Here is a 111,826-nt window from a genome sequence, read left to right on the forward strand (position 1 = left end):
GACATCACGGGTGATGGGAAGGCTGATCTGATCGTTCACGGTACGGATGGCAATGTCTCTGTTCGTAAGAACATGGGCACGTACTTCGACGGTGGTACGCATTGGAGTGCGGGTTGGGGCCGGTTCGTCACTGGTACCGATATGGGTCGTCTGTACTTCGCCGACATCACGGGTGATGGGAAGGCTGATCTGATCGTTCACGGTACGGATGGCAATGTCTCTGTTCGTAAGAACATGGGCACGTACTTCGACGGTGGTACTCACTGGAGTGCGGGTTGGGGCCGGTTCGTCACCGGTTCCGACATGGGGCGCCTCCGCTTCGGCGATTCCACCGGTGACGGCAAGGCCGACATGTTCGTCCACACGATCGCGGACGGCAAAGTCGCCGTTCGCAAGAACATGGGCACCTACTTCGACGGCGGCACCGTGATGATCACTCTCTGACGAGAGCGATCCCGTCGGCGCCGCGCTGGACAAACCGGTCCCGGCCGCTGCCGACACTGCTCCGGCCCAACTCCCAACCAGCACCGGCATCGTGAAGACGTGGTCCCGCGCGGACTGCGCGTTCCTACGGCATGCCACACCGGGTGCCCGGGACCACGTCTCCACGGAGCTCATCACCCCCGACGACACCGAAAACCTGGGAGCACGCCGCCGGGGGTGTGCGAACGCTCCCTCGCGACCGCACACCGTACGCCGGGCTGCCAGGCCCGGCACCACGACACCGCACCCCCGCCCACCCGCCGGACACACCGACGGCCTCTCGCGGCCACCACATGTCGGAGTGAAGGCGGTGGGCGCGAGCGCGGACCCGGAGCGACGCGAGCACAGGCTCGCCGAGCTCGGATCCGCCGAGCAGCACCCTCACCGGCGCCTCGGCTCCGTCTCAGCGGGGCCCGTCGAGCGCGTGAGCCACACGTCTCCCACCAAGGAAACCAAGGTCATGCGACACTTCAGAGACCATCGCCGCACCTCCTTCACCAGAGCGTTCACCACACGCGTCGCCGCACCACTCGTCGCCGGGCTGCTGGCGCTGAGCGTCACCCCCGCGAACGCCGTCTCCGGCACCGCCGCGGTCGACGGCACGCTCGCGTTCAGCGCCCGCCTTGACATCGGCGACGGCCAGAAGGGCTGCTCCGCCGCCCTGGTGGACCCGTACTGGCTGCTCACCGCCACGAGCTGCTTCGCCGACGACCCGGAGGCGAGCCTCGCCCTACCCAGCGGCGCGCCCAAGCTCAAAACCACCGCGACCATCGGCCGCACCGACCTCACGACCTCCGGCGGGGAGACCCGCACCGTCGTGGAACTCGTCGCACACCCGTCACGGGACGCCGTCCTGGCGCGGCTCAGTCGCCCCGTCACCACCGTCACGCCCGTGAGTCTGGCCGCCACCGCGGCCACGCCCGGCGAGAAGCTGACGGTGGCCGGTTATGGCCGCACCGCCACCGAATGGGCCCCGCTGCGTCTGCACAGCGGCACCTTCGCCGTCGACTCGGTCGCCGCGGAGACGGTCGCCACCACCGGCGAGAACGGCGCGAGCGTCTGCATGGGCGACACCGGCGGCCCTGCCGTGCGCCTGGCCGGCGGCAAGGCCGAGCTGGTCGCCGTCAGCAGCAGGTCCTGGCAGGGAGGCTGCTTCGGCATCGATCCCTCCGTGACCCGGACCGGCGCGGTCAGCACCCGGGTGGACGACCTGCGCTCCTGGGTCAGCTCCACGGTCGCCGTTCCCCCTGCGGCCGCGGCCGGTGTCTGGCGTGCTTACGGCAACACGAATCCGATCACCTCCAGCTCCAGCACGTGGCGCTGCGCCGCCAGCAAGACGATCGCCACCGGCGTGCTCGCGCAGGTCTGTGCGATCAGGTCGTCCAACGGAAGCGGCGTCCAGGCAGCGGTGATCGTGCGCAACAACCAAGCCGCCCTCTACGGCGCGGAAGCGCGTATGGATCTGTACACCGCATCCGGCACGCACCTGGGCGACTGGAAGTGCCCGTCCTCGGGGGTCGGAGCGAACTCCTGGTCGGTCTGCTTCGGAACAACCCTCGCGGAGAGCAGCCCGGTGAACTCGTTCGGAGCGCTCAACGGGACGTATCTCGGCCTGTCGTCGAATGCCTGAACCGAGGCCGAAGGCCAGGGGACGGTGATGTGGCAGAGCCCCCGGTTGTCGGCGGTGTCGGCCTCCGCGCGACACCGTCGACACGCCGGGGGCTCTGCCGGTTCCGCTTCCTTCCACGCTGTCGGGCCACTTCTCGCCTGGGGTGGCGGAACCCCTCGCCACGCCCGGACGCGAAGAGGCATAGCTGTACGAGACGTATCGCGTCCCAGGCGGTGTTCCTCGCATCGCCACTGATCTCGCCACCGCCGAACTCACTACGAACAGTCGACCGGTACCTTGCCCCCATGTGCATCTCGACAGGTGAGGCCGCGTTCTCCGGCACGATCGTGTACTGCGGGAGGCAGCACCATCCGGTGCACGGCCTGATCCATGTCCTGGGCTACCAGAACACCGCCGTCAATCTGGCGGACGGCCCGAACGCCATGCTGCTGCACGTGCCCACCACGCAGCTCACCCCGAGGCAGTTCCTCTCCGCCGGGCGCACCGGTGACGTGTTGCGCCGCATGGTCGACGCCGTCGAACCCGTCGCCGCCGGAGCCCACGACATCGCGTGGATGAGCGCGGAGCCCCAGCCCGTCCAGGTCTTCGAACATGACGTCTACACCGTGCTCCTGGCCACCGACCCCACCGCGGTCCCCACCGCGCTGCGACAGGTGCCGCCGCACCGCCGCCCGGACCTCGACCCGGACCTCCTGCGCTTCTACGCCGACCACTTTCCCGACCACACCATCGCCGTGTGCTGCTTCGACAACGCGGACGCGCAACGCGCCAAGCCCCTGCTGCTGTGGTACCCGCCGCTCGACCCCGACCGGTTGACCCTGCCGGCCCTGGACAGCCACACCGGAGCGGCACCGGACCTCGACGCCGCCGTGACCGTGGACCACTGGGTCCTGCTCTCCACCGACCAGGCCCCTGCCGGCTGGGGCGAACCCGTCCACTACCCCGGGAACATGCGCCACAGCCTGCGCGCCTTCCTTCCGACCACCGTTGTGGGCCGGTACTACGGCGAAGGGCAGGCCCTGCGCAACGGAGACTTCGCCATCAGCCACCGGAACCTCCTCGCCGGTGACCTCGACCGGATCGAGCGCCTGCAACCGACTCGCCCCTGACAGTCAGGACGACCCGGCGATCATCACGACCACCGACTAGGACAGGCACTGACCTAGTCGGCTCGTACGGTGAGTCGGCAGGACCGGCACCGACCCCGGGCGCTGCCCGAACCGGCTCTGGGCCCGAGCCGAGGCAGCCATGGCGAACCCCTGCCTCGCCTCGCCGACCGGGACCACCGGGCTGCACCGCCCCATCTGACGAAAGAGACCGCATGCCATCCGCCGACGAACTCATCGGCCGCGACACCGCTGACAGACTCCTGCGCGCCATCCGGACCGCCGCTCCCGACGCCGCCCTCACCGCACTGCGGACGGCACCACAGCAGCTCGCCCCCATGTCCCTGAGGGAACGCGCCGACCTGCTGCGGGACGCCCTGCTCACGGACGTACCCGGCGACTACACCGCACTGGCCCGGACGGTACGCGCCGCCCGCGACAACGCCCCCGACTTCACCGGATGGCTCGTCTGGCCCGTCACCAGCGCGCTGGCCGCCCGAGCCGTCCAGGAAGACAGCACCGCCGCCTTCGACGACGCGATGGCGCTGCTCGCCGACCTCACCGGGCGTCTCACCTCGGAGTTCGCCATTCGGACACTGCTGCGGCACGACCTCGACCGGGCCCTCGGCATCATCGGCGACTGGACCGGCTCGGCCGACCCCCACGTACGCAGGCTCGCCTCCGAAGGCACCCGTCCCTACCTTCCCTGGGCGGTACGGGTGCCGGAGATCCTGGCTCGCCCCGGAGCAACCGTGTCCGTCCTGGACGCCCTCCACGGAGACGAGAGCGAATACGTACGCCGCTCGGTAGCCAACCATCTCAACGACCTCAGCCGCGATCACGCCGATCTCGTCGTCGACACGGCCCGCCGCTGGCTGGACACTCCCGCCCCCTCCACGGAACAGCTCGTGCGCCACGGGCTGCGCACCCTCGTCAAGCGCGGACACCCCGGAGCGCTGGACCTGCTCGGCTTCGCCCCGGCGGCAGTCGAGGTCGACGGGCCTCATCTGGACCGGCTCACCGTCCCGTTCGGCGGCAGCGTCCGTTTCACCGCCGTGATCCGCAACACCGGTGACGCCCAGGCGCGGCTGGCGATCGACTACATCGTGCACCACCGCAAGGCCAACGGCAGCCAGAGCGGCAAGACCTTCAAACTCACCACCCGCGCCCTCGCACCAGGCGAACAGATGCAGGTGGCGCGTGAACACTCGTTCCGGCCGATCACCACCCGCCGCTACCACCCCGGACCGCACGCGATCTCCCTGCAGATCAACGGAGTCGAATCAGCCCGCGCCGACTTCGAACTGAGCGGCACGGACACGGTCTGACGCCGTGGCCCGGCAGGCCCCGCGGTCCGGCGAGCCGCGTGTTGTTCGCGTTCGGTGACTGGTGTCGAAGAGACAAGTCCTGAAAAATGTGGCGACGCAGCCGACCACTGCGACATGCGGGAAGAGCACAACGGGGAGGTGCGGCGATGCCGCGCAGAGAGCGTCCGTTGGACGCGGGGGAAGGTCCGTTACTGGAGCTGGCCGCGGGGCTGAGGCAACTGCGGCGGAAGGCGGGCAATCCGCCCTACCGGGAGTTGGCGGAGCAGGCGCACTACTCGATCTCGACCCTGTCCTCGGCGGCGTCCGGGCAGCGACTGCCCACGCTGGCGGTGACGTTGGCGTACGTGCGCGCCTGCGACGGGGACCTGGAGGAATGGGAGCGCCGCTGGCAGGAGGCCGCGGAGCGACTGGGAGAGGCGGACACCGATCCCGGGCCGGTGGAGGAGTCCGGCCGGACCTCGCCGTATGCGGGGCTGCGGTCGTTCCGGGAGCAGGACGCGGAGTGGTTCTTCGGCCGGGAGCGGCTCGTGGAGGACCTGGCCGAGCGGCTGCGGCGGCAGCGGTTCGTGGTGGTGATCGGGGCTTCCGGATCGGGCAAGTCCTCGCTGTTGCGGGCGGGACTGGTCCCGCGTCTGCGGACCGCGACGACGACGGTGGTCGTGACGCCGGGGCCGCGTCCCCTGGAGGAATGCGCCGTACGGCTGGGCGCGTTGGCAGGCCTCACGCCGGGCGGGGTGTACGAGGAGTTGCGCAAGGACCCGGCGAACCTGGGGCGGGTGGTGCGTCAGGTCGCCGCCCGCTCCGGAGCCGACGAAGGAGCCGAAGACAGGGCCGACGACAGAGCCGATGACAGAGCCGGCGACGGAGGCAGTGGCAGAAGCCGCGAGCGTGACGTGGTGCTGGTCGTCGACCAGTTCGAGGAGACCTTCACCCTGTGCCCGGACGACGCCGAGCGGGACCGCTTCATCGAGGCCCTGGTCACCGCCGCCCTGGACAAGGCCGGCCGGTGCCGCGTCGCCCTGGGGGTGCGCGCCGACTTCTACGCGCACTGCACGCACCACCCCCTGCTGGTGGAGGCGATGCGTGACGCGCAAGTGCCGGTCGGACCCATGAGCCTGGACGAACTGCGCCGGGCCGTGGTCAGGCCCGCCCAGCAGGCCGGATTGACCGTCGAGAGCGCGCTGTTGGCGTCGCTCACGGCGCAGGCGCACGGCCAGGCCGGAGTGCTGCCGCTGCTGTCGCACGCGCTGTTGCAGACCTGGCGGCGACGGCGGGGCAACGCGCTGACGCTGGCCGCGTTCGAGGCGGTGGGCGGCCTGGAGGGCGGGCTCGCGCGGACCGCCGAGGAGTTCTACCGGCAACTGGACCCGGGACAGCGCGAGTTGACCCGGCGTGTGTTCGTACGGCTGACCGCGCTGGGGGAGGGGACGGAGGACACTCGGCGTCCGGCGCGCCTGGCGGAGTTGGCAGGGCTTGCCGGGGCCGGTGACGGCAGCCTCGACGTCGTACTGGATCGTGCGGCCCGGGCGCGGTTGTTGACGCTGGACCACGAGCGGGTGGAGCTCGCCCACGAGGCGCTGATCCGGTGCTGGCCGAGGCTGCACGGATGGCTGTCCGAGGACCGGGAGGCCCTGCGGACCCTGCGTCAGCTCACGGGTGCGGCGCAGGCCTGGGAGGGGCTGCGCCGGGACCCCGGTGCGCTGTACCGGGGCACCGGCCTCGAACTGGCCGCCGGGCTCGACCGCGCGTCCCTGTCCGTGCTGGAGCGGGAGTTCCTGGACTCGAGCCTCGCCGCCCGGACGGCCGAACAGGCGGCGGTACGGCGGCGGGTGCGGTTCCGGCGTGGAGCGGTGGCGCTGCTGACCGCCCTGGTCGTCGTGGCGAGCACGACCGCGGTGTTCGCCGTGCGGGCACAGCGGGCGGCGGACCGGCAGCGGGACGCGGCCAGTTCGCAGAGAGCCGCGGAGAAGGCCACGGCGCTGCGGGCGTCCAACCCCGCGCTGTCCGCGCAGGTGGGTCTGGCCGCCTACCGGCTGTCGCCCACCCCCGAGGCCCGGGGCACCCTGCTCAGCACCTTCGCCACCGCGTACGCCACTCAGCTTCCCCACTGGGCGAGCACCGCTACGACGATGGCGTTCAGCGCCGACAGCCGCGTACTGGCCACCGGAGACAGCGACCGGACCGTGCGTCTGTGGCGCGTCTCGGACGCCCACCGGCCGTACGAGTCAGGGAGGTTGCCGCGTCTGCGCGGCCCTGTCCGCACGGTCGCCGTCAGCCCGGACGCCGGTCTCCTGGCCGCGGGCGACGAGCTCGGAGCGACCCAGGTGTGGGACATCGGCGAGACACGGCACCCGAGACTCGCCGCCCGCCTCCCCGTCGCCGCGGGCCCGGTCACAGGCCTGGGCTTCGCTCCCGACGGCCGAACCCTGACAGCGGTCTCCCGCGACAAGATCCGGCTGTGGCGGCTGTCGAATCCGCGCCGGCCACGTCTCCTGGCCACGGCCGACGTACCCGCCGCCGTGACCGCGGTGGCGTTCCGAGGGGACGGGCGCGCGCTGGCCACGAGCCACTCCGACCGTACGCTGCGCCTGTGGCAGGTGACCGAGTCGGGCCGACGGCTACGGCAGTTGCCGCCCGCGACCGGCCACGGCGGCGCGGTCGACGCCCTCGCGTTCGCCCCGGACGGCCGCACCCTGGCCACCGGCGGCACCGACTTCACGGTGCGGTTGTGGGACGTGGCCGGAGCACACCGACCGCGCGCGACGGGGGTGTTGTCCGGTCACACCGACTTGGTCGACACGGTGGGCTTCAGCCCCGACGGCCGCACCCTCGCCTCCGCGGGCGTCGACGGCACGGTACGCCGCTGGGAGTTGACCGGGCACGGCCCCGTCCGGGCGCCGGCCGTCCTCACGGGCCACACCGGACGGGTCGCGTCGCTGGTCTTCAGCCCGGACGGCCGCACCCTGGCCACCGGCAGCGAGGACCAGACCGTACGCCTGTGGGACCTGCCCGGACCGGCGATGACGGGCCACACCAGCTCGGTCTACTCCGTCGCCTTCAGCCCCGACGGCCGCACCCTGGCCACCGGCAGCTACGACCGCAGCGTGCGCCTGTGGAACATCACGGACGCGCGGCGCCCTCGTCAACTGGCCGAACTCACCGGGCACTCGGCCCCCGTCAACTCCGTGGTCTTCCGGCCGGACGGACACGTGCTGGCCAGTGGCAGTGCCGACGGGACCCTGCGACTGTGGGACGTCGAGTCCGCACACCCCACTCGCCAACCGCGTGTCGTGGCCGGTCGCGTCGGCCACATCAACTCGGTGGCGTTCAGCCCCGACGGGCGCACCCTGGCCACCGGTGGCGAGCAGGGCAGCGTACGGCTGTGGGACACGACCGATCCACGACGGCCGCCCCGCCCCCTGTCCACGATGCCGGGAAACCACCCCGTGGACTCCGTGGCGTTCGCCCCGGACGGCCGCACGCTGGCCGTGGCGGACAGGAACCGCAGGATCACCCTGTGGGACGTGGCCGAACCCCTGCATCCCGCCCGCGCGGCCGTGCTCGCCGGTCACACCGGCGCGGTGAAGTCGGTCGCGTTCAGCCCGGACGGCCGTACCCTGGCCAGTGCCGGCGAGGACCGCACCGTACGGCTGTGGGACCTCACCGATCCACAACGTCCCGTCGCACGCGACCGGTTGACCGGCTACACCGACGGCGTCATGTCCGTCGCCTTCGCCTCGGACCGGCGGACGCTGGCAGCCACGAGCTCCGACAACACCGTACGGCTGTACGGCCTGACCGAACGCGGGCGGGCCAGGGAGCTGGCCGTGCTGGCGGGGCACACCAAGCCCGTGGACGCCGTCGCCTTCAGCCCGGACGGCCGGACCCTGGCCACCGGCAGCGAGGACTGGACCGCGTTGCTGTGGGACCCGGCCGTCGGCCGCGTGGCCTCCCGGATCTGCCACACCGTCACTCCGAAGATCACGCACGCCGAATGGCACCAGTACTTCACACAGCAGAGATACCGCCCACCGTGCTGAGATTCGTGCACGAGCCCACTCGCAAGCCGCCGCCGGGTGAGCAAGTATTCGCTGGAAGACCGAGCCCGACGACTGGCAGGCTCGGTCCATGAGCCTCCAGCCGAAGGACGGACCCCACTTCGCCTGGCTGGGCGCGCCGAGCGACGCCCGGCCGCTGTTCGGGCCGGAGTTGGCGTCACTCCTCGCTCTGCTGCGCGGTCTGCGGCGCGAGGAGTGGAGCAGGGCCGCGGTCCCGGGCTGGACCGTCCACGACCTGGCCGCGCACATCCTCGGCGACTGCCACGGGCGACTCGGCTGGAGCACTAAGGGCCGTCAGCGCACCAGGGCGGCCGGAGAGACGCTGGAAGTGTTCATCCACCGGATCAACCAGGAGTGGGTGGAGCTCCACGCGGCCCACAGCCCCGCAGAGCTCATCGAGGCCCTGGAAGCGGCCGGAACCCAGGTCACCCGGCGATTCGAGAGCACGGACCTCGATGGGACGGGCCTCGGGGTGCCCTGGGCAGGGGCCGACCCGGCGCCCAACTGGCTCAACACAGCACGCGAGTTCACCGAGTACTGGACCCACCGCCAGCAGATCCGGCACGCCACCGGTCAGGACACGGACCCGGAACCGGTCGCTCTGTCCGTGGTCCTGGACACCTTCATGCGGGCGCTGCCTCACACCTTGTGCCACACACCCGCACCGGTCGGGACACAGGTCCAGGTGATCGTCGATGAGCCTTCTGACGCCACCTGGACCGTGACCGCCACCCCGGACCGCTGGTCGCTGGCCGAGGCGCCCGACGGCCGGCCCGCCGCATCCGTACGACTGGACTCGGAGACCACGTGGCGACTCTGCACGCGCGGCATCACCCCCGGCACCGCACTCGCCCGGGCCCGCATCAGCGGAGAGCGCCGGCTCGCCGAAGCGGCCTGCCAGATCGTGTCCATCGTCCACTGACGGGAAGGCCGTTCACTCATCAGGCGGTGAACGGCCTGTCGCGTGTCCGAGTCAGCGGAAGCAGGCCGAGACCCATCCCCGCACGAGAATCCGGTAGTTGAACACGTCGTGCCAGACATGGCTGACCCGGCCGTCCGAACAGGCCACCGAGGGGCCCGAGGTGGCCGCGTACCAGTAGACGCAGTCCCCGTTCTGGGCCGTACCGACCCACCGCCCGCCAGGTGTCTCACGCACGTTGACGTTGGTGCCCTTGATGACGCTGATCGGACCGCCCGGAGTGCAGGCCTGGGCGGATGCGGCCCGAGTCGGCGTCGGCGCGGCCGCCTCGGCGGAGGTCGCCGTGGCGCTCAGGATCAGCGCGCAGCCGAGTGCGGTCGCGGCGAAGTGGCGTAGGGACATGCTCAGTCCTTCGCCAGGCAGGAGACACAGGCGGCTTTGAAGCTGTACGCGTTGAACCCGATGTCGGGACTCTCGGAGTGCGCCAGTACCGCGTGGGACCGTCCGGTGCAGTTGCTGTTCGCGTAGAAGTACCCCTCCTGGCGGTGGTAGTGGGCGTACGACCGCACGGAGCCGACGTGCGAGGTCAGGTAACACCCTCCGGAGGCGAGATCACCGGAGTACGAGATGCCGCTGCCGCTGAAGTTGGCACCGGACCACCAGCAGTACGTACCCTGGTTGCAGGGCGCCGGAACCGGTGCGGCCGACGCCGCCGTCGACGGGGACGCGCCCAGCATCAGCAGGGCGGCCGCGGAGCCGGCGGCGAATGCCTTGGCGAGGTACGTGGAGACCGCGGGTAAAGCCATGTCGTTCCTCTTTCCGGGAGAATTCAGCAGAGTCGCGGGCGATGAAACTTTCCATCTCGTCGTTGCGCCACAGTTCGGGAATCCGCTGATGCGGCTGGACGCAACCCAGGAATCCGGTCAGGTTGTCGTTGTCGAACATCACGATGTACTTGCCGGAGGCGTTGTCGACGCTGCTGACCTCGTTGTCGCCGTTCCAGCCGTCGATGTCGTAGGGGCCGTACGCGACGACGTCCACGTACCGGCTCCCTCGTAGTTGCCGTCCTCCCACCGAGTTGCTCGTGAGCTGCTGGGCTCAAGAGGTAGCAGCTCGGGGTTGTTCGGCTTCGGGAAGCCGAACCCGAACAAACAACGCGCGGAAAACGGCTGTGTGTGGGTGGGTCTCAGGGGACCTTCACAGTTCGAACCGGGCGGTGTCTCGGAGGAGGTGGAAGTCGTCGGTTGCGTTCCCGGCGAAGTAGACGATGCCCCATACGGACGCGGCCGCCGCTCCCAGGATCAGGCCTGTCCCGGTCGGCCTCCGACACTTCGGCACCATGAGGAGCACTGCCGCGACCAGGGTCACCGCGGACGTCCCCACGACGTACCAGCCGACCCCGCCCCGCGCCTCTGCGCCGAACAGTGAAGACGGTTCCCTGAGCCGCAGCAGCCCTTGGACCATCAGCGCGGACGCGAGGAGGGCCAGCACTCCCGCCAGGCCCCGCAGGCCGAAGGCGTACAAGCCTGTCCTGGTCCGCTGGACGAGGATGTGGGCGACGGACAGGAAGCACGCCGTACCGAGTTGGAAGCCCAGTTGGAGGCTCTCCTGCAACAAGGCGGCGACAGTTGGCTGTTCGGGGGTGCCGCTTCGAGGTTCTGGGAGGTCCTTCTCCGGCGCCGCGGGTGGGCTCGGGGCGGGTGCCTCCACGACCTGCTCACCGGGTGCCGCGGTGTCGGCGGTCACGTCTTGCTCCGAAGGCTCCCTGCCCAGCAGGGTCCTCGCCGCGGCGGACACCTTACGGCTGTCGTCCCCGGCCAGCCGTTCGAGCTGGTCTCCCACCTTGGCCCGCACCATCTCGTTGCCGACCCGACGCAGATGGGCGAGGCCGTCCAGGGCCGACAACCGGTCGTCGGGGACGTGACTGCTCAGGGCGTTGCCGAGGTAGGTGGGGAGGGACCAGTGGACGTTGCGGGCGATGACGATACGTCCCTCGACGTCGTCGAGCCGCTTGGGCCGCTGCTGCGGCATCTCGTCGACCACGCGGTCGTGGACGTACCGGTAGAGCTCGTCGAGCGTGATGTCACCGTCGCCGTCCAGGTCGGCGGTACCCTCGCGCAGGCCGTTGATCAGGTGACGAGTGAAGACCGACTGGACGGCAGTACCGCTGAGCCGGTCGCCCTCGTAGGAGTACTGCATGGCGTCGGACGCGGTCAGGACCGTACGTCCCCGGCCCTGGAAGCGTTCGAGCGTGTGCATCTGCGGGTCCGACTTGGTGAGGCGGGCCGCCGGGAACGCGCCGCTGTAGCAGCAGTCGAGAATCAGGATCTTGCGCCGCGATTCGCTGCCGCTCATGGCCTGGTCGACCTGCTCGGCGGGCCGCGAGGTGAACAGGAGGCTGCCGCGGCGGGTGTTGCGCATGGCCAGGTACAGCCGACCGTCCTCGTCCTTGAGACCGTGGCCCGTGAAGTACAGCAGCACGAGATCGTCGCTGCGACGGCCGTCGAACAGGTCACCTACCGCTTCGCCGACGCGGTAGTGCGGTTCGTTGACGAGGAGGGTGACGTCGAAGCCGGCGACCGCGGGGTCACGCAGGACGTCGGCGAGCGCCTCGGCGTCGTGGGCGGGGGAGTTCAGGCGGCCGAGCCCTGGATCGTCGTGCTCGTACGTGGCGACCAACAGGGCGAGACGGCGGCTCATGACGGATCGGGTCCGCTGTGCCGTCGGATGAACGCCTGTACCAGGGCGGCGCGTTCGGAGTCGTCGGCATGTTCCAGTTCCAGGCTGTCCTCACCGATGCTGACCACGACGCGATCACGTGCGGCGCGCCGCCGCAGCCAGTCGCGCAGGGTGTCGACCAGCGCCGTGAGGACCCCGCCCGAGGCGCTGAGGGCCACCACGATCGCCCCGATGGTCACAGCATCACCCATCGCACCGGGGGGCGGAGGGGGCGAGGGCGTGGCGTCCAGCCGGACGTCGTGGAGTTCTCCCAGCTCCCGGCGCAGAGCGCGGGTCAGGCGATCCGCCGTCTCCGGGTCACCACCATCCGGGACGATGCGCAGTCCGACAGCCAACTCGGGTTTCTGCTGACTGCGTTCGCTTGCTCTGTCCATCGGGCCAGACGCGTTCATGAGCACCCCCGTTGCCTCTTCACAGTGTGGCGCCCAGGCAGGTGCCGCGGCAGCCCTTTGCCTCACCTGTGAACTCTGCTTGACGTCTTGGGGGAACTGGTGGGCGGGTGTCGGCCGGGGCGGACCAGCCTCCCGACGTCGGTGTCGAGGGAGCGGGGTTGGTCTCTGAGTGGGGTGCGTACGCACGTCGGCGAATCGATCGGCGCGAAGCGCGTAACTCGTGTACCTCGCCTGCCGATTGGGTGACTCTCCAGCCCGCGGAATGACAGGTCGAGGAGGCCACGTGGGCGGGGAAAACGCAACTTCGACAGGGAGCGCGGAGGTGGTTACCTTCACCTGGTCATCGGCGACTGCCCACGACCGTTGGTTTGTTCGAGCCGAGCCGCCGCCACGGGAGGACTCCGTCCTTCGGGGCCACACCAGGCACCCCAATGACACAAAGACTAGGGAGACGCATGCCTCACCTCGCCCTGTACACATTCGGCGTCCTGAAGGCGCCGCTGGCTGATCCCGCGCCGCTGACGCGCGAGTTCCACGACAGCGCTGAGGACATCTACCGTGAGATCAGCCAACACCCCGGTTACCTCGCTCATGCCGAGGCGGCGGAGGGCGATCAGGGCACGCACTTCGACGTGGACTGGGGTGCGTGGGGCGAGTTCGCCGTACCGGGGTGGTACGGCAAGGGCCGTACGGTGGAAACCATCGCCTTGGCCGCGACCCTCTCACTCTGGACCGAGCTGCGCCCCGCCTTCGACGCCATCTACACCGCTCTCCACCGTGAGGCGCTGAACCGGCGTTACGACTGGTTCGAGAGGACTGGACACCCGAGTCATGTGTGCTGGTGGGTCTCCGAGGGCGTCATCCCCACCTGGCGGGACGGGGTGGCCAGGATGGAGCACCTCCACGAACACGGCTCCGCGCCGCAGGCGTTCACCTTCCAGCACGCGTTCGCCCCGGAGGGAACACGGACCGGGATCAAGGGCGTGGGGTCGGAGAGGGATCAGGTTCGCTGACCAGGAAGCCTGGACGACTTGCTTCGCGTTGGAACTACGCCTTCTGGCTCCAGAACGAGCTCACTGTCATCGGTGACAGCCGCAGCGCGCGACCAATGGCTCAGCGAAAAACCAGTGCCCGTGGTCCTTCACGAGCTCGAGTACTACGAGGAGATCGCCCGCCGAACCGAGACCGCCAACCCGCCAGGACTCGCCGACGCCTTCACGGCGTGGGCCCGCAGTAGCTGAGGTAGGTCGACAGGTTCACACCTGAAACCACCCCTCCGGATGTATCAACGTGACGCGACCGGGGACCACATGCCGAGCCACTGCTCAGCGCCCCAGGCCTCGAACCGCTCGATCTCGGTGAACCCGAGCTTCGCCGCGAGGCGCATCGAGCTGACGTTGGCGGACTGAGTGGTGAGTACGACTGGCTCGCCGGGAAGTGCGCTGGCGAGCCAGTCGAGTGCTGCCGCGCACGCCTCGGCGGCATAGCCGTGTCCCCAGGCCCGCGGCAGGAACAGGTAGCCGAGATCGGCCTTGCCGGCGGCAGCGGGACGACGGTGCCCTGTTGCCCTCCTGAGAAGGATGTGGCCGATCATGGACCCGTCGAGGTCAACGACAAAACTCCCGGGCCATTGCTCCGGCACCTCGGGTATCTCCCGCTCAAGTTCGTCAAGCGGGCGGGGACCCCCGAGGTACGTGTGCACCTCCGGCGATGCCAACAGCTCGATGAACACCGCGCGGTCCCGGGCCTCGGGTTCCCGCAGCACGAGCCTCTCGGTGCTGATCGGGGGAGGCGGCCAGGCAACGGATCCAAGATCAGTCATGCGGGGCAAGCTATCGCAGCGCGCTCGCCTCAGACGCTCGGAAACCGATGCTGGGCAGCTCGTCTTCCGGGATGCTCGGATTCATGGACAGCTACGAGGGGCCCGCGACGCTTGAGTGGTGGGCCAACCGATCGACGCGCTTGTACAGGCTCAATGTGCGAGTCGCAGTCCGTGTCGCCGGTGAGGACTGGACGTGCGACGCGGTCCCGGAACCTCCCCTGACGGAGGAGGACCGGGAGGGCTTCGACTTCCTGATGGAACTCGATCCGCTCTTCACCCTGCACCTCGACGAGAAGAGCACGTTGCTCGTCAACGTCGGCACAGTGGGAGAGGACGGACGGCTCCTCCTCAGCCCTTGCCAAGGAGAGGGCTTCCGTCGTGCCTCACCGGCCTCCGGCGCCAGAGCATCTTGATCAGCGCGGCCGGCAAGGAACACGTCGGTAGCTGAGTCCATCCGTTCATCGGCATCGGCATCGGCGCCAGCAGCGCAGGGAGGCCCAGGGTGGATTGAGCCGTGACGCTTGGCGATCCTTAGGCCTAAGGTGTGCCGGTGATCTTCAAAAGGAAGCAGAAAGCCTCGGATCTCGGCGACGTCGTGTCCGAGTTGGAGCAGGCCGTCGGCGCTCGTGACGGTGCACGTACCGAGCGGGCCTTCGGTGCCGCGTTGAAGAGGCTGCAGAAGGCGCCCCACGCCGAACTCGTTCTTGCCGGGCCCCGGCTGGCTGCGCTGCTGCCCGCGTTCCCGCCCATCGGCCCGCGCCCGCTTCTGGCCTCGGCTGCCGGCTTCTGCGTCGAGAGCGGTGCAGATCCGGTGGCCTGCGCCGAACCCATCCTCGAGGCCGTCCACCGAGACCTGCTCGACGCTCTGGAGTTCGCCCGCCGCTGGACCGCCGCCGGTGGAGCCGAGGACGAACTTCCGGAGCCCGACGAGAAGATCATCGACGATGCGCTGCTGGCCCGCCTGGGCGGGGACGCGCACGAGGCCACGCAGTTGGCGCTGGCCTGGTGTTCGGCAGAGGAATGGCAGCCGCCCGCGCTCGCCGTACTGTGCCGCAGCGCAGAGGTACGCCGACGGCACGCGTCGACGCTCCTCCCCGCTGCCCGTGAACTGGAGGCACTGCATCAGCACGACCTGAAATGCCTGACCTACGCGCTGGCCATCCTGGACGAAGAGCCTCTCATCGTGCTGCACCGGCCCACCGGGAAAGGGTTCGAGGTACGCATCGGCGGCATCGGGGACAACTTCCAGTTGCACACGCTGCTCGCTCACGTCCTCGTCGGCGGCGGCCATGTACCCGGCACCGCGCCCTCGGCGGAGTGCGTCCGCCTGGCCACTGACCCCGCGCCGGCCCGAGGACGTACGGAGGCCGTCGCGACGGGCGCCTTCGAACTCCTCGCCCCGGACGGCGAACGGATCTGGAACGAAGGACTGCCCGACGACATCCCCGTGGTCGAGGGACACCGCCTGCTCGTGCTGGACGAGCCGACCTACCGGCGCAGTTGGTCCGCCGACCGGTTCTTCCCCCATCTCCCGGGTGAGGCCGAGCTGACCCGCGTACTGTCCGCCGACGAAACGCGGACCTGGTTCGCCCGCACGTCATCGGGTAACGGGGCCTGACCAGCTTGCGGCTCGTAACCCCCGCCCTCGCCGTTGGCAGGGACAGAAACAGAGCTGATCTCAACCCTCAGCCCGACCCCGACCCCGCCACCAGCGCCTCGCCGAGCGGAGTGCGTCGGTAGAGCACCGACCGTCCCGAGCGGGCGCGGACGAGCAGTCCCGCGTCCCGCAGGATGGCGAGGTGGTCCCCGACCGCGCCGGGCGCCATGGCGAGGCTTCGGGCGAGGTGGCTGGTACTGGCCGGGGCGTCCAGCGCGAACAGCAGCCGGGCTCGGGCACGGCCGACCAGCGCGGTCAGGGCGTCCGGTCGCGGGGCGGTCTCCTGCTCGCCCCACAGGGCGGCGGTGCCGCGGGCAGGGTAGACCAGGGTTCTGGGCCAGGGGTCTTCAAGGTGGGCGGCGATGTCAGCGACGAAGACCGAAGGAATCAGCAGCAGCCCGTCGCCGGCGAGCTGGACGCTTCCCGCGGGGGGAAAGGAGCCGATCTCGATCCCGCCCGCGCGCCAGTCGATGCTCGGATGCAGGCTCTCGACGGCCGTGGCCCATCCGTGTTCGCCGATCACCCCCACCCGGTGCACGACATCGCGCTCGCAGATCGCGCGCAGTTGCGGCCAGTCCGTCGCGAGCAGGCCCTGCCACGCCCGGTCCATCGCCTCCGCGATCCTGGAGACGGCGTCCGTGGAGTCCAGCACCGCGCGTACGCGGGGATCACGGGCGGCCCGGCCGGTCGCGGGTGTGGCGAATTCCTGACGGGCTGCCTCCAACGGGGTTGCTCGGATCGTGGCCAGGTCGTCCGCCCAGGTCTGTGTGAGACCGCGCGGGGGCGGGGCTACGAAGTCCGGTCCGGACTGCGGGGTGTGCAGGGCGAGGACGGCGTCCAGTTCCGTCTCTCGGCGAAGCCGTTCAAAGGTCGGCAGCAGCCGGGCGGCCCAGGCGCGCGGCAGCGGCCGGTTCTGGCCGGCGAGCGAGCGCAGGAGCAGGCAGAGGTCCATCGCGGGCGACAGAGCGAAGCGGCTGCGCAGCAGGTCATCGACGGAGACTTCGAAGCGGAGCACCCGGCGATGCTATCGCCGATCACCCCTTGGATTCGTCCAGCGACGAATCATTGGTGAGTGGTACGGGCGTACCGTGAGGCTGCGTGTCATGACCCCGACCGTCGGCCCCATGCAGGGCGACCACCGTGCCACCTACCGGGAGGTGCTGGCCGAGCCCCGGTTTCGGTTGCTGTTCACGACCCGCGCCGTCGCGATCACCGCGGGTTCGCTGCGGATCACCACGTTCTCGGTGCTGGTCTTCGCGGCCACCGGCTCCGCGTTGCTCAGCGCACTGGCCTTCGGCATCGGCTTTCTCCCGCAGATGTTCGGCTCGCTGCTGCTGGGCTCCCTGGCCGACCGCCTGGCGCCCCGCGCGCTCATCGTCGGCGGCCACGTCCTGGAGTGCGCCGCCGCCCTGCTGCTCGCCCTGGTGCGGCTGCCGATCGCGGCGAGCCTCGGTGTCGTGGCGCTGGTCGCCCTCGCCACACCGGTGTTCGGGGGCGCGTCGAGTCGGCTGGTCGCGCAGTGGCTGACGGGCGACGCCTATGTGCTGGGGCGTTCACTGAACAACATCGCCTCCTCGGGGGCGCAATTGTTCGGTCTGGCGCTGGGAGGTGCGGTCGTCGCGGTGGTCGGGCCGCATCGGGCGCTCGTGGTGAGCGCCGCCCTCTACCTCGGCTGCGCGCTCGCTGTCCGCCTCCGGCTGCCCCGCTTGGAGCCGGGAGACATCGACGGCAGTCCCGGCACTCCCGGCACTGCTCGGGGCGGCGGGGCCGTCCGGGCGAGCCTGCACGGTGTCGGCCTGCTGCTGCGCGGACGCACGGTACGACGACTGATGCTGGCCCAGTGGCTGCCGTCCGGGTTCGTGGCGGGCGCGGAAGGTCTGATCGGCGCCTACGCGGGAGGTCGCCACTTCGCGCCCGGCTGGTACGCGGTACTGATGGGCTGTCTGCCGGTCGGCATGCTCGTCGGCGATCTGCTGGTGGGCCGGTTGCTGCGGCCGCCCACCCGGGAGCGACTGGTGGTCCCGTTGATCGCGCTGACGGGACTGCCGTTGGTCGGTTTCGCCGCCGAGCCCGGCGTGGGCGTCTCGTCCTGTCTGCTGCTGCTCTGCGGCTTCGGACTGGCGTACGGCCTCGGCCTGCAACGGCCGTTCCTGGACGCCTTGCCGCGGAACGGCTAGGGCCAGGCCTTCGGGTTGCTCGGCTCCGGCAGCATGACGGTGCAGGGCGTCGGACCGGCCTGCTTCGGCTCGGTGGCCGCGGGCGTGGGGACGGGTGGCGCGATGGCCCTGGCAGGCGGCGCGGCGGTGCTCACCGCCGGCTGGATGCTGACCTGGCACACGGCCACCTCCCCCGCCCCGCCCTGAACCTGGGGACCGGGGAACAGCCACTCCTGGTAGTACCGGATATGGACCACGAACCATGGAAGGCTCATGTCCCATGATCGATGACTTCGCGAAGGACACTCTGCTTGGGAGACTGCGGCGGGACCGTGAAGCGCTGCTGTGGAAACTCAACGGCTTGTCGGAATACGACGCCCGCCGACCTCTGACAGCGACCGGGACCAATCTCCTCGGCCTCGTCAAACACGTGGCCTCCGTCGAGGCCAGGTATTTCGGCGAGGTCTTCGACCGCCCGTCGCTGGAGCCCCTGCCCCCATGGCAGGACCACGACGGCAGCGATCTGTGGGCGTCCGAGGACGAGAGCCGCGATCAGATCATCGGGTTCTACCTGCGCACGTGGGAACACTCGGACGCGACCATCAACGACCTTTCCCTCGATGCCCCCGGGCACGTGCCGTGGTGGTCGGAGCCGTATCCCAACACGAACCTGTTCGCCGTCATCGTCCACGTCCTCGGCGAGACCATCCGGCACGCCGGGCACGCCGACATCCTGCGCGAGGGTCTCGACGGCCGGACCGGGATGCGCGCCGAGTACGAGCAGCAGATCGACGAGGACGCGCGTGCCGCCTACTGCGCGAAGATCGAGCAGGCCGCCAGGTCGGCCGCGTCCATGGAGTGAGGGTAAGCCACCAGAAGCCGTCAGCCACCCGTACCCGTCCTCGCTCCCAACCGCGCCGTGGTCTCCGTAAGCGACCTGGTGAACGGGTGACTCGGGGCGGTGAGAACTCGTCGAGCCGGCCCCTGCTCGACGAGTTCACCGGCGTCCAGGACGGCGATGCGGTGGGCCAGGGCGGCGGTGTCCAGGTCGTGGGTGATCAGGACGAGGGACAGGTCGTCGCGGTCGTGGAGCAGGGCGGTGAGAAGGCCGAGGAGGCTTCGGCGGGTGATCGTGTCGAGGCCGGAGGTGATCTCATCGCAGATGAGGACACGGGGGCGGGCCAGCAGGGCGCGGGCGAGAGCGGCGCGTTGCAGTTCGCCGCCCGAGAGCCGACCGGGACGGCGGTTGGCGAGGTCTTGGGGCAGGCCCAGATCGGCCAACGTGCTGAGGGCCTCGTTCTCCGCGGCGGAGGTCTCGGTTCCGCGGAGCCGTATCGCCGTGCGGGCGATCTGGTGCAGGACGGGACGGTGTTCGTCGAAGGCGGCGCGGGCATCCTGGAACACGTACTGCACGGCGGCCAGTTGGGTACGGTCGCGGTCGCGCAGACTGCGCGGCAGCGCGGTGCCGTCGAGGAGGAGCTGTCCTGCGTGGCGGCGGTGGAGCCCTGCCAGGCAGCGGGCAAGGGTCGTCTTGCCGCTGCCGGAGCGTCCGACCACGGCCAGGCATTCGCTCGAGTGCAGGTCGAGTTCGGGGATGCGCAGCACCTCGGTAGTGCCGTGCGTGCTGTCACGGTGGTGGGCGGTCAGGTCGCGAATGCGCAGGACGGGGTGGGCGGTTGGGGCCTGCTGTTCCGCGGACGGCAGAGGCAGAATCGGTCCCCGGGTCGGGGGTTGCTGTTCCGTGGGTGAGATGGGTGGGGCTGGTTGCGCGGTTGCGTTTTCCCGTTCCGTGCCCTGCATGGGCGGGACCGGTTGCCCGGTCGCGGTCTCCCCTTCCGCGCCCCGCATGGGCGGCACCGGCTGCCCGGCCGAGACCCCCCGTCCCGCGTACCCCCTGCGCAACGCCGGTCCCCCCGTCGCCCCCCTCCGCTCCGTGAACCGCGCCTGCTCGCCGACTGTGCCTCACAGCACGCGACTTGGGACGCCACCGAAGCGCAGACCTCGGCTCGCTCATCCCTCGACGACCCCGGCGCCCGCGCCGTCCGGCTGCACCTCCACCCCGGGCGAAGAACGCAGTCGGTGCGGGCCCGTGTCGTAGCGCCAGAACGGTCGCACCAGGACCGCGGCGGCCACGACCAGGACCAGGCACAGGAGAGCGCTGCCCGACCAGGCGATGCCCAGCCCCGCGGTGGCCGCCATGGCTCCCGCCCGCAGATCACCCAGCCGGGGCCCGCCCGCGACGACGACGGTGAAGACCCCTTGCAGACGTCCCCGCATGGCATCGGGAGCGCATGTCTGGAGGATGGTCTCCCGGTAGACCGCGCTGACGAGATCGGCGGCACCGGCGCAGGCCAGCAAGGCGGCGGCCCCCCACAGCGAGTACGTGGTTCCCGCGAGGCCGATCGCCACGGCCCAGCCCGCCACAGCCGCCGCCAGCGCCACGCCCTGACGGCGTACCTTGGCGATCCAGCCGCTGAACAGGCCCGCCGCGAGGGATCCGACGGCTATCGAGGCGTAGAGCAGGCCCACGCCACCGTGGAAGCGGGTGTCCGCCACCTGCGGGAAGAGCGCCGTCGGCATGGCCAGCACCATGGCGGCGATGTCGACCGCGAAGGACATCCACAGCACGGCGTTGCCGCCGATGAAGCGCAGTCCGCCCCACACGGAGCGGAGGCCGCTCTGTGCCGCGACCGTGTGGATCGGCTGGACCGAGGGGAGGCGGTACGCCGAGTGCAGCAGCAAGGTGAAGAGGACGGCGTCGACCCCGTACGCCCAGGCGAAGCCGCCCGGCAGGGCGAGGAGGATGCCCGCACAGAGCGGGCCGGCCACCTGGCCGAAGTTCCCGACGGTGAAGTACAGGGTGTTGGCCGCGGGGATCAGGTCGGTCGGAACGATCCGGGGAATGATCGCGCCCCGTGCGGCGGACGACATGGCGAAGGCCGCCGCCTGGGCGGACACCAGCGCGATGATCAACGGCACCGAGCGGACGTCCGCCAGCGCCTGGGCCAGCAGGGCCAGGGTGATCAACCATGTGCCGGCGGAGGCGCACAGGTAGAGCTGACGGCGGTCGACGCGATCGGCGATGGCACCCCCGTACAGGCCGAACACCACGATCGGAAGCAGACCGGCCAGCCCGGTGTAACCGACGTACAAGGACGAGTGCGACAGGGCGTACACCTGAACCGGCACGGTGACAGCGGTGACCATCGTGCCCACGTAGGCGGCGGCCTGGGCGAGCAGGAGGCGCCGAAAGGCGGCCACGGACAAGGGGCGCGGGTCCAGGGCCGCCGCGCGCAACCTCCGCGTCAGACGCCGGGACACCCCGCCCTCGGAGCAGCCGCGCCGGCCCGGCGAGGACGATCGTGCAGGAGGCATGGGCTCACGCTCGCAGGCAGCCATGAAGCCGCGCTTCCGATAATCTGCCGTTCAATGTCGGAGAACAGCCAGCAGGACGCGCGACCGACGAGTACGCGGCACGAACACCTCGCCGGTCAGGTCATCGGCCGCCACCGCCACGCCTTCCACCAACTCATCCACGTCAGCACCGGCGTTCTCGCCGTGCGGACCGGAGAGGCGTCCTGGGTCGCCTCCAACGCCCAGGCGATGTGGATCCCGGCGGACACCTGGCACCAGCACCGGGTCTACGGCCGCAGTCGCGTGCACACCATCGGATTCGCGCCGGAGGACCCTCCGCTGCCGTCCGCCTCGCCCACGGTCGTCTCCGTCGAGCCGTTGCTGCGGGAACTCCTCATCGCCCGCAGCGATCCGAACCTGACGGCGCCGGAGTCGGACCGCCTGGAGGCGGTCATGCGCGACAGGCTGCGGCGCTCACGGTCCCAGCCGCTGACCCTGCCCGCGCCCCAGGACCCCAGACTGGTGCGGGCCTGCGCCCTGGCCGCCGCGGATCTGACGCAGATCCGCACGGCGTCCTGGCTGGCCCGGCAGTCCGGCGTGGGCGAACGCACCCTGGCACGGCTGTTCCGGACCGAGTTCGGCATGACGTACCCGCAGTGGAGAACCACGACCCGGGTGTTCCACGCCATGATCCAGCTCGCCGAGGGAGCCACCGTCACCGAGACCGGACGGCGCTGCGGATGGGCGACGACGAGCGCCTTCATCGACACCTTCACCCGCACCGTCGGCCAGACACCGGGCAGCTACCGGGCCGCGGTGGGTGGGACTCCCGGTCGGACCGCCGTCGGCCGGCCACCTCAAGACGGGGCGCCGCCCGAGCGCGCCCTGTAAGCCTGCGGCAGCAGGCGACGCGCTCCACGCCGCGACGCGGTCAAGCCACGAGCAGGCGCAAGCCGAGGTCCGCCGAGTCGAGGTCGGCGAGGTCGCTGTTGCGGTCGGCCCACCGGCCGGATTCGAGGTCGTCGCCGAGGCGTCGTACCGCCCGCTGCTCGGCGTCAGGCCCGACCCTCGTCCACACCGACATCGCACGGCGCACGTGATCCTCCAGATACGCTCCCGGCCGGCGCCAGTAGGCCTCGAACAGGCCGTCGGCGCAGTCCCACGGGACGGGCACCGGCTCGGCGCGGGCGCCGATCGCGTCGGCCATCCTGCCGAGGGAGGGGAAATCCGCGAGGACGTCGGTGAACTCGGGCAGGTAGTCGCGGGTCAGCCAGAACCGGTCCTGCCATGCGGGCTCGTCGGTGTCGAAGGTGAGCACCACCACGCGCCGGGCCACGCGCCGCATCTCGCGCAGCCCCGCCAGCGGATCCCCCCAGTGGTGCACGGTGGAGACGGCCATCGCGACGTCGAACGAGCGGTCCTCGAAGGGCAGGCTCTCCGCGGTGGCGGCCACGCACGGCGCCGAGCCGGCAGGGCGCTGGTCCCGCATGACGGCCGATGGCTCCACCGCGGTCACGTCGCGATCGGCAGGCTCGTAGGAGCCGGTGCCCGCCCCGACGTTCAACACCCGCTGCGCGTCATCGAGCGCTTCCCAGATCTGCGCGGCGATCCGCGGATCGGTGCGCCGGGTCGCGGTGTAGGCGCCGCCGATCGCGTCGTACAGCCGCGCGCCGAGCATCTCCAGTTGCTCCTCCGGTGTCACTGTCAGTCCCCTCGCCCGTGCCTGGAGTTCCCTGTCGATGGCCGCCACCATGGCGTCGGCACGGTCCCGCCGCTCCAGCAGCAGGCCGCGCAGCCGGCGCAGGTGGGCGACCGTGTCGGCGGCCGGGTCGCCGACCAGTTCCGCGACCTCCCGCAGCCCGAATCCCAGCCGCCGGTAGGCCAGCACCTCCCGCACCTTCTCCACGTCGGCCGCGGAGTAGGCCCGGTACCCGGCCGCGGTCCGAGCCGACGGCCGTACGAGCCCGATCGCGTCGTAGTGATGCAGCGTGCGGACGCTCACGTCGGCCAGCTCGGCCACGCGCCCCACGGTCCAGTGATCATCCACGGCAACGACTATGCAGCCTGACGCCACGTGAGGGTCAAGGGCTCCCCTCACGACGGGAGCCGAACGGGAAGCAGGGGGCCGAGGCGTCCCTCACCGGCCCAGCGTCTCCGTCGCGGCCTCGACGAAGTCGTGGACGAGAGGTGACCGACGGGACGACACCCACGCCAGGGCCACCTGATTGGGACCGAGGTCCGCCACGGGCAGCGGAACGACGTCCGGGCGGGTGTAGAAGGTCGCGGTGGACAACGGGAGCACGCACACACCCGCACCGGAGGCCACCAGCTCCAGCTTCTCCTCCACCTGATGGATGACCGGCACCTCGGGGCGCCGCCCCTCGCGCAGCTCCACGGCCACGTCACGCCACTCGGGCACGGCATCGGGGTCCTGGAGGAGATGCTCGGAGGCGAGATCGCGCACGGTCACCGAGGTGCTGCCCGCCAGGCGGTGCCCTGCCGGCAGCACGACGACCCGGGGCTCCTGGAAGAGCGGTCGCACCTCCAGCCCGCGCTGGTCGATGGGCAGTCGTACGACGCCGATGTCCGCCCGGCCGTCCCGCAGCACGTCCACCTGGTCGTCCCAACTGGTGCGCAGCAAGCGCACGTTGACGCCGGGTCGGCGCGTGGTGAAGGCGGCGGTGGCCGGGGTGACCGTGATGCCGGGCATGAAGCCGACGGTCAGCGTGGGGGTGTCCTGCGTCGCCGCCTTCACCCGCCGCAGAAGTGCGTCGGCCGACGCGAGCAACGGAACGGCGTCCTCCAGCAGTTGCTCCCCGGCCGGCGTGAGCAGCGTGCCGCGCCGGTCGCGGTCGAAGACCGCTGCGCCGAGTTCGTCCTCCAGGCTCCGGATCTGCCGGGACAGCACCGGCTGCGCGATGTGCAGCCGCTCCGCCGCGCGTCCGAAGTGGAGCTCCTCGGCCACCGCCACGAAGTAGCGGAGCTTCCGCAGATCAAGATCCACCCGGACTCACCGCTCACTCTCTCCGAGGCGACGGCCCGTCGGCCGTCCTGAACGACACCGGCTGCGTCCCGCGGGACGACCGGGGCAACCAGTGACGAATCTACCGTTCCGGTCGGCGTCAGCCGCGGCGGCCAGTGTGCATGCCGCGCGGCCGGTCACTCGCCGCCGGCGAGTACCGCCAGCGGGTCCGTGTGCGCCGGGACCCAGCCCAGTTCGGCCTCTGCGCGCGCCGGGGTGAGCTGCTGGTCCAGCGCGAAGGCGTCCGCGATCGGGCCCATCTGCTCGCGGGCCTCCTCCAGGGAGAGGGAGGCGACCTTGCCGTCCAGACCGACGGACCGCGCGATCGCCAGGGCACACTCCCTGGCCGTCGGGTTCACGCCGCCTACGCCGACGTACACCGAACCGGGCTTGGCCTTCAGGGCGGCGGCGTACAGCTCCGCGATGTCGTCGACGTGGACCAGTGCCCAGCGGTTGTGGCCGTCGCCGATGTACGGAACGGCGCCCGCTTCCTTGCCCGGGCCGGCGTAGAAGATGTCGATCAGGCGGTTCTCGCCGCCGTACAGCAGGCCGGGCTGCACCACGACGGGGCGGCCGCCCCGCTGGGCGCGCCGCAGCACGGCCTCCTCGACGGGCTTGCGCCAGGCGACCACCGGCGGCGGGTTCCAGGGGGCGGTCTCGTCCACGACGCCGTCCGTGTCGCCGTAGACCCAGGTGCCGCCGGTGTGGACGTAGGCGCCGGTGCCGATGCCGTCCTGCATGGCGGTGGCGGCCGCGAGGTCCTCGTCCCCGGTCTCGGCCTGCGCCAGGTGGATCACCGCCTCCGCGCGGGCGGCGGCCGCGTTCAGCACCTCCAGGTCCCGCAGCCCGCCGCGCACCGGGGCGGCTCCGAGGGAGGCGACGGTCTCGGCGGCGCGGTCGTTGCGGGCCAGCGCCTCCACGGTGTGTCCGTGGCGGACCAGTGCGCTGATCGTGGCCTTGCCGATGTATCCGGATCCGCCGGTGAGAAAGATCTTCATGGTCAGGGTCTCCTGGCTCCGTGGGTCGATGACTTCGCTGATCAGCCTGCGTCCGGCGGCTGTCCCGCGTCCAAGACCTCTTTGGGCGCCTGTGATACCCGGAGGGCATCAGATCTCGATCTGTCGTGCCACCTTCCCGGCCCTCAGGATTGGACTTGCAAGTCCATTTTTGGTTCCGCACAGTGGCAGAGCCGCCCGGCAGTCCGGGTGGAGCGTGCGGTCCCGGGTGCATCTCCCTTCCGCACGTCTGTTGTTGTCGATCACGAAATGCGGGAGTTCACGATGAGCGGACGGTTGCAGGGCAAGCGGGCACTGGTGACCGGCTCGACGAGCAACCTCGGGCGAGCCATTGCCGAGGCGTTCGGCGCCGAAGGTGCCCACGTCATCGTGTCGGGCCGCAACGCGGAGCGCGGCGGTGAGGTGGTCGAGGGGATCCGCTCCCGCGGCGGGCGCGCCGACTTCGTCCAGGCCGAACTCGACGGCAGCGCCCAGGCGTCGCGGAACCTGGCCGAGCGGGCGTCGGCGGTGCTGGGCGGCGGGATCGACATCCTCGTCAACAACGCGGGGATCTATCCCAGCGACAACACCCCGGGAACCGACGAGAAGACCTTCGACGAGGTCTACGCGGTGAACGTGAAGGCGCCGTTCTTCCTCACCGCAGCGGTCGCTCCCGTCATGGCCGAAGCGGGCGGCGGCGCCATCGTCAACCTGGGCTCCTGGATCGCCCGCCTCGGCATCCCCGTCGGCTCGCTCTACGCCTCGTCCAAGGGCGCCCTGGAGACGTTGACGCGGGCCTGGGCTGCGGAGTTCGGACCGCACGGTGTCCGGGTGAACGCGATTTCGCCGGGAGTCGTCTACGAGGCCACTCCGGGTGAGGACCACCCGGGCGAGATCATGATGAAGGGCACCCCGGCGGACGGCATGGGCTCACCCAGCGCGATCGCTCGCGCCGCGGTGTACCTCGCCAGTGACGAGGCCGAGTTCGTGCACGGCGCCGTGCTCGACGTGGACGGCGGGCGTACGACGGTCGCGGTCATCAGCAGGTAGTTCCTGGGGTCTGCAGGGCGCGGGTTGTGATGCGGGCCGACGACGTGGAGGGCCCGGATGCGTCACGGCAGGCGTACGACATCGGTCTGAAACACCATCACCCGTTCCACGGGCACGCGGCCAACGGGGTCATCTGCACTGTCCGGTACATCGACGAGGTCATGTCTCCCGGGATGGGCCGCCCCCGCCCGGTCGCCGACGGGGGAGTGTCATGACCGGCCGGCGCCGGTCAGCGCCCCAGCGGCACCGAGGGCTCCGTCGACGCGGGGGCCGGAAGCCGGAGACCGGAGACCGGAGGTCACCCTGGACCCCGTCGCCCGCTCAGGGTGCCGTGACCAGCGGTGACTCCCCCCAGTCCACGGTGAGCGTCTGTCGTAGCGCCTCGACGGCTGAGGCGCCGATGCGGTCGGCGAGGACCGACTCGATGACCGCGATGGTGGCCTGGGCCCGTTCGTGGACGCGTCGGCCCTCGGCCGTGGTGCGGATCAGGATCCTGCGGGCCGAGTCGGGGTCGGGGGTCTGTTCGAGCAGGCCCATGCCGATCAGGGCGTGCACCACCTGGTGGGCCGTCTGCCGGGTGACGCCGATGCGGCGGGAGAGTTCCGACACCGTCGTCCCCTCCGGGTCGAGCCGCGCGAACACCGCTGCCTGGGTCGACGTCACCGGCTGCTCGCCCGCCGCCTCCATGCTGGCGAAGAGGGCGTCCTCGAACCAGCGCCGGGATTCGGCGAACAGTTGGGGCAGATTGGCCGCGCGGTGGCTCATGGCTCCCTCAAGGGGTCGGTGACAAGCGGGATTATCCCCTGCTGTCGTGCCCGGCGCCCTCGCCGCCCTGCCGCCGGTCGGCCGGGTCGACGTGTCGCGCGGCCAGGTCGAGGCTCGCGGTGAACCCGAGGCTCGCGTTGAAGCACCGCTCCACGTCCTCGTCCGCAAGCCCCGCCCACAGGTGGTTGCCGCCCCGCACGCTGACGAGTTCGGCGCTCACCCCGGCGCCGTGCAGCGCGGTGACCAGGCGTTCGGCCTGGGCGTGCGGGACGATCACGTCGTCGGTGCCGTGCAGGACGAGGAAGGGCGGTGCGTCCGGTGTGACATGGCTGACCGGACTGGCTTCCCGGACGCGCTCCGGGAGGTCGGTGAGCGCGCCGCCGATCAGCAGGGCCTCGAAGGTGCCGGGGTCGCCCGGGTCGTAGGCGCCCGGCGGCTGGTCCTCGGCCAGGTGGGTGAGGTCGGTCGGCGCGTACCAGGTGACGCAGCCCTGGACGGGGAGGCTGTCGGCCGTGAGGGCGAGGAGTGCCGCGAGGTGCCCGCCGGCCGACTCGCCCCACAGAACAGTGCGGGCCATGTCGAGGCGGAGTTCGGCGGACCTGGCGTGCAGCCAGGTCAACGCGGCGCGCAGGTCCTGGAGTTGACCGGGGTGGGTGACCTCGCCGCTGAGCCGGTAGTCGGGGCAGGCGACGGCGAACCCGGCGCGGACCAGCCGGGCGAAGGGGCCAGGCTGCCAGTCACGGAAGCGGGGGCCGAGGTCCTCGCGCAGGCCGGTGCGCCAGGCGCCGCCGTGCACGAAGACGATCACCGGTACGGGGTCCGGCGTCTCGGTCGGCAGCCACAGATCCATCTCCAGGGGGCGGCTGCCTTCGGGGACGTCGTAGACCGCACCGCGCAGCACCTGTGCTCCCGGGGCGACGGGCGCGGCCGGGGGCAGCGGCAGGCGGGTCGGGTCGGGCGGGGCGAGCAGCTCCACCGGGAAGGGGGCCGGCAGGGACATGGGCAACTCCGGTACGGGAAGTCAGTGGGCGAGGCGGGGGAACAGGGCTCGGGCGTTGGCCGTGGTGAGCGACCTCCACGTGGTGCCGTCCACGGGAGCGGGGGCGCTGGTGAAGGACGCGGCGTGCGCCTCGGCGGCGGGGGCCGGGGTCCAGCAGTAGTCGCTGCCGTAGAGGAGGCGTTCGGGGTCGGCTAGGCCGAGCAGTGCGGGGACCTGACGGGGGAAGGCGGGGCCGGCCAAGTCGTAGTACAGGCGCCGCAGTTGGGCCACCGCGTCCGGTGCGCCCGGCTCGCCCGGCATGAACAGCTTCATGAAGCCGTTGATCCGGTCGGCGAGCACGGGCAGGGCACCGCCGCAGTGCGGGACGATGACCTTCAGCTCGGGATGGCGTTCCAGTGTTCCGGCGAACAGCAGGTCCGTCACCGTGCGGGCGGTGTCGAAGATGAACTCCACCATGGGGCGCGGACGGCCCAGGGCGGACTGCTCCCAGCACACCGGTGAGGTGGGGTGCAGCAGCACGACTGCGTCGCGGCGCGCCAGTTCGGCGAAGACCGGCTCCAGGCGGGGGTCGCCGAGGTACACGCCGTGGGTGTTCGTCTCCAGGACGACGCCGTCCGCGCCGAGTTCGTCGAAGGCGTACGCGATCTCCGCCAGGGCGCCGTCGACGTCGGGCACCGGGAGCGAGGCGAACAGGCCGAAGCGGCCCGGGTGTCGGCGCACGACGTCGGCACCGTCCTCGTTGACCTCGCGGGCCAGACGGCGGGCGGCTTCGGTGTCGCCGAAGAAGACACCCGGCGAGGAGACGGAGAGCAGGGCCGTGGCGATGCCGCTGCGGTCCATCAGCTCCAGGTGGGCCGTCTCGGACCAGGCCGGCCAGGCGGGCACGCCGTCGGGCTGGTGGTGTCCGGCGGCCTTGGCCTGGCGGACGTAGGAGTCGGTGACGAAGTGGGCGTGGACGTCGATGAGTCCGTCAGTGTTCATGGGCGGGGTCCTCGTGCGGGGGCGTGGTGCGGTGCGGGGGAGTGCGCCCTTCCAGCCTGGAGCGGATCGCCGCCGCGGCACGCTCCCCGACGACGATGCCGAACAGGCCGGTGAGGCCCACCAGGGGCGGTGCGGGGGAGTGGATGTCCAGGGCCCAGTAGACGGCGCCCATCAGCAGACCGGCGGCGAAGGAGTACGCGGCGGCGCGGGCGAAGGAGGCGTTCACAGGGCCGCCAGCAGGGCCTGGCCGGCGAGCATGCCCAGCAGTCCGAAGAGGGCGACGGGCGGCGGGGCGGGCGACTTGACCCGCACCACCACGTAGAGCGCGCCCACGACGACGCCTGCCGCCAGCGCCTTCAGGTACGGCATCTCAGCCCTCCGTACGCCATTCGTGACCCGGCAGGAAGCGCACGTCGTACTTCTGCGGGACGGTGGCGAACTTGCTGCCCTCTGGCACGAACGGCCGTGCGGGCAGGGTCAGTTCGTCGGTCGGCGTGCCGAGGTTCTCGAAGAACCGCTCGAAGGTGCCGCCCGGTCCGGCGGCCACGCCGACGATCTGGGTGTGGTGCCGCTCCATGCGGTAGGCGTGCGGGCAGTTCTTCGGGACGAAGCCGAAGTCGCCGGGGGTGAGCAGCTTTTCGTGCTGTTCGCCCTCCAGGTCCTCCACGAAGAGGCGGACCGCGCCCTGGGTGACGTAGAAGACCTCGTAGGTGTCGGGGTGCGAGTGCGCCGGGATGATCTCGCCCTTGGGGCCGTCGCAGGTGAAGAAGTTGAAGGTGTTCTCGGTCTGCTCGCCGCCGGCGTAGACCGTGAAGAGGTCACCGAAGAGGTGGGCCCGGTCCCCGTGGCCCTTCTCGATGAAGTACGGCTTGCCCGGCTCGGGCGGGATGAGGGAGCGGGTGCGGTACTGGGTGGCGTACTCGATGGTCATGCGGAACCTCCGGCTTCGTCGAGAGTTGTGTCAGGCTACCTGACATACGTGGTGAGGGTAAGGCCCTTTCTCGGTGGTTCGCGTGAGCTCGGAGAACGTGAACTCAAGGACTGTGGGCTCAGGGGCTGTGAGCTCAGAGACCGCCGTCGTCGGGGAGAGCGGTACGAGCGAGTCGGTCGGCGTGGGTCCGCACGGCGCCGGTGAGATCCAGCGCGCCCTTGGAGATCACCCACTGGAGCTGGAGGCCGTCGCTGACGGCGATGCACTCGCGCGCCAGGGCGTGGCAGTCGGTGTCCTCGCGCAGAGTGCCCTGGTTCCGGGCGGTGCGCAGCAGGTGGGCCAGTGCGTCCACCGCGCGCTGGTAGCGCTCGGCGAAGAGGGCGTGGGCGGCGCTGTCGGGGTCGGCGGCCTCGGCGAAGGTGAGCACGAACAGCTCGATCAGGCCGGGCTCGGCGAGGTGACGCTCGGTGGCCGCCACCATGGCGCGCAGGATGTCGCGCCCGCTCGCCTCGGCGGGCAGGTGCTCCCACCACTGCGCCTCGGTGGTGAAGCGGTGCTCCATGACGGCCAGCAGCAGGTGCTTCTTGCTGCGGAAGTGGTGCAGCAGGCCGCCCTCGGTGATGCCGACGTCGTCCGCGATGCGGTGCAGCGCGGTGCGGTGGTAGCCCTCCTGTGCGAACCGCTCCGCGGCGGCCTCCACGATCCTCTGCCGTCGGGCTATGCCGACGGAGTAGCTGCCGCGTCGGCCTCGGGCGCTGCTGGTCATGGTGCTCACCGTAGTCATCCCGCGGGGCCGGGAGCTCGGCCGGTGCCTGCCCGGCACCCTCGTGTGGCGTGGATCACTCCGCGAAAACCTAGCGCACTCGGTTTTCGGCTCGCATCATCGTTCGAAATCCCGGCGCGACGGAGCGCCGACCTCTCATCGGAGCGACCATGAACACCTCGCCCGACCCGGCCGCGCTGCCCGCAGCACCCGCCGCGACCGGTGACACCCGTACGACCGGCCCCACGCCGTCCCCCTCCGCGAGCTCCGGCTGGAGCGCCGCGGAACTGCGCCGACTGGCCGCCCTGACCTGGCCGGGCCAGCTCCTCGTCGTGGCCGGAATCGTCGCCGCCAACGCCCAGCCGCAGATCGCCCAGCACTTCCACACGACACAGATCGCCTGGTTCGGCCTGGCGTTCACCCTGGCGACGATCGTGGCCACGCCGTTCGCAGTGCGCCTCGGCGACATGCACGGCAAACGCCGCGTCATGCTCACCCTGGCCGCCGCCGGCCTCGTCGGCGACATCGTCACCGTGGTGGCGCCCACGTACCCGGTGATGGTCCTCGGGCGCGTGATCGGCGGCCTGTACGGTCCCGTCGCGGTCCTCGTCCTCGCCTCGGTCCGCGATCTGTTCCCGCCCCGCAAGGTCGCCATGGCCCTCGGCACCGTGACGGGAGCCGTCGGTGTGCTCAGCCTCCTCGCACCCCTGCTGTCCGGCTGGCTGCTGGACGCCTTCGGATGGCGCGGGGCCCTGTGGTTCCTCGTCGTCTCGACCGTCGCCGCCATCGGTGCGCTGCTCGCCGTGCCCGAGACCCCGCTGCGAGACGTGACCGGACGCCTGGACCGGGCCGGCGCCCTGCTGCTCGGCGGCGGTCTCGCCCTGGTGGTCTTCGCCGTCGGACAGGGCGACGGCTGGGGCTGGACCTCGGCCGGAGTCCTCACGGCGCTCCTCGCGGGCCTGGCCGCACTGGCCGTGTTCGTCGTCGTCGAACTGCGGGTGGCGACACCCATCCTGGACCTGCGCATGCTGGGCCGCCGTTCCGTGGCGACCGTCCTGCTCGGTTCCTCCGTGCCGCAGGCGGCCTTCTTCGCCTCCCAGGCCATCCTGATCTTCCTGGCGCTCTTCCCGCCGATCCCGCACGTCTCCGACGGCCTGGGCTGGTCCACCACCCACTATGCCGTCATCAGCATCCCCGCCGGACTGGTCACCTTCGCCGCCGGCATCGGCGTGGGCCGGGCCGTACGGTCGGTCAGCCCGCGCACCGTCTGGTACTTCGGCCTGACCGTCCTCGCCGTCGGACTCGCCCTCGTCGCCTTCCACCACGACGACGAGGTGCAGATCATCGTCACCGGAGTGGTCATGGGGCTGGGTGGCGGCATCCTGATGGCCGGTCAGCAGACCATGATCGTGTCGGTGGTCTCCGCCGAGGAGCAGGCCGCCGCCAACGGCATGTCCTCGCTGCTCACCCAGGTCTTCCTGGCCCTCACCAACCAGGCGCTGTACACGGTCCTGGCCGGCGACTCCACTGTGCTCGACGGCACCGCCTTCTACCACGACGGTGCCTTCACCCACGCCTACCTGGCGATGTCGGCGATCGTGGCCCTGGGGCTGCTCATCTCCCTCGCCATCCCCCGGCTGGCCCGGCCCGCGGACAGCGCGGCGGCCGACCCGGCCCCCGAGACCGCCCCCTCCGCGTCCGGTTCCCCCGGGCCCGGATCCGCCTGACCGCACGCCCCACCGTCCGGCGGCGGACCGTCACCACCCACGCGATCCGCCGCCGCTCTGCCTCCGAGAGGAACAGCCGTGTCCCGCGCCTTCCCCCACTCCCTGCGCATCGAGCACCTCGACAGGCCCCTCGGCATCGGCATCCCCCGCCCCCGACTGTCCTGGAGACTGCCGAACGGCGCCCGTACGCAGCTCGCGTACCGCCTCCAGGCAGGCGACCGGCACACCGGCCGGGTGAGCTGGGATCCGGGCCGGGTGGACTCCGCCGCCACCACCTACGTCCGCTACGAGGGTCCCGAGCCCGGCTCGGCCACCCGGACGTGGTGGCGCGTCAAGGTGTGGACCGACCTCGGCGAATCCGACTGGTCCGAGGTTTCCTGGTGGGAGACCGGCCTGCTGGAACCGCACGCGTGGCAGGCCCGCTGGATCGAACCGGCCGAGGCGGAACCGGCTCCGGCCGGTCACCGTCCCGCCCACCTCCTGCGTCACACCTTCGACCTCGACAAACCCGTCCGGCAGGCCCGCCTGTACGCGACCGCCCACGGTGTCTACGAGGCGTTCCTGAACGGCCGGCGCGTCGGGGACAGCGAGCTCGCCCCGGGCTTCACCGCCTACCGCTCCCGCCTGCAGGTGCAGACCCACGACGTCACGGACCTGCTCAGCCCCGGCCGCAACACGCTCGGAGCGGTGCTCTCCGACGGCTGGTTCCGCGGCCGTCACGGTTTCGTCCGCGAGGCCGACGGCTTCGGCACCCGCACCGCACTCCTCGCCCAGCTCGTCGTCACGCACGAGGACGGCACCACGTCCGTACTGGGCACCGGCCCGGGATGGCGCAGCGCACCGGGACCCGTCACCGCGGCCGACCTCATGGACGGGCAGGAGACCGACCTGCGCGCCCATGACCCGCGATGGGCGACGCCCGCGTACGACGACCGTCTCTGGGAGAAGACGGACGTCGCCGACGGCGGACTCTACGACGACCTCACCCGCCTGACCGGCCCCGTGGCCCCACCGGTGCGCCGCGTCGAGGAGATCCGGCCGGTGTCGGTCCACCGCCTGTCCACCGGGCGGCACGTGGTGGACCTGGGGCAGAACATCAACGGCTGGGTACGGCTGACGCATCTCGGCCCGGCCGGCACCCGCCTGACCCTGACCCACGGCGAGGCCCTCGACGCGGACGGCGATGTGACGACGGAGAACATCCGCGCCTTCGACTTCGCCACCCGCCGCCCCCTGCCCGCAGGCCAGGTGGACAGGGTGATCTCGGCCGGCCGCCCCGGTGAGGTCTTCGAACCCCGCCACACCACCCACGGATTCCGCTACGTCCGCGTCGAAGGCCACCCCGGCCCCCTGACCGCCGACGACGTCACCGGAATCGTCGTGCACACCGACATGACCCGCACCGGCTGGTTCACCAGCAGCGACGAGCGCCTCAACCGCCTCCACGAAGCCGCCACCTGGAGCCTGCGCGGCAACGCCTGCGAGGTGCCCACCGACTGCCCCCAACGCGAACGCGCCGCCTGGACCGGCGACTGGCAGGTCTTCGCCCCCACAGCGGCCTTCCTCTACGACGTCGCCGGCTTCACCACGAAATGGCTGCGCGACCTGGCCGCCGACCAGTGGGCCGACGGCACCGTCCCCAACTTCGTGCCCGACCCCGCCGACGAGAGGGCCCGCCGTGCCTCCGCCGAGGGCGGCATGAACGGCTCGGCCGGCTGGGGCGACGCCGCCGTGATCGTCCCCTGGGAGATGTGGCGCGCCTACGGCGACCTCGACCTGCTGCGCAGCCAGTACCCCTCGATGCGCGCCTGGGTCGAGCACGCGGCCGACCAGGCCCGCACCCGCCGCCACCCCGATCGCGCCGCGGCCCACCCCATCGCGGCACCGCACGAGGAGTTCCTCTGGGACACCGGCTTCCACTTCGGCGAGTGGCTCGAACCCGGCGTCACCCCCGACCTGGACCCCACCCGCGACCGCGGTGACGTCGCCACCGCCTACCTGCACCGATCGGCCGACCTGCTCGCCCGCACCGCCACCCTGCTCGGCCACCGCGACGACGAGGCCCGCTACCGCCACCTCGCCGACGGCGCCCGCCACGCCTGGCAGACCGAATACCTCACCCCCCAGGGCACGACCCGCCCCGACACCCAGGCCACCCTGGTCCGCGCCCTCGCCTTCGGTCTCGTCCCCGCGCACCTGCGCCCCCGCGCCGCCGCCCGCCTCGCCGTTCTCGTCCGCGCGGCCGGCACCCACCTGACCACCGGCTTCCTCAGCACCGGCCTGCTGCTCCCGGTCCTCGCCGACCACGGCCACATCGACCTCGCCTACGCCCTGCTCCAGCAGACCACCCCGCCCTCCTGGCTCGCCATGATCGACCGCGGTGCGACCACCATCTGGGAGGACTGGCAAGGAACCGACGAACAGGACCACCCCCATATGTCGTACAACCACTACAGCAAGGGTGCCGTCGTCTCCTTCCTCCACCAGTACACCGCCGGCATCCGGCTGCCCGAGACCCCGGACGCGACAGCCGCCGGATACCGCCGCTTCCTCATCGCCCCCCGCCCCGGCGGCGGCCTCACCTCCGCCTCCGGCCGCCATGACTCGCTGCACGGCACCATCACCAGTCACTGGTGGCTCGACGGCGGCCACCTCACCCTGAACGTCGGCATCCCACCCGGCACCGAAGCGGAGATCCGCCTGCCGGGAACCGAGCCCACGACCGCGACTCCCGGCACCTGGACGTACACCGTCCCCTGGCCGCCTCAGGGGCGGTGAACGGCGGTCACGAGGCGGGCCGGTCCGGGACTCTCGCTCATGCCCGGCAGGGCGCCCGCGCCCTGGGTGTCACGTCCACGCCGGGACGGTCACATCGCGGCGATGCCCTCCATACCGGAACCGGCGAACGGGGGCAGGCCCTTGACGGTCGTGACCTTGGTGAGCGCCCCGTTCGCCTCGACGCGGAAGCCGTCGACCGTCCCGGAGGTGGCGTTCTGGACGTAGACGAACCTCGCGTCCCCGGTCACGGCGATGTCGATCACCCCCTGCGAATCGGGGGAGGGCGGGGTGGCGAGCCCGGTCTTGTCGGTCAGGGCGAGCCGCCCGTGCTGGTCCATGCGGTACCCGGTGACCGCGGAGGTGCCGGTGTTGCCGCCGTAGAAGAAGGCGCCCGCGCGCTCCAGCCAGCACAGGACCTTCTGGCCGTTGGCGAGCGGTGCCCGCAGGACCTTCAGCTTGCCGTCGTGCTGGACGCGGTAGGTGGTCACCGTGGACTTCTCGGCCTCGGCGACGAGCATCCGGCTGCCGGAGCTGTCGAAGCTGATCGCGAACGGCACCTTGCCTGCCGATGCGTTGACGACGGGTTCGGCGACGGCGGGCAGGCCGTTCCGCCTCAGCGGGAAGACCTCGACGGTGTTGTTCCCCTTGGTGGTGACCACCAGATCGTGGCCGTCCGGGGTGATCTCGACCTCTCCGGGCGAGGTGTCGAACCGCGGTACGTCCTCGTTGGCCAGCCCCAGTGAGCGGAAGGACCCCCGCATCGGCACGAGGCCCTTGCGCGTGATCCGGAAGCCCTGGACGCTGCCCTCGCCGCCCGCGTTCATGACGTATGCGATCCTGCCGCGTACCGCGACGCTGGACGGGAACTTCCCGCCGGTGCGCACTATGTGACGGTCCATCAGCTTTGTGCCCTTGGTGCGGAAGGACGTCAGTGTGCCACTGCCCGCGTTGACCGCCAGCAGCATTCCGGAGTCGTCGTCGTAGACGAGGGAGCCCTGGGAGGCGAGGGAGTCGGTGGGGGCGTCGACCTGGTCGCCGCCCCGGCCGCCCGTGGCATAGCGGCCCGCGGGTTTGAGCTTCCCCTCGTCGTCCCGTGCGAACACGTGGACGGTATTGCCGTTCAGCTCGTTGCCCTGCACGAAGACGGCACGCTCGGTTCCTCGCGACCCCCCGGACTCGCTCGCCGAGGCCAGGGACACGGCCACGGTGGCTGCCGCGGCGGTGGCGAGGGCACCGCCGCCGATCAGGACGCGCCGCGTCCTCGACATCGCCCGGTGGGTCCGGCGTTCTCCGGCCCTGCCGCTCGGGTGGTGCTCGCTCTGCTCGCCGTACACGTTCACGCTCACATTCCGCTCCCTTGGTCCTCTGCCGCGCCTGGGGCGCCTGCGTCCCCGTCAGGTGTCGGTGGACGGCACAAGAGTGACCAGGGAGGGGGATGGGGCAGGTGGGAACGCGGGGCACGTCAGACTCTCGTAAGCAGTGGGAGACTGCCTTGCCCCGCGGTCTGTCCGGTCCGGCGCGCCGTCAGACGCCGTTGTCCTTCGCCCTGCGGCGCCCTCCCTGAGGGGGGTCCGGCGGGGCCGGGTTGAGCGGGTCGTCGATCAGGCCCCCCAGTCGGCGCGTCTCGTCGAACGGGTCCACGGCCATCTCGTGCGCCGCCTCGGTGAGGGCCTGCAGGGCGGGCACGAGCCCGGCGCGCGCGTCGGCGGGCAACCGCTCGACCAGTGCACGGATCTCGGTGCGCCGATGGGCGAGGACCCGCGCCACGAGCTCCCGGCCGACGGGGGTGAGGCGCAGGACGACTTCCCGCCGGTTGTCGGGGTTGGTCCTGCGGTCGATGAGCCCGGCGGTCTCGAGGCGCTCGACCATGCGCAGTGCGGTCGAGGGGTTGACTCGCAAGGTCGTCGCCAGGGCGGCGAGCTTGACCGGTCCGCAGGTGTCCAGCACCACGAGAGCGCGTAGCTGGGGCAGGGTGAGGGATTCGTCGGTGGAGGCGAGCGCCCGCGCGGAGATCGCGACGAGCAGTCTTGATGCAGACATGACCGCCACGGTGACGTCCTCGGCCTCCTGGTCGAGCGCGGAACGGGCAGGCGCGTCAGCCGAGGGCTGTGGGAAAGAGGGGTCCTGGCGTGTCATCGCTGTCTGTTCCGCTTCTGCGTCGGGTGGTCCGGGAATCCGGACCGGCGGCTCGGGCCCTGGATCGTTGCGGAATGCAATGGTAGGGCGTGGGTGCAGGCGCGCCCGGGGGAGTGAGGCCGTTCGGCCTGCTGGGAGTACCCCCGCTGCACCGGGCGCATCCGCCGTACCCGGCTCGCGGTGATCACATACCGGACCTAACGTCTGAACTGACGGTCCGCCGGTACTCGCTGGGAGGTGGGTGTGGACGCTGCGGCGAGCCCGCCTCGCGCGGCAGGGCGCCGGCGGGTGCGGAGCAGCCCGTGACGGCTCACGCGCCGGGTCGCTGAAATGTCCTGCGAAAAACATCATTGCAGAATGCAATGGTGGGTACCCGCGGGTCGGAGGCTCGCCGAAGGCTCACTCCCCGCCGGAAGACGAGGGCATGCCCACGTCGACGAGCTCCTCAGCACATGATCCCGCCTCGCACACGGGGCAGGCCGGAGGAATGGTTTCCCGATGACTCTCACTTCGCGACACGGCTCCCGCGGCCCGAGCGGCGGGCGGCCCGCGTCGGTCGACGTGGTGGCACTGGAGGCCGCGCTGCGCGACGCGGTCGACGGCGAGGTCCGCTTCGACGCGGGCAGCAGAGGGGCGTATGCCACGGACGGCTCCAACTACCGGCAGGTACCCCTGGGGGTCGTGATCCCCCGCTGTGTGGACGCGGCCGTACGGGCGGTGGAGGTGTGCCGGAGGTTCAGGGCCCCCGTGCTCTCCCGGGGCGGCGGCACCAGCCTGGCCGGGCAGGGCACCAACACCGCCGTGGTCATCGACTGGACTAAGTACTGCCACGCCCTGGTCTCCGTGGACGCCGACGCCCGCACCTGCGTGGTGGAACCCGGCATCGTCCTGGACGAGCTCAACCGGCAGTTGTCGGACCACCGTCTCCAGTTCGGGCCGAAGCCGTCCACGCACAGCCACTGCGCCCTCGGCGGGATGATCGGCAACAACTCGTGCGGGGCGTCCGCGCAGGCGTACGGCAAGACCGTGGACAACGTGCGCCGGCTGGAGATCCTCACCTACGACGGCACCCGCATGTGGGTCGGGCCGACGGACGCGGAGGAGCGGAAGCGGATCGCGGCCGAGGGCGGTCGCCGGGCCGAGATCCACTCCGGTCTGGAGCGGATCGTCACCGAGTACCTGGCCGACATCCGGCAGGGCTACCCGAAGATCCCGCGTCGGGTCTCCGGCTACAACCTGGACTCCCTGCTGCCGGAGAACGGCTTCGACCTCGCCAAGGCGCTGGTCGGCAGCGAGGGCACCCTGGTCACGGTGGTGCGCGCCGAACTCGATCTGGTGCCGGTACCGGCCTGCCAGGCGCTGCTGGTCCTCGGCTACGACGACATCTGCAGCGCCGCCGACGACGTACCCGAACTCCTGCGGCACTGCTCGCCCGGCCAACTGGAGGCGCTCGACGGCCGGATGGCCCAGCTCATGCGCGAGGAAGGGGCCTACCTCGACTCGCTCGACGCCCTTCCGGACGGCGACAGTTGGCTGATGCTCCAGTTCGTCGGCGACAGCCAGGACGACGTGGACGAGCAGGCGCACGCCCTGCTGCGGGCCCTGGGCCGCAGCGAGAAGGAGGCCACGGTGGCCTTCTCCGACGATCCGGAGCGCGAGCAGAAGATGCTCAGGGCCCGCGAGGCGGGACTCGGCGTGACCGCGCGCCCGCCGGACGACCGGGAGACCTGGGAGGGCTGGGAGGACTCCGCCGTACCGCCCGAGCGGCTGGGCGACTACCTGCGTGACCTGAAGAAGCTCTTCATGGAGTTCGACTACGACCACCCGTCGCTGTACGGGCACTTCGGGCAGGGCTGTGTGCACACCCGCATCCCGTTCGGGCTGAAGACCGCCGAAGGCGTCGCCGACTTCCGCCGCTTCCTGGAACGCGCCGCCGACCTCGTGGCCTCCTACGGTGGCTCCCTGTCCGGCGAGCACGGGGACGGGCAGTCGCGGGGCGAGCTGCTCACCCGCATGTTCGGCGAACGGCTCGTGACCGCGTTCGGCGAGGTGAAGGCCCTCTTCGACCCGGACAACCTGATGAACCCGGGCAAGGTCGTCGACCCCAACCCCGTCGACGGACAGTTGCGGCTCGGCCCCACCTGGCGGCCGACCCCCTCCGACACCCACTTCGGCTACCCGGACGACGAGCACTCCTTCACCCGGGCCGTGATGCGCTGCGTCGGCATCGGCAACTGCCGCAGCCACCAGGGCGGTGTCATGTGCCCCTCCTACCGGGCCACCAAGGAGGAGGAGCACTCCACCCGAGGGCGCTCGCGCCTGCTGTTCGAGATGCTCGACGGACACGCCGACTCGGCCGTCACCGACGGCTGGCGCTCGACCGAGGTCCGCGACGCCCTCGACCTGTGCCTCGCCTGCAAGGGCTGCAAGTCCGACTGCCCCACGGGCGTCGACATGGCGACGTACAAGGCGGAGTTCCTGGCCCACCACTACGCGGGGCGCCCGCGCCCCGCGGCGCACTACTCCATGGGCTGGCTGCCGCTGTGGGCGCGTCTGGCACAAGCGGCCCCGTCCCTGCTCAACAGCGTGCTGCGGGCCCCGGGACTGGCGCGCGTCGGCAAACGCCTGGCCGGCGTGGACGACGCCCGCGAGGCGCCGCTGTTCGCGCCGCAGTCGTTCCTCAGGTGGTGGCGGGAGCGGGACGCCGAGCAGCCGGACCCCGCCGACCCGCGCACCGTGGTGGTCTGGCCCGACACGTTCAGCACCTTCTTCCACCCCTCGATCGCGATCTCGGCGGTACGCGTCCTGGAGGACGCCGGTTTCCGCGTCGCCGTGCCGACGGACGCCGTGTGCTGCGGACTGACCTGGATCTCCACGGGCCAGCTCACCGTCGCCAAGAAGGTCCTGCGCCGCACGCTCGACGTCCTGCGCCCGTACATCGAGGCCGGCACGCCGGTCATCGGGCTCGAACCGTCCTGCACCGCCGTGTTCCGCTCCGACGCGCCGGAACTGATGCCCGACGACCAGGACGTACGACGGCTGGCCGGCCAGTTCCGCACCTTCGCCGAACAGCTCGTGCACCACGCGCCGAAGGACTGGCAGCCACCCGCGCTGACCCGGCAGGCCGTCGTGCAGACCCACTGCCACCAGCACGCGATCATGAAGGACGACGCCGACCGTGAACTGATGCGCCGCGCCCACCTCGACGCCGACGTGCTGGACGAGGGCTGCTGCGGCCTGGCCGGCAACTTCGGCTTCGAACGCGGCCACCACGAGGTCTCCATGGCCGTCGGCGAGCAGGGCGTGCTGCCGGCGGTGCGCGCGGCCGCCCCCGACAGCCTGCTCCTGGCGGACGGCTTCAGTTGCCGCACCCAGATCGAACAGGGCGACACCGGCCGCCGGGCCCTGCACCTGGCCGAGGCACTGGCCCTCGGCCTCGACGGAAACCTGCCCAGCGAGCACCCCGAACGCCTGGCCCGCCGGCCGTCCGGTCCCTCGCGGTCCGCGCGCTGGGCGATCACCGCGGGCGCCGCGGCAGTGACGGCGGGGGCGGCCGCCCTGGCCGGCCGCGGCGTCACGCGAAGCCTTCGACGCCACCCGTAACCCCCGACCTACGCACGCACACGTCCCACCGGAAAGGTCAGCACATGTCGATGAAGGTCTCCGACCACATCCTCGAACGGCTGCGCGCCTGGGAGGTCGAGCACGTCTTCGCCTACCCCGGTGACGGCATCAACGGACTGCTCGCCGCCTGGGGACGCGCCGACAACAAGCCCCAGTTCGTCCAGGCGCGCCACGAGGAGATGGCCGCCTTCGAAGCCGTCGGATACGCGAAGTTCTCCGGCAAGGTCGGTGTCTGCGCCGCCACCTCGGGACCCGGTGCCATCCACCTCCTCAACGGCCTGTACGACGCGAAGCTGGACCACGTGCCCGTCGTCGCGATCGTCGGACAGACCAACCGCAGCGCGATGGGCGGCTCCTACCAGCAGGAGATCGACCTGCTGAGCCTCTACAAGGACGTCGCCTCGGACTTCTGCGAGATGGTCACCGTCCCCGAGCAGTTGCCCAACGTCCTCGACCGGGCCATGCGCACGGCCATGGCACGCCGTTCGGTGACGGCCGTCATCGTCCCGGCCGACGTGCAGGAGCTCGACTACTCCCCGCCCGAGCACGCCTTCAAGATGGTCCCCTCCAGCCTGGGCATGTCCCACTACGCCCCGGTGCCCGCCGACTCCGACATCGAGCGCGCCGCCGAGGTCCTCAACGCCGGTGAGAAGGTCGCCGTCCTCATCGGGCAGGGCGCCCGCGGTGCCCGCCAGGAGGTCATGGAGCTCGCCGACCGGCTGGGCGCCGGCGTGGCCAAGGCCCTGCTCGGCAAGGACGCCCTCGACGACGACCTGCCCTACGTCACCGGTTCGATCGGCCTGCTGGGCACCCGACCGTCGTACGAGCTGATGCAGGACTGCGACACCCTGCTGGTCATCGGATCCAGCTTCCCCTACACGCAGTTCCTGCCCGAGTTCGGTCAGGCACGCGCCGTGCAGATCGACATCGACCCGCACATGGTCGGCCTGCGCTACCCGTTCGAGGTCAACCTCGTCGGCGACGCCCGCCTCACCCTCCAGCGGCTGCTGCCGCACCTGCGGCCGGCCAAGAGCGACGCCTGGCGCAAGAAGATCGAGAAGAACACCGCCCGCTGGTGGGAGGTCATGGAGCGGCGCGCCGCGGTGGACGCCGACCCCATCAACCCCGAGTACGTGGCCCACGCCCTGAACGGCCTGCTTCCCGACGACGTCATCCTCGCCGCCGACTCCGGGTCCGCCGCCAACTGGTACGCCCGCCACCTGCGGCTGCGCGGCGACATGCGCGGCTCGCTGTCCGGCACGCTGGCCACCATGGGACCCGGCGTCCCCTATGTGATCGGCGCGAAGTTCGCGCACGGCGACCGTCCCGCGATCGCGCTCGTGGGCGACGGGGCGATGCAGATGAACGGCCTCGCCGAGCTGATCACCGTCGCCAAGTACTGGGAGCAGTGGGCGGATCCGCGCCTGGTGGTGGCCGTGCTCAACAACCAGGACCTCAACCAGGTCACCTGGGAGATGCGGGCCATGTCCGGCGCCCCGCAGTTCCTGCCCTCGCAGTCCCTGCCCGACGTCGCGTACGCCGACTTCGCCCGGTCGGTGGGCCTGGGCGGTCTGCGGATCGAGAAGCCGCAGGACGTGCAGGGCGCCTGGGAGACGGCGCTCGCGGCCGACCGGCCCTTCGTCCTGGACTTCCGCACCGACCCGGCGGTGCCGCCCATCCCGCCGCACGCGTCCCTCGACCAGATCGAGGCCGCGGCGCTGTCCGTCCTCAAGGGCGACAGCGACCGTGCCGGCATGGTCCGCCAGGGCTTCAAGGCCAAGGTCCAGGAAATGCTGCCCGGCCACCGCCATCGCGAGGACCGGCCCGGTACCGGAGAGGATCAGTGACGCGCAAGGAGACGGTGGAACGGCTGGAGACGGCCGTCTACACGGTGCCCACCGACACCCCGGAGGCGGACGGCACCCTGAGCTGGGACCACACGACCCTGGTGCTCGCGACCGTGCGCTGCGGTCCGGTCACCGGGATCGGCTGGACCTACGCTCCGGCGGCCGCGGCACGGATCATCGACGACCTGCTCGCCGACGTCGTCGTCGGCCGCCCCGCCTTCGACGTGCCGGGGACCAACGAGGCCATGCAGCGCGCCGTGCGCAACGCCGGCCTGCCCGGTGTCGCCGCGCAGGCGATCTCCGCCGTGGACATCGCGCTGTGGGACTGCAAGGCCCGCCTGCTGGACCTGCCCCTGGTGGACCTGCTCGGCGCGGCCCACGACGACGTGCCCGTCTACGGCAGCGGAGGGTTCACCACCTACGACGCCGAACGGCAGGACCGCCAACTGCGGGGCTGGGCACAGGAACAGGGCATCCCCCGCGTCAAGATCAAGATCGGTGAGTCGTGGGGGCGGTGCGAGGAACGCGACCTGCGGCGCGTCGCCGAGGCCCGCGCCAGCATCGGCGACACTGCGGCACTGTTCGTGGACGCCAACGGCGCCTACAGCGCCAAACAGGCCGTCCGGGTCGCCGCCGCGCTGGCCGACGAGGGCGTGACCTGGTTCGAGGAACCCGTCTCCTCCGACCACCTCACCACCCTCGCCCACGTGCGCGACCGCGTCACGGCCGACGTCACCGCCGGCGAGTACGGCTACACCCTCCCGTACTTCGAGCACATGCTCGCCGCCGGCGCGGTGGACTGTCTCCAGGCGGACGTCACACGCTGCGGAGGCATCACCGTCTGGCTGCGCGTCGCCGCCCTCGCCCACAGCAGGGGCCTCGACATCTCCGGTCACTGCGCACCCCACGCCCACGCCCATGCGGCGGCGACCGTGCCCAACCTGCGGCACCTGGAGTGGTTCCACGACCACGTCCGCATCGAGGGCCTCCTGTTCGACGGCGTCCTCGACCCCGCCGACGGCACCGTCACCCCGGCCCAAGGCACCGGGCCCGGGCTGGGGTTGGCACTGAACACGGAGCGCGCCCGGCAGTACCGGGTGGGCTGAACAGGGAGGCCGCGTCCGGGTGCGGGGCGTTCGGGCGGCGCCCGCCGCAAGGGCCGTTCGCCGAACGGCATCGAGAAAGGGAGCTGACTGTGGCTGCTGAGAATGTTGTCATCACCGGTGCGAGCGCCGGAATCGGCAGGGCGACCGCCCGCCTCTACGGCAGCCGGGGAGCGAACGTCGTCCTCGTCGCCCGGGGTCTCAGCGGCCTCCAGGCCGCCGCCGACGAGGTGGAGGCCGCGGGCGGCCGTCCGCTCGTGCAGGTCGCCGACACCGCGGACATGGAGCAGGTCGAGGCCGCAGCGGCCGCCGCGGAGGAGGCGTTGGGCCCCATCGACGTATGGATCAACTGCGCCTTCGCCAGCGCCTTCGCACCCTTCGACGAGATCACCGACGCGGAGTACCAGCGGGTGACCGACGTGACCTACCACGGGTTCGTCCACGGCACCCGGGCCGCGCTGAAGCGGATGCTGCCCCGGGACCGCGGCACGATCGTGCAGGTCGGCTCCGCGCTGGGAGAACGGTCCGTGCCGCTTCAGTCCGCGTACTGCGGCGCCAAGCACGCCATCAACGGCTTCACCTCCTCCGTGCGCACCGAACTGCTCCACCGCCGCAGCAACGTGCACATCACCATCGTCCAGATGCCGGCCGTCAACACCCCGCAGTTCTCCTGGGTGCACTCCCGGCTGCCCGGGCACCCCAGTCCCGTGCCGCCGATCTACCAGCCCGAGGTCGCCGCCCGGGGCGTCCTGCACGCCGCCGACCATCCGCGCCGCAAGCAGTACTTCGTCGGGGGCAGCACCGCGGCGACCATCTGGGCCAACCGGCTCGCCCCGGCGCTGCTCGACCGCTACCTCGCGCGTACCGGCGTCGACTCCCAGCAGACCGACGGCCCGCCCACGGGCCGCAGCAACCTGTTCGAGCCCGTCGACGACGCGGCAGGTGAGGACCACGGTGCCCACGGAGTCTTCGACGACTCCGCCCATTCCCGTTCCTGGCAGGCCGCCGTCGCCCGGCACGGCGTCCTGACGGTGACCGGGGCCGGGCTCGCCGCCGCTACGGCGGCGGTGCTGAGGAGGCGGACCCGCGGCACCTTCGGCTCATAGGCAGCCCCTGGCCTACGAATCCTGGCTGATCGTCTCCAGCAGACGGCTGACCAGGGGATTGCGGTCGTCCCCGCGCCAGGCGACGGCCACGCGTGTACGGGCCGTGCCGGGTTCGACCCGCCGGAAGGCGACGCCCTTGAGGCGGATGCGCCGGATGCTCGCCGGGGCCAGGGAGACACCCAGACCCGTCCCCACGAGAGCGCACACGGTCTGCCACTCCACCGCGTGCTGGACGATGCGCGGGGTGAAACCTGCCGCGGTGCACAGGCCGATGATCTGGTCGTGCAGCGGCGGACCGACGGGCCGGGGCAGCAGCACGAAGGGCGACTGCGCCAACTGTGCGATCCGTACGGTTCGTTGGGCGGCCAGAGGGTGAGTGGACGGCAGCACGGCCACGAACGGCTCGTTGAGCACCGTCCTGAAGGCGAGCTCGGGCTCGTCGGTGGGAGGCTCGCGCAGCAGACCGACGTCGATGGTCCTGTCGTGCAGGGCGGCGATCTGAGGAGCGCTGGTCATCTCGTGGATGTCCAGGTGCACGTCAGGGGACCGGTCATGGAAGGCGCGCAGCAGGCCGGGCAGGACTGTCAGGGCGAGGGAAGCGGCGAACCCGATCCGCAGACGGCCGACCTGCCCGCTGCCGACGGCCCGGGCCGCGGCCAAGCCGTCCGCGAGGTCGCTGAGCGCCCGCCGCGCGGCGGGCAGCAGTTCCTTGCCGACCGGCGTCAGAGCGACGCGCCCCGGGCCACGGGTGAACAGCGCGTGGCCGACCTTGTCCTCAAGGCGGCGGATCTGCTGGCTCAGCGGTGGCTGGGCGATGCCCAGGCGGGCGGCCGCGTGGCCGAAGTGCAGTTCCTCCGCCAGCACGACGAAGGCGTGCACCTGCTGAAGGGGAAGTTCGGGGCGATCCATACGCCTACAGATATCAGTTCATCCAAGCGGCCGTATTAGACGTATCAGTGCTGCTCATCTAGCTTTTGGCCCATGACGGAACGACGTGCGATCCTGAGCGGCTCCACCTTCGAGGAAGAGATCGGCTACGCCCGGGCTGTGGTCGACGGCGACCGGGTGCATGTGTCCGGGACGACCGGGTTCGACTACGCCACCATGACCATCTCCGACGATGTCGTGGAGCAGGCCGATCAGTGCCTGCGCAACGTCGAGGCCGCACTCGCCGAGGCGCAGTGCACCTTCGCCGACGTGGTGCGCGTGCGCTATCTGCTGCCCGACCGCGCGGACTTCGCACGCTGCGCGCCGGTTCTGCGCCGCAGCTTCGGCGACGTCCGGCCGGCCGCCACGATGCTCGTGTGCGGTCTCTCCGACGCGAGGATGAAGATCGAGATAGAGGTGGACGCACGGCGACGCCTCCCGGCGGAGGGCGACACCATGAGCCATCCCTTGCAGGCGCCGACCTCCCCCTTCGAGGCCCTCGAACCCCCTTACTACATGGCCGTCTTCACCACAGTGCGAACCCAGGACCAGGACGGCTACAGCGAGACCAACGCACGCATGGAAGACCTGGTGCAGGAAGTCCCCGGCTACCTGGGCATGGACCACGCCCAGACTCCAGGCGGCCTCGGCATCGCCGTCGCCTACTTCCGTGACGCCGACGCCCTCACGCGGTGGCGGACCAACTCCGAACACCGCGCGGCACAGCAGCGCGGGCGAGCCGAGTGGTACGAGAGCTACACGCTGCACGTGGCGAAGGTGGAGAGGAGCCGTGGGTTCAGGCGGGGGCGGGGTGCGCAGGTTCCGGCAGGGGACTGACGGATCGTGCCCCGGTTCTTTCCGGTGGAGAGCAGAATCTGCCTGACCTTGCCCGTGTAGGGGCTCACGGCGCCGTCGTCGGTCGCGCCGTCGGAGTAGTAGAGGGCGTTCGCCTACAGCGTCCACCGACCCATGTCCGGCGCGACACCGATCAGGCACTCGATGTCGGTCGGGAAGCCGGCGAGGGCGTAGGCGGTCAGCCGCAAGTGGCCCTCCAGGCAGACCAGTTGGTGCTGTGTCTCGCCGACGAGGATGAGCGGCGGAAACCTCTCGCCATCGCTGAGCGCGTGGAGCGCCGCGACGAACCGTTCATTCGGCACGTCGAACGCTCGTAGCCCCGCTTTGATGCGTACGGCGGCGTCGGCCGGCCTGCGGCTGCCACCCGACAGTTCGATCCAGTAGGAGTAGTCGAGGTACCGGACGTCGGCCGCTTCGTCGGGGGACAGAACTGCCCTGGTCCACGTGACGTCAGTGGGGAAGTTCTCGAACAGGTCCCGATTCTCGCCGTACCCGCGCGTCGCGGCGAGCAGGGTACGGCGTGCGCGGTTCGCGTCGGCGTCGGAGAAGTCCGGGCGCGTCAGTAGCTGTTCGTCATGCCCCGCGGCCGCCAGATGAGACCGGAGCTTCAGGCCGAACCTCTGGCTGGACAGCTCGCCGCTCAAGAAGCAGGCGATCATCTCGTCCTCGCTGCTCGCGCCCAGTACCTGCACGGCCATCAGCATAGGGATCGGGGTTGGGGTCGGCATGGCGATGGCGCGGTGTCGGTGTCTCCTCGGCTTATCCAACGGTGGCTGGTAATCATGCCTGGGTTGCCGTACGGGACTCGATCACTCCTTCACCAACACGGCCCGGGTGTACAGCAGTTGGAAACCCCGGCGCTGCACGTTCTGCTGGGACTTCGAACCCGGTTGAGTGGTCACGACGGCGACGTCGCACTGGGCCGCGGCGGCGTCGGCGAGCCGGGCGGCGAGCAGGGCCGTCTGCACGCCGTGTCGGCGGTGGGCGGGGGCGGTCGCCGCGCCCGTGAGCTGCGCGACGCCGTCCGCGATGCGCAGGCTGCCGCCTCCGGCGACGGTGCCGTCGTGGAGCGCGAGGTAGGGCACCACGCCGGCCGCCGTGAAGTCCCGTTCCGCGTTGACGAGTACGTCACGCGGGAAGTCCTCGTGCGAGGGCACCCCCTGCTCGTCGGGATGAGCGAAACCGTCGGCCACCACATCCAACCACGCGTCGAACTCCTCCTCGCGAGCCACCCGGACCTCGATGCCCGGAGGCGACGTTCGCTCGTGCGTGCCGTCGAGGGCGAGGCCGAGCACGTTCTCGAAGGACTCCAGCCGGTACCCGCGAGCGGTGAGCAGGGCCCCGATCGCCGGGTCGGCCAGCGCGGACACCTCGGCCTGCACCGGTGCACCGCGATCGGCGAAGGCGCGCTCGACCTCGTCGAGTTCGGACTCGTCGGGCGCACCGGCGAACCCCAGTCCGGCGATCTTGTTGAACGGCGACCCGGCCTCGGCGAACGTGGCCACCGAGCCGGCCACCCGCGTCACGAAGCCGACGTCGTCTCCACGGCGCCGGCGAGCGGCATCGGCCGCCGCGGCCATCAGGTGGGCCTCGACGCGTTCGATGCGTTGCGCCAGGGCGACGTCGCAGAAGAGCGGTGCCGGGTTCATGTCGGCCCGCATCCCGTTCGATGTCCCGTTTCGGTGCTCATGGGCCGAGGTTAGCCGCAGTCCTGGGAGCTGAAGGGGTGAGTCGATGTGCTGCCGACCGCCGCGGGGCGGGGTCGTCCGCACTCCGGGGGCTGTTCCTTCCCGGTCGGGTAGCTTCTTGACTCTCACACCGTGTCAGGCGGTCAGCTCGGAGACATCATGTTCACCATCGGAGACTTCGCCCGGCACGGCCGCGTCTCGGTCCGGATGCTGCGTCACTACGACGCGACCGGACTCCTTCACCCGGCCCACGTCGATCCCGCCAGCGGCTATCGCTACTACACCGCTGCCCAACTCGCCCGCCTCAACCGGATCATCGCGCTCAAGGACCTCGGATTCACCCTCCAGCAGGTCCGGGACATCGTCGACGAGAAGGTCAGCGCCGAGGAACTGCGCGGCATGCTGCGGCTGCGGCGGGCCGAGCTGGAGACCGCGATGGCCGCCGCGGGAGCACGGCTGGTCCAGGTCGAGGCGAGGCTCCGAGCGATCGAGAGCGAGGGGCAGATGCCCACGAACGACGTCGTCCTCAAGAGCGTTCCTGCCGTACGGGTTGCGGAACTGACCGCGACCGCCGCGAGTTTCGAACCCGAGGACATCAGCCCGGTCATCGGGCCGCTCTACGACGAGCTGTTCCGGTGCCTGGAGGCGGCAGGCATCACCCCTACGGGTCCCGGCGTCGCGTACTACGAGGACGCCCCAGAAGGCGGGGACAGGATCAGCGTCCACGCGGCCGTCGAAGTCTCCGCCCCCTTCCAGCACGGCACCTTCCGACTCCTCGACCTGCCGTCCCTCGACCAGGCGGCGACCGTCGTGCACCGCGGCTCGATGGACACCGTCCTCCCCACCGCCCAGACCCTGGCCCGCTGGATCGACGCCAACGGCTACCGGTCGACCGGGTATCCCCGAGAGATCAACCTGGAGTGCCCGCAAAACCGCGACGACTGGGTGACGGAACTACAGGCTCCGGTGACCCGAGCCTGAGCCACCCCGCACAGACGCTCGACCAGGCAGGCCGCGGCGACGAGACCGCGGCCTGCCTGGTCGATCCGCACGAGACCTCGCCGCCCTCACCTGCGCTGCGATCGCCACGGACGATGCACCCCGCCGAGCCCGCGACCGCGCGCTCGTCGCTACGGCCGTACTGGCCCTGGCCCTGGTACGACGCACGCGCGTGACCGCCGAGACCCCCGCCTATGTGCGGCGCCCAGCACATTGCCCCGTAGTTCAGACCCGCGTGTAACCGCCGTCGGCGAAGAGTTCGGCGCCCGTGACGAACGATGAGGCGTCCGAAGCCAGGAAGAGGGCGGCCTCGGCGATTTCCTCGGCGTCCGCCAGCCGCCCCAGGGGCACCATGGCCTCGGCGAACTGGTCGACGTCCGGTCCCGCGGCGCCCAGCAGGCCGGGGGTTCGCGTGGGTCCGGGGCTGAGCAGGTTGACCCGGAACCGGCGCTCCCGCGACTGTCGCGCCCAGTTGTGCACGAGGTTGCTCACCGCCGCCTTCGAAGCGCTGTAGACCTCCAGGTGCTCGTTGGGCCGCACGCTGTTGCTCGAGCCGATGACCAGGACGGAGGCGTTCTCCGCCAGCAGGGGAAGCGCCTTTTGCACGGTGAACAGGGGGCCCTTGATGTTGACGGCGAGCGTCAGGTCGACGTTCGCCTCGGTGTGGCCGCCGAGCGCCGCGTCCGCGACGATCCCCGCGTTGGCCACCAGCACGTCGATGCGTCCGGCGTCCTCGCGGACTCGCGCGTAGAGGGCGTCGAGGTCAGCCAGAACGGAGACGTCGGAACGTACGCCGGTCGCCGCCGGGCCCAACGCTTTCACCGCCGCATCGAGGCGGTCGACGTCCCGGCCGGTCACGAAGACCCGCGCGCCCTCCCGGACGAAGCGGTGGGCCATGGCCAGCCCGATCCCACTGGTACCTCCGGTGATCACGGCCACCTTGTCCTGCAGTACGCCTGGCATGTCGAACCCCTTCGTTCTGGAATGGATCGTCCACAACGTAGGCAGTAATGGACGATCGAGTCAAGAATGGTTAGGCTGGCGGCATGCCGAGACCACGCGCATTCGACGAACGCCAAGTCCTGGAGCGGGCCCGCGAACAGTTCTGGGCGACCGGCTACGCGGGAACCCGGATGGACGACATCGCCCAGGCGACCGGTCTCGGCAAGGGCAGTCTGTACGGCGCGTTCGGCGACAAGGGCAAGCTGTTCCACCGTGTGTTCGGTGACTGGTGCACCGCAGTCGTCGAGGTGGCCGAAGGGCGGCTGACGGGTGGCCCCGACGCGGAGGCCTTGGCCCGGCTGTCCGCATACGTGCACCTGATGGCGGAGAACACCGCCTCCGACACCGAGCGCCGCGGGTGCCTGCTGGCCAAGGGCGTGGCGGAGATGGCCCAGCACGATCCCGCGGTCGCCGAGCGGTCGGCCGAGACCATGACGGCGTTGCTGACCCTGCTGCGGACGGAGATCAGCGCCGCCCAGCGCCACGGCGACATCGACAGCACCGCGGATCCGGAACGGTTGGCGGCACTGCTGCTGACGGTGGTCCGCGGAATCGAGGCGGTGGGCAAGGCCGGCCTGGACCCGGAGAAGGTGCGGAACATCGCCGACACCGCACTGGCCGTCCTGCCCGTGCGCGAGGACAAGGAACGCTCCGCGACCGGGCGCGGTACGGCCCACGAGAAGTAACTCGGCGCCGTCAACCGAGGGACTTGATCCAGGCGGCGCCGTCTCGCAGGGTGCCGTGTCGCGCCGCCCGGGCGGGCTGCTTGTGCCTTGTGGTCGACGGCACAGACGGCCGGGAAACCAACCGTTTCTTCGTAAGGGACACCTCGCCCGATCGCCGTTCCGGCATGACGGCGACCCGGGGCGCGCCTGCCGTCAGCCCGTGAGGTCGGTGTGGAGACGGATCGTGGTCCCGGCGTCGGGGGAGGAGCGGATCTCGACGAGGTCGCAGAGCTGGTGGGCGAGCCACAGGCCCCGCCCGCCGGCCTGGGTGCTGGTCGGTCTGCGCCGTCCCACCAGGGGATCCGCGATGTAGCCCGCGTCGCGGAACTCGCACACGAGACGCCGGTCCTCGCTCCAGGTGCGCAGCGTGCCGTGTCCGCCGCCGTGGCGGATGCTGTTGGTGGCTATCTCGGTGGCGGCCAGGTGCAGCTCGCGCAGACGGTGGCCGACAAGCCCGAGCTGTTCGGCACAGGCCGAGATCTTCTCCCGCAGGGCGGGCAGGTCACCGCTCGTGTAGATGAACTCCTCATAGGGGTCGCACGGCCGGCCCAGCGCGGCGAAGGCGAACGGGGCCTCCGGGTCGTAGTCCGCGCACGGTGTGCTGCGTCCGCCCGAGCGGATCTGGGGGTGGCAGCGGGTGAGCTGCTCCAGTGCGGCGTTCTCGCCGGCGGTGTCGTAGGGGCACAGCAGCCACCAGGCCGGGCCGTCGGCGAAGGCCTTGTTCAGCAGCCACTCGTGATAGCGGAGTTGTTCCGCCTGCGCCTGGCTGCGTACTTCGTCCCAGGGGGATTCACCGATCCCGCGCACGGGCCGGCCCCCGGCGGCGTGCTCGTTGATCCACTCCTGCCAGGCTCCGATGAGCCGGCCCGGGTGGTGCGCCACGGCGGTGGTGTCGACGTAGCGGACCGTACCGTCCTCAGGCACCTCGGAGCGCAGCAGGGACGCCTTGTGCTCGGGTACGGCCACGACGACGGCCTCACCCCCGTCGAGGGCTTCCTGGATGAAACCGACGGTGCCCTGCAGGAACTCGTCACGGCCCGCGTACGGGTACAGCTCGTGCCGGTACCCGGCCTGTGCCGGCGGGGGAGTGTCGGCGTGCGAAGGAGGGGTCACGTGCGAAGGAGGGGTCACGGCGCCATCACCACCGGGATCGAGGGGACGGCGAAGCCGGACAGCTCCCACGCCAGCCGCAGTGTTTCGTTCGTGCCTTCCAGGACGACCTTGCGGTCCGGAAGGTGTCGGGCGGCGTCCGCCAGGGTCCCCATCGCAGCGGCGTCGAAGAACTCCAGGCCATGGCAGATCAGGCGCACGGTCTCGTTCTGCGCGAGCAGCGTGCACAGGACCGCACCGAAAGCGCCGGCGCCTTCGGCGTCGATGACCCCGTTCACCGTCCAGCCTTCCTTTCCCGTCCGGTACACCCGGAATGCTGGTGATGTCGGACGGCTGCCCAGGTGGTGGGGGTGCACACACCTGACTTCTTCCAGTGTAGAAGCGTCCCACTCGGCGCCGCGGTAGGCGCAGACCACAAGGGCACCGCTGTCGGCGGCGAACTCCTCCAGGTCCAGCTCACTGCGCAGCAGTTCCTCGGGGCCCTCGGGCCAGGCACCAGGAGTCACGTGGTGCAGCACGCGCAACGACCGGTATCCCTCCCGTCCGGCGCTCTCCGCCTCGCGGCGCACCACGGAGATCAGGGAGCCCTCCAGCCGGGCGGGGTCGAGCACCGTCTGCGCGAACTCGCCGGCCGCCTGCACGGCAGCCCCGACGATCATCACCTTGTCGCCGAACAGGGCCCCGTCCGCGATGAAGGCCCGACTGCGGTCCATGACGTCGTCCGCCGGCCCGATGAGCTGGCAGACGTGATCACCGGTGCCGGCCTCGTCGAGTGTGGCCAGACTGCGCGCCGCTCTCACCGATCCTCCCTCGCTTTGATGCGCTTCACCCTACTGACATACCCCGTACGGCGTTCGCGCGGGCGATCTTCGGAGGGGTTGTGTTGATACGGGCGGGCTCCACGCGCTCACTCTGAGAGGACGTGTTCCTGAGCTTGCCGCCATTTCCGTGCCCGACGGCACGTTCCGATACGGCGCGAGCGCAGGCGGTCGGCGCATGATCGCTGTTCACCAGGTCAGCCTCGAACTCTGGCGGGTGTGGCGGCGACGGGTCACTACCCGGGGCACGGGGGTGAGGCAGGGTGGGGGAGCCAGGCTTGAGTGATCATCCGATGCTGCGGAAGAGGCACGTTCTGTTGGACACCGCCGGGCGACGAGCGCGGCCGACGATGGCTCCCTCGGAGTGCCATGATGCCCGCGTGGCCCACGACATCGTGTTCTTCCTCGCGCCCGACGACAGGGCCGCCGCTGCGACACGCCTACGGGGTCCTGGTGCCGTCTTCGAGTCAGTGGTTTGCCATTTTGTCGAGCCGGACACCGCCATCGCCGAGTGGGACATGTACTTCACCGCCCCTTCGGCCGAGGCTCCACCGATTGAGCGGCTCTACGAATGGACGTGGCCGGAATGGGTGACCACCCCCATGAATGACGGAGTTGAGGTGTTCGCTCTGCCGAGACGGCTGACTCGAGCACTGGCCGACGCGAGCCCCGCCCAACTCGAAGAACTCGCCGACCGCTGGTCCACACGGCTTCGCTCCGAGGACGGAGACGACATGACCGACGATGATCTGTCGGCGGTCCTTCAAGGGGTCGCCCGACTTGCGGTGTCAGCGCTGAACACCGGCGGTGCCCTCTACAGTTGGAGTTATTGACCCGACTTCCGCGGGCGGCGAACAGGGACCGGCGGCATTTAGATCGATTGGCGAACCTCACGCCTTGGACGCAAGGCGCACACCTGATGCCCGCTGCGCCAGCAGTCTGACGCTGGCGCAGCGGGCCGATCTCGTATCGAGTCTGGTTGTCCGGCGGGGAGTTGCTCGCTCAGGGTTCAGACGGACATCAGCCGTACCACGTTTGGATGAGGCCGACGTTGTCGTTGAGGGTCGCGCCGAGGTACGGGACGGGGAGCCGGAAGGTGCTGGCGTAGTTGAGGGCACGGTTGTGGAACGTCGCCACCGTGCAGCGGTTGTAGCCCCTGGCCGAGCTGATGTTCTGGGACCAGTAGGAGTCCGGGTGCAGCGAGTAGCCGGAGCTGTCGCACGGCCCGGCGTTGCCGTAGACACTGGTGCTGGGCGTCCGGTAGTCGGTGTTGGCGTACCAGACCATCAGCAGGGTTGCCGCCGCGGACGTGCCACCCGTTGCGGCCCTCGTTTCGAGGTGGGCGCGGGCGTCGGCGGCTGACTTGGTCGAGCAGTAGCGGTAGAGCTCCGGCGAGGATTTGCCCTTCACGGGTGCCTTGCCCACGAGGACCGCGCAGTTCTTCGGCGCCGGCACGTTGGTGTCCGCCGCACTGGTCGGTGCGCTGGTCATGAGCAGGCCGGAGACTCCGGCCGCCGCGATCAGGCTCGCGATGCTCTTCCGTCGGGTCAGTAGGGTCATTTCTCTTCCCCCTTGTGTCGTGCGGGCGTGGAAGGTGTCCGGTCGCGGAATGCGGCCGGGGAGCCCGATCCAGGTGTAGCCGTTGGGGGATTTTTCGCGTTCGGAATCCTGTCGCCGAACAAACAAAGCCCGGAAAATCGGACGGGTTGCGGCTGTGATTAGGGAGGGGCTACCAATCAGGAGGTGCGCCCGTTGCAGCCGACGAACATGCCGATCCGCCTGGTGAACCGAAACCCGGCGTCGGAGTTCACCGTTGTTGCCGAGCCGTGCAACCCGATGCGCGGTCCTTCAGTAAGAGTGCAGGTACACGCGCTACTTCGCCCCAGACCGAAAGGACACGCTCCTAGTATGGAGTCGAGCGCAAGCTGACTCCGGAATCCCGAAACCCGTTCTGGGGCCGAGTGAGTGGGCGTTGGGCTGAGGCGCTCGCCGGCTCAGCGGTGCCGGCCTCGGCTCCGCGCCGGGACGGTAGGCCTCCGGGCCAGATCGTCGATTTCGATCTGCCTCTCCGTCACGCACTGTGCCTCGAGCGGGGGAACTCGGCGGTCAGGACGCCGCATTCAACAGGTCGGCCAGGACGTTGGGCCGTTCCGGAGCGATGAAGTGGCCGACCCTGCGGACCTGCGTGAAGTCGGCGGCTGGCAGCAACGCCTTGGTGGCTTCCCGGTCCGAGGGGCCGGACTAGTCCTTCTCGCCGTAGACGAGGTGGACGGGCGCCTTGACCTGGGGGTAGCGCGAGCGGGCGGCGATAAGGCTGGGCAGGGCTTGGTACACGGCCCGGCGACGGTCAGATAGCCGGGGCGGGCGACCACCGGTGGAGCTCGTCCACATAGTCCTCACGCAGTGCGCGCTTGTCGCCGAGGCCCCGCTGAAGGATCTTGCGTATGGCGGGCTTGCGCTCGACCCGGGCGATCAACGGACCCACGCCGGGGGCAAGGACACTGCCGACCACGACGCGGGCGAGAAGGCTCGACCTGGCGATGCCATCGCGGAAATCGTAGGTGTTCGCCGCGATGACACGCCGGACCCGTTCCGGGAAATCGGCTCAGCGGGATGAGGTGGCGGAAGTGCTCGGCCTGGGTGCGCACGGTATGGAGCAGGACCAGGGGCGCGGACGGTCTGTGCGTCAGCCTGTCCGCTGGTCCATGTAAGCCTCCTGCAAACCGAGTTGGAGCGAACGGACGACTTTGACGACCGAGTCGTACGGCGACTCCCGGACGGTGCGAGGTGGACACCGAGGTGCCGGGGAGGCGGCCTGGTGCACGGTGATGTGGTGTGGAGGTCGAGTGGGGTGTTCCGTCCATCGCACGCCGATCAATACGCCGACGATATGTGCCGTCGGTGAGACTGCCGATGACAGCCGGATGGAAGCAGAGGTGGCAGGGTGCGGCTCGAGGGGTGGCACGGCTGGGTCGGTACGTTCACCGGGGTGGTGCTCCTGACGGTGGCCACGTTGCCGATAGCGGCGCTCGCGGCGTGGGCTCTGGCCCACAGACGGAGGCTCGCCGGAGCCAGGGCGGCGAGGGCGTGGCGCATGTCGATCGCCGAGGTCGGCATCGTCTACGGCACAGTGCCGCCGGTCTGGCTGATCCTGCTGCCGGGCGACGAGGACGGGGCGGTCGTGAACCTGATGCCGCTGCGGGACCTGCTCACGATGAACACCGGCCAGATCGTCGGCAACCTGCTGGTGTTCGCGCCGCTGGGGTTCCTCGCCCCGCTGCGGTTCGCGGCGCTGGCATCGATACGCCGGATTCTCGCGCTCGGGGCCGCGTGCTCGATCCTGGTCGAGTCGGCTCAGTACGTCCTCCTTCTGGACCGGGTGTCGTCCGTGGACGACGTACTGCTCAACACGGCCGGCGCCGGTCTGGCCGCCCTGGCGTCACGCCTCTGGTGGCGCGGCGCCGGCAGGAACTCGCTCCCGGCGGGAGGAACGGGCCGGGAACACGGTGAGGTGAGCGGGAGGTCCGCGTGACGGTGGGCCGGCGACGGTGGGCCCGGGCTTCTCCCGTATACGGGCCGCTCAGCGCCGCGGCGGAGCGGACCCGTCCGGAGAGCGAAGCACCAGCAGGGTGATCTCGCTGGGGGCGAAGACGCGGAACGGCGGGCCCCAAAAGCCGGTGCCACGGCTGGTGTAGAGGACCGTACGGGCGCCGTGGCGGCTCAGTCCGGCGAGGGCGGGCTGGTCGAGGCGGACCAGGTAGTGGAAGGGCCAGATCTGACCGCCGTGGGTATGGCCGGAGAGCTGGAGGTCGATACCGGCGGCTGCCGCCCGGTCGACAAACGTGGGCTGGTGTGCCAGGAGCAGGACGGGCAGGTCGGGGTCGGCGCCGTGCAGGGCTCCGGCGAGGTGGGCGCCATGGCCGGCCAGGCCGGAGGACTCGGCGGTGACGTCGTCCACGCCGGCGACCACGAGGGTGTCGCCGCCGCGCTCGACCAGTAGATGGCGGTTGCGCAGCGGCTCCCAGCCCAGCTCGTTCATCAGGTCGACCCAGCCCTGGGCCTCGCTGTAGTACTCGTGGTTGCCGGTCACGTACACACGGGCCTGGGTCGCCTGCACGGTGCCGAGTGGGGTGGCCTGGGCGCGGCGGCGTTCGGCCGTGCCGTCCGCGATGTCGCCGGTGTGGCAGACCACGTCAGCTTCCAGAGCGTTCACCGTCTCGCACACCCGTGCGGACCAGCGAGCGCGGTCAAGTGGGCCGTAGTGCGTGTCGGTGATCAGGACAACACGCAGGCCGTCCAACCCGGCACCCAGTCGCGGGAGTTGCACGTCGAGTCGGCGCACGCGGGGTACGCGACGGGCCTCGGCGTATCCCCAGGCGAGCAGTACGGCGGTCACGCCGAGGGCGGCCCAAGTGATGATCCGGGCCCGGTCCTGGCTCTCGCCCACGCCGGCCACAGTCAGAACGATCCGCAGGAACACGCCGAGCAGAACGGACCAGGTGAACAGGACCCAGATGCTCCCCAGCAGGGAGTCACCGGTGATCGCCGCCCAGTCCTGCTGACGCCGACCGTGGCCACGCGCCATCGCGAGCGGCATGCCGATCAGACCGAGGGCGAACAGGGCGGTGCCGACCAGCGTGACGGGCAGCGGCCAGTGCTGGCCGCCGTACAGGAGCACCCAGCAGGGCACGGCCCACAGCAGAACGGGTGCGATCAAGGGGAGGTAGCGCATGAGACGGTGCAGTCGGCTTCGCCGTGGTGCCTGCGTTTCACGCTCGGTGGGCCGGGTGTTGCTGGTGTCGGTCACGTTGCTCCTCCTGACCGGGCTGCCGTCTCGCGCACTGTATCCGGTCGTCCTCGGGCCGGTCGGACTGGCATTCCTGAGATCCGTGTCCCACTGTTCGAGGAACTGATTGCCCCCTGTGTTCCTGGAGGTCTTTGAGGTCCTAGAGGTCAGGGAGGTCTGGAGGCCCCGGGAGAGGCCGGACCCCCGCGTCAACGCATGCCGTCCGCCGTGGTGCGCAGCAGCCCGAGCGTCGTGTCCAGCGCCGCCTCCAGGTGGGTGATGTCACCGGTGGACATCAGGATGGTCACGCCGCCTTGCACCGAGGCGATGAGCGCGGACGCGATCCGGTCGGCGTCCAGCCGCCGGTCGATCTCACCGCCGTCCTGCAGCCGCCGGACACCGGTGCGCAGGGCCGCCTGCCACTGGCTGATCAACTGGCTCGTGAGCGCCTGCGCGGCCGGAGTGGCGCGGCCGAGCTCGGTGATCAGGACGCCCAGCGGGCAGTTGACGCCCTGCTTCTCGTACCGGTCCACGACCGTGTCACGCCAGGCCTGCCAGGCCGACCACGTGCCCAGGTCGCTGAGGTGCGGCTCCTGGTCCTCGAGTACCCGATCGGCCTCACGGGCGGCCACCGCGAGGAGCAACTCCTCCTTCCCGCCGGGGAAGTAGTGGAAGATCTGGCTCTTGCTGGTCGCGGTGCGGGCGCGGATGTCGTCGAGGGTCGTCCCGGTGACTCCGCGTTCGCGGATCTCCTCGGCGGCGCCTTCCACGATGCGGCGCCGAGTCGCCATGCCCTTGCCGGTCAGGCGCGGTGCCGTCTTTCCGTCCGTGGCCATGGGTCTCCTCCGCCTCGCCTGGACTGGACTTGCTGGTCCATTTTATACGGAGCAGGGTGAGGAGGACACCGAGGAGAAAGGCACGCGAGATGCAAGCCATCGTCGTGGAAGAACTGGGCGGCCCGGAGCAGCTACGGCTCACCGAGCAGCCCGCCCCCGTACCCGGACCTGGAGAGATCCTGGTGGACATCGCCGCGGCGGGGGTGAACTTCATGGACACCGGGTCCCGCCGACTCGGCGCGGCCACCGGCGAACTGCCCTTCGTCCCGGGCGTGGAGGGCGCCGGCCGAGTGAGGGCGCTGGGGGAGGGGGTGACCGACTTCGCCGTCGGCGACCGGGTCGCCTGGGTGTATTCCTACGGCTCCTACGCCGAACAGATCGTGCTGCCCGCCGCCGACGCGGTGCCCGTACCGGACGACATCTCCGACGAAGTGGCCGCGAGCCTGATGATGCAGGGCATCACCGCCCACCACTTCGTCACCGAGGCGGCGGACATCCAGCCCGGCCAGGTCACCGTCGTGCATGCCGCGGCCGGCGGGCTGGGCCAGAAGCTGACCCGGCTCATCAAGGCGCGCGGGGGCACGGTCATCGGCGTCGTCTCCAGTGAGCAGAAGGCCGACATCGCCCGGCGTGCGGGTGCCGATCGCACCGTGGTGTCGACCGGCGAGGCCTTCGTCGAGCCGGTGCTGGAAGTCACCGACGGCGCGGGCGTGGACGTCGTCTTCGACGGCGGAGGCGAGACCACGTTCCGTGCCTCGATGAAGGTCCTGCGCCGGCACGGGCTGTTGCTGTACTACGGCGCGGTCATCGGAGAGGTCCCCGTGGTGCAGATGCGCGAACTGCCCCACAGCATCAAGATCTCCTACCCCGTCTTCCGCGACCACATCCCCGCCCGCGAGGCACTCCTGCGCCACAGCGCGGAGCTCTTCGACCTGGTTCGGCAAGGGGTTCTTGATCCCGCTGTCGGCCGACGCTATCCGCTGAAGGACGCCGCCCAGGCCCACCGCGACATCGAGTCCCGAACGACCAGCGGCAAGCTGTTGCTCCTACCGTAAGGACAGACGCCCGATCCGTTCCCGCGGAACTGACACACCCAAGGGGCACGGCCTCGGACCTCCTGCACCGGCCTCCAGAAGCCCCGAGAAGGCGGGACCACGGCAGTTACGGCGTCAGCACGATCCTGCCGAAGACCTCCCCCGCGTCCATCTTCCGGTGCGCCAACGCAGCTTGCCGCAACGGCAGCAGTTCGTGCACCACCGTTTCGATCTCGCCCCGGCCGGCCGCGGCGAACTGCTCACTGCGTACGGCGCTCAGTTCGGCCGTGGAGACAGTGGCCGCACTGAAGGCGGCGATGGTCATCGACTTCTGGAAGTCCGCCATGATCTTCATGCCGAAGTCCGCAGGCGGCTGCCCCGCGACAGCACCCACGGCGACCATGCGGCCGTTGGGATTGAGCCTGTCCAAGAACGTCGGCATGTCTCTGCCGGCCGCTACATCGATGATCACGTCGTAGCCCGCAGGAGCCCCCTCGCCTCCGCGGCCGGAGCGATCAAGCACGTGGGTCGCACCAAGGCCACGCAGCCGTTCGCCGCGCTCGGGCGACGATGTCGTGACCGCCACCGCTGCGGCACCACCGCGGGCCGCGAGCTGCACTGTCATGATCCCGATACTGCCGCCCGCGCCCCGCACCAGAACCGTCTCCCCGGGAGCGAAGCGTGCCTGGCGGAGCCCGAAGTGTGCCACCGCGCCGGAACTGCCGAGTGTCACCGCGGCAGCGGCGGACAGGGCGCCGGGCAGGGGAAGGATCTGCTCGACGGGTGCGACGGCCTGTTCGGCGTAGCCTCCGCCGGTGCCGGTGAAGCCCCAAACTCGTCGGCCGATCCAGGACGTGTCGACGCCGTCACCGACCGCGCTCACCGTGCCTGCCACTTCGCCGCCCGGGATGTGGCCCTCCTTGAAGCCGTACTCGGCCAGGGCACCGCTTCGGATCAGCGTGTCGACACCGCCGACGCCCACCGCCTCGATGGTGATGAGGACCTGTCCGGGAGCAGGTGCAGGGGTCGGCAGGTCGACAACGGCCAGACCGTCCGGCCCTCCGAACGTCCGGATCGAGATTGCTTTCAAGAGGATCTCCAGGTTCTCGGATCGCTCACAGTGCGGGAGCTTTTGCGTCCTGGACGGTAACGGACGCCCCCGTCCGTTTAGCTAAAGTGAGAGTGGTGACCGATCGTTTGCCTCATACGTTGCGCTCCGACGCGTCGGACAACCGCGAACGCATCCTCGACGCGGCCCGGGCGCTGTTCTCCGCCGACGGCCTGGCCGTGCCGATGCGGGAGGTGGCGCGGCGTGCCGGGGTGGGCCCTGCGACCTTGTACCGCCGCTTCCCGACCAAGCAGATGCTGGTCGCGGAGGCCTTCCGGGACCAGTTGAATGCGTGCCGTGCCATTGTCGACGAGGGGTGCGCCGATCCGGATCCGTGGCGTGGCCTTTGCTTGGTGATCGAGAAGATTTGTGAGCTGCACGCGCGCGATCGGGGTTTCACCGAGGCCTTTCTTTCGGCCTATCCGGGAGTGAACGATGTCGCCGCAGGCCGTGAGTACACGGTCAAAGCAGTCGCCGAATTGGCGCAGCGAGCCAAGGAAGCGGGCCACCTGCGTTCGGACTTCGTCCTGGACGACCTGATCTTGATCCTCATGGCCAACAAGGGCATCCACGCCACAACGACCGCCGGCCAGGTCAACGCCTCCCGACGCTTCGCGGCTCTGGTGATCCAGGCGTTCGAAGCGTGCCCTCGGCATGCACCACTACCACCAGCGGCACGCCTGGTTTCCGAACCGCCCCACGGCCTGGCACGGTGATGATGAGGCATCTGTAGAGCTGTGATCGTGGGCGCTGCGGGAGGCGGGTGCGAGCGGGCGCGCACTGGTGAGCAGAACGACACCCTGTCCTATCTTCCGCCCTGCCCGGGCGAGGCGTGGACTGCGTCGAGATCGAGCTCCGCGCAGACGCCGAGACTTGACGGTTCGGGCGTGCTGCGAGGGGAACCCCCCTGGTCCAAAGTGCCCCAAAGCCTGCACACATAGCGTCGCTGCGCACAGAAGGCAAACGCCGCTCACTCGAAGGTGTGACGATGCGGCACTGAACAACCGATTCTCCGAACAACGTAGTGTCATATGCCTGTTGCTTCGAGCAAGGGGCAACAGGAAATGCACAAGGCGGGTCAGAGGAGAGGACGGCATCACCGGATGGCGGACACCGACTGGAGTGAACAGGGGCTGTGCCGGACTGCGGACCCTGACGATCTGTTCGTTGAGGGCGCTGCACAGAACCGTGCCAAAGCACTGTGCAGCGGCTGCACCGTACGGACCGAGTGTCTCGCTTACGCCCTGGACCAGCGCATTGAGTTCGGAATATGGGGAGGAATGACCGAACGCGAACGCCGGGCCCTGCTGCGGCGTCGCCCTACGGTCGCCTCCTGGCGCCGCCTGCTTGCGACGGCTCGCGAGGCACACGAGCGCACCGCGCTTGCGGCCTCCGAGAGATCGTCTCGTTTGGCAGGTTGAGCGAGGCCCCGCCAAGTCAGGACTGACAGGGCAACTCCGAGGAAGAGGTGGTTGGTCGGCGGAACGGCCGATCTGGTCACGGCGGACGAGAGGGCGGAGCGGTTGCCGACCTGACCCGGGACGGTCAGGTCGCCGCCGGTCTCCGCTGAGGCGGCCGACGCCGAGCGAGAGTCCTGCAGGACCCTGACCGGCAAGCTCTACTGCCACCAGCACTTCGATGAAGCAAGCGGCACATCCGGCACCGTCAACCGTCACTGTGCTTGCCTGTCGACGAGTTGCCTGCCTGACCTGCCAAGATGCCTTGCCCGAACGGTCGTGGCAGCCGATCATTCGCCTATGAGACCAGAAGTGCAGGCGTTTGTGGCCCACGGCCCGCTCCCCGACTGGGACGCCGACGAAGAGGCGATCGACAGCAGAGTCAGCCAACTCGACGCGATAGCGCGCCCGGTCACGTCTGAGGAGGCCAAGGCTCTCGCCGCATGCTTCGGCCCCGACGACTGTTACGGCGTCGCTTGGACGCTGCTGCACCTCATCGAAACGGCCCCTGGCCCCGTGCCCCCGATTGCCCCACCCCCACCGGACGCCGACGAATGGCACCGCACGCTTTGGGTGCGGTGGGGGAGGGCGGAAGGCCAGGAGGACAACTCGCCGAGGTAGTGCGTGAGGTGGCTACGCACGTTGCGCGGACGATGCCGTAACGGGAGTCGCTGGCTCCGCACGGTCGCGAGGAATCCGCGCGAGCAGGACGCCGGTGACGAAAGAGAGCGACGCCGGTCAGCCGGAACGCAGTGGCGGCCGCAGACTTGACCGACGCGTCTTGATCAGGGCATGGACCGCAGCGGCGGTGCCTCCCACGTCATGCCGGGCGGCTGGAGCAGGGGAGAGGGCTCGGGGCCGGGGTCTTCGGTGTCGACCACCCCGGCGGCCATGTGGTCGAAGTCGGCGGGCCAGCGGGTACGTTCACTGGCAAGGGCGCCGGTGAGGCGTGCTTCGAGAAGGCTGGCGGTGCTCAAGTCGGCTCCTCGCAGGTCGGCCATGCGGAGGTCGGCGCGGTGGAAGACGGCACCGTGGGCGACGGCCTTGCGCAGGTTCGCCTCGCGCAGGTCGGAATCGCTGAAGTCGGCCTCGCGCAGGTCGGTTTCGACCAGCTTCGCGGCCCGTAGGTCGGCCAGGACGCAACGCGCCCGGCGGAGAATCGCCGTCGTGAGGTCGGCGTGCCGCAGGTTGACCGAGACCAGGGACGCCTGGGTCAGCTTGGCGTGGTACAGGCCCGCCGCCTCCATGCAAGCGCGGTCGAAGTTGACCTCGGGGAACCACAGCCCGTCGCAGTCGGCCCGGCGCAGGTCGGTGGCGCTCATATTGACCCAGGAGTGCTCCCGGTGCTGGCACAGCACGCCGAGCGCGGTCAGCGCCACCTGGGTGTCGGCGGCGCGGGTCTCCAGCGGAGCGACGTCGTTGATGGACACGTCCGCTGCCGGTGACTCCGGTCCGGCGGGCGGCCAGGGGAGATGCGTACGCAGATAGGCGGCCTGGATGGAGATGATGGCCTCCCGGTCGCGGGCGGACTGCTCCGCGATACGCCACAACGCGTGCAACCCGCCGATGCGCACATCCATCTTGTCGCTGCCGAGTTGGTCGACGGCTCGACTGAACCGGTCGGTGACGTAACCCTCCTGGGTGGCACGCAATCCGTCCTGGCTCACCCGCAGTTGCCGCCAGGTGGCAAGGGCACCGAAGAGCACGACCAGGCCGCCGACCACCTGCAGAAGTGTCGTACGGACATCGTTCACCGCCTTCAGTCGATCCTGCGCGGCGACGCTCGCCCCGGCGAGATCGTGGTCGACCACCACCCCGGGCACGACGACGAACACCGTGCCCAGAACGGCCAGCCCTGCCCCGCCCAGCAGACCTGCGGCCACTCGACGCCTGACCTGCCCGTCGCGCCAGGCGGCCCGCCGTCCGCGGTCTGCTTCCCCCGTCCCCATGAGCATGAGAGCCTAGGCGCCGCTCAGTTGACGATCAAGAGCGCTGTGCCGGATCGGAGCTCGCACTGACTGGCCCTCCCCGTCCCCGTCCGGGACGGAAAACAAGGAAGTCGGTCACGGAATTGAACATGTTCAACTTGTCTGGCAGGGTGTCTCCGGAAGCCCACGCGCATTGGTTGGTCGATATGGGCTGAGGGGGGAGATCTTGGTGGCGGGTGTCAGCAGGCTGCGCGCGTGGGGGGTGCGCGTCGGTGGTTTCCTGACAAGTTTGGCTGCCCTTACGGCATGCGCCGGCCCGTACCAGTACTACGACGGCACAGGGGTCCACGACACCACGGCCACCGAAGTCGCCGGGGGCTGGGAGAACGTCGAGGGGACCCGCGTAGTCCTTCGCAAGGACAGGACTGCTCTTCTCGAAAAGCTCGACGGGCAGGACTTCGACTTCGAGGACGGCTGGCGCCTCTCCGGCACGGGCACCTGGCGACTCATCGACGACGATGGCGGACAGGTCGTCAGAGTCGCCCTGACGGCCCGGACCCGAGTGGAGACCCGTTCCCTCGCGACGGCCACCGACAGCACGGCCCCTGAACCCCCCTCGACGTACACGTGGTCCTTCTACGTGGACCGCGACCAGCACGACAAGTTGAAGCTGTTCTTCTTCTACGGCGATCCCGACATCGGGAACACGTACGTGATGACGCACACGGCAGGGACATAGCGGTGCGTTGACTGCGGTAGGGCTCGCGGGAGCCCAGGTTCCGTGGATGTCGTGAGGGACGACTCGGATCTGCCGGGCCGGCCTTGTCTGCCGGGAGGGAATGTCCACCCAGCCGGGGATGTTGTGCAGAGCGTGGGAGTGAAGGGGACAGTGTCCCCGGGCCTCATCTATTGCCTGCGGGGACGATCGTTCGGCTGAAGCCCCGCAGAGCCTTTCGCCGCGTAGGCGACCGCCCTTCACTCCCACAGGCACGGATGTGGCCCTGACCGGATTCCACGTATTCCCGGCCAGGGCCACATGTGCGTGTGCCAGAGGTCGCTTATGCCGCCGCCCTCTCCTGGCCAACCCGTCTCGAATCCTCGCTTCGGACCGCCGGCCGTACTGGCACGATCCCAGGAATGACCTCGTCGATCCCCGAGTCCTGGAACCGCATGGACGCATGGCTTGCCCGGCACACGCCTCGTACGTTCGCTGCTCTTGAACCTCCCGCGGAGCGCTCGGCAATCGCCGAGGCTGAGCTGGCCGTTGGCCAGCAGTTCCCCGAGCCCTTGGTGGAGTCCCTGCTACGGCACAACGGCATGAGCCAATACGACCTGTTGCCGCCCTTCTGGTCCCTGCTGGAGGTGCAGAACATCACCGGGGCATGGCAGACGCGCATGAAGATCAGCGGAGCTGAACGCGCGGGAGACGAGGAAGGCGACCCCGAGGGGGAGTACGGGCCGTGGTGGCACCCCCAGTTCATCCCTTTCGCCTACGACGGTGCAGGGGACTACCTCGTCGTCGACCAGCGCCCCCACCGTCGCCGCGGCAGGATCGGCAAGGCCGACCACGAAACAGGATGTTTCTTTCCGCCGCACCCCATGTGGGCATCCCTCCCGGCTCTCCTGGATGCGACAGCAACGGCCCTGGAGACCGGCCAGGAGGTGGACGGCTACCTCCCTGTCGCAGTCGACGAGGACGAACTGGACTGGGAGTTCTGATGCCTACGAGCGTCAGCCCCCGTCGCCGACGAAGTCCGCTATCGCCGCAGCAACAGCTTCCGGCTGCTCGTCGGGAATGAAGTGCCCGGCCCCCGGCACGACGACTCCGGTGGCGTTGTCGGCCCAGGGGCTGATGGAGGCTGCCATGTCCGGGATGGACCCGTGGCTGCTGGAGATGCCGAGGATGGGCACGGTCAGGTGTTGTCGGTCGAGTGCCTCGTGGTTCTTGCGCGCCGACTCGGCGGCGTCCCGGTAGTAGGCGAGGGAAGCGCGCAGGCCGCCGTCGGCGGCGAGGGCCGCTGCGTAGTGGTCGAGGTCGGTGTCGTCGAAGATGCCGGGAGCGAGGGCTTTCGTCTTCAGGAACCAGTCCACGTACTCCCGTTCGCGACCGGTGAGCAGGGTTTCGGGCAGGTCGGGCACGAGGTGGAACGCGAAATGCCATGTCTTCCACGCCCGGGCCGGGTCGGTGGGAATCGCCTCCGGGAGGGTGATGCCGGGGATCCCGGCGTCGAGCAGGGCGACCCCGTGTAGGTGGCGCTCGTAGGTGAGGGCGAGGGAGAAGGCGACCCAGGCGCCGATGTCGTGGGCGGCCAGCCAGTAAGTCTGCACTTCAAGTGCCGTAACCGCGGCGTGGACGCGAGCGGCGACCGTGTGGGTGTCGTAGCTGCCCTCCGGGCGTTCGGAGTGGCCCTGGCCCGGCAGGTCGAGCGCGATGACGCGGAACCGGTCGGCGAGGCTGGGCATGACCTTTCGCCAGGCCCACCAGGTTTGTGGGAACCCGGCGAGCAGGACGACGGCCGGGCCTTCCCGTCGGCCGCCTTCGACGGCATGCAGTCGGATGCCGTTCGCGTCGACCCAGTGGTGGGTGAACCCGGGCAGGTCGTGGAGAGGCAGGTCGTGCAGGGGCAGGTCGCGGGCGAAGCTGCTTTCGGAGACGGTCATGGGGTCCTCCATCGGGGTGGGGTGTGGCGACGCCCACAGGTCGCAGCGCAGGATGGCCAGGTGGTGCGCCTGCGGGCTGTCTCCGTTTGCGGGGACGCCCGATCCACGACCACATTCGCAAGCTAGCACATCCTGAAACGTTCAGTTCAAGATAGGATGCGGGCAACATCGGAACACCGACACACCGGCAAGGGCGGCCCACGTGGCAGGCAAGAAGCAGTTCGACATGGATACGGCACTCGACGCCGCGATGATTCAGTTCTGGCGCGCGGGTTACGCCGACACCTCAGTCGACGACCTGTCCCGGGCAACCGGCCTGAACCGCAGCTCGATCTACTCCTCGTTCGGCGACAAGGACACGCTGCTCCTGCAATGTCTTGATCGCTATGCCGCGCGTTACGGCGGCAAGTTCGACGATGCCTTGTCGTGTGCGGCCTCCGAGCCCCTTGGGGCTGTCCGCGCGTTCTTCGAAGTCACCCTTGAGCGCATCGCCGATCCCGAACTGCCCGATGGCTGCCTGATCGCCCAGTCGGCCATGGCGATTCCGGCGCTGAGCCCGACCGTTGCGGAGCACGCAAGAAGGGCGCTCGGCTTCCAGCTCCAGCGCCTGCGCACCGCGCTGAAGGCCGGCCGACTGGCCGACCAGGACGCCGAGTCCTTCGCCGTGCACGCCGCGGCCGTGAACCAGTCTCTCGCCGTCATGAGCAGGGCCGGGGCGAGTCCGGAACAGCTTCGGGCCGTGGTGGACGTGACTCTTGGCGCGCTCTCGCAGGCGTTGCGCACGCGCCGCTAGCTTCCACAGACTGTCAGCGGATGGTGGGGTGCCGGGGCCTTCGCCGTCTCGGGGCCTGTAGCTCGTCGTCAGTCCAGCGCTGACGGGAGTGGCCCTGAGGTGAGTCTGTCGGCCGGCACTCGTTCTATGCGGGTCCAGCCCTTCCAGCCGCGCTCCTGCAGAATCGCCAGCACGTGTTCGGCGCCCGGTGCCCACTCGACCACGGCGGAGTCCATCAGGGCGACGAACTGTTCGTCGAAGCTGTCGTCACCCGTCTCGCCGGCCTCCACTGCGCGGATCAACAGACGCTCCAGAACGTCGGCGAGCTCCACGATCCGGGGATCGCCGGGCCGCCAGTCGAGGTCCCCGGTGAAGAAGCCGTAGAGCCGCACCATGTCGGGGTCGTCCAGCTCCTCGTGCTTCTTGGCGATCACCGCGTCGATCAGGTCCGGCACCTGCGCGGCGATCATGATCCAGGCATCCCGCTCCAGCTCGATGTACTGCTCCACGACGCCGAGGCCCCGCAGTCGGTCGAGGTAGTCCACGACACTCTGCGGGAGCGCGAGGTGCTCTCCGGCGGCGAGTCGGGCGAGCCGTCGGCGGGTGTCCTGCAACCGCCGTATCTCGGCGCGCAGTTGCCTGTCGATCTCCTGGACGCCGCCGAGGAATTCCCCCGGACCGGCGTCGAGCAGCTCCTGCACCCTGGCCAGCGGCACGCCGGCGTCGGCCAGGGTGCGGATCCGGATCAGGCGTACGACCGCGGTGGAGTCGTAGGTGCGGTACCCGGACCGGTCGCGCCGGGGCTCGGGGAGCAGTCCGATCTTGTGGTAATGGCGTACCGCCCGTACCGTCACCCCGGCGTACGTCGCCAGTTGGCTGATGGTGAGCATGGACCTCAGCCTGCCTCAGGCGATCCTTCGGCGGTAGGCGCTCATCGCGAAGACGTACGCCACGACGAGGATGCCCGCACACCACGCGAGCGCGATCCAGATGTCGTCGCCGACCGGCTTCTCCATGAACAGAGCGCGGATCGTGTTGACGATCGACGTCACCGGCTGGTTCTCGGCGAACCAGCGCACCGGGCCGGGCATCGTCCTCGTGGGCACGAACGCCGAGCTGACGAACGGCAGGAAGATGAGCGGGTAGGCGAACGCGCCCGCCCCCTCCACCGAGGACGCGGACAGCCCGGGGATCACGGCGAGCCAGGTGAGTGCCAGGGTGAACAGGAGCAGGATGCCTGCGACGGCGAGCCACGCCCACACTCCGGCCCCGGAGCGGAAGCCCATGAGCACAGCGACCGCCACGACGAGCACGAGCGCGATCACGTTGGCGACCAGGGACGTGACGACATGCGCCCACAGCACACCTGACCGCGCGATCGGCATGGACTGGAACCGCTCGAAGATCCCGCTCTTCACGTCGGTGAACAGCCGGTACGCGGTGTAGGAGATGCCCGAGGCGATGGTCATGAGCAGGATGCCGGGCAGCATGTAGTTCACGTACGGGACCGACCCGGTGTCGATGGCGCCGCCGAAGACATAGACGAACATCAGCATCATGGCGACCGGTGTGATGGCGGTCGTGATGATGGTGTCCATACTGCGCGTGACATGCCGCAGGGTCCGCCCCGTCAGGGCGGCGGTGTCGCTGAAGAAGTACCCGCTCATTCCTGGCCCCCGGACGTCGTGGCAATGGCGTCATTCCGGCCGCCGCCTCCGCGGTCACCGCCTCCGCGGTCACCGCCTCCGTCGTCACCGCCGCTGCCGATGACCGCGAGGAAGATCTCCTCCAGAGTCGGCTGCTTCTCGACGTACTCGACCTTGGCGGGCGGGTAGAGCTGCTTGAGCTCGGCGAGGGTGCCGTTCACGATGATCCGACCCTGGTGGAGGATGGCGATGCGGTCGGCCAGTTGCTCGGCCTCCTCCAGATACTGCGTGGTGAGCAGCACCGTCGTCCCCTGGCCGGCGAGTTCTTTGACCGCCTCCCACACCTCGATACGTGCTTCCGGGTCGAGTCCGGACGTCGGCTCGTCCAGGAAGATCACCGGCGAATCGCCGATGAGGCTCATCGCGATGTCCAGGCGGCGGCGCATCCCACCCGAATACGTGGACACGCGTCGTGCGCCGGCCTCGCTCAGGGAGAAGCGCCTCAGCAGGTCGTCCGCGATCGCGCCCGGGTCCGCGAGGTGGCGCAGTCTGGCGACCAGTACGAGGTTCTCCCGACCGCTGAGCATCTCGTCGACGGCGGCGAACTGCCCCGTGAGACTGATCGATTCCCGCACGTTCGTGGGTTCCGTCGTGACATCGAAGCCGTTGACGCTCGCGGTCCCCGCGTCGGCTCGCAGGAGCGTGGCGAGGATCCTCACGGTGGTGGTCTTGCCCGCCCCGTTGGAGCCGAGCAGGGCGAAGATGCTGCCGGACGCCACGTCGAAATCCACACCGCGCAGCACTTCGAGCTTCCCGTACGACTTCACCAGCCCCCGCACGCGCATCGCCGGACCGGCGATCGTCTGGGCCGTCATGGTCATCTGTCTCCTTCGCGGACCGGTTCCACGCGACTGCGAGGACAACCGTGCCGAAAGGATGGAGGGTTGACCCTACGTCAAGGTCAAGCCGCCTCGGATCAGACGCGGCTTCCACGGCCAGGGAAGAGCGGTCCTTGCCCAGTCATGCCTCGGGTGCTCCTTGTTCCAACGCGAGGCGGCACCGTTCAACCTGCTCGGCCACCTGCTCCATGAACCAGCTCATGATCGCGTACGGGATGACGTGCTCGTCGTAGCTGTGGATGTGGACGGTCGGCTCCAGGCTCGGGTCCTCGTCGGGTATGACGGCCACCACGAAAGCGCGTCCAGGGAGGTGAGTGGCTGCGTCGGGAATGCCGGCCCACGCGGCAGGCGCCGGTACGGCCTCGCTCAGCTCCACGCACCAGGCGTCGTCCGGCAGGGCGTAGTGAAACTGGATGGCGTAGTGGCGGCCTGCATGAACGCGCAGCTCTGGCATGTCCGCAGGCTGCCACATCCGCTACGCCGGAGTCGCGCGAGTATCCGCTCACCGCAAGGGGTGGTTCCCCACCGACCTGACGGAACAGCCGTGGTCCCCGGCACGGCCGTGCCGCACCGGCTGGTGTTAGCCTCATGCGGCTGTGCTTGGGGGGACGGCCGGGGGGCCGTGGACATTCCACCGTTCATGGGACGTGCGCCTGTTGGGCTGCCGTCGTCCCGTCAGGCCATGCCTTTGTTCCGACCAGAGGCCCAGGAGCCGACGTTGGCCAGACGTACCCCACTGCCCGCGGGGTCATAGCCGCACTGACGGTCCTCGCCGCGACCGGCGGAGGGATCACCGTCGCGGCCCCCGTGTCCGCCTAGCGCCCTCGCGGCGGAGAAGGTCTTCCAGTCCAACCGGTACGCCCCGCGCGCGGACCGGATCCGCAGCGCGGGCCCCAGTGGGTATCTGCACGCCCAGGAGGGCCGTTCCGGCTACCTGTGGACGTCGTACGGCACCGACGCGACAACGGAGTTGGGCGACCTGCCCTCCCTGGAGACCCCCGGGTACCTGGGCTCGTCCTCCGACGTCGTCACCGAGGTCGTCTCGCCCACCGCGAAGGTCGTCCTCAAGGACATGGCGGCCGGTACCAGCACGGACGTCACCCTCACCCACGGCACCTACCAGGCCACCTTCGGCACCCACGTGCTGACCCAGGCCCGGGACACCGACAGCAACCGCACCCCGTGGCTCCACGGCGCGGGCGCGCCGGCCGACGGCACCCCCGTGGAGGGCTGGCCGGCCGGCATCACCACCGACTTCACCGTGCTGGGCGGCGACAGCACCACCGCCGTCCTCACCTACACGCTGCCGAACGGTGTGCGGCACCTGACGCTGGTCGACCTGGCCACCGCGAAGGTCACCGGCGACGTGACCCTGAACGCCGTGCCCACCGGCGTAGCCCTGAGCGCGGACCGGCTGGTGTGGTGGTCCGGTCTCTGGTCCGCCCACGTCCTGGACCGCGCCGACCTCTCCGCCCCGGGCACCGAGCTGACGCTGCCCGGCACCGAGGGCACCCCGTCCGTGGGCATCGCCGGGAACTGGCTGGTGGTGGCCCGTTCCGTGCCGGGGAGCCCGCGGGACCTGGTCGACAGGTCCGGCGAGCGGCTGATGGCCGTACCGCTGACGGGCGGTGACCCGGTCACCCTGCTCCGGCACGCGAACACCTCCCTCGTCACCGCGCCGGACGGCGGCCTGCTCGCCGTGGGCGGCACCGATTCCGGCGGCTGGGCGGTGCGCCGGGTCGCCGACACGGGGGCGGCCGCCCCGACGCTGACCGAACTGACGGCGGTGGCGCCGGTCGCCGCGAGGATCGACCGGCTGTCGTTGCAGAACGGCACGCTGGCCACCGAAGAGGCCGACGCCGGCTTCATGGGCGCGTACTACACCCGGCCCATCGCCGCCGACGGCACGCCGGGCGCACCCACCTGGCAGACCTGGGACGGTTACAACGTGGGCCCCTACGCCACCGGGGACGGCCGTGCGGTGACGTTCACCGCCGACGCCGACCCCACCAGTGGCTCGTACGTCCAGTCCCTCCTCAAGGACGACGAGGCCGGGTTCTTCCGGATGCCCTCGGCCGCCGGATCCCTCCTCGACGTCAACGGCCGTTACGCGATCGTCAACGGCGCCTCGCCGGCCAAGCAGTACATCGGGGACCTCGGCGTCTACTCCGACCTCCAGCCCATCGTGACCCGCCCGGTGACGGCCGCCTCCGTCTGGGGCACCAAGCTGTGGACGCCGGGCTCCGGCACGGGTGTCGTCACCGCGAAGGACCTGAAGACCGGCAAGGTCACCCGACACGATCGCCACCGGCGCCCCGTGCGTCCCCAAGGAGCTTCAGACGGTGGGGCGTTGGATCTACTGGTCCTGCGGTGCGACCTCGACGGCCGGGGTGTGGGACCGTACGGCGAAGAAGAACACAGCCGTGCCCTCCGGCGAGGCTCTCCTCGGCGACGGCTATGTCGTACGCCACGACACCGCGGCCGGCGCGCTCCTGCTCACCTCCTTCGCCGACGGCACCGCGACGACCCGGAAGATCGGCGACCTCCGGGCAGGCAACTCGAGCCTGCGCGGGGTCACTTGGACCGTCGACAAGTTCGACGGCCCCGTGGCCTACGTCGACGCCGACCGGCGCATCCACCTGGTGCCCAGCGGTGCCGCCACCCAGGCCCTCGGCGTGATCGAGTCCGAGGCGGCCTACAACATCGGCGGTGAACCGTGGTGGCAGTGGCGCGGGCTGCTCTCCAAGCCTGCCGCCTCCTGGAAGGCCACGCTCACCAGCAAGGCCACCGGCACGATGGTCCGTACGTTCTCCGGCGGCGCGGTGTCGGGCAACCTGAGCGTCCGCTGGGACAACCGCGACGGTAGGGGCGCGTACGTCCCCAACGGCACGTACACCTTCAAGCTGACGACCCCGCCCGCCGACGGGTCGGGGCCCGCGATGACCGTTGCGCGGTCGGTGCGCGTGTTCCACGGAGCCGTCGTGCGCCGCGACTTCATCAACTACGACACCTGGACGGCCGACGGCATCGGCGACCTGATGACCCTCAACTCGTCCGGTGTCATCAGCTACCGTCCGGGCAACGGCACGGGAGGCATCGGCAAGGCCATGTCGGCCTCGGACTGGCCCTCCTCGGTGACCCTGGTCCCGTTCGGCGACCTGAACGGCGACCGCCAGAACGACGTCCTCGTCCGCTTCAGCAGCGGCGAACTGCGGGTGTACCGCACCTGGCAGGGGCAGGCGTTCAGCACGAACACCCCGCGCATCTCGCTCGGCAAGGGCTGGAACCAGTACGACGTCCTGACCTCGCCGGGAGACGTGAACGGTGACGGGCGGCCCGACCTCATCGCCCGCAACAGCTCCACCGGCACCGTGTACCTCTACAAGGGGACGAGCGCGGGGAAGCTGTCGGCACGGGTCAAGCTCTACGACAACTGGAAGACGTACAAGAAGATCGTGGGCGTCGGCGACTTCAACGGCGACGGCCGCGGGGACCTGTTGGCCCAGGACAAGTCGAACACCCTGTGGCGGTACGACGGGAACGGCACGGGCGGTTTCAAGGCGCGGGTGAAGGTCGCCGCGAACTGGGGCTCGTCGTACAACGTCATCGTCGGCGTCGGCGACATCACCGGCGACGGCAAGGCGGACATCGTCTCCCGGGACACCGCGGGCACGATGTGGCGCAACACCGGTAACGACAAGGGGTCGTTCGGTGCCCGCAACGAAAATTGCGACGGGGTGGCAGGGGTACAAGGGCGTGTTCTGAGCGGTCCCGTCAACTCATGGGTGGCCACGGTGCGTACGTCGTGCGGTGGTCACCCAGGCGTCTGCGGCGGCCATGGGCCACGACCTCAGCCGGCACTCGCCGACGAGGACCTGTCCGCTCACCCCGCGCCGGGCGGGCGGTGAACCCGGCGTCATCCAGGACCGCATCGGCATCGCTTTTGCGAGGCGCTGCTCAGGCTTGGGGGTCACAATGCGGGCCCCCTAGCGGCTGGAACCGCTGTCCGTGGAGGAGCCGGAGCTCAACTGTTCTGGACGCGCCGGGCCGCAGCCACGAGTTCGGCGGGCAGCGCGGGGCCGGCGCACGCGTGATCGATCAGCAGGCTCCGGTACGAGCCCTTCGGCAGTTTCGGCGCCAGTTCGACGAGTTCGCTCAGCTCGGCAGGCGAACCGGTCAACCGTGCACGGTAGGCAGCCCCGGCCGCGCGAAGTGAGAGCTCAGCCGGCTCGTGCCGCATCCCCTCGTCGATCAGCCGCACCGCGGAGCTGAAGTCGCCCTGCTCGGCATGCACATCGGCCAGGTCGAGGTAGAGCGACCAGTTGGCCGGTTCCAGGGCGAGAGCGCGCTCGAACGCCGCCACGGTCTGCTGCGGATCCCCCAGCTTTCGCCAGGTGCCCGCCCGCACGACTTCCGTCAGCATGATCCGCTCCACGGAGTCCGCCTGGTCGCAGAGGGCGAACGACGCGTCGGTGAGACCGCATGCGCGCAGCAGGATCGCCATCTTGGCCAACGCCTCCGGCAGCGGCCGGCGTGCCGAGACCCGGTCGATGGCCGCGAACCAGGGCCGGAATCGTTCCCGCATGCTGTCGGTGTCCAGATCATGGCCGTAGTCCATCGTCCGCATCGCGGCCTCGGCGAGCGCCTCGACCGTCACCGCACCGAGGAAGCGTTCCTCGCTGAACCAGGGGGCGTTGGCCCAGGCGATACCGGGCCGCACACCCGTGACAGATCCGAGCGCCAGCACCGCGCCGTCCATGTCGTCCTGGAGGAAGTTGACGTAGGAGAGCGTCAGTACGGTCCGCAAGGAGTCGGCGCCCCGAACGATCTCGGCCAGCTCCGCCGGCTTGTCCCTCCACAACTCGGCGAGAGCTGCGTAGGGCTCGGGGTCCTCAGGTGCGGAGGCGATGGCACCCGCCAGATAGTGCACGGCTGCTGACGCGCTGCCGCCGCAGTGCGCCATCACCCGTGCAAGACCTACTCCAGCGGCTACCGACCGATTCGACATCGTCCGAGGATATCCCTGGTCCGGGCGCTGTCGGCCGGCCTCCCCATGGTTCGCTGGACACGACTCAATGATCTTGTTGCGAGGGGAGTGCGAGCGAACAGCGGGCGGGACCAATACAGGTGCCCGGCAGGCAACTTCACGTCCCAGGAGCGGACGAGCACCGTGATAAGGCTCGTCAGGCCCGCTTCCCCTCGCCGGCGATCATGCCGACCAGCATGGTCACGAGTTCCTCGGCGGCGACCCCGCCCCATTTCTCCGCCGGTAGCTGCCCGCTCACTTCCATGCCGGCGATGCCGTTGGCCGTGCTGATGAGCAGGGCGCCGTATCGCTGGGCATCGTGCTCGCCGACCAGTTCGGCCACGATCGAGAGGAACTCGGACTGACTGGGCTCGGCCGCGCGGGCCAGTGCCGACGGGTCGCCGGGGGGATTGCTGAACATCAACTTGTAGAGGTGCGGCTGGGAGCGGCCGAGGCTGATGAGCGCGACGATCCCGCGGCGCAGCTTCTCCGTGGTCGGCAGGTCGGGGTCGGTGCGCAGGGCCCGCATCTCGGCTCCGAGTCGGTCCCACGCGCGCGTACCGACCGCTGTCAGCAGGCTCTCCTTGTCGGGGAAGTGGCGGTAGGGCGCTCCGCGGGTCACGCCGGCCCGTGCTCCGACCGCGCGCAGGGTCACCGCGTCGAGACCGCCGAGGTCGAGCAGGTCTGCTGCGGCGTCGAGCAGGGCGCGACGCGTGGAGGCGGCGGATTCGGCTCGGCTGGTCATGCCGGGAATCTTAGTGCCGCGGTGATCACGGGGTGACTGACACCGGTTGACAATGTCATCTGAACCCGAGCAGACTCATACAGGTGACAAAGTCATCTGAAACCCAGGACCTCGTCGTCGTCACCGGAGCATCGACCGGGATGGGCGCGGCAACCGCACGGGAACTGGCCCGCCGTGGCTTCCACGTCCTCGCCGGCGTTCGACGCGACAGCGACGCCGAGGCCGTCCGTGCCGCGGGCATCGAGCCGGTCATCCTCGACATCACCGACCAGGAACACATCGCGGCACTGGTGTCGCGCATCGACAGCGACCCGCACGGCCGCGTCCTGCGGGCGCTCGTCAACAACGCCGGCCTTCCCATGGCGGGGCCCATCGAAGTGGTGCCGCTGGACGAATGGCGGCGCCTGTTCGAGGTGAACGTCTTCGGCCATGTCGCCCTGACCCAGGCTTTGCTGCCCGCACTGGTGCGCAGCAAAGGCCGCATCGTCAACATCAGCTCACTGAACGGCAAGCTCTCGATGGCCGGTTACGGTGCCTACGCGGCCAGCAAGTTCGCCCTGGAAGCGGTGAGCGACGCCCTGCGCAACGAGCTGGCCCCTCACGGCGTACAGGTGGTCGTCGTCGAGCCGGGCGGTGTCCGGACCGGGATGGCCGGTACCGGCTTGACCAGCTTGACTCACCTCGGCTCCCGTATGACCGCGGAGCAGAACACGCGCTACGGCGCTCTCGTGCAGGCGCTGCCCTCCCACGTCGAGGCGTTCACCGAGGCGGGCGTGACCGCCGACCGCGCGGCTCGGACGATAGTCAAGGCCACGATCGACCGCAGGCCGCGCACGCGCTACACCATCGGCGCGACGGCCACCTTCCTCATTCGTGCCGCCCGCTTCCTTCCCGACCGTCTGCTCGACCGGATGACGACGTCCGACCTGCGCAAGCACTTCCCCGAGCAGAGCGCGCAGGACCGCCTCGCGGCCCAGCAGTTGTGACCGGACGGGACCCCACCTGGCGCGAGGGGGAGCCCCTTGCCCCAGGTGGGGCCGACGGGCGCCTGACGACGTCCGGCCCGCCCCTTGCGCTGGGGCGGGCCGGACGTCGTCAGGCGGCTGGAGCGGTCACTTGGCCGATTCGGTGAGGAGGGCGACCAGTGCGTCCGCCGCCGGGCCCGAGGACGCCGGGTTCTGGCCGGTGATGAGGAGGCCGTCGCGGACGACGTACGGCTGCCAGTCGTCGGTCTTCGAGTAGTTGCCGCCGAGGTGCTTCAACTCGTCCTCGACCAGGAAGGGGACGACCTCGGTGAGGGCGACCGCCTCCTCCTCGGAGTTGGCGAAACCGGTGACGTCCTTGCCCTGGACCAGCGGCGTGCCGTCCTCGTTCTCGGCGTGGCGCAGGACGCCGGGGGCGTGGCAGACCACGGCGAGGGGCTTGCCCGCCCGCAGGGTCGTCTCGATCAGCCGCGTGGAGTGCGTGTCCTCGGCCAGGTCCCACAGCGGGCCGTGGCCGCCGGGATAGAAGACGGCGTCGAAGTCGTCGGCCGAGACGCTGTCCAGGCGCACGGTGTCTGCGAGCGCGGCTGTCGCCTCCGCGTCGGCCTCGAAGCGGCGAGTCAGGTCGGTCTGGAACGCCGGCTCGTTGCTCTTCGGGTCCAGCGGCGGGCGGCCGCCCTTGGGGGAGGCGAGTGTCATGTCCCAGCCGGCCTCCTTGAAGCGGTAGTAGGGCGCCGCCAGTTCCTCCAGCCAGAACCCGGTCTTGCGGCCGGTGTTGCCGAGCTCGTCGTGCGACGTCAGAACGATGAGGACCTTCATGGTGGTGTCTCCTTGGGGGTGTCGAGAGAGGGTTTTGCGAGCTTGCCGTAGTTGTCGGCGGCTTGCCCTGTTGTCTATTAGACCGGTCGTCTCTAAGTGGGCAAAAATCTATCCCTCAGTGCTTGAGGAAGTCCAGCAGTGCCTCGTTGACCTCGGCCGCGTGGGTGACGATCAGGCCGTGGGGCGCGCCCTCGATCTCGACGTACCGCGCGGTCGGCAGGGCCTTGGCGAAGCGACGGCCGGTGGCGTCGATCGGCAGGGTGCGGTCGGCCGTGCCGTGGACGATCAGGCTGGGTACGTCGATGCGGGCGATGTCGGCGCGGAAGTCGGTCGGCCAGGTCAGCGGAGCGGCGGCCGAGGCCAGGGCACCCGAGGACGCGGCGATGTTCCACGCGTTGCGGACGGCTCCCTCGCTGACGCGGGTGCCGAGGTTCTCGTCGAGGTTGAAGAAGTCGTCGTAGAAGCCGGTGAAGAACGCGTACCGGTCCTTCTTCACCGCGTCGGAGACCCCCTGGAAGAAGGAGTGGGGCGCGGCGCCGTCCGGATTGTCGTCGGTGATCTCCAGGAAGGGCTGGAGGGAGGCCAGGAACACCGCCTTGGCGATGCGCTCCGAACCGTACGTCGCCAGGTAGCGGGCGACCTCGCCGGTGCCCATCGAGAAGCCGACCAGCGTCGCGTCGCGCAGGTCGAGCGCTTCCAGGAGGGTGTGCAGGTCGGCGGCGAAGGTGTCGTAGTCGTAGCCGGTGGCGGGGTGGTCGGACCGGCCGAAGCCGCGCCGGTCGTAGGTGATGACCCGGTGGCCGGCGTCCAGCAGGGCCGCCGTCTGCGCCTCCCAGGACGAGCCGTCGAGGGGGTAGCCGTGGATCAGGACGACCGGTCGGCCGGAGCCCTGGTCCTCGTAGTGCAGTTCGATGTCCGTGCTGTTCTCGGTGCCGACCTTGACGCGTCCCATGATCCTGATCCTTTCGGGCCCCTCCGTGGGGCCGGTTGCCTTCGCTGGGATATTTCTATACGACCGGTCTACTGGAAGTCAATGGCGAGCCGTGGCGGGTGCGGGTGCGGTGACCGGTACGTGGGCGGTTGCCGCCGCCGTGTGGACTGTCGGCGTGGGGACTGTCGCCGTTGGGAGTGCCGTCGCGGGGACTGCCCTACGCGCGAGCGGGGTTACGGGAACGGACCGGGGCGCCTGCGGACGCGCGAGGAACGTCGTCAGCAGACTCAGCACCGCCAGGGCGGAGCCGGCGGTCAGGACTGCGGTCGGTGTCCACCACGTGCTCAGTGCCTGAACGAGCACCGGGAAGGCGAAACCGACGTAGGTCAGGGCGTAGAAGACGGCCGTCACCGAGGCCACGTCCGCCGCGCGGACCAGCGACTCCACCTGACGCAGCCCGCTGACCAGCAGCAGACCGTACGCCGAGCCAAGGACCACGGCGGCGGCGAGCATCAGCGCCCGGGACCCGGTGGCCACGGTCAGCGCCGCGACGAGCACACCGGTGGCCGCCGCGGCCATGCCCACGCGGAACGGCGCCGTGGACGAGCGGTCCGCCAGCCGCCGGGCCCAGGGCTGCACCGCGATACCCGTGCTGAGGGTGACGGCTGCGACGACGCCGCTCCCGACCGGGCCGTACGCCCCCAAGGGCACCAGGACGGGCAGCGCCGCGAGGGACAGGGTGGCGGCGCCGAAGACCCAGGGTGCGGTCGGCAGGACCACGGTGAGGAAGCGGCGACTGGTCAGCGCCGTTCGCAGGCTCCCGCGTCCGGGAGAGCCTTCAAGTCCCGTACGGCGGTGGGTCGTTTCCGGGGCGTTCCGGGTGGCGGGCACGGTCAGTGCCACGAGGGCGATGTGCAACAGGTACGCCGTCGCGCTCGGTTGGGGGAGCCACTGGACGACGATGCCCGACAGCAGCGGTCCGGCGGCGAAGCCGGCCGTCAGTGCGACCGCCGCGCGCCGCGCCCCTGTCCCCGGCCCCGCGCCGCCCGCATCGGACAGCTCCTTGATCCACGCCGTCCCGGGCCCGAACGCCGCGCCGGCGCTGATCCCGACGACGATCCGCCCGGCGAGGGTCGGCCCGAAGGTGCCGTCGGCCAGCAGGATCACGGCCGAGCCTAGAGCGGAGAGTGCGAGTGCCGCGAGCAGTACTCGTCGGCGCCCGAGCCGGTCGGAGACCCGGGCCATGATCAGCAGGGCCGGGATCAGGCCGAGCGCGTAGGAACCGAAGAGGGCGTCGACCTGGAGCTCGGTCAATGCGCTGCGGTAGAGCTGCAACAGCGCGGCGAACATGTTGGCGCCCCAGCCGACGACGAGGATCGCGGCGGCGGGGCGCAGCCAGGCGGTGGGGGGCGTGGAGGTGGCGGTTCCGGGGGTGGTGGGGTTGGGGACGCGGGGTGTTCGTCGAGATCGCATGGCTCGACCATAGGGGAGAGTAGACCGGTCGTCTAGAGCTCATCGTGCGGGAAGGTCAAGAGCTCAAGACCAAGAGTCATGAACGAGAGTCATGACCAGGAGCCAATGGCCAAGAGGCACCCGGCTGTGCGTGAGGTGCCCCTGTCCCGACGTCCTTCGCGTCAGACGTGCAGAAGCTGCCGCGTTACCGCCGACGCGGTGTCCAGAGGGGCGAGTTCGCGGTGGATCTTCGCCATCACGCTCGCTCCGAGCCACAGGTCGTACAGGGCCTGTGCCGTTTCGCGCGGGTCACCGTCCACCGCGATGGAGCCGTCCTCGGCACCGGCAGTGATCATGCGCGCGATCCGGTCGACGATCGCGTCGGTGCCCTCCTTGAGTACCAGTCGCATCGACTCTGAAAGGTCGGCGACCTCCGCTCCGAGCTTCACGGCAAGACACTTGCCCTGGCACTCGTCCAGGCTCTGCGTCTCACGCCACTGCCGCCAGTAGGCCATCAGTCGCTCGGCCGCCGTCGCGTCGGGCAGCGCGAGGGCGCGGTCCATGTCGACGACGTACTCCTCGAAGTAGCTCTTCAGGAGTGCTTCGCCGAAGGCGTCCTTGGAGGCGAAGTAGTGGTAGAAGGAGCCCTTCGGGACGCCGGCTTCGGAGAGCACCTCGTTGATGCCGACGGCGGAGTAGCCCTTGTGGGCCATGATCCGCTGGGCGGCGTCGAGGATGCTGCGGCGGGTGTCTGTGGTGCGTGCGGTGGCAGCCATGGGCCCATCGTAACAACGAATAGACCAGTCGTCTCCGATGGGTGCCCACGGGTGCCGGGGCTTGCCTCCCGGGGCAAATCTCGCCATGTCTCGCCGGGCGGTACAGCACCTCGCATGGTCATGCCAGGAAAGTGCCGAGTGACCAGGAACAAAGCCCCGGGTTTCTCTTAGGCCTCAGTACTGATCCGCTATTGGACACCGCTCCCGCAGTGGGCGGGTGCCGGTTGCAGTGCATGCAAGAAATGTGCCTGCTCAGATGCCCGGTATGCCCTCGATGTGCAGGCGTAACGGAATGGCACCTCTCAGTCAGGTGTTGGCCAGTACATGACTAACTAGGTGGACCGGTGTTAGTTAGCGTTTTCCATGCTGGATATTCCAGCGGGCCGAGTGGCAACAGGGGGATGCTTTTCATGCGTATGAGAGCCAAGGTCATCACCACGGTCGCGGCAGGGCTGTTGGCCGCCGCGGGAATGTCCGCGCCCACTGCCGCGGCGGCGGCGTCCGGTGACCGGGACGCCCGCACGGCGACGTCCGACCGAATCGCCGCCAACACGTGGGTCTACACCTGGACCAGCGCGAACATCCGCAGTTGTGCGTCCACTGCGTGCAGCGTCAACTACACGGTCCCCGCCAACTACCAGCTCAGCGCCATATGCTGGGCGCACGGCCAGTGGGTGAGCCAGAACGGCTACTCTCACGACAAGTGGGTCCTGCTCGGCTCGGGTTCGAGCTGGATCTGGGGCGGCCTGCTGAAGGGGAGCGAGACGGGCAACGTTCCCAACGAATGCTGAACTCCGTTGCAATGGCGCGCAATCGCGCTGTTCGGGAGCTCGACCAGTAGGCGTTGAATAGGTACTTCACGCAGTCGAAGTAAACGACTCGTCCCATGACGAAGGCCACCAGCCAATTCCCCGTATCCGTACGGGGATCCGCTGGTGGCCTAATGCGTGCCCGATGCGCAGCTCTCCCGCCGACCGACCCCGGTTTTCTAGGCACGTAAGCGGTGACGGATCATCAAGCACATGTCTCACACATCCCGGCGAAGACTCCTCGCCGCTCTGGCAGCCTCAGCCGCCGCTCCGCTCACCGGCCTCACCGCCGCCCCGGCGCGGGCCGCCGCGCTGGCGGACGTGCCGGCTTTTCCCGGGCCGGGTGGGCTGTCCTCGGCCCGTTCGTGGGTGTCCATGGCACCGCTGGGCGCCGCGCACTTCACCCCGGTGAGCCTGGCCACCCCCCTCACCACCACCGTGCTCTCCGGCACCCCGGCCCGCACCGAGGTGACCTCCGGGGGCACGCGCGTCGCGCTGCTGACCCACGGCGCGCGGACCGTCGTACTGCCCGGCCCGCAAAGGACGTTCGCGGAGAACAAGCGGTCCTTCGTGGACGACTTCGAGCGGACGTTGCCGGACCTCACGCTGGAGGAGGCGGACCGGGCGTACTGGGGCACCTCGCCGGGCGGCGGCAATTGGGTCACCTCCGAGACCTTCAGGACCGACTTCTCGGTGGTGCCGGGCGCCGGAATCATCGACCTCACGACCGCCGGGTACAGCCGGCACGCCAGTCTGCGCGACGACGAGATCACCGACGTCGACGTGCGCTGCACCGCCGCTTTCGACAAGGTCCCCACGGGGCAGGCCTGTTCGTTCGCGCTGACCTTCGGCTACGGCAGTACCCAGAACCACTACCGCGCGCGGCTGTCCTTCCTCACCTCCGGGACGGTCGAGATGCGGCTGGAGAAGGAGGTCACCAACAGCGTGACCTCGCTGGCCTCGGCCATCACTGTGGCCACGGGCGTGCCGGCGGGCACCGGCTGGACGATCCGAGTGCGGCGGGAGGGCACCCGGATCCGGGCCAGGGCCTGGCAGTCCGCGTCACCGGAGCCGACGTCGTGGGCCTTCGACATCACCGACTCCACACCCACGTTGACCAAGGGCCGGGTCGGCGTGCGCGCCCTGGCCAACGAGGGCTGCACCAACCTGCCCGTCCAACTCTCCGTGAGCCGCCTCGAGGTGGACGCCGCGAACTGGGCCGTCCTGCCGACCGTCACCCACGGCGACTGGGTGCGCCTGCTGCCCGAACCGTTCGACGGCACCTGGACGGCCGAGCTGGAGCGGACGATCCGCGGTTGGGCCGGATCCGCCGCCCCGGACGTCCTCGCCCACGCCGCGATGTTCCTCGGCGGCGTTGCGGCGATCCCGGCCGGCGCAGGACCGGCCCAGGGGAGGCAGGTGCTGGGCGAAGCCGGCTACGGCTACCTCGACACGCACGGCTACCGGCTCGAAGGCGCCGACTTCCACGAGTACATGAAGGTGGGGTGGACCTTCCCGGACGGTACGTACAAGGGGCCGTCCAGCAAGCAGGTCGGCAACCTCGACTGCTCGGGCTACACACGCATGGTCTACGGCTACCACCTGGGCGTGCCCCTGGCCGCCGAGGAGGACACCTCGGGTACCCGGATCCCGCGCAAGTCACGGCACATCGCCGACTACGCACCGGGCGTCGTCGTCGACCGGGCCACCGGGACCACCCCGCCCGCCGCAACGCTGCTGCAACCCGGCGACCTGGTGCTGTTCAACGCCGACTCCAGTGACGACGGGGTCAGCCTGACGGTCGACCACGTCGGCATCTACCTGGGCCTCGACGGCGACGGCAAGCGCCGCTTCCTCTCCAGCCGCAAGACGGTCAACGGACCCACCATGTCGGACCTCGGCGGCGCGTCCCTCCTCGACGGCTCGGGGACGTACGCCAGGACGTTGCACACCGTGCGTCGCATCTGAACCCGGGCAGCGGGACGGCGTTGTCGTGAACCGGTGGGGCCCATCCGGCGCAGGCGTCCGTGCTGTGACCTTCGGCGGCCCGAGACCGTGCCCAGCTCTCGGGCTGCCGGGCGGCCCGAACTGGCCCTGCTGGCACGGATATAGGCGTTCTGCGGAAGGCCCTCCAACATGATCTGTGACACCCCTGTGACCGGAGGTGTGGGTTCCGCCACAGCCCGCAGGAGTTCCTCCTGGTGGGGTGGGTGGATGTCGACCGCCTCCCGCACCGCTCCCGCAGTCCTCGCCGCTGCCCTGCTGCTCGCCGCCTGTGGTTCCGAGAGCGCCTCGCCAGGCGGGGACGACGGCAGTGGCGGCCCGGTGAGAGCCGAGGCACTGTGTCCTCCGGACTCGCCCCAGTACGGCAGCCTGCCGTCCTCGGAGCCGTCCGTCCGTCCCTCCGGCACGCCCACCAAGCTGCCTCTGCCCGCCGCGAACGGTGACGGTACGGACGGAGACGGCGTGAAGATCACCGCGCTGTACGCCTGGGGCTCGAAGAGCGGCTGCACGGGAGTCGACTACAGCGCGGACTTCGAGTTCACCAACCGGCAGACGGAGGCGGCCACTTACGAGCTGACCTTCAGCTTCCTCTCGACGTCCCGAGGCGCGGTCGAGAACCTGCGGAAGACCGTCGAGGCGGTCCGGCCGGGTCAGGTCGTCAAGGGCACCGTCGCCATGGGGGAGGGGGTCGGCAACGCACCCGAGGTGACGGGCGTAAAAGTGATCAAGGTGCGGAGCGTTCCCGAAGGCGAGGCGTCGTCCGCCTCCGGAACATGTCCGGAGTCCGGTATGCACGTCTACGCGGACGAGGGGGACGCGGCCATGGGCCTGCGCGTCGTCGGGCTGCACTTGGTCAACTGCGGTACGAAGCCCATCCGTCTCAACGGCTACCCGAAGCTCGCGCTCCAGGACGAGGACCATCACCCCGTGGACGGCGTGCGGATCCTTCAGGGGACGGATCAGATCAGTACCGGCCTCGGCGGGGACGACGGCCCCCAACTGACCGTCCTGCGAGCGGGGGAGGCCGCGGTGGCCGGGCTGGCCTGGCGCAACACCACCCAGGCCGGCGCACCGGTGAACGCGCCCTACGTCCGTGTCTGGGCCACACCCGCTGCCGATCCCGTGACGGTCGTGCCGGAACTCGACCTCGGTACGACCGGGAAGCTCGGCGTCGGCCCGTGGCGCAAGGACGAGACGTACAGGGGCCCCGCTTCTCCCGCCGCGCGGCCGTGATCACGCTCCTCGCCGTGATCGCTTTCGCGCTCGCCGGCTACCTGCTCGTGCATCCACGCATCCCACCCGGCATCAAGGTCGTCCTCTTCACTGCACCGCCGGTGGCCGGAGTCCTCTGGCTCCTGGAGGAGGTCTTCGGAAGGGGATTCACCGCCGGGGTCGTCGCCGCGGTGTTCCTGCTTGTCCTGGTCGCCCTGTTCGGGCTCCTCGGACACCCCCGTCTGCCGACCTGGACGAAGATGATCGTGTTCGGCACGGTTCCGGTGACGGCGCTGGCCTGGCTCCTGGTGGTCACGGCGGACGACACGATCAAGGACCCCGGCGAGGACCCGTGCTCCATGTACTACGGCGGCGTAGGCACGTCGAAGGCGTTTCCCCCGCAGGCCTATTGCCGCTACGAGGACGGCAGCACCCACGACCTGGCGAGCGGCAGCCAGTTCGTGTTCTGGGTCTGCCTCACCATCAGCCTGGCTCTGCTGTCGATCGGCCTGTGGCAGGTCGTACGGGACCCGGGGACGCTGGTGCGGCAGTTCAGGACGTTGTGAGCTGCGGAGGTTCCGAGGTCGCCACTGTCCTCCACCAGACGCGGGAGACGTAAGGATTTCGTCATCCCGTCACCGGCTGCGTCACGGCCGTTCGGTCCGTTGAATGAGGTGCCGACAGGGAAGATCCGTCGAAGTGAGGCCGGGATGGGGCGCGTGCGGGAGACGTTGGGCAGGCCGTTGGCCGTGGGGATGCTGACGGTGGCGGTTGCCGCTCTCGGTTTCGGGCTGTACTGGTTCCAGCCGTGGAAGCTGTGGCAGGACAAGACGGTGGAGGAGGCGCTGCCCGAAGTCGTGACCGCGCCGAGTGCGGCGACCGCGCCGATCCCGTCGATGGGCGGGCCCACGGGCTCCGGGTCGGCCGCGCCCAGCCCGGACGCGGAGCCGCGGACGGTGGCGCGTGGTGACCTCATCAGCCACGAGCACGCGACCTCGGGCACGGTGAGGCTCGTGCGGCTGGCCGACGGCTCCCATGTCGTCCGGCTGGAGGACCTCGACACCAGCAACGGCCCCGACCTGAGGGTGTGGTTGACCGACGCGCCGGTGAAGGAGGGGAGTGCGGGCTGGCGGGTGTTCGACGACGGGAAGCACGTCAGCCTCGGCAAGCTCAAGGGCAACAAGGGGAGCCAGAACTACACCGTGCCCGGTGACATCGATCCCTCCGCCTTCACCAGCGTGAGCATCTGGTGCGACCGTTTCGACGTGTCCTTCGGCGCGGCTGAACTCGCGCGCGCCTGACGGGTTTTGCCGACAGCCCGGTCGGAAGAGTCCGCAGGGGGCGGACACAACTGATGCGGGCCACGGACAGGATGTCCGTGGCCCGCATCAGTTGTGAGTGCGTCCGTGTTACGCGGCTTTCGGGCTGCGTGTCACGGCGTTGCTCGCCTCAGCCTGCCTGACGTTGCACGACAAGGTCGGCCCAGGTCGGCAGGTCAGGCGTGGCGGTGGGACCGCCGGTTGCCCGTGACCACGCGGTACAGCACGAGCAGGATGAGCGAGCCGACGATGGCGGCTATCCAGGTCGACAGGTCGAAGAAACCGTCGATCGAGTCGACACCGAAGATCACCTTGCCGAGCCAGCCTCCGAGGAGACCGCCGACGATGCCGATCAGCATGGTGATGATGATGCCCCCCGGGTCCTTGCCGGGCAGCAGAAGCTTGGCGATAGCGCCGGCCAGCAGGCCGATCAGAATCCAGGCGATGATGCCCACGTCTCCTCCTCGTTCAGAAATACCTTCCTCACCCGAATGCGCCCGGACGGGGAAGATAAACCTGGAATAAAGATGATCGATATGGGGACGGGTGGTCGCTCCTGTCCAGGCGCCTGAAGCGACGTGCCCGAGCCCGTTGCGGATCGGATTGCCCGGGAAGCGCGCGGCAATCCTGTCCCGCCGGGCCGACATGCGTCCTCCTCCAGTGGCACGACTGACGGTTCCCCTGCCCGGTACCTACTAGGTACCATCTGGTGTATGCCATCCCTGAACGTGCCGTTCACCGAGGAAGAACTCGAAGGCGTCCGCGCGGCCGCGGCCGCCGAGGGCAAGAGCCTCAAGCAGTACCTGCACGACCTCGGCGTGCGCGAGATGCAGCGCAAGCAGTTCATCGCGGGTGCGGGTGCCTGGGCGGACCGCCTGCGCGACGAGTTCGACGACGCATTCCCCGACGAGGTGCCCCCGGCCGAACGCCAGGGCGGGACTGCTGCCGCCTGATGCACCTGCACATCGACGTCTCCTGGCTCCTGGACGTCCAGGAAACCGCCCTCGGCTCCGAGGACATGTCCGTCGAGGACTACTCCGCCCTGGTCGCCGCCGTGGCCCGGCACAGGACCAGACTGCCCACCCTCCACGCAGCCGACCCGGACGCCGCCTGGCGCGCGGCCGCGCTCATGCACACCATCGTGCGCCTGGAGCCGCTGCCCTTCCGCAACAGCCTCTTCGCCGCGTTCGTAGCCGCCCAGTACATGGACCAGTCCGGCGAGGGAATCGACCCGCCCTACGGCGCCCTGTCCGACCTCGTACGCAAGATCCGCGACTCACGCATGCGGGTCCCCGAAGCGGCCGACGAGATCCGGGCCTGGAGGATCTGATCCGGAACGGCTGCCGCCCGTGCGGTGTCACTTGTCTCTTGCAAGCCTGCCTGCGACGAAGCCCCCGGTGATGCCATCCTTGCCAACTCGCCCTGACAGCACCTCACTTCACACCCCCTCAATGAGCCAGCAACATCCGCCGAGCCAACCGAGTGATCTCCCGCGTGGCCGGTGACAGTACCGATCCCTGGCGTCGGACCACCGCGATGGTGTCGTACAGGGGTTCCGCGAACTCGACCGTGTGCAGGTTGTCCGGGAAGGCGCGGCTGCGGGCGACCGCTCGCGAGACGATGGTGTCTCCCGCGCCGCGGGCGACGATGTGCAGCGCGGATTCGACGTGTTCGACCTCGATGGCGGCGGACAGGGTGACGCCCTCCACCTGGGCGCGTTCGGCGAGTTGGCGGCGGGTGGGGTCCCGCCAGCCGTAGTGGGCGTCGTAGAGGATGAGGTTCGCGGCGGCGAGGTCGGCCATGGTGACCGGTCGCGCGGTGTGGCCGGGGTCGGCGGAGACGTAGACCACCTCGTCGCGCATGAGGGGGGTGACCTCCAGGCCCTCGGCGTCGATGGGCAGGACCACCAGGCCGGCCTCCAGGTCGCCGGCGCCCACGGCTTCCACGACCTCCACGGAGTTGAGGCCGACGATCCGCAGCCGCACCTTGGGATGGCGGGTGTGGAAGGTCTCCAGCAGCTCGGACAGGAAGTAGTAGTCCGCGTTGCGCAGCAGGCCGAAGGTGGCCACGCCCCCGTCGAGGGAGGTCAGTGAGCGCAGGGCGCGGTCCGCGCCGTCGGCGGCCTCGATCGCCTGCTGTGCGTAGGGCAGCAGTTCCTCGCCGGCCGCGGTCAGGACAAGGCGTCGCGGCCCTCGGGTGAACAGCGGCACCCGGTAGTGGTCCTCCATCCGTCTGATGAGCTCCGAGACCGAGGGCTGGGTGGTCCGCAGCTCGCCCGCGGCGGCGGAGAACGTGCCCAGTCGCGCCGAGGCGAGGAACGCACGGAGCTGGTTGAGAGTGATCGCGGCGACGGGAGGGGAGGACATGTCGTCATGGTGCCATAGGGCAACCCTATGCAGGGTCGAGGACAAGACGGCCTTGTCCTGGGTCAGGCGCTGCCTCAGGCTCTGCTGTATGAAATTGAGCCACCGCTTCACCACCGATTTCGCCAACCGCTTCACCCTGCTCAAGGCTCCGGACGTCGACGCGCCGCCCGCCCAGCGCGACCCCGAGGTGATCGAGACCGTCAGCCGCATGCTGTCGGACATCGAGCGCGACGGCGTCGACGCGATCCGCCGGTACGCGCGCTCCCTCGACGGCCAGCCCGACGGCGCGGTGGAACTGGACGCGGCGCAGGTGGCGCAGAGTGGGGACCGGCTGCCGAAGGAGCTGCGGGCGGCCATCGAGCTGGGCGCCGAGCGCACACAGCGCTTCGCCGCGTTGCAGCGCGCGCACCTGTCGGACTTCGAGGAGGAGATCGCCCCCGGCCTGGTCGTGGGACAGCGGTACGTGCCGGTGGGAGCCGTCGGGGCGTATCTGCCGGCGGGCCGCTTCCCGCTCACCGCCAGCGCCTTCATGACCGTGGGTGTGGCCAAGGCCGCGGGCGTCCCGACCGTCGTCGGATGCACCCCGCCCCAGCCGGACGGCCGCGGCAACGACGCCGTGACCTACGCCGCGCACCTGTCCGGCATCGACCACCTCTACGTACTGGGCGGTGTGCAGGCCCTGGCCGCCATGGCCTTCGGCCTGCTGGACCGGCCGCCCGTGGACATGATCGTCGGCGCGGGCAACGCCTACGTGGCCGAGGCCAAGCGCCAACTGTTCGGCACGGTCGCCATCGACCTGCTCGCGGGCCCGTCCGAGGTCGCCGTCATCGCCGACGAGACCGCCGACGCCGAGGCCGTCGCGGCGGATCTCCTCGGCCAGGCGGAGCACGGCCCCAATTCGCCGGCCGCCCTGGTCACCACCTCCGAGCGCCTGGGACGGGACGTCATCGCCGCCGCCGAGCGACAGCTCGCGACCCTGGCCACCCGGGACATCTGCGGCCCGGCGTGGCGCGACTACGGCTCGGTCATCCTGGTGGGCAGCCGGGAGGACGCCGTCGCGGTGATGGACGAGCTCGCCCCGGAGCACCTGGAGGTGCACACCGGCGAGGACGACTGGTACCACGACGCGCTGCACAACTACGGCTCGCTCTTCCTCGGCCACTGGAGCACGGTGGCCTACTCGGACAAGGGCATGGCCGGCACGAACCACACGCTGCCCACCGCGGGCGGCGCCAAGCACAGTGCCGGACTGTCGGTCTCCCGCTACCTCAAGCCGCTCACCTACCAGCGCATCGCCCGTGAGGCCACGCCGCTGCTGGCGGAGGCGGTCGAGGTGATCTCCGCCAGCGAGGGCATGGCCGCCCACGAGGCCACGGCCACCCTGCGCCTGCGCACCTACGCGGGCTGACCCGCCCGGCGCCCCGCACGCATGGCCCGCCCGACAAGCCCCCGGCCCCGCCCCGGACCCCACACGCCCCGGCCCCGGCCCCACCCCGGGCACGTCGGGCGGCCACGCACCACCAGCCGGCACCCGGCAGACACTCCGCGGAAACGTCTCCTCATCCCCCGGACAACCCCCGGCATCCACCGGACAACCCCCGGCCCAGCAACCGACAGCCTCCCCGAACCAGCCACCAGCAGCTTCTACGATCCAGCCATCAGCACAGAGAACCGGTGCACGATATGAAATCGCTACGACGCGAAGGCGCAGGCCCGCCCCGCTCCGCCGCGGGCGCCGCCGTGGCCGTCGCGCTGGCCACGCTCCTCGCCTGCGCCGCCTGCAGCCCGCCGGGGGCAGGCAAGGGGACCGCCGCCGGCGGCACCGTCGCCATCACCGACCCCGTGACAGCGCAACAGGTCGCCGCCCTCGGTGACGTGACCCTGCGGATGTGGGCGGACCAGGCGGAGAAGCCGCTGATGAAGTCGGTCGTACCGGCGTTCGAGAAGCAGTATCCGAACGTCAAGGTCGACATCACCTACAAGAGCTTCGACGACCTGATCGCCACCGTCGTCAACGCGGCGTCCGGCACCAACCCGCCCGACCTGTTCGAGGGCAACATCGGCTACGCGGTCGACGGGGCCCTGGTCAAGGCGAAACTGGTGCGCCCCCTGGACGACGTGGCGGCCGCCTACGGCTGGATCACCGGCACCGGCGCGAGCACCCTCGCCCCTGCCCGCTGGAACGGTTCGGGCACCGCCTTCGGCAGCGGCAACCTCTACGGCATGTCGCCCATCAGCGAGGTCCAGGGCATCTACTACAACAAGGCCCAGCTCAAGGAGCTCGGTCTGAAGCCCCCGCAGTCCCTCGCCGACCTCGAAAAGGACCTGCCGGTCGTCAAGGAGGCCGGCAAGCAGCCGATCATGCTGGGCAACAGCGACCAGTACGCCGCCACCCACATCTTCTCCGACCTGGCCGTCACCGAGCAGACGCCGGCGTCGATCCGGGACTGGATCGGCGGCAAGGCGGGCACCACCTTCGTCACCAAGGGCAACGCCAAGGCGGCCGGGACGATGGCCGAGTGGGCGAAGAAGGGCTACTTCGGCTCCGGCTACGACGGACTGAGCAACGAGGACGCCATCAGCCGGTTCGCCAAGGGGTCGGGCGTCTTCTTCGTCGGCGGCTCGTGGAACGGGGCCACGCTCGACCCGGCGAAGTTCGGATTCGGCGCGCTGACCACCGGCGGCGCGGGAGCCACCGCCTCGCCGTGGCACATCTCCGCCTCCTCCAAGATCACCCCCGCCGCGGTCGCCTTCCTCGCCGCCCTGCACACACCCAAGGCCGGACAGGTGATCCTCGACACCGGGCGGCTGCCCGTCGTCACCGACGGGGTGAAGGGCACCAACAGCCTGCAGACCCAGACCCTCGACGCCCTCAAGCGCACGATCGCCGCGGGCACCCAGGTCGGCTACTACGACTGGACCGCCTCCGACATGCTCAACGTCATGGGCGGCAAGCTCCAGGAGGTCATGGCCGGGCGCACCGGCGACGCGGAGTTCCTGAAGGCCGTCCAGGCGTCCTGGCTCAAGGCGAGGCAGGCGCAATGACCACCGCGGCCACCACCCCGAAGCAGGGCGCCACCGCCCCGGCCCCACCGGCGGCCCGCACCGGCCGCCCCCACGGCCCCCGCCGCCCCTCCCTCCGGGCCTACGTCTCCTCCGTGTCCTGGTCCTCGCTGCTGTACGTGGCACCGGCTCTGGCGTTCTTCGCCGTCTTCGTCCTGTACCCCATCGGCATCTCCGTCTGGTACTCGTTCTACGCCTACGACGGCCTGACCCAGGGCACGCCGGTCGGCTGGGACAACTACGCGGCCGTCTTCACCGACAGCGCGCTGCGCGCCGCACTGCTGCACTCACTGGTCCTGCTGTTCTTCTACGCCGTCCTGCCGGTCTGCGTCGGCCTCCTGCTGGCCGGCGCCATGTCCCGGATCCGGGTGTACGGACTGACGGTGTTCCGAGCGGTGCTGTTCCTGCCGCAGATCCTCTCCAGCGTCGTCGTCGCCGTCGCCTGGCGGAACCTGCTCGCCGTCGACGGACCCGTCAACTCGGTCCTCAAGGCCGTAGGACTGGGCCGGTTCGCCACGAGCTGGCTGGGCGACTTCGACACCGCCCTCCCGTCGATCGGCGTGATCGGCGCCTGGGTCGAGTACGGGCTGTGCATGGTGCTCTTCCTCAGCGGCATCGTCGCCATCGACCGCTCCACCTACGAGGCGGCACGCCTGGACGGCGCCGGGCCCGTACGGGAGTTCTTCGCGATCACCCTGCCCGCCCTGCGCCCGCAGATCTCGATCGCGCTGATCCTCACGGTCACCTTCGCGCTGCGCAACTTCGACCTCATCTGGAACACCACCCGGGGCGGCCCCGGCACCACCACGACCGTGCCGAGCCTGTACGTCTACCAGGACGCGTTCCAGAACCGCATGCTCGGCCGGGCCTCCGCGCTGGCGATCGTGCTGACCGTGGTGATCCTCGCCGTCGTCACCGTCGTACAGCTCGCGCTGCGTGAACGCGAGCGCCCGTTCCGCCGCTTCGCCGGGTCGGGCAGGACCGGAAGGCCAGGCAGGAAGGTGCAGTCATGAGAATCGCCCGCAGCGAGAGCGTCGCCACCCACGCGCTGCTCGTCCTGGCGTCCGTCGTCGCCGTCTTCCCCCTGGTGTCGATCGTCGTCTCGTCCCTGCACGGGGTGGCCGGCTCCGGTGGGATCTCCTTCGCCAGCTACTCCACGGCCTGGACCCAGGGCCGGTTCGGGTCCGCGCTGCTGTCGAGCGCGCTGGTGGCCGTCACCGTCGTGGTGGTCACCGTGGTGCTCGCCGCCCTGGCCGGTTACGCGCTGGCCACCATGCGTGTGCCGGGCGGCCGGATCATCGTCGGCCTGCTGCTCGTGGGCCTGGTCCTGCCGTACGAGGTGACGGTCCTGCCGCTGTACGAGCTGCTCACCGGATGGCATCTCGTCGACACCTACGGCGCGTTGATCCTGCCGCAGATCGCCCTGTCCATCCCGCTCGGCGTGCTGTGGATGAGGTCGTTCTTCGCGTCCGTCCCGGTGGAGCTGCTGGAGGCGGCGCGCATCGACGGTACGAGCCGGCTGCAGAGCCTGCGTCTGGTCGTCCTGCCCATCGCGGGGCCCGCCCTCACCACGCTGAGCACGGTGCTGTTCCTGTTCACCTGGAACGAGTTCCTGCTCGCGCTGATCCTCGTGCCCGACAACGCCTCGGTGCAGACCGTGCCGCTCGCGCTGTCCTTCTTCTCCGGAGCCGCCCGTTCCAGCGACCCGGCGGTCACCGCGGCCGCCGCCGTCCTGGTCGCCCTGCCGGTGCTGCTGGCGTACGTCTTCCTCCAGCGGCGCCTGATCAGCGGCCTGACCGAAGGAGCCGTCAAGTGACCGCGCCCCTGCTGCCCGAGGACACCGGCGTCACCCGTGTCGTGTGCGAACAACTGGCCCCACAGATAGGGGAGTTGGCGCGCAACAAGGAGCTGGCCCTCGATGCCGTCCGGCGCGCCCTGGCCGACCGTGCCGACATCGTCGTGCTGCCCGAACTGACCACCTCCGGCTACGTCTTCGCCGACGCCGACGAAGCCCGGCGCACGGCGATCACCGCCGACGACGCCTTCTTCACCGACCTCGGCGACCTCCTGGCCGGCACCCGTACCGTCGTGGTGCTGGGCCTCTGCGAGGACGGCGGCCCGGTGCTGTACAACAGCGCCGCCGTCGTCGACGCGAGCGGAGTGCGCGCCGTCTACCGCAAGACCCATCTGTGGGACCGCGAGACGCTGTTCTTCACCCCCGGCGAGCGCATGGCGCCGGTCGTCACGACCCCGCACGGCCGCGTCGGCGTCCTGATCTGCTACGACCTCGAGTTCCCCGAGATGCCCCGCCGACTGGCCACGGCCGGCGCCGACCTCATCGTCGTGCCGACCAACTGGCCCCTGGAGGAGCGCCCGGCCGACGAACGCCCCGCCGAGATCATCCAGGCGCAGGCCGCCGCCCGGGCCAACGGCCTCTACATCGCCTGCGCGGACCGCGGCGGCACCGAACGCGGACAGGCATGGACGCAGGGCACGGCCGTCATCAACCAGTACGGCTGGATCACCGCCGCTGCCGCCGACGAGCGGCCCCGGGTCGTCGCCGACCTCTTCCTCCACCTGTCCCGGGAGAAGACCCTCTCCCCGCACAACGACCTGCTCGGCGACCGCCGCACCGACCTCTACGCCCAGGAGAGCCCCCAGCTATGACGTCCGCCGACACCACACCGCCCGCGCCGGCGTCCGCGCCCGCCCGCCTCGCCGCGGACGGCGAGTGGTGGCGCACCGCGGTCATCTACCAGGTCTACCCGCGCTCGTTCGCCGACAGCGACGGCGACGGCACCGGCGACCTGCCCGGCATCACCGCACACCTGGACCACCTCGCCGACCTCGGCGTGGACGCCCTGTGGCTCTCGCCGTTCTACCCCTCGCCCCAGCGCGACGGCGGCTACGACGTCGCCGACTACCGCGCGGTCGACCCCCGTTACGGCACCCTCGCCGACTTCGACGCCCTGCTGGCCCGGGCCCACACCCTGGGCATCCGCGTCGTCGTCGACCTCGTGCCCAACCACTGCTCCAGCGAACACACCGCGTTCCAGGCCGCGTTGGCGGCGGCCCCGGGCAGCCCGGAGCGGGACCTGTTCCACTTCCGCGACGGCCGCGGCCCGGACGGCGACCTGCCGCCCAACGACTGGACGTCGATGTTCGAAGGCCCGGCCTGGACCCGCGTCACCGAGGCCGACGGCCGCCCCGGGCAGTGGTACCTGCACCTGTTCGACCCCGGCCAGCCCGACTGGAACTGGGACAATCCCGCCGTCCGCGCGGACTTCGAGACGACCCTGCGCTTCTGGCTCGACCGCGGCGTCGACGGCTTCCGCGTCGACGTCTGCGACGCCCTCGTCAAGGTCGACGGCCTGCCCGACTGGCCCCACCAGACCCACGGAGTCATCGAACCCGTCGACGGCGTCATGCCCCCCATGTGGGACCAGGAGGGCATCCACGACATCTTCCGCGCCTGGCGCAAACTCCTGGACACCTACGACGGCCACCGCATCCTGTGCGCCGAGGCCTGGCTCCCGCCCGAGCGCGCCGCCCGCATCATCCGCCCCGACGAGATGCACCAGGCCTTCAACTTCCGCTTCCTGGAGACTCCTTGGCAGGCGGACGCCCTGCGCGCCGTCATCGACGAGTCCCTGACGGCCAACGACGCGGTCGGCGCCCCCACCACCTGGGTCCTGTCCAACCACGACGTCATGCGCCACGCCAGCCGCTTCGGATACGACGGTCCCGTCGCCCTGGAGCACGGCGTCGGAGCCGACGACCCCCAGCCCGACCGCGCGACGGGCCTGCGCCGCGCGCGAGCGGCAACCGCCCTCATGCTGGCCCTGCCCGGCTCCGCCTACCTCTACCAGGGCGAGGAACTCGGCCTCCCCGAGGCGACCGACCTGCCGGACGCGGCCCGCCAGGACCCGGTGTGGGAACGCTCCGGCCACCGCATCCGCGGTCGCGACGGCTGCCGCGTCCCTATGCCATGGACCAGCCAGGGCCCCGCCTTCGGCTTCAGCGACACCCCCGACACCTGGCTCCCGCAGCCCGCCTACTACGGCACCTACGCAGCCGACACCCAGCGCGACGACCCCGACTCCACGCTGCACCTCTACCGCGACCTGCTGCGCCTGCGCCGCCACCACCGGCTCGGAACAGGAGACCTGCGCTGGCAGACGTCCCCCGACGATGTCCTGCACATCACCAACGGTGAGATCGAAGTGATCACCAACCTCAGTCCCGACCCGATCCCACTGCCCCCTTCCCGCCACCTCGTGATCACCTCCGGAGTGGTGAGGGATCACGTGGCGCCGGATACGACGGTGTGGCTGGTGCGGGACTGATGAGGGACTGACGCGGGGCTCCGGCCGGCGGGCGACCACCGGCCGGAGCCCCGCCCGACGTCCAGATCCTCAGGCGGGACGCTTGGCCATGACGACGAGACCCGGCCCGCTGAACTCGTCCGGTGGGAGCCGGAGTTCGGCAACAGGGGACAGCCCCGCCTGCTCGATCAGCTCCACATACTGCCCCGGCTGCCATTTGTGGGTCGTCCAGCGGACGGTCACCCCTCCGTAGGCCTCCGTGCGCACCGCGTCCTCGGCACCTACGTGTGTACCGGTGATGAAGTGTCCGCCCGGCTTCAGGGCCCGCGTGAACAGGGCGAGGACCTGAGGAAGGATGTCGCGGGGGAGGTTGAACAGCGACCACCATCCGAGCACACCGCCGAGGGACGCCTCTTCGAGGCTGAGGTCGGTGGCGGAAGCGACGCTGAAGCGGCAGTGCGGGTACAGACGGCGGGCGTTCTCGATCATTCGGGGTGAGAGATCGACCCCGGACACGTCGAGTCCGCGTTCGGCGAGGTAGGCGGTCACCGTTCCGGGTCCGCAACCGACGTCCAGGACGGGCCCGAGGTCGCTCACGGTGTCTGCGAAAGCGTCGATGGATGCCTTGAGCCAGGGATGGCGACGGATGTCGCCCATGCCCGTCGTCGCCACCATCTCGGCGTAGTTGTCGGCCACCCGGTCATAGGACTCACGGACCGTGTCGAGATCGGCCGGTCGATCGATTTGGTGTGCACGCATCAGGCAAATATAGGGGGCCGAAGGTCGCTTGAGGTGAGCCTGTTCCGCACATCCACAGGAGCCCGGAGCCCTCAACGGGGTGGTGAAGTGGCAGACGTTGTACAAGAGTTGAGGTCTGCTGGAGCATCAGGGGCGGGGAGACACAGATGCGCGCAATGCGTAATGGATTGTACGTGGCCGTGACAGCGTTCGAGGATGCGCTCCAGCCGTTGGAGCAGGCGAAGTCCTTCAGGATGGTGGGGGAGTTGCGCAGTCCGGACGGGGCGGAGGTCACGTTCGATGCCCGCCTCGACGGCCGGGGCGCCTGCGCGGGGACGGTGGGAGGCGCGGAGAGTCTCCTGATGGGCAAGCGGGTGTGGACAGCGCCCTGCCCGCTGCCGTGAGCAGGCTTGCCGGGGACGAGCGGGTCACGGAGCTCGATCCGGCAGCGGATCCGGCGGAGAACACGCAGTGGGCCGCGGAGCAACTGCTGCGGGGCACGTACATGGTGACGGACCTGCCGGGCGACGTGACGGAGACCGAGGGCATCGCGCCGGTCTGCCGGACAGGACTCCTGCTGGCACAAGCCTCTTCGGGCGCCGGCGACGTGACGTCCGGCCCCGTGACGGTGCGCGACGGCGAACGACTGCGCCCGCTCTCCAGGACCATGGGGCCCGTGACCATCCGGGTCCACGTGCCGGAGCACGGCAGTCCGGAAGCACGGCTTGCCGAGTACCGGGTGGAGGGAGGCAGGTCTCTCTCCGTACGGTTCAGCAACCTCGGCAAGCCCGTCACGGTCCACCGACCGGACCGAGAACAGACCATCGGGTCCAGGGATGTGATGGCGGTCCTCGAAGGGGGAGGCGCCTGACGGCCACGATCAGGAGGCCGTGAGCACGAGCTGCACACCTAAGCCGCTTTGTGTCTCGAATCAGGGCATATCAAAGAGCGTGACGACGCTCTGCGGTGCTTCTCGGCCGAAGAACATCTCCAGGTTCCGCGCAGAGCGACCGGCGGCTTCGCTGGCACGCAGGAACAACCGCTCTTCGTAGGCGGCGAGCGCGGCCTCGACGTCGTCTTGCCCAACCAGTTGGCTCGCGAGGTCCGCGCCGTCGTACATGGCGAGGTTCGCGCCTTCGCCTGCGAAGGGTGACATCAGGTGTGCGGCGTCGCCGACGAGTGTGACGCCCGGGGTCCTGTCCCATCGGAGTCCGACGGGAAGGGCGTAGATGGGGCGCAGCCACGGTTCCGCGTCGCTCGCCGTCACGAAGGCGGTGAGGAGCGGCGACCAGCCATCCAACTCGTCGGCGAGTCGACGGAGGCCGGCGGTCGGGTTGCCGAAGTCGATCGACCTGATCCACTCCTCGGGCTTGTTCAGCGCCACGTATCCGCGCACGTGTCCGTCGGCGTAGCGATGGACGATGATGCCCTTGCCCGGCGCGACTGCCATCAGCGTGCCGCTGCCGATCGCCGAGACGTTCGTCCCGCTGTCCTGGCCGCTTGAGGTGAGGGCGATCTCGATGAAGCAGGTTCCGGCGTAGAGAGGCTTGGCGGGGGTGAGCAGCGGGCGCACCCTCGACCAGGCGCCGTCCGCGCCGATGACGGTGTCAGCGCGCGCGGTGGAACCTTGCGCAAAGTCGAGGTCGTAGTCGCCCTCCGGACGGTGTCGGATCAAGGCGAGCCTGTAACCCCACCTGATCGTCCCGGGTGACAGCGAGTCGATGAGCAGGCGCCTGAGTTCGCCACGGTCCACTTCAGGGCGGGCCGAAGCGGGGTCCGCGGGCAGGTCGAACAGGATCGTGCCGTGGCGGTCGACTACGCGTTTGGCGTCCTCGCCCGGGCGGACCAGGGCGAGGAACTCGTCGTACAGACCGGCTGCGCGAAGCGCGACCTGGCCGGTCTCCTCGTGGATGTCGAGCAGGCCGCCCTGCGTGCGGCTGTTCGCCGAAGTCTCAGCCTCGTAGATGGTCGCGGAGACGCCGTGCGCCTGAAGCACCCGGGCGAGCGTCAGCCCGCCGAGCCCTGCTCCGACGATGGCGATGGTCTGCTGCATAGTGCGCTCCTGTGGTGCGCCGACATGCGTCGACGGTGTTCAGCGCCAGGAGCGGACGGGATGCCCGGTCCCAGCAAGGAGACGCTCACCGATCAGAACCATCTGCATCGGTGTATGCGCGATGTCCGGCGGATGGGCCCAGAACATCGTTTTTCGCGACCTTGTGACTATAGCTCGGCATGCGCAGTGCGGTGGCGACGTTGTGCTCCAGAACACCGGCGTAGGCGCTGAGCACGGCGCAGAGCACCTGAGCCTGTTCCGAGGAGTGTGTCAGGACGGCGCGAGCCCCGTTCGGTGTCGGACGGCACGCGATGTGCTCAGTCGCGATACACCGGTCGCCTCTGTGCCGGGCCCACCGCTAGACCAACCCGGCCCGATACACCAGTAGCGCGATCTGGACGCGGTTGTTCAGATCGAGCTTGGTGAGGATGTGCGAGACATGTGTCTTGACGGTGGGGAGGCTCATGAAGCACGCGGTGGCGATCTCGGCGTTCGTCCTGCCTTGCGCCACGGCGAGGGCGACTTCACGCTCGCGGGGTGCGAGCAGGTCCAGTGCCTCTACGGCCTCGGATCGTTCTCTGTGTCGGTCGGGGCCGCCCGCCGATGCCGGTGCGGTGACCGCGTTGATCAACTGCTTCACGGCAGCCGAGGACAGGACCGGTTCCCCGGCCATCACGTTGCGGACCGCGGCCACGATCTGATCCGGCGGGGTGTGCTTGAGGATGTACCCGGCCGCCCCGGCCCGGAGCGCGTCCAAGATGTAGCTGTCGCTGGTGAACGTGGTGAGGATCAGCACCTCGGGAGGGCTGGGTCGACTGCGCAGTGCCGCGGTGGCGGCGAGACCGTCCATCTTCGGCATACGGATGTCCATCAGGACCAGGTCGAGGGCGTGGGTGTCGACGAGCAACGGCACGTCCGCCCCGTCGGCTGCCTCCGCGACGACCTCGATGTCGGGAGCCGCTGACATCATCAGCCGTAGTCCTGAGCGGACCAGGGGGTCGTCGTCGACGACGGCGAGGCGGATCACGTTGTCCATGGAAGCCAGATCTCCAGGCGGAACTCGGTAGCGGTCATCTCGTGGTGCAGGCGGCCGTCGGCGAGGGCTACCCGTTCCTTCATCCCGATCAGCCCCTGACCCGAACCTGGCACGGGGTCGGGGCGACCGGTCGCCAGAGGGTTGGTGACAGTGAGGCTGAGTCCCGTTCGGGCATCGCCGGTGAGGGTCACGCTCACAGGGGTGCCGGGCGCGTGCTTGCGATGGTTGGTCAGGGCCTCCTGGAGGAGCCGGTACGCAGCCCGGCCCACCGACGCTGACATGGTGTGCGGCTCATCGAGCTGCTCGTGCAGAGCGAGATCCACGCCCGTCGCCCGTGTCTCCGCCACCAGGCGTGTCATGTCGGAGAGGGTGGGCTGGGGCGGTTCGGTGTGGTTGCCGATCACGGGCGCGCGCAGCACCCGCAAGACGTCCTGAAGGTCCTCGAGCGCCTGATGGGAGCTGCTCCTGATCACCCCGACCGCGTCAGCCAGATCTTCTGGCAGAGCGTCACGGTGGTATTCGAGCGCTCCGGCATGCAGGGACAGCAGGGACAGCCGATGGGCAAGCACGTCGTGCATCTCTCGGGCGATCTCCTCCCGCGCCTGCTGCTGAGCGAGCTGCGCGCGTGCAGCCGCTTCGGCTTCCGCGCGCAGAGCCCGGTCACGCAGCCCGGCGACGGCCAGACCCCATCCCACGGTGCCCGCCACAAGCGTGATGCCCGCGATGAAGGACGCGAGCCCTCGCGGTCCGACGTACGGAGTGAGGGCGGTATGCACACCGAGCGGAGCCAGCACAGCGGCGGTGGCCCAGCCGATGGTCCTGCCGGAGCAGGTGTGCGCGACGGTGAAGAGTCCGATCAGTACGGGGACGGCGAGTGGCCATGCAGCGCTCAGCAGGACCAGGGCGATCGTCAGGGCAACGGGATGCCTTCTTCGCACCATCAGCGCCAGGCAGGCCAGTAGAGGAACGACGCTGTCCAGCGCGGTAGTTCCCCAGGCGAGGGGCAGCGCCCGGTCCACCACTCCCTGGAGGGTGCTGCCCGCCCACTGCGGATAGACGACCAGTCCTTGCTGTTGTGCCCGGGTGACGAGCAGCGTCAGGCCGGCCCCGAGGGCGGCCACGGTGAGATCCACGAGTCGCGGATGTGTCCGCCATGCCTGCTGTTTCTCCGCCACGACAGCCACCGTAAGGGATGCACCTGATGGTTCCCGTATGTGCCCGCCCGTACCGATACCAAAGTATGACTGTGGTGCCGGGCGGCTCATTCTTTGGGACGTGTGCATGCGCAGACTATTTCCTGATTCCGTGAAACCCGGCTTTTTTTAGCCTTCTCGGCATGGAATCAAGTGAATTTCGCAAGGTGCTGTCCAAGGGACGTGGAATTCCCGCCCTTTGTATTGCCGTCGGAATGTATCTGGCGGTGCTCGGCTTCGTTCGTCTGTCGGGGCGGGTCCTGGCGCATGTCTCCGTCGCGCTCTTGAGGGTCCCTGCCATGCCGGAAGCGTTTCCTCTGGTGCTGGGTCTGGTTCTCGTCGGCGTCGCGGTGTTCTTCCTCCGCCGGGAGCGTGCCAACCCGCAGGTGAGCGAGGAGCGGTGAGGCGGGGGAGCAACCGTCTGCGTTCGGTCGGGCTCGCCCTGGTCGCAGGGGCCTGCCTGCTCGCCGGTACCGGTTGCAGCACCCTGCACGATGTGACGACCCCGCAGGCCGCACGCGAGGACGCGACAGCGAAGGCAGCCGCCAGCGCCGATCAGCCCGACTGCCACGTGTTCAAATGTGTCGCGCTCACATTCGACGGAGGTCCCAGCAAACCCACTCCGAAACTGCTCGATATTCTCCAGCAGAAGAAAGTGCACGCCACGTTCTTCCTGCAAGGACGGGGGCACACGGATACGTACCCGGCGACCGTTCGGCGAATGGCTGAAGAAGGCCACGAAATAGCCAACCACACCTGGTCCCACAAGATACTGACCGAACTGGATCGGAAGCAGATCCTGGCGGAGATGACGCCCGTCCAGGAGGACGTGCGCCGTATCACCGGCAAGACGCCCCGGCTGATGCGTCCACCGCAGGGGCGGACGAACGACGAGGTCTCCCGGGTGATGAAGGAACTCGGCCTGGCACAGATCCTTTGGAGCGTGACCGCCAAGGACTACGCGACCACCGACACCGCCCTCATCAAGAAGCGAGTGCTGGAGCAGACGGACCGGGACGGGATCATCCTGCTGCATGATCGCTACAGGGGCACGATCCCGGCGGTGCCGCAGATCATCGACGCCCTGCGCGCACGCGGCTACACCATCGTGACCGTCTCCCAGCTCATGGCCCCGGCAACACCGAAGGCCGGCGAGGTCTACCGGCCGTGACGCGCCGACCAGCTCGGTAGGCGCGCTGACCGCCAACGAGCCCTGCCCGGATCGGCCCACATGTTGAGGCCGGTACGGGCAGGGCAGTACGCGGCAGTACGGGCACAGTGCGGCCTGGCACAGCGAAGGCCCCCGTGCCGCGGAGTACCCGAAGGTATTCGCGTGGGGGCCTTCTCGGGATCAGGCAACTATCCGTGTGACAGGGTCAGTTGGCGCCGTTCTCCCAGTGGTGGACGGCCTTGGTCGCGGTGACGTCGTTCGCGTAGACCAGGGCGACGCGGTGGTTGTACTGGACGGTGTACATCTTCTTGCCGCCGATGACCACCGCTCCGCTGGAGGGGAAGTAGTCGTCGGTTGCGGTCGCTTCCTGTGTGGCCACGTACGCCTGTCCGGTCGGGATGGTGTACATGCTCAGCGGTGCCTGGGTGGAAGCGCCCAGACCGACCGGGTATTCGGCCTTGTCGGGGTAGCTGGAGCCGTACAGCGACACGGGGGTCGCGGTCGCCGGCTTGATGATCTTCACTCCGTAGACGGGGCGGGTGTTGCTGCCACCGGGGTTGTGGAACCACACCTTGGCGCCGCTGAACCAGATCGCGGTCCAGTCGTCCTGGACGTCCGCGACGACGAACTGCTGTCCGGCCTGAGCCGTGCTGCCCCAGTCGTTCACCCGGTCGGTACCGGGCGCGGTGCCGTGGATGGCCTGGTCGCCGAAGAGCGGGGCGGTCTCGCTCGGGGCGGTGCGCAGGTAGACGAAGTTGGTCCGGTGCTGCTGCTCCGTGCAGGCGGTGGTCTCTCCGGTCGGGTCGTCGGAGGGGCACACCTGGAGGGTCTGCACGTTGTCCGCGAACGTCGGCGTGACCGACACGACGGAGCCGGGCTGCGGCACTTCGGACAGGCTGCTGGTGGGTACACCGAGCAGGTTCATGAAGTGGTTCCAGTCCCAGGCGTACCCCGGGTCCCAGTGCATGCCGGCGACGAGGGAGGAGTTCGGTCCGGCAACGTTGTCATGCCCGACGATGTGCTGCCGGTCCAGCGGGATGTCGAACCGGTCGGCCAGGTACCTCACGAGGTCGGCGGTGGCCTGGTACTGCGCCTCCGTGTACCAGGCGGCTCCGTGGGCCGCGTACCCCTCGTGCTCGATGCCGATCGAGTGCAGGTTGGTCGAGTAGTTGCCCGCGTGGAAGGCGATGTCCTTGGTGGGCACCATCTGGGTGACCGCGCCGGAAGAGGACATCACGTAGTGGGTCGAGGCGGGGTTCGTGGGGTTGGCCAGGCCCGCGACACCGGCGTCGTAGGTGGACTCCAGGTCGTGGATGACGATCGTGTCGATGCGGATGCCGTTGGCCGGACGATCGGCCACCTGGCGGCCGACCGGTGATCCGGCGACGAAGGTGCAGTCGACGGTGGCGGGGCATTCGGTGGCGGTCGCCGTGGCGGACGCCTTCAGGCGGAGGGAGTTGATCTGCTCCCGCGCGGGAGCGACGGAGGGGCGAGCGGCCAGGCGTACCCGCTGGCCGTCCTGGGTCGTGGCCGAGGCGCCGTCGCGGATCGTCCGGAAGACACGGTCGGCGAAGGCGGCCGCGGCCTGCTTCTGCTTGGCCTGGCTGTACCGCGCCACAGCCCCGTACCACCGGGAGGGATCCGAGGGGGTCCCGTCGACCAACTCCCTTTCGTACGAGGCGAGCAGGGCGGCGCCCCCGCGGATGTTCGCGGTGTCGTCCTCACGCAGCGCCTCGACGGAGAGTCCCGTCAACTCGGCGGCCTCACGCAGGGTGTGCAGGGCGGGGTCCGCGGCGAGGGAGTGGAGCTCTGCTCGTCCCGCCGCGCCCGCGGCGCCGGCCGCCAGCATGGCGGGGGTGACGTCCGTGAGGTTCATGGGCCCGTAACCGCCGTCGGTGCTCGGCAGGGCTCCGTGACCGTCCCAGGCCGACTCCTGGTGGGAGAGGGCGAGCAGCACGCTGGAAGGGATGTGGAACTCCTCGGCGGCGGCCAGGAGCGCCTGTTGGCGGGAGTCCGCGGTCGGGCTCGGGTCGTCGGCCTGGGCGAGACCGGGCAGGGTGAACAGAGAGCCTGCGACCAACGCGCCCACGGCGATGCCGACAGGCAGGCCACGGACCTTCTTTCGTCTGTGCAAGATGATGCTCCTCAGGGGAAGAAACTCGGGCATCAAGGTGTGCCGGCGGCCTGGCCGCCGGTGGGGGACAGAGCTCCTGCCGACTCGATGCGTGGACGACTATAGAGCCATGTTCGTTGCATCGGCCACGAAAAGGTGGACGGTTTCAGCCACCGTGTGTGGTGTGGATGAGGAGTGAGGAAGGGACTTAACGGCCCTTTCGGAGCAGCGAGTTGCCTCTCGTCCCGAACGGGCTGCAGAAGGGAGGGGAGAGCAAAGACGGTGTGGAGTGCTATACACTGTTCACAGTGGTTCCGACACTGTGTGACAAACACTGTTGCCGGTGTGGGAGCGCTCGTCCACCCTCGGACTGACCGTCAGGGGGTGTGTGCCTCGGGCGCCTGCGCGATCCCCCGCGAGCAGGCGCCCGAGGCCGGCGCACGGCTCTGCGCGGGAGAGCCGTGCGGGGCTCGGGTCAGGACTTCTGGGCGCGATAGAGACCGCGGCCCGCCCGGCGTACGCGGGACGTGCCGACCAGGCGGTCGAGCGTGCTGCGCACGGCGTTGATGCTTCCGCTGTCGGTGTCGCGTCCGAGTGCCGCGGCCACGTCACGCGCGCGGACCTCCGCGTCACCGACCCCTGCGAAGTACTCCAGGATCTGCTCGGTGAGGGCACCGTAGGAGCGCGGTTCGTCGACCTCGGCAGGCGGCAAGGTGACCGGCTTCTCCTTGGGCGTCTTCGCGCTCTGCCGGGGCGTGGACTGCTTCCGTGCCGGGCGGGCGGGTGCGGCGGCCGGAGTCTCGGCCTTCGCCTGGGCGGCCTGTTCGGACGCGCGACGGTCGCCGCTCTCCTCGGAGTCGGCGGCAGCGCGGCGGCCTGACGGCTCGGCCATGAGGACGGTCAGGGCGTTCAGTGCCCGCTGGACGGAGTCGAGGTGGGCGGCGACGGCGGCCAGTTCCCTCTCCAGTGCCTGCTTCTGAATCTCCAGGCGGGCGAGGTCCTCCTGGAGGCTCTCCGCAGTGATCTCAATGTCATGCGCTGCGCGAGTTGCCGACACCATGTCTTCCTCTCATCCTCAATCCTCCGTGCCGCGCCTCGTGAAGTCAGATGCGGTGCCGCTCGGCTCGGACCCGGGGATGTGCGTCGGGACATCGTATGTCAAAGCGTACGAGGTTCGAACCCGGAAGGTGCAAGACGGTGTATAGGAGGTCTCACAGGATCACGTGGTTGCCACTGTCCTTCCACGCTCGGTACCTCAGCCGTGCGGGCCCGGCGCGGACCGGTCGCGCTGACAGCGGCGGTGCCCAGGGGCCGTGAGCACCGGGCGGTCATGGTCGGCGTGTGTTCACCGGCCGTTCATTCGGAGGCCCGTCCGGCCTGGTCGCGAAGGTGGCGCAGGCGCTCCGCTGACCAGTGGATGCGGGCGCTCACGTCGTCGAGTGCCTCCTGGAGGATGCGGATCCGTGCCTCTAGTACGGCGGCTTCCGCAGCGAGAAAGGCGCCGACGGCAAGGGGATCGAGGTCCCGGCCCATGGGATGGCCTCACTTCTCCCGCGTGGCTGCTCGGTTCCAGTGGCGGAGCTTGTCCGGGTTGAGAACGGCCCAGATCTGCATGACCTGGTCGCCCACGACGTCCAGGCTGATGACGGCGGCCACCTCGTCGCCGTAGCGCACCACTATCCCGGTACGGCCGTTGACGGGCTGGCAGTGGAGGGTGGTGCGGGGGCGGCCGGCCAGGAAGGTCAGCAGACTGCGGGTGACGCGCCGTGCGCCGTGGACGGGCCGGGTGAGGGCCCTGACCTTGCCGCCTCCGTCGAAGAACACGGTGGCGTCCGGTGCCAGCAGGGACGCCAGGAGTGCGGGGTTCTCCGCCGCGCAGGCCTGGTGAACCGCGTGCACCACACGGTCGTGCTGCCGCCGTGAGGTCGGACGTGTCCATCTGGCCCGAAGGCTGTGACGGGCCCTGGAGGCGAGGTCGCCGCACTGCTGTTCCGTCCGGCCGACGATGTCGGCGACCGTCCCCGGCGCCATCCCGAACACGTCGTTGAGGACGAATGCCGCCCGTTCGGTCGGTGACAACGTGTCCAGCGCCTGCAGAAGAGTGTGGCTCACCTCTTCGTCCAGATCCGGAGGGGACGCCGCGCCCGCCGCGCCCGGGCGCGACTGGTCGACCGGGGCCGAGCGCTCCAGGCAGATTCCGCCGAGGGTCTTCACGAGCCAGGACCGAGGTTCGGCGATGAGGGTCCGTTCGTCGTCGGGCAGGCGGTACCAGTGCCGGTAGGTCTGCGCCACGACGTCCTCGGCGTCCTGGCTTCGGCTCAGCATCCAGTAGGCGACGTTGAGCAGATGGCGTCGTTCGTCCAGCAGCTCCGCGATCGGCACCGCGTCGTCGTCCCGCTCCTGGTCCATCTGGTCTCACCCTTCGCGCGGCACCCGACAAGGGCGGCGCCGCCTTGATCCCGGCCCGCTGTTTCCGCCGCGGCTTCCGACACGGGAGCCGGATCGCCCGCCGGTGCTCTGTCACCGATGCACTGCTGACCGGACAGGGGCGAATCCTGTGACACGGTCTCCGGACGCATGTTCAGACGCAGGGCAGGACGCGACGTCCGAGCATGCGGATTTCGGGGGCCTGGGACGGGAGTGGCACGAGGGGGCGCGAACGCGGCCAGGTCCCCGCTGCCCGACCGTCCGCACCCCTCGCCACCGACCAGCTCGGACTAACGCCCGCTGTCCTCCGCCCAGTGCGCTTCGAGGGCGGCCGCGACGTCCGCCGGCCGCTCCAGCACCGTCCAGTGGTTGCAGTCGAGCCTGACGACGCGGGCGTGCAGGGTGGCGCCGAGTTCGTCGCCGAACTCGATCTGGCAGGCCGGGTCGCGTGCGCCCCAGAACACCAGTGAGGGCGCGGTCACGTTCGACAGTGCCGGTTCCCACTGCGCCCCCATGGTCACGGCGGACCGGTACAGCCGCAGGATGCTGTCCTTCATGGTGTCGTCGACATGCCGAACCATCTCCTCCACCGGCTCGACGGGTGCGTCGAAGCCGTTCACCAGGTCCTTGGCGAAGGAGGCGGGGTCCAGATCGGCCATGAACCGCTCGCCCACGCCCGGCGCCTGCCAGATCTCGGCCAGCGGGTGCCAGACATAGCGGGAACTGATGGGGCCGTTGCCACCGGCCCAGGTGCGCACCAGGTCGGGGCGGACGGAGGCGACTCGGGCGGTGAGGATGCAGCCCCAGTCGTGACCGACCAGGTCCACGGGCTCGCCGACGCTCTCGAGACGTTCGATGAGCCAGTCGACGTACTCCTCCTTGCTGGAGCCGAACCCCGTGGGCCGGGGAGTGCCGAATCCGGGCAGGTCCCAGGCCTCGACGTCGGGGCGGGTCAGATGCCGGCGGACGCCGTCCCACACGCGATGGGTGTCGGGAACGCCGTGGATCAGGATGGCGGGCATGGTCGGTACATCCCTCTGAGAGAAGCCGCGGCCGCAGGCGGGGAGGCCCTTGCGGCTGCGGCTGCGGCTGCGGCTGGCCTGGACGGCGAGCATCGTGTGCGGCGCCGGAAGTCGACAACATAGTGGCACACAGTGTTGCGGCTCATCGAAGCGGAGCCCGCCTCGGGACAGCCCGCACTGCCCGAAGCTCCGTTCGGGATCCGCAGCACACTTCGTCGCGTCACAGATGAAGCCCCGGATCTGTCAACCAGGGCATGTACTCCCTCTCGTCCCGTCCGCCGGCGTATCCGACAGGCGTGCATCCTCAGGACACGTACGCCGTCAGCGCGGAGTTCTACGACGTGCTGCAAGGCGAGGCCGATGCCGCCCACGTCCGGGATCTCTACGGCGACGCTGTGAGAAGCGCGCGTCTCGGCGTGCTGGACATCGGCGCGGGCACCGGCCGTGTCACGCTGCTGGCCCTCGCCGAGTCAGAGGTGGGCGTGCACGCCGTGGAGCCCGCGCGTTCCATGCGCTCCGCGCTGATGACCAGGCTCGCGGCCCTGCCCGCCCCCGTGCGCGGACGGGTCACCGTGCACCCCTGCGCTCTCGGCGAGGCCCGGCTGCACGGTGCCGCTGATGTCGCCGTCTGCCACAACACCCTGGCGTGCCTCGATCCTTCCTCGCGCCGTCGGCTCTACCCGGCCGTCGCCGAAGCGCTCAGCCACGGCGGCATCTTCCTGCTGCACCTTCCGCCCGCCCACCTCCCGCGGACGCGCACCGTCCACCTGTTGCCCGTGCAGACACTCGGTCGGCACGAGTACGGCGGGCGCATGGTGCTGTCGGCCGAGGCGGGCCGCATCCGGACCCGCTTCGAGTACTGGGTACGGGACGTGACGGGTGGTCTGCGCGAGTACACCGAGACCTTCTGGATGTGGCCGGCCTCCCGGGACGACGTGGTCGCGGACCTCGCAGAACAGGGGTTCGTCCCGGTGCCCGACGCGGGCGATCCGGCGGTGCTGACCGTTCGACGCGTGTGACAGTGTCTGAAGACACCTCGCCGTCCGGCGGGCGGCGGTTGCGTGACGGCGCCCGCCGTTGCCACCGGACGTGCTCCCGGCCATGAACCGAGTGTCACACCGAGCCGCTTCTTCCTGTCTTCCTCCTTGCGGACTAGTTCGGCCTTCCTCGGGCCGCGGCCCGCGCCACCGACAGCAGGGATACGGCGACGGCTCGCATCGGCCCGCTCGTCGTGATCAACGACCGCAAGGACCCACACATGTCAATCACCGCCCCGTACACAGCGCTGACCGGTGTCTACACCATCGACCCGGCGCGCAGCACCATCGGCTTCTCCGTCCGGCACGCCATGATCGCGAACGTGCGCGGGCGGTTCGGCGCGTTCGAGGGACTGGTCAAGCTGGACGGCTACCGACCCACGCGCTCCGAGGCCTACTTGAGCGTCCAGACCGGCACACTCGACACCGGTGTCCGCGACAGGGACACCCATCTCACGGGCCCGGAATTCCTCGACGCGGCCACATATCCGCTCATGACGTTCCGCTCCGGGGCCCTCGCCGACCGCGGAGACGGTCAGTTCCGGATCACGGGTCACCTCCGGATCAAGGACGTCGATCTCCCCCTGCACATCGACCTCGTCTTCGGCGGGGCCGCGCGGGACGAGCGCGGACAGGATCGTGTGGACTTCTCCGGCACGGCCGTCGTGCGCCGCTCCGACTGGGGGCTCGGGTGGAACCCGCCCGTCGAGACCGGCGGTGTCTTCATCAGCGACAAGGTCAGGCTCAGTCTCGACATCTCCGCCGTCCGCCTGTCGCGCACGGACACCGCGTGACCGTCCGGCCCCACGCCACAACACCGTTCACCCGGACCCGACTTGCGACACCGACCGCTGGCCCTTCCTCGCCGGCCCCGATCCCGGTGACCCCCGACCGCCCCGCACCCGCCGCCAAACCGCCCTACCGAAACCCAGGTGAGACCCCATGAACCAGCAACTCCCCTCCGCCCAGGCCCCGTTCCGCACGATCGCGACGGTGGAGGACCTGCGTGAGCATCTGCAATGGGCCATCGAGCTGGAACACGCCACGCTGCCGCCCTACCTGACGGCCCTCTACTCGCTCGACCCCGAGCGGAACGCCCAGGCCGTCGAGGTGATCAGCAGCGTGTTCGTCGAGGAGATGATCCACCTCGCGCTCGCGGCGAATCTGCTGAACGCGGTAGGCGGACAGCCTCGCGTCGACACCCCGCGGATCCTGTCGCCGCACCCGCGGCCCATGCCGCACGCCGATCCCTCCATGCAGTTGTCGCTCCTGCCGTTCGGGCAGGAGGCGCTCACGATGTTCCTCCGCCTCGAACAACCGGCCCACCCCGGCGACCCGGCCGAGGACGACGGCTACCAGACCATCGGTCAGTTCTACGACGCGGTCGAAACGGGTCTGCGCCACCTGTGCGCCGAACTCGGCGAGGAACACGTCTTCACCGGCGACCCCGCCCGTCAGGTGGCCGCGGGCCCCTTCGGACACACGGGCGGGCGACTGAGCCCGGTAACCGACCTCGCCTCGGCGCTCTCCGCCCTGGACGAGATCGTCGAGCAGGGCGAGGGCGCGGCCCGCGTCGACGTGTGGGACGGGGACATGGACATGTTCCACCCGCACAGCAAGGCGGTCTCGCACTACTACCGCTTCCAGGAACTGGCCCAGGGCCGACGCTACCGCCCAGGGGACACACCGGAGACCGGCCCCACCGGCGAGACCCTGGCGATCGATCCCGCCGGTGTGCGGCCCATGCGTCCCAACCCGCGGCTGGAGGACCATCCGGAGGGCAGCGCGATCCGCACGGCGCAGGAGGCGTTCAACGTCACGTACGGCCAACTGCTCCAGCTCCTGGAGCAGGCGTTCAACGGCGATCCCGCGATGCTGGGGATGTCGGTGGGCACGATGTACGCACTCAAGGGCCAGGCCCTGAGCCTGATGGCGATGCCCGACCGCGGCGGCCTGACCGCGGGCCCGACCTTCGACTACGTCGCCCCGGAACAGCGTCTCTGACCCGCGCCCACGCCTCGGCCCCCTGGACTCTCCGTCCAGGGGGCCGACGCGTGGGCTGGGTGCGCTGTGCCATGGAGAACCGGGCCCGCGGTGGGAAGCCCTGGTCATGCGTAGCCCCACGGTCCAGAAGCCGATGGGGCCTTGACGTTGGCGGCGTCACCGCTCACCGATCACCGCTCACCGATCCGCCGTACGGCACCTGCAACACCGTGCCTCGTCACCCGCGGTGTTCGCCGGTGATCTCCCGGTACTCCTCGGCGGTGGGCTTGAGGACCTGTGCGCTCTCGCCGTGGAAACCGCGGCTGAGCCGTGCGCGCAACCGTCGCGTCCCGTCGGCGTGGCCCCTCCGGCCCTCTCCGTCGAGCTCGCCCGGGTTGCCCTGGTCGCCCGCGTCGAGAGGCCGGTACTGCTCGTGTGCCGTGAGCGCGTGGAGTTCACGCGCGTCGAGGGGCTGGTGCACCTCGACGTACTCGCCGTGC

At 70.1% G+C, this 111,826-nt stretch carries 105 protein-coding genes and 3 pseudogenes (1 of these 108 running past the window's edge); 55 read left to right on the forward strand and 53 right to left on the reverse strand.

Features of this window, described 5'->3' with window-relative positions; genetic code table 11:
* The 6 genes from ACZ66S_RS35475 to ACZ66S_RS35500 form a co-directional block, all read left to right on the forward strand.
* Positions 1–444: FG-GAP repeat domain-containing protein (locus ACZ66S_RS35475; protein WP_469905674.1), on the forward strand; the 444-nt coding region annotated here is incomplete at its 5' end.
* A 499-nt stretch (positions 445–943) separates the two neighbouring features.
* The gene (locus ACZ66S_RS35480; RefSeq protein ID WP_469905675.1) at positions 944–2,113 is read left to right on the forward strand and encodes a S1 family peptidase; all 1,170 of its coding nucleotides are present in this window, start codon (positions 944–946) and stop codon (positions 2,111–2,113) included.
* 284 nt (positions 2,114–2,397) lie between these two features.
* Positions 2,398–3,222, forward strand: a complete 825-nt coding sequence (locus tag ACZ66S_RS35485) for a hypothetical protein (RefSeq protein ID WP_469905676.1) — start codon at positions 2,398–2,400, stop codon at positions 3,220–3,222.
* Positions 3,223–3,434: 212 nt separating this feature from the next.
* Positions 3,435–4,547 (forward strand): DNA alkylation repair protein, encoded by a 1,113-nt coding sequence (locus tag ACZ66S_RS35490; protein ID WP_469905677.1) that lies wholly within the window; start codon positions 3,435–3,437, stop codon positions 4,545–4,547.
* 146 nt (positions 4,548–4,693) lie between these two features.
* Entirely contained in the window at positions 4,694–8,587 is a 3,894-nt protein-coding gene (locus tag ACZ66S_RS35495; RefSeq protein WP_469905678.1) for an nSTAND1 domain-containing NTPase, read from the forward strand.
* 88 nt (positions 8,588–8,675) lie between these two features.
* Positions 8,676–9,527, forward strand: coding sequence for a maleylpyruvate isomerase family mycothiol-dependent enzyme (locus ACZ66S_RS35500; protein ID WP_469905679.1), 852 nt, complete (start codon positions 8,676–8,678; stop codon positions 9,525–9,527).
* Positions 9,528–9,578: 51 nt separating this feature from the next.
* Here ACZ66S_RS35500 and ACZ66S_RS35505 read toward each other — a convergent pair whose 3' ends face one another.
* The 4 genes from ACZ66S_RS35505 to ACZ66S_RS35520 all read right to left on the reverse strand — a co-directional run bounded on the left by ACZ66S_RS35505 (position 9,579) and on the right by ACZ66S_RS35520 (position 12,655).
* The gene (locus ACZ66S_RS35505; RefSeq protein WP_469905680.1) at positions 9,579–9,926 is read right to left on the reverse strand and encodes a hypothetical protein; all 348 of its coding nucleotides are present in this window, start codon (positions 9,924–9,926) and stop codon (positions 9,579–9,581) included.
* Positions 9,927–9,928: 2 nt separating this feature from the next.
* Positions 9,929–10,330, reverse strand: a complete 402-nt coding sequence (locus ACZ66S_RS35510; RefSeq protein WP_469905681.1) for a peptidase inhibitor family I36 protein — start codon at positions 10,328–10,330, stop codon at positions 9,929–9,931.
* 391 nt (positions 10,331–10,721) lie between these two features.
* On the reverse strand, positions 10,722–12,224 hold the full coding sequence (locus ACZ66S_RS35515) for a caspase family protein (protein ID WP_469905682.1): 1,503 nt from the start codon (positions 12,222–12,224) through the stop codon (positions 10,722–10,724).
* Positions 12,221–12,655 carry an effector-associated constant component EACC1 gene (locus tag ACZ66S_RS35520; RefSeq protein ID WP_469905799.1) on the reverse strand — a complete coding sequence of 145 codons (435 nt, stop codon included), beginning with the start codon at positions 12,653–12,655 and terminating at the stop codon, positions 12,221–12,223. The genes ACZ66S_RS35515 and ACZ66S_RS35520 overlap by 4 nt, the downstream gene beginning before the upstream one ends.
* A 455-nt stretch (positions 12,656–13,110) precedes the next feature.
* Between ACZ66S_RS35520 and ACZ66S_RS35525 the strand changes: the two genes are divergently transcribed.
* Positions 13,111–13,668: a DUF3291 domain-containing protein gene (locus ACZ66S_RS35525; RefSeq protein ID WP_469905683.1), complete on the forward strand. Its 558-nt coding sequence runs from the start codon at positions 13,111–13,113 to the stop codon at positions 13,666–13,668.
* Between the two features lie 272 nt (positions 13,669–13,940).
* Here ACZ66S_RS35525 and ACZ66S_RS35530 read toward each other — a convergent pair whose 3' ends face one another.
* The gene (locus ACZ66S_RS35530) at positions 13,941–14,477 is read right to left on the reverse strand and encodes a GNAT family N-acetyltransferase (protein WP_469905684.1); all 537 of its coding nucleotides are present in this window, start codon (positions 14,475–14,477) and stop codon (positions 13,941–13,943) included.
* A gap of 83 nt (positions 14,478–14,560) precedes the next feature.
* Here ACZ66S_RS35530 and ACZ66S_RS35535 point away from each other — a divergent pair, with 83 nt between their 5' ends.
* Positions 14,561–14,890, forward strand: a complete 330-nt coding sequence (locus ACZ66S_RS35535; RefSeq protein ID WP_469905685.1) for a hypothetical protein — start codon at positions 14,561–14,563, stop codon at positions 14,888–14,890.
* Between the two features lie 137 nt (positions 14,891–15,027).
* Positions 15,028–16,095: a hypothetical protein gene (locus ACZ66S_RS35540; protein WP_469905686.1), complete on the forward strand. Its 1,068-nt coding sequence runs from the start codon at positions 15,028–15,030 to the stop codon at positions 16,093–16,095.
* Between the two features lie 67 nt (positions 16,096–16,162).
* Here the strand turns inward: ACZ66S_RS35540 and ACZ66S_RS35545 are convergent, their stop codons facing one another.
* Positions 16,163–17,149: an ArsR/SmtB family transcription factor gene (locus ACZ66S_RS35545; protein ID WP_469905687.1), complete on the reverse strand. Its 987-nt coding sequence runs from the start codon at positions 17,147–17,149 to the stop codon at positions 16,163–16,165.
* 88 nt (positions 17,150–17,237) lie between these two features.
* On the opposite strand from ACZ66S_RS35545, the pseudogene ACZ66S_RS35550 reads away from it, so the two are divergent.
* Both ACZ66S_RS35550 and ACZ66S_RS35555 read left to right on the forward strand, forming a co-directional pair.
* Positions 17,238–18,497 (forward strand): annotated as a pseudogene (locus ACZ66S_RS35550) (MFS transporter).
* 73 nt (positions 18,498–18,570) lie between these two features.
* The gene (locus tag ACZ66S_RS35555; RefSeq protein WP_469905688.1) at positions 18,571–19,152 is read left to right on the forward strand and encodes a DinB family protein; all 582 of its coding nucleotides are present in this window, start codon (positions 18,571–18,573) and stop codon (positions 19,150–19,152) included.
* Between the two features lie 20 nt (positions 19,153–19,172).
* Here the strand turns inward: ACZ66S_RS35555 and ACZ66S_RS35560 are convergent.
* Positions 19,173–19,979: pseudogene (locus tag ACZ66S_RS35560) on the reverse strand (ATP-binding cassette domain-containing protein); the annotation flags it as partial.
* A 321-nt stretch (positions 19,980–20,300) separates the two neighbouring features.
* Complete coding sequence (locus tag ACZ66S_RS35565; protein ID WP_469905689.1) at positions 20,301–21,665, reverse strand: MFS transporter; 1,365 nt, start codon at positions 21,663–21,665, stop codon at positions 20,301–20,303.
* A 54-nt stretch (positions 21,666–21,719) separates the two neighbouring features.
* On the opposite strand from ACZ66S_RS35565, the gene ACZ66S_RS35570 reads away from it, so the two are divergent.
* Positions 21,720–22,535 (forward strand): AraC family transcriptional regulator, encoded by an 816-nt coding sequence (locus ACZ66S_RS35570; protein WP_469905690.1) that lies wholly within the window; start codon positions 21,720–21,722, stop codon positions 22,533–22,535.
* A 40-nt stretch (positions 22,536–22,575) separates the two neighbouring features.
* Here ACZ66S_RS35570 and ACZ66S_RS35575 read toward each other — a convergent pair whose 3' ends face one another.
* The 3 genes from ACZ66S_RS35575 to ACZ66S_RS35585 all read right to left on the reverse strand — a co-directional run bounded on the left by ACZ66S_RS35575 (position 22,576) and on the right by ACZ66S_RS35585 (position 25,664).
* The gene (locus ACZ66S_RS35575; protein ID WP_469905800.1) at positions 22,576–23,673 is read right to left on the reverse strand and encodes a MerR family transcriptional regulator; all 1,098 of its coding nucleotides are present in this window, start codon (positions 23,671–23,673) and stop codon (positions 22,576–22,578) included.
* Between the two features lie 108 nt (positions 23,674–23,781).
* Positions 23,782–24,648, reverse strand: a complete 867-nt coding sequence (locus ACZ66S_RS35580; RefSeq protein WP_469905691.1) for a LysR family transcriptional regulator — start codon at positions 24,646–24,648, stop codon at positions 23,782–23,784.
* A 155-nt stretch (positions 24,649–24,803) separates the two neighbouring features.
* Complete coding sequence (locus ACZ66S_RS35585) at positions 24,804–25,664, reverse strand: NAD-dependent epimerase/dehydratase family protein (RefSeq protein WP_469905692.1); 861 nt, start codon at positions 25,662–25,664, stop codon at positions 24,804–24,806.
* Between the two features lie 282 nt (positions 25,665–25,946).
* Between ACZ66S_RS35585 and ACZ66S_RS35590 the strand changes: the two genes are divergently transcribed.
* Positions 25,947–26,711 carry an SDR family NAD(P)-dependent oxidoreductase gene (locus ACZ66S_RS35590; protein ID WP_469905693.1) on the forward strand — a complete coding sequence of 255 codons (765 nt, stop codon included), beginning with the start codon at positions 25,947–25,949 and terminating at the stop codon, positions 26,709–26,711.
* 321 nt (positions 26,712–27,032) lie between these two features.
* Here the strand turns inward: ACZ66S_RS35590 and ACZ66S_RS35595 are convergent, their stop codons facing one another.
* The 7 genes from ACZ66S_RS35595 to ACZ66S_RS35625 all read right to left on the reverse strand — a co-directional run bounded on the left by ACZ66S_RS35595 (position 27,033) and on the right by ACZ66S_RS35625 (position 31,154).
* Positions 27,033–27,476: a MarR family winged helix-turn-helix transcriptional regulator gene (locus ACZ66S_RS35595; RefSeq protein WP_469905694.1), complete on the reverse strand. Its 444-nt coding sequence runs from the start codon at positions 27,474–27,476 to the stop codon at positions 27,033–27,035.
* A 31-nt stretch (positions 27,477–27,507) separates the two neighbouring features.
* Positions 27,508–28,476 carry an alpha/beta hydrolase fold domain-containing protein gene (locus ACZ66S_RS35600; RefSeq protein ID WP_469905695.1) on the reverse strand — a complete coding sequence of 323 codons (969 nt, stop codon included), beginning with the start codon at positions 28,474–28,476 and terminating at the stop codon, positions 27,508–27,510.
* 21 nt (positions 28,477–28,497) lie between these two features.
* Positions 28,498–29,457, reverse strand: a complete 960-nt coding sequence (locus tag ACZ66S_RS35605) for an amidohydrolase family protein (protein ID WP_469905696.1) — start codon at positions 29,455–29,457, stop codon at positions 28,498–28,500.
* Positions 29,447–29,683 carry a DUF1427 family protein gene (locus ACZ66S_RS35610; RefSeq protein WP_469905697.1) on the reverse strand — a complete coding sequence of 79 codons (237 nt, stop codon included), beginning with the start codon at positions 29,681–29,683 and terminating at the stop codon, positions 29,447–29,449. The genes ACZ66S_RS35605 and ACZ66S_RS35610 overlap by 11 nt, the downstream gene beginning before the upstream one ends.
* A complete protein-coding gene (locus ACZ66S_RS35615) occupies positions 29,680–29,826 on the reverse strand; it encodes a DUF1427 family protein (protein ID WP_365462569.1) in 147 nt (48 codons plus the stop codon). The genes ACZ66S_RS35610 and ACZ66S_RS35615 overlap by 4 nt, the downstream gene beginning before the upstream one ends.
* 1 nt (position 29,827) lies before the next feature.
* Positions 29,828–30,388 (reverse strand): quercetin 2,3-dioxygenase, encoded by a 561-nt coding sequence (locus tag ACZ66S_RS35620; protein ID WP_469905698.1) that lies wholly within the window; start codon positions 30,386–30,388, stop codon positions 29,828–29,830.
* Positions 30,389–30,521: 133 nt separating this feature from the next.
* Positions 30,522–31,154, reverse strand: coding sequence for a TetR/AcrR family transcriptional regulator (locus ACZ66S_RS35625; protein WP_469905699.1), 633 nt, complete (start codon positions 31,152–31,154; stop codon positions 30,522–30,524).
* Positions 31,155–31,321: 167 nt separating this feature from the next.
* On the opposite strand from ACZ66S_RS35625, the gene ACZ66S_RS35630 reads away from it, so the two are divergent.
* Both ACZ66S_RS35630 and ACZ66S_RS35635 read left to right on the forward strand, forming a co-directional pair.
* The gene (locus tag ACZ66S_RS35630) at positions 31,322–32,878 is read left to right on the forward strand and encodes an MFS transporter (protein WP_469905700.1); all 1,557 of its coding nucleotides are present in this window, start codon (positions 31,322–31,324) and stop codon (positions 32,876–32,878) included.
* 78 nt (positions 32,879–32,956) lie between these two features.
* Complete coding sequence (locus ACZ66S_RS35635) at positions 32,957–35,656, forward strand: alpha-L-rhamnosidase (RefSeq protein WP_469905701.1); 2,700 nt, start codon at positions 32,957–32,959, stop codon at positions 35,654–35,656.
* Between the two features lie 89 nt (positions 35,657–35,745).
* Here the strand turns inward: ACZ66S_RS35635 and ACZ66S_RS35640 are convergent, their stop codons facing one another.
* Positions 35,746–37,002: a lactonase family protein gene (locus ACZ66S_RS35640; RefSeq protein WP_469905702.1), complete on the reverse strand. Its 1,257-nt coding sequence runs from the start codon at positions 37,000–37,002 to the stop codon at positions 35,746–35,748.
* 178 nt (positions 37,003–37,180) lie between these two features.
* Complete coding sequence (locus ACZ66S_RS35645) at positions 37,181–37,792, reverse strand: MarR family winged helix-turn-helix transcriptional regulator (protein WP_469905703.1); 612 nt, start codon at positions 37,790–37,792, stop codon at positions 37,181–37,183.
* A 498-nt stretch (positions 37,793–38,290) separates the two neighbouring features.
* Here ACZ66S_RS35645 and ACZ66S_RS35650 point away from each other — a divergent pair, with 498 nt between their 5' ends.
* From ACZ66S_RS35650 to ACZ66S_RS35665, 4 genes are all read left to right on the forward strand, one after another.
* Positions 38,291–41,395 carry an FAD-binding and (Fe-S)-binding domain-containing protein gene (locus tag ACZ66S_RS35650; RefSeq protein WP_469905704.1) on the forward strand — a complete coding sequence of 1,035 codons (3,105 nt, stop codon included), beginning with the start codon at positions 38,291–38,293 and terminating at the stop codon, positions 41,393–41,395.
* 44 nt (positions 41,396–41,439) lie between these two features.
* Complete coding sequence (locus ACZ66S_RS35655) at positions 41,440–43,263, forward strand: thiamine pyrophosphate-requiring protein (protein WP_469905705.1); 1,824 nt, start codon at positions 41,440–41,442, stop codon at positions 43,261–43,263.
* A complete protein-coding gene (locus ACZ66S_RS35660; RefSeq protein ID WP_469905706.1) occupies positions 43,260–44,369 on the forward strand; it encodes an enolase C-terminal domain-like protein in 1,110 nt (369 codons plus the stop codon). Before ACZ66S_RS35655 ends, ACZ66S_RS35660 begins: the two co-directional genes overlap by 4 nt.
* A gap of 89 nt (positions 44,370–44,458) precedes the next feature.
* Positions 44,459–45,472, forward strand: a complete 1,014-nt coding sequence (locus ACZ66S_RS35665) for an SDR family oxidoreductase (protein ID WP_469905707.1) — start codon at positions 44,459–44,461, stop codon at positions 45,470–45,472.
* A gap of 12 nt (positions 45,473–45,484) precedes the next feature.
* Here ACZ66S_RS35665 and ACZ66S_RS35670 read toward each other — a convergent pair whose 3' ends face one another.
* Positions 45,485–46,381, reverse strand: coding sequence for a LysR family transcriptional regulator (locus ACZ66S_RS35670; protein ID WP_469905708.1), 897 nt, complete (start codon positions 46,379–46,381; stop codon positions 45,485–45,487).
* A gap of 72 nt (positions 46,382–46,453) precedes the next feature.
* Here ACZ66S_RS35670 and ACZ66S_RS35675 point away from each other — a divergent pair.
* Positions 46,454–46,813, forward strand: a pseudogene (locus tag ACZ66S_RS35675) (RidA family protein); the annotation flags it as partial.
* Positions 46,814–46,855: 42 nt separating this feature from the next.
* Complete coding sequence (locus ACZ66S_RS35680) at positions 46,856–47,236, forward strand: antibiotic biosynthesis monooxygenase family protein (protein WP_469905801.1); 381 nt, start codon at positions 46,856–46,858, stop codon at positions 47,234–47,236.
* Positions 47,237–47,349: 113 nt separating this feature from the next.
* Here the strand turns inward: ACZ66S_RS35680 and ACZ66S_RS35685 are convergent, their stop codons facing one another.
* Both ACZ66S_RS35685 and ACZ66S_RS35690 read right to left on the reverse strand, forming a co-directional pair.
* Positions 47,350–47,952 (reverse strand): hypothetical protein, encoded by a 603-nt coding sequence (locus tag ACZ66S_RS35685; RefSeq protein ID WP_469905709.1) that lies wholly within the window; start codon positions 47,950–47,952, stop codon positions 47,350–47,352.
* Between the two features lie 111 nt (positions 47,953–48,063).
* The gene (locus tag ACZ66S_RS35690; RefSeq protein WP_469905710.1) at positions 48,064–48,903 is read right to left on the reverse strand and encodes a GNAT family N-acetyltransferase; all 840 of its coding nucleotides are present in this window, start codon (positions 48,901–48,903) and stop codon (positions 48,064–48,066) included.
* Positions 48,904–49,101: 198 nt separating this feature from the next.
* On the opposite strand from ACZ66S_RS35690, the gene ACZ66S_RS35695 reads away from it, so the two are divergent.
* Entirely contained in the window at positions 49,102–49,923 is an 822-nt protein-coding gene (locus ACZ66S_RS35695) for a MerR family transcriptional regulator (protein ID WP_469905711.1), read from the forward strand.
* 243 nt (positions 49,924–50,166) lie between these two features.
* On the opposite strand, the gene ACZ66S_RS35700 is transcribed toward ACZ66S_RS35695, so the two are convergent.
* A complete protein-coding gene (locus ACZ66S_RS35700) occupies positions 50,167–50,904 on the reverse strand; it encodes an SDR family NAD(P)-dependent oxidoreductase (protein WP_469905712.1) in 738 nt (245 codons plus the stop codon).
* A gap of 83 nt (positions 50,905–50,987) precedes the next feature.
* Between ACZ66S_RS35700 and ACZ66S_RS35705 the strand changes: the two genes are divergently transcribed.
* Positions 50,988–51,629 carry a TetR/AcrR family transcriptional regulator gene (locus ACZ66S_RS35705; protein WP_469905713.1) on the forward strand — a complete coding sequence of 214 codons (642 nt, stop codon included), beginning with the start codon at positions 50,988–50,990 and terminating at the stop codon, positions 51,627–51,629.
* A 192-nt stretch (positions 51,630–51,821) separates the two neighbouring features.
* On the opposite strand, the gene ACZ66S_RS35710 is transcribed toward ACZ66S_RS35705, so the two are convergent.
* A complete protein-coding gene (locus ACZ66S_RS35710; protein ID WP_469905714.1) occupies positions 51,822–52,781 on the reverse strand; it encodes an anti-sigma factor RsbA family regulatory protein in 960 nt (319 codons plus the stop codon).
* Positions 52,782–52,795: 14 nt separating this feature from the next.
* The gene (locus ACZ66S_RS35715; RefSeq protein ID WP_469905715.1) at positions 52,796–53,578 is read right to left on the reverse strand and encodes an MEDS domain-containing protein; all 783 of its coding nucleotides are present in this window, start codon (positions 53,576–53,578) and stop codon (positions 52,796–52,798) included.
* Positions 53,579–53,976: 398 nt separating this feature from the next.
* Between ACZ66S_RS35715 and ACZ66S_RS35720 the strand changes: the two genes are divergently transcribed.
* Positions 53,977–54,429, forward strand: coding sequence for a hypothetical protein (locus ACZ66S_RS35720; RefSeq protein WP_469905716.1), 453 nt, complete (start codon positions 53,977–53,979; stop codon positions 54,427–54,429).
* Positions 54,430–54,616: 187 nt separating this feature from the next.
* Here the strand turns inward: ACZ66S_RS35720 and ACZ66S_RS35725 are convergent, their stop codons facing one another.
* Entirely contained in the window at positions 54,617–55,156 is a 540-nt protein-coding gene (locus ACZ66S_RS35725) for a hypothetical protein (RefSeq protein WP_469905717.1), read from the reverse strand.
* Positions 55,157–55,970: 814 nt separating this feature from the next.
* Between ACZ66S_RS35725 and ACZ66S_RS35730 the strand changes: the two genes are divergently transcribed.
* A complete protein-coding gene (locus ACZ66S_RS35730; protein ID WP_469905718.1) occupies positions 55,971–56,213 on the forward strand; it encodes a hypothetical protein in 243 nt (80 codons plus the stop codon).
* Between the two features lie 327 nt (positions 56,214–56,540).
* Complete coding sequence (locus tag ACZ66S_RS35735) at positions 56,541–57,128, forward strand: VanZ family protein (RefSeq protein ID WP_469905719.1); 588 nt, start codon at positions 56,541–56,543, stop codon at positions 57,126–57,128.
* Positions 57,129–57,176: 48 nt separating this feature from the next.
* Here ACZ66S_RS35735 and ACZ66S_RS35740 read toward each other — a convergent pair whose 3' ends face one another.
* Together ACZ66S_RS35740 and ACZ66S_RS35745 are read right to left on the reverse strand one after the other, a co-directional pair.
* Complete coding sequence (locus tag ACZ66S_RS35740; RefSeq protein WP_469905720.1) at positions 57,177–58,403, reverse strand: metallophosphoesterase; 1,227 nt, start codon at positions 58,401–58,403, stop codon at positions 57,177–57,179.
* 188 nt (positions 58,404–58,591) lie between these two features.
* Positions 58,592–59,218, reverse strand: coding sequence for a TetR/AcrR family transcriptional regulator (locus ACZ66S_RS35745; RefSeq protein ID WP_469905721.1), 627 nt, complete (start codon positions 59,216–59,218; stop codon positions 58,592–58,594).
* A gap of 89 nt (positions 59,219–59,307) precedes the next feature.
* Between ACZ66S_RS35745 and ACZ66S_RS35750 the strand changes: the two genes are divergently transcribed.
* The gene (locus ACZ66S_RS35750) at positions 59,308–60,273 is read left to right on the forward strand and encodes a quinone oxidoreductase family protein (protein WP_469905722.1); all 966 of its coding nucleotides are present in this window, start codon (positions 59,308–59,310) and stop codon (positions 60,271–60,273) included.
* Between the two features lie 106 nt (positions 60,274–60,379).
* Here ACZ66S_RS35750 and ACZ66S_RS35755 read toward each other — a convergent pair whose 3' ends face one another.
* Complete coding sequence (locus ACZ66S_RS35755) at positions 60,380–61,342, reverse strand: zinc-binding dehydrogenase (RefSeq protein WP_469905723.1); 963 nt, start codon at positions 61,340–61,342, stop codon at positions 60,380–60,382.
* 95 nt (positions 61,343–61,437) lie between these two features.
* Here ACZ66S_RS35755 and ACZ66S_RS35760 point away from each other — a divergent pair, with 95 nt between their 5' ends.
* The gene (locus ACZ66S_RS35760; protein ID WP_469905724.1) at positions 61,438–62,076 is read left to right on the forward strand and encodes a TetR/AcrR family transcriptional regulator; all 639 of its coding nucleotides are present in this window, start codon (positions 61,438–61,440) and stop codon (positions 62,074–62,076) included.
* A 387-nt stretch (positions 62,077–62,463) separates the two neighbouring features.
* Positions 62,464–62,781, forward strand: a complete 318-nt coding sequence (locus tag ACZ66S_RS35765; protein ID WP_469905725.1) for a WhiB family transcriptional regulator — start codon at positions 62,464–62,466, stop codon at positions 62,779–62,781.
* A gap of 821 nt (positions 62,782–63,602) precedes the next feature.
* On the opposite strand, the gene ACZ66S_RS35770 is transcribed toward ACZ66S_RS35765, so the two are convergent.
* On the reverse strand, positions 63,603–64,766 hold the full coding sequence (locus tag ACZ66S_RS35770) for a pentapeptide repeat-containing protein (protein WP_469905726.1): 1,164 nt from the start codon (positions 64,764–64,766) through the stop codon (positions 63,603–63,605).
* A 268-nt stretch (positions 64,767–65,034) separates the two neighbouring features.
* On the opposite strand from ACZ66S_RS35770, the gene ACZ66S_RS35775 reads away from it, so the two are divergent.
* Both ACZ66S_RS35775 and ACZ66S_RS35780 read left to right on the forward strand, forming a co-directional pair.
* Positions 65,035–65,484 (forward strand): hypothetical protein, encoded by a 450-nt coding sequence (locus tag ACZ66S_RS35775; protein ID WP_469905727.1) that lies wholly within the window; start codon positions 65,035–65,037, stop codon positions 65,482–65,484.
* Positions 65,485–65,882: 398 nt separating this feature from the next.
* Positions 65,883–66,464, forward strand: coding sequence for an SMI1/KNR4 family protein (locus tag ACZ66S_RS35780; RefSeq protein ID WP_469905728.1), 582 nt, complete (start codon positions 65,883–65,885; stop codon positions 66,462–66,464).
* A 12-nt stretch (positions 66,465–66,476) separates the two neighbouring features.
* Here ACZ66S_RS35780 and ACZ66S_RS35785 read toward each other — a convergent pair whose 3' ends face one another.
* Positions 66,477–67,418: an alpha/beta fold hydrolase gene (locus ACZ66S_RS35785; RefSeq protein ID WP_469905729.1), complete on the reverse strand. Its 942-nt coding sequence runs from the start codon at positions 67,416–67,418 to the stop codon at positions 66,477–66,479.
* A gap of 190 nt (positions 67,419–67,608) precedes the next feature.
* Between ACZ66S_RS35785 and ACZ66S_RS35790 the strand changes: the two genes are divergently transcribed.
* Positions 67,609–68,199 carry a TetR/AcrR family transcriptional regulator gene (locus ACZ66S_RS35790; RefSeq protein WP_469905730.1) on the forward strand — a complete coding sequence of 197 codons (591 nt, stop codon included), beginning with the start codon at positions 67,609–67,611 and terminating at the stop codon, positions 68,197–68,199.
* A gap of 68 nt (positions 68,200–68,267) precedes the next feature.
* On the opposite strand, the gene ACZ66S_RS35795 is transcribed toward ACZ66S_RS35790, so the two are convergent.
* The 4 genes from ACZ66S_RS35795 to ACZ66S_RS35810 all read right to left on the reverse strand — a co-directional run bounded on the left by ACZ66S_RS35795 (position 68,268) and on the right by ACZ66S_RS35810 (position 71,177).
* The gene (locus ACZ66S_RS35795; protein ID WP_469905731.1) at positions 68,268–69,068 is read right to left on the reverse strand and encodes a MerR family transcriptional regulator; all 801 of its coding nucleotides are present in this window, start codon (positions 69,066–69,068) and stop codon (positions 68,268–68,270) included.
* A 15-nt stretch (positions 69,069–69,083) separates the two neighbouring features.
* A complete protein-coding gene (locus tag ACZ66S_RS35800) occupies positions 69,084–69,845 on the reverse strand; it encodes an ABC transporter permease (protein WP_469905732.1) in 762 nt (253 codons plus the stop codon).
* Positions 69,842–70,699, reverse strand: a complete 858-nt coding sequence (locus ACZ66S_RS35805) for an ABC transporter ATP-binding protein (protein ID WP_469905733.1) — start codon at positions 70,697–70,699, stop codon at positions 69,842–69,844. Before ACZ66S_RS35805 ends, ACZ66S_RS35800 begins: the two co-directional genes overlap by 4 nt.
* A 145-nt stretch (positions 70,700–70,844) precedes the next feature.
* Positions 70,845–71,177 carry a hypothetical protein gene (locus ACZ66S_RS35810; protein ID WP_469905734.1) on the reverse strand — a complete coding sequence of 111 codons (333 nt, stop codon included), beginning with the start codon at positions 71,175–71,177 and terminating at the stop codon, positions 70,845–70,847.
* Between the two features lie 516 nt (positions 71,178–71,693).
* Here ACZ66S_RS35810 and ACZ66S_RS35815 point away from each other — a divergent pair.
* Together ACZ66S_RS35815 and ACZ66S_RS35820 are read left to right on the forward strand one after the other, a co-directional pair.
* A complete protein-coding gene (locus tag ACZ66S_RS35815) occupies positions 71,694–73,436 on the forward strand; it encodes a hypothetical protein (RefSeq protein WP_469905735.1) in 1,743 nt (580 codons plus the stop codon).
* The gene (locus tag ACZ66S_RS35820) at positions 73,330–74,631 is read left to right on the forward strand and encodes an FG-GAP repeat domain-containing protein (protein ID WP_469905736.1); all 1,302 of its coding nucleotides are present in this window, start codon (positions 73,330–73,332) and stop codon (positions 74,629–74,631) included. The genes ACZ66S_RS35815 and ACZ66S_RS35820 overlap by 107 nt, the downstream gene beginning before the upstream one ends.
* 116 nt (positions 74,632–74,747) lie before the next feature.
* On the opposite strand, the gene ACZ66S_RS35825 is transcribed toward ACZ66S_RS35820, so the two are convergent.
* Both ACZ66S_RS35825 and ACZ66S_RS35830 read right to left on the reverse strand, forming a co-directional pair.
* The gene (locus ACZ66S_RS35825; protein ID WP_469905737.1) at positions 74,748–75,686 is read right to left on the reverse strand and encodes a tetratricopeptide repeat protein; all 939 of its coding nucleotides are present in this window, start codon (positions 75,684–75,686) and stop codon (positions 74,748–74,750) included.
* Between the two features lie 220 nt (positions 75,687–75,906).
* A complete protein-coding gene (locus ACZ66S_RS35830) occupies positions 75,907–76,494 on the reverse strand; it encodes a TetR/AcrR family transcriptional regulator (RefSeq protein WP_469905738.1) in 588 nt (195 codons plus the stop codon).
* An 83-nt stretch (positions 76,495–76,577) separates the two neighbouring features.
* Here ACZ66S_RS35830 and ACZ66S_RS35835 point away from each other — a divergent pair, with 83 nt between their 5' ends.
* Positions 76,578–77,480, forward strand: coding sequence for an SDR family oxidoreductase (locus ACZ66S_RS35835; RefSeq protein WP_469905739.1), 903 nt, complete (start codon positions 76,578–76,580; stop codon positions 77,478–77,480).
* 126 nt (positions 77,481–77,606) lie between these two features.
* On the opposite strand, the gene ACZ66S_RS35840 is transcribed toward ACZ66S_RS35835, so the two are convergent.
* The 4 genes from ACZ66S_RS35840 to ACZ66S_RS35855 form a co-directional block, all read right to left on the reverse strand.
* Positions 77,607–78,296 (reverse strand): type 1 glutamine amidotransferase domain-containing protein, encoded by a 690-nt coding sequence (locus ACZ66S_RS35840; RefSeq protein ID WP_469905740.1) that lies wholly within the window; start codon positions 78,294–78,296, stop codon positions 77,607–77,609.
* A 115-nt stretch (positions 78,297–78,411) separates the two neighbouring features.
* Positions 78,412–79,248, reverse strand: a complete 837-nt coding sequence (locus ACZ66S_RS35845) for an alpha/beta fold hydrolase (RefSeq protein ID WP_469905741.1) — start codon at positions 79,246–79,248, stop codon at positions 78,412–78,414.
* A gap of 78 nt (positions 79,249–79,326) precedes the next feature.
* Positions 79,327–80,700 (reverse strand): MFS transporter, encoded by a 1,374-nt coding sequence (locus ACZ66S_RS35850; protein WP_469905742.1) that lies wholly within the window; start codon positions 80,698–80,700, stop codon positions 79,327–79,329.
* Positions 80,701–80,861: 161 nt separating this feature from the next.
* On the reverse strand, positions 80,862–81,455 hold the full coding sequence (locus tag ACZ66S_RS35855; protein WP_469905743.1) for a TetR/AcrR family transcriptional regulator: 594 nt from the start codon (positions 81,453–81,455) through the stop codon (positions 80,862–80,864).
* A gap of 410 nt (positions 81,456–81,865) precedes the next feature.
* Between ACZ66S_RS35855 and ACZ66S_RS35860 the strand changes: the two genes are divergently transcribed.
* From ACZ66S_RS35860 to ACZ66S_RS35880, 5 genes are all read left to right on the forward strand, one after another.
* A complete protein-coding gene (locus ACZ66S_RS35860; RefSeq protein WP_469905744.1) occupies positions 81,866–82,246 on the forward strand; it encodes a hypothetical protein in 381 nt (126 codons plus the stop codon).
* A gap of 231 nt (positions 82,247–82,477) precedes the next feature.
* Positions 82,478–84,232 (forward strand): NlpC/P60 family protein, encoded by a 1,755-nt coding sequence (locus tag ACZ66S_RS35865; RefSeq protein WP_469905745.1) that lies wholly within the window; start codon positions 82,478–82,480, stop codon positions 84,230–84,232.
* Positions 84,233–84,478: 246 nt separating this feature from the next.
* The gene (locus ACZ66S_RS35870) at positions 84,479–85,501 is read left to right on the forward strand and encodes a DUF4232 domain-containing protein (RefSeq protein WP_469905746.1); all 1,023 of its coding nucleotides are present in this window, start codon (positions 84,479–84,481) and stop codon (positions 85,499–85,501) included.
* Between the two features lie 14 nt (positions 85,502–85,515).
* Positions 85,516–86,046 carry a hypothetical protein gene (locus ACZ66S_RS35875; protein ID WP_469905747.1) on the forward strand — a complete coding sequence of 177 codons (531 nt, stop codon included), beginning with the start codon at positions 85,516–85,518 and terminating at the stop codon, positions 86,044–86,046.
* Between the two features lie 144 nt (positions 86,047–86,190).
* Entirely contained in the window at positions 86,191–86,781 is a 591-nt protein-coding gene (locus ACZ66S_RS35880; protein WP_469905748.1) for a DM13 domain-containing protein, read from the forward strand.
* Between the two features lie 194 nt (positions 86,782–86,975).
* Here ACZ66S_RS35880 and ACZ66S_RS35885 read toward each other — a convergent pair whose 3' ends face one another.
* Positions 86,976–87,254 carry a GlsB/YeaQ/YmgE family stress response membrane protein gene (locus ACZ66S_RS35885; RefSeq protein WP_020120489.1) on the reverse strand — a complete coding sequence of 93 codons (279 nt, stop codon included), beginning with the start codon at positions 87,252–87,254 and terminating at the stop codon, positions 86,976–86,978.
* A 258-nt stretch (positions 87,255–87,512) separates the two neighbouring features.
* Here ACZ66S_RS35885 and ACZ66S_RS35890 point away from each other — a divergent pair, with 258 nt between their 5' ends.
* Positions 87,513–87,752: a hypothetical protein gene (locus tag ACZ66S_RS35890; RefSeq protein WP_469905749.1), complete on the forward strand. Its 240-nt coding sequence runs from the start codon at positions 87,513–87,515 to the stop codon at positions 87,750–87,752.
* Positions 87,752–88,129 (forward strand): toxin Doc, encoded by a 378-nt coding sequence (locus ACZ66S_RS35895; protein ID WP_469905750.1) that lies wholly within the window; start codon positions 87,752–87,754, stop codon positions 88,127–88,129. Before ACZ66S_RS35890 ends, ACZ66S_RS35895 begins: the two co-directional genes overlap by 1 nt.
* A gap of 118 nt (positions 88,130–88,247) precedes the next feature.
* Here ACZ66S_RS35895 and ACZ66S_RS35900 read toward each other — a convergent pair whose 3' ends face one another.
* Entirely contained in the window at positions 88,248–89,165 is a 918-nt protein-coding gene (locus tag ACZ66S_RS35900) for a LysR family transcriptional regulator (RefSeq protein WP_469905751.1), read from the reverse strand.
* A gap of 88 nt (positions 89,166–89,253) precedes the next feature.
* Here ACZ66S_RS35900 and hisD point away from each other — a divergent pair, with 88 nt between their 5' ends.
* The 6 genes from hisD to ACZ66S_RS35930 all read left to right on the forward strand — a co-directional run bounded on the left by hisD (position 89,254) and on the right by ACZ66S_RS35930 (position 96,574).
* A complete protein-coding gene (gene hisD, locus ACZ66S_RS35905) occupies positions 89,254–90,573 on the forward strand; it encodes a histidinol dehydrogenase (RefSeq protein WP_469905752.1) in 1,320 nt (439 codons plus the stop codon).
* 275 nt (positions 90,574–90,848) lie between these two features.
* Positions 90,849–92,210: an ABC transporter substrate-binding protein gene (locus ACZ66S_RS35910; RefSeq protein WP_469905753.1), complete on the forward strand. Its 1,362-nt coding sequence runs from the start codon at positions 90,849–90,851 to the stop codon at positions 92,208–92,210.
* Positions 92,207–93,241, forward strand: coding sequence for a carbohydrate ABC transporter permease (locus tag ACZ66S_RS35915; protein ID WP_469905754.1), 1,035 nt, complete (start codon positions 92,207–92,209; stop codon positions 93,239–93,241). The genes ACZ66S_RS35910 and ACZ66S_RS35915 overlap by 4 nt, the downstream gene beginning before the upstream one ends.
* The gene (locus ACZ66S_RS35920) at positions 93,238–94,044 is read left to right on the forward strand and encodes a carbohydrate ABC transporter permease (protein ID WP_469905755.1); all 807 of its coding nucleotides are present in this window, start codon (positions 93,238–93,240) and stop codon (positions 94,042–94,044) included. The genes ACZ66S_RS35915 and ACZ66S_RS35920 overlap by 4 nt, the downstream gene beginning before the upstream one ends.
* Entirely contained in the window at positions 94,041–94,895 is an 855-nt protein-coding gene (locus ACZ66S_RS35925; RefSeq protein WP_469905756.1) for a nitrilase-related carbon-nitrogen hydrolase, read from the forward strand. Before ACZ66S_RS35920 ends, ACZ66S_RS35925 begins: the two co-directional genes overlap by 4 nt.
* Entirely contained in the window at positions 94,892–96,574 is a 1,683-nt protein-coding gene (locus ACZ66S_RS35930) for a glycoside hydrolase family 13 protein (protein ID WP_469905757.1), read from the forward strand. The genes ACZ66S_RS35925 and ACZ66S_RS35930 overlap by 4 nt, the downstream gene beginning before the upstream one ends.
* 69 nt (positions 96,575–96,643) lie before the next feature.
* Here the strand turns inward: ACZ66S_RS35930 and ACZ66S_RS35935 are convergent, their stop codons facing one another.
* On the reverse strand, positions 96,644–97,312 hold the full coding sequence (locus tag ACZ66S_RS35935; protein ID WP_469905758.1) for a class I SAM-dependent methyltransferase: 669 nt from the start codon (positions 97,310–97,312) through the stop codon (positions 96,644–96,646).
* Between the two features lie 173 nt (positions 97,313–97,485).
* Here ACZ66S_RS35935 and ACZ66S_RS35940 point away from each other — a divergent pair, with 173 nt between their 5' ends.
* Positions 97,486–97,695 carry a hypothetical protein gene (locus ACZ66S_RS35940; protein ID WP_469905759.1) on the forward strand — a complete coding sequence of 70 codons (210 nt, stop codon included), beginning with the start codon at positions 97,486–97,488 and terminating at the stop codon, positions 97,693–97,695.
* Positions 97,692–98,162 (forward strand): hypothetical protein, encoded by a 471-nt coding sequence (locus ACZ66S_RS35945; RefSeq protein ID WP_469905760.1) that lies wholly within the window; start codon positions 97,692–97,694, stop codon positions 98,160–98,162. Before ACZ66S_RS35940 ends, ACZ66S_RS35945 begins: the two co-directional genes overlap by 4 nt.
* Positions 98,163–98,222: 60 nt before the next feature.
* On the opposite strand, the gene ACZ66S_RS35950 is transcribed toward ACZ66S_RS35945, so the two are convergent.
* From ACZ66S_RS35950 to ACZ66S_RS35960, 3 genes are all read right to left on the reverse strand, one after another.
* Positions 98,223–99,344, reverse strand: a complete 1,122-nt coding sequence (locus ACZ66S_RS35950; RefSeq protein WP_469905761.1) for an FAD-dependent oxidoreductase — start codon at positions 99,342–99,344, stop codon at positions 98,223–98,225.
* 358 nt (positions 99,345–99,702) lie between these two features.
* Entirely contained in the window at positions 99,703–100,380 is a 678-nt protein-coding gene (locus ACZ66S_RS35955; RefSeq protein WP_469905762.1) for a response regulator transcription factor, read from the reverse strand.
* Entirely contained in the window at positions 100,368–101,555 is a 1,188-nt protein-coding gene (locus ACZ66S_RS35960; RefSeq protein WP_469905763.1) for a sensor histidine kinase, read from the reverse strand. Before ACZ66S_RS35960 ends, ACZ66S_RS35955 begins: the two co-directional genes overlap by 13 nt.
* A gap of 161 nt (positions 101,556–101,716) precedes the next feature.
* Here ACZ66S_RS35960 and ACZ66S_RS35965 point away from each other — a divergent pair, with 161 nt between their 5' ends.
* Together ACZ66S_RS35965 and ACZ66S_RS35970 are read left to right on the forward strand one after the other, a co-directional pair.
* On the forward strand, positions 101,717–101,977 hold the full coding sequence (locus tag ACZ66S_RS35965; protein ID WP_469905764.1) for a hypothetical protein: 261 nt from the start codon (positions 101,717–101,719) through the stop codon (positions 101,975–101,977).
* Positions 101,974–102,744 carry a polysaccharide deacetylase family protein gene (locus ACZ66S_RS35970; RefSeq protein WP_469905765.1) on the forward strand — a complete coding sequence of 257 codons (771 nt, stop codon included), beginning with the start codon at positions 101,974–101,976 and terminating at the stop codon, positions 102,742–102,744. The genes ACZ66S_RS35965 and ACZ66S_RS35970 overlap by 4 nt, the downstream gene beginning before the upstream one ends.
* Before the next feature lie 205 nt (positions 102,745–102,949).
* Here ACZ66S_RS35970 and ACZ66S_RS35975 read toward each other — a convergent pair whose 3' ends face one another.
* From ACZ66S_RS35975 to ACZ66S_RS35990, 4 genes are all read right to left on the reverse strand, one after another.
* Positions 102,950–104,878, reverse strand: coding sequence for an N-acetylmuramoyl-L-alanine amidase (locus ACZ66S_RS35975; protein WP_469905766.1), 1,929 nt, complete (start codon positions 104,876–104,878; stop codon positions 102,950–102,952).
* A 454-nt stretch (positions 104,879–105,332) separates the two neighbouring features.
* A complete protein-coding gene (locus tag ACZ66S_RS35980) occupies positions 105,333–105,917 on the reverse strand; it encodes a hypothetical protein (RefSeq protein WP_469905767.1) in 585 nt (194 codons plus the stop codon).
* A gap of 482 nt (positions 105,918–106,399) precedes the next feature.
* Positions 106,400–107,266, reverse strand: a complete 867-nt coding sequence (locus ACZ66S_RS35985) for a sigma factor-like helix-turn-helix DNA-binding protein (RefSeq protein WP_469905768.1) — start codon at positions 107,264–107,266, stop codon at positions 106,400–106,402.
* Positions 107,267–107,574: 308 nt separating this feature from the next.
* Positions 107,575–108,306 carry an alpha/beta fold hydrolase gene (locus tag ACZ66S_RS35990; RefSeq protein ID WP_469905769.1) on the reverse strand — a complete coding sequence of 244 codons (732 nt, stop codon included), beginning with the start codon at positions 108,304–108,306 and terminating at the stop codon, positions 107,575–107,577.
* Between the two features lie 296 nt (positions 108,307–108,602).
* Between ACZ66S_RS35990 and ACZ66S_RS35995 the strand changes: the two genes are divergently transcribed.
* The 3 genes from ACZ66S_RS35995 to ACZ66S_RS36005 all read left to right on the forward strand — a co-directional run bounded on the left by ACZ66S_RS35995 (position 108,603) and on the right by ACZ66S_RS36005 (position 111,347).
* Positions 108,603–109,325, forward strand: coding sequence for an SAM-dependent methyltransferase (locus ACZ66S_RS35995; RefSeq protein WP_469905770.1), 723 nt, complete (start codon positions 108,603–108,605; stop codon positions 109,323–109,325).
* Between the two features lie 239 nt (positions 109,326–109,564).
* Entirely contained in the window at positions 109,565–110,137 is a 573-nt protein-coding gene (locus ACZ66S_RS36000) for a YceI family protein (RefSeq protein WP_469905771.1), read from the forward strand.
* Between the two features lie 148 nt (positions 110,138–110,285).
* Positions 110,286–111,347 carry a ferritin-like domain-containing protein gene (locus tag ACZ66S_RS36005; protein WP_469905772.1) on the forward strand — a complete coding sequence of 354 codons (1,062 nt, stop codon included), beginning with the start codon at positions 110,286–110,288 and terminating at the stop codon, positions 111,345–111,347.
* A gap of 217 nt (positions 111,348–111,564) precedes the next feature.
* On the opposite strand, the gene qcrB is transcribed toward ACZ66S_RS36005, so the two are convergent.
* Positions 111,565–111,826, reverse strand: the 3' end of a protein-coding gene (gene qcrB / locus ACZ66S_RS36010) for a cytochrome bc1 complex cytochrome b subunit (protein ID WP_469905773.1). The gene runs 1,379 nt beyond the window's last position; 262 of the gene's 1,641 nt are visible here — the last part of the coding sequence; its start codon lies beyond the right edge, outside the window; its stop codon occupies positions 111,565–111,567.

Source organism: Streptomyces sp. NPDC107471, assembly GCF_055582845.1.

What these genes read in the sequence shown, in the direction of transcription:
- ACZ66S_RS35695 (WP_469905711.1), top strand. Translation starts at nt 49,102, where the DNA reads ATGTTCACCATCGGAGACTTCGCCCGGCACGGCCGCGTCTCGGTCCGG.
- ACZ66S_RS35980 (WP_469905767.1), bottom strand. Translation starts at nt 105,917, where the DNA reads ATGGTGTCGGCAACTCGCGCAGCGCATGACATTGAGATCACTGCGGAG.
- ACZ66S_RS35725 (WP_469905717.1), bottom strand. Translation starts at nt 55,156, where the DNA reads ATGACCCTACTGACCCGACGGAAGAGCATCGCGAGCCTGATCGCGGCG.
- ACZ66S_RS36000 (WP_469905771.1), top strand. Translation starts at nt 109,565, where the DNA reads ATGTCAATCACCGCCCCGTACACAGCGCTGACCGGTGTCTACACCATC.
- ACZ66S_RS35530 (WP_469905684.1), bottom strand. Translation starts at nt 14,477, where the DNA reads ATGACTGATCTTGGATCCGTTGCCTGGCCGCCTCCCCCGATCAGCACC.
- ACZ66S_RS35510 (WP_469905681.1), bottom strand. Translation starts at nt 10,330, where the DNA reads ATGGCTTTACCCGCGGTCTCCACGTACCTCGCCAAGGCATTCGCCGCC.
- ACZ66S_RS35615 (WP_365462569.1), bottom strand. Translation starts at nt 29,826, where the DNA reads ATGCCGTACCTGAAGGCGCTGGCGGCAGGCGTCGTCGTGGGCGCGCTC.
- ACZ66S_RS35600 (WP_469905695.1), bottom strand. Translation starts at nt 28,476, where the DNA reads ATGTCCCTGCCGGCCCCCTTCCCGGTGGAGCTGCTCGCCCCGCCCGAC.
- ACZ66S_RS35965 (WP_469905764.1), top strand. Translation starts at nt 101,717, where the DNA reads ATGGAATCAAGTGAATTTCGCAAGGTGCTGTCCAAGGGACGTGGAATT.
- ACZ66S_RS35765 (WP_469905725.1), top strand. Translation starts at nt 62,464, where the DNA reads ATGGCGGACACCGACTGGAGTGAACAGGGGCTGTGCCGGACTGCGGAC.
- ACZ66S_RS35985 (WP_469905768.1), bottom strand. Translation starts at nt 107,266, where the DNA reads ATGGACCAGGAGCGGGACGACGACGCGGTGCCGATCGCGGAGCTGCTG.
- ACZ66S_RS35950 (WP_469905761.1), bottom strand. Translation starts at nt 99,344, where the DNA reads ATGCAGCAGACCATCGCCATCGTCGGAGCAGGGCTCGGCGGGCTGACG.
- ACZ66S_RS35565 (WP_469905689.1), bottom strand. Translation starts at nt 21,665, where the DNA reads ATGCCTCCTGCACGATCGTCCTCGCCGGGCCGGCGCGGCTGCTCCGAG.
- ACZ66S_RS35930 (WP_469905757.1), top strand. Translation starts at nt 94,892, where the DNA reads ATGACGTCCGCCGACACCACACCGCCCGCGCCGGCGTCCGCGCCCGCC.
- ACZ66S_RS35670 (WP_469905708.1), bottom strand. Translation starts at nt 46,381, where the DNA reads ATGGATCGCCCCGAACTTCCCCTTCAGCAGGTGCACGCCTTCGTCGTG.
- ACZ66S_RS35490 (WP_469905677.1), top strand. Translation starts at nt 3,435, where the DNA reads ATGCCATCCGCCGACGAACTCATCGGCCGCGACACCGCTGACAGACTC.
- ACZ66S_RS35650 (WP_469905704.1), top strand. Translation starts at nt 38,291, where the DNA reads ATGACTCTCACTTCGCGACACGGCTCCCGCGGCCCGAGCGGCGGGCGG.
- ACZ66S_RS35505 (WP_469905680.1), bottom strand. Translation starts at nt 9,926, where the DNA reads ATGTCCCTACGCCACTTCGCCGCGACCGCACTCGGCTGCGCGCTGATC.
- ACZ66S_RS35630 (WP_469905700.1), top strand. Translation starts at nt 31,322, where the DNA reads ATGAACACCTCGCCCGACCCGGCCGCGCTGCCCGCAGCACCCGCCGCG.
- ACZ66S_RS35810 (WP_469905734.1), bottom strand. Translation starts at nt 71,177, where the DNA reads ATGCCAGAGCTGCGCGTTCATGCAGGCCGCCACTACGCCATCCAGTTT.
- ACZ66S_RS35845 (WP_469905741.1), bottom strand. Translation starts at nt 79,248, where the DNA reads ATGGGACGCGTCAAGGTCGGCACCGAGAACAGCACGGACATCGAACTG.
- ACZ66S_RS35525 (WP_469905683.1), top strand. Translation starts at nt 13,111, where the DNA reads ATGCCTCACCTCGCCCTGTACACATTCGGCGTCCTGAAGGCGCCGCTG.
- ACZ66S_RS35500 (WP_469905679.1), top strand. Translation starts at nt 8,676, where the DNA reads ATGAGCCTCCAGCCGAAGGACGGACCCCACTTCGCCTGGCTGGGCGCG.
- ACZ66S_RS35920 (WP_469905755.1), top strand. Translation starts at nt 93,238, where the DNA reads ATGAGAATCGCCCGCAGCGAGAGCGTCGCCACCCACGCGCTGCTCGTC.
- ACZ66S_RS35515 (WP_469905682.1), bottom strand. Translation starts at nt 12,224, where the DNA reads ATGAGCCGCCGTCTCGCCCTGTTGGTCGCCACGTACGAGCACGACGAT.
- ACZ66S_RS35895 (WP_469905750.1), top strand. Translation starts at nt 87,752, where the DNA reads ATGCACCTGCACATCGACGTCTCCTGGCTCCTGGACGTCCAGGAAACC.
- ACZ66S_RS35645 (WP_469905703.1), bottom strand. Translation starts at nt 37,792, where the DNA reads ATGACACGCCAGGACCCCTCTTTCCCACAGCCCTCGGCTGACGCGCCT.
- ACZ66S_RS35800 (WP_469905732.1), bottom strand. Translation starts at nt 69,845, where the DNA reads ATGAGCGGGTACTTCTTCAGCGACACCGCCGCCCTGACGGGGCGGACC.
- ACZ66S_RS35850 (WP_469905742.1), bottom strand. Translation starts at nt 80,700, where the DNA reads ATGCGATCTCGACGAACACCCCGCGTCCCCAACCCCACCACCCCCGGA.
- ACZ66S_RS36005 (WP_469905772.1), top strand. Translation starts at nt 110,286, where the DNA reads ATGAACCAGCAACTCCCCTCCGCCCAGGCCCCGTTCCGCACGATCGCG.
- ACZ66S_RS35915 (WP_469905754.1), top strand. Translation starts at nt 92,207, where the DNA reads ATGACCACCGCGGCCACCACCCCGAAGCAGGGCGCCACCGCCCCGGCC.
- ACZ66S_RS35520 (WP_469905799.1), bottom strand. Translation starts at nt 12,655, where the DNA reads ATGAACGCGTCTGGCCCGATGGACAGAGCAAGCGAACGCAGTCAGCAG.
- ACZ66S_RS35955 (WP_469905762.1), bottom strand. Translation starts at nt 100,380, where the DNA reads ATGGACAACGTGATCCGCCTCGCCGTCGTCGACGACGACCCCCTGGTC.
- ACZ66S_RS35900 (WP_469905751.1), bottom strand. Translation starts at nt 89,165, where the DNA reads ATGTCCTCCCCTCCCGTCGCCGCGATCACTCTCAACCAGCTCCGTGCG.
- ACZ66S_RS35935 (WP_469905758.1), bottom strand. Translation starts at nt 97,312, where the DNA reads ATGCGTGCACACCAAATCGATCGACCGGCCGATCTCGACACGGTCCGT.
- ACZ66S_RS35625 (WP_469905699.1), bottom strand. Translation starts at nt 31,154, where the DNA reads ATGACCAGCAGCGCCCGAGGCCGACGCGGCAGCTACTCCGTCGGCATA.
- ACZ66S_RS35805 (WP_469905733.1), bottom strand. Translation starts at nt 70,699, where the DNA reads ATGACGGCCCAGACGATCGCCGGTCCGGCGATGCGCGTGCGGGGGCTG.
- ACZ66S_RS35590 (WP_469905693.1), top strand. Translation starts at nt 25,947, where the DNA reads ATGAGCGGACGGTTGCAGGGCAAGCGGGCACTGGTGACCGGCTCGACG.
- ACZ66S_RS35655 (WP_469905705.1), top strand. Translation starts at nt 41,440, where the DNA reads ATGTCGATGAAGGTCTCCGACCACATCCTCGAACGGCTGCGCGCCTGG.
- ACZ66S_RS35910 (WP_469905753.1), top strand. Translation starts at nt 90,849, where the DNA reads ATGAAATCGCTACGACGCGAAGGCGCAGGCCCGCCCCGCTCCGCCGCG.
- ACZ66S_RS35860 (WP_469905744.1), top strand. Translation starts at nt 81,866, where the DNA reads ATGCGTATGAGAGCCAAGGTCATCACCACGGTCGCGGCAGGGCTGTTG.
- ACZ66S_RS35605 (WP_469905696.1), bottom strand. Translation starts at nt 29,457, where the DNA reads ATGAACACTGACGGACTCATCGACGTCCACGCCCACTTCGTCACCGAC.
- ACZ66S_RS35745 (WP_469905721.1), bottom strand. Translation starts at nt 59,218, where the DNA reads ATGGCCACGGACGGAAAGACGGCACCGCGCCTGACCGGCAAGGGCATG.
- ACZ66S_RS35535 (WP_469905685.1), top strand. Translation starts at nt 14,561, where the DNA reads ATGGACAGCTACGAGGGGCCCGCGACGCTTGAGTGGTGGGCCAACCGA.
- ACZ66S_RS35830 (WP_469905738.1), bottom strand. Translation starts at nt 76,494, where the DNA reads ATGACCAGCCGAGCCGAATCCGCCGCCTCCACGCGTCGCGCCCTGCTC.
- ACZ66S_RS35870 (WP_469905746.1), top strand. Translation starts at nt 84,479, where the DNA reads ATGTCGACCGCCTCCCGCACCGCTCCCGCAGTCCTCGCCGCTGCCCTG.
- ACZ66S_RS35890 (WP_469905749.1), top strand. Translation starts at nt 87,513, where the DNA reads ATGCCATCCCTGAACGTGCCGTTCACCGAGGAAGAACTCGAAGGCGTC.
- ACZ66S_RS35780 (WP_469905728.1), top strand. Translation starts at nt 65,883, where the DNA reads ATGACCTCGTCGATCCCCGAGTCCTGGAACCGCATGGACGCATGGCTT.
- ACZ66S_RS35785 (WP_469905729.1), bottom strand. Translation starts at nt 67,418, where the DNA reads ATGGAGGACCCCATGACCGTCTCCGAAAGCAGCTTCGCCCGCGACCTG.
- ACZ66S_RS35585 (WP_469905692.1), bottom strand. Translation starts at nt 25,664, where the DNA reads ATGAAGATCTTTCTCACCGGCGGATCCGGATACATCGGCAAGGCCACG.
- ACZ66S_RS35485 (WP_469905676.1), top strand. Translation starts at nt 2,398, where the DNA reads ATGTGCATCTCGACAGGTGAGGCCGCGTTCTCCGGCACGATCGTGTAC.
- ACZ66S_RS35595 (WP_469905694.1), bottom strand. Translation starts at nt 27,476, where the DNA reads ATGAGCCACCGCGCGGCCAATCTGCCCCAACTGTTCGCCGAATCCCGG.
- ACZ66S_RS35825 (WP_469905737.1), bottom strand. Translation starts at nt 75,686, where the DNA reads ATGGCGCACTGCGGCGGCAGCGCGTCAGCAGCCGTGCACTATCTGGCG.
- ACZ66S_RS35685 (WP_469905709.1), bottom strand. Translation starts at nt 47,952, where the DNA reads ATGGCCGTGCAGGTACTGGGCGCGAGCAGCGAGGACGAGATGATCGCC.
- ACZ66S_RS35855 (WP_469905743.1), bottom strand. Translation starts at nt 81,455, where the DNA reads ATGGCTGCCACCGCACGCACCACAGACACCCGCCGCAGCATCCTCGAC.
- ACZ66S_RS35795 (WP_469905731.1), bottom strand. Translation starts at nt 69,068, where the DNA reads ATGCTCACCATCAGCCAACTGGCGACGTACGCCGGGGTGACGGTACGG.
- ACZ66S_RS35705 (WP_469905713.1), top strand. Translation starts at nt 50,988, where the DNA reads ATGCCGAGACCACGCGCATTCGACGAACGCCAAGTCCTGGAGCGGGCC.
- ACZ66S_RS35880 (WP_469905748.1), top strand. Translation starts at nt 86,191, where the DNA reads ATGGGGCGCGTGCGGGAGACGTTGGGCAGGCCGTTGGCCGTGGGGATG.
- ACZ66S_RS35770 (WP_469905726.1), bottom strand. Translation starts at nt 64,766, where the DNA reads ATGGGGACGGGGGAAGCAGACCGCGGACGGCGGGCCGCCTGGCGCGAC.
- ACZ66S_RS35480 (WP_469905675.1), top strand. Translation starts at nt 944, where the DNA reads ATGCGACACTTCAGAGACCATCGCCGCACCTCCTTCACCAGAGCGTTC.
- ACZ66S_RS35555 (WP_469905688.1), top strand. Translation starts at nt 18,571, where the DNA reads ATGATCGATGACTTCGCGAAGGACACTCTGCTTGGGAGACTGCGGCGG.
- ACZ66S_RS35750 (WP_469905722.1), top strand. Translation starts at nt 59,308, where the DNA reads ATGCAAGCCATCGTCGTGGAAGAACTGGGCGGCCCGGAGCAGCTACGG.
- ACZ66S_RS35700 (WP_469905712.1), bottom strand. Translation starts at nt 50,904, where the DNA reads ATGCCAGGCGTACTGCAGGACAAGGTGGCCGTGATCACCGGAGGTACC.
- ACZ66S_RS35865 (WP_469905745.1), top strand. Translation starts at nt 82,478, where the DNA reads ATGTCTCACACATCCCGGCGAAGACTCCTCGCCGCTCTGGCAGCCTCA.
- ACZ66S_RS35840 (WP_469905740.1), bottom strand. Translation starts at nt 78,296, where the DNA reads ATGAAGGTCCTCATCGTTCTGACGTCGCACGACGAGCTCGGCAACACC.
- ACZ66S_RS35495 (WP_469905678.1), top strand. Translation starts at nt 4,694, where the DNA reads ATGCCGCGCAGAGAGCGTCCGTTGGACGCGGGGGAAGGTCCGTTACTG.
- ACZ66S_RS35990 (WP_469905769.1), bottom strand. Translation starts at nt 108,306, where the DNA reads ATGCCCGCCATCCTGATCCACGGCGTTCCCGACACCCATCGCGTGTGG.
- ACZ66S_RS35570 (WP_469905690.1), top strand. Translation starts at nt 21,720, where the DNA reads ATGTCGGAGAACAGCCAGCAGGACGCGCGACCGACGAGTACGCGGCAC.
- hisD (WP_469905752.1), top strand. Translation starts at nt 89,254, where the DNA reads ATGAAATTGAGCCACCGCTTCACCACCGATTTCGCCAACCGCTTCACC.
- ACZ66S_RS35690 (WP_469905710.1), bottom strand. Translation starts at nt 48,903, where the DNA reads ATGAACCCGGCACCGCTCTTCTGCGACGTCGCCCTGGCGCAACGCATC.
- ACZ66S_RS35680 (WP_469905801.1), top strand. Translation starts at nt 46,856, where the DNA reads ATGAGCCATCCCTTGCAGGCGCCGACCTCCCCCTTCGAGGCCCTCGAA.
- ACZ66S_RS35620 (WP_469905698.1), bottom strand. Translation starts at nt 30,388, where the DNA reads ATGACCATCGAGTACGCCACCCAGTACCGCACCCGCTCCCTCATCCCG.